The organism is Allorhodopirellula heiligendammensis (genome assembly GCF_007860105.1).
Taxonomy (GTDB): Bacteria; Planctomycetota; Planctomycetia; order Pirellulales; family Pirellulaceae; genus Rhodopirellula; species Rhodopirellula heiligendammensis.
Genome location: NZ_SJPU01000002.1, coordinates 1320983 through 1436325, shown reverse-complemented (window position 1 = coordinate 1436325; position 115343 = coordinate 1320983). Strand labels below are relative to the sequence as shown.

84 protein-coding genes (1 of these 84 cut by a window edge) are annotated in these 115343 nt (G+C 57.6%); 43 read left to right on the top strand and 41 right to left on the bottom strand.

Going from position 1 to position 115343, the window contains the following annotated elements:
• Both Poly21_RS27605 and Poly21_RS15695 read right to left on the bottom strand, forming a co-directional pair.
• On the bottom strand, window positions 1-81 hold the start of the coding sequence (locus Poly21_RS27605; protein ID WP_302119119.1) for a hypothetical protein. It extends 834 nt beyond the left edge of the window; 81 of the gene's 915 nt are visible here — the first part of the coding sequence; its start codon is at window positions 79-81; the stop codon falls past the left edge of the window.
• Between the two features lie 131 nt (window positions 82-212).
• Window positions 213-944 carry a DUF6677 family protein gene (locus tag Poly21_RS15695; protein WP_302119118.1) on the bottom strand — a complete coding sequence of 244 codons (732 nt, stop codon included), beginning with the start codon at window positions 942-944 and terminating at the stop codon, window positions 213-215.
• A 119-nt stretch (window positions 945-1063) separates the two neighbouring features.
• Here Poly21_RS15695 and Poly21_RS15690 point away from each other — a divergent pair, with 119 nt between their 5' ends.
• Together Poly21_RS15690 and Poly21_RS15685 are read left to right on the top strand one after the other, a co-directional pair.
• Window positions 1064-5140 carry an FtsK/SpoIIIE domain-containing protein gene (locus tag Poly21_RS15690; protein WP_146407879.1) on the top strand — a complete coding sequence of 1359 codons (4077 nt, stop codon included), beginning with the start codon at window positions 1064-1066 and terminating at the stop codon, window positions 5138-5140.
• Window positions 5141-5248: 108 nt separating this feature from the next.
• Window positions 5249-6685, top strand: a complete 1437-nt coding sequence (locus tag Poly21_RS15685; protein WP_146407878.1) for a UDP-glucose 6-dehydrogenase — start codon at window positions 5249-5251, stop codon at window positions 6683-6685.
• A 52-nt stretch (window positions 6686-6737) separates the two neighbouring features.
• Here the strand turns inward: Poly21_RS15685 and Poly21_RS15680 are convergent, their stop codons facing one another.
• Entirely contained in the window at window positions 6738-8192 is a 1455-nt protein-coding gene (locus Poly21_RS15680) for a DUF1501 domain-containing protein (RefSeq protein ID WP_146407877.1), read from the bottom strand.
• Window positions 8189-11440, bottom strand: a complete 3252-nt coding sequence (locus Poly21_RS15675; protein WP_146407876.1) for a PSD1 and planctomycete cytochrome C domain-containing protein — start codon at window positions 11438-11440, stop codon at window positions 8189-8191. Before Poly21_RS15675 ends, Poly21_RS15680 begins: the two co-directional genes overlap by 4 nt.
• Before the next feature lie 295 nt (window positions 11441-11735).
• Between Poly21_RS15675 and Poly21_RS15670 the strand changes: the two genes are divergently transcribed.
• A complete protein-coding gene (locus Poly21_RS15670; RefSeq protein WP_146407875.1) occupies window positions 11736-12185 on the top strand; it encodes a gamma-glutamylcyclotransferase family protein in 450 nt (149 codons plus the stop codon).
• 66 nt (window positions 12186-12251) lie between these two features.
• On the opposite strand, the gene Poly21_RS27600 is transcribed toward Poly21_RS15670, so the two are convergent.
• The 5 genes from Poly21_RS27600 to Poly21_RS15650 form a co-directional block, all read right to left on the bottom strand.
• On the bottom strand, window positions 12252-12416 hold the full coding sequence (locus Poly21_RS27600; RefSeq protein WP_302119114.1) for a hypothetical protein: 165 nt from the start codon (window positions 12414-12416) through the stop codon (window positions 12252-12254).
• A 91-nt stretch (window positions 12417-12507) separates the two neighbouring features.
• Window positions 12508-13755: a DUF1559 domain-containing protein gene (locus Poly21_RS15665; RefSeq protein WP_146407874.1), complete on the bottom strand. Its 1248-nt coding sequence runs from the start codon at window positions 13753-13755 to the stop codon at window positions 12508-12510.
• A gap of 595 nt (window positions 13756-14350) precedes the next feature.
• Complete coding sequence (locus Poly21_RS15660; RefSeq protein WP_146407873.1) at window positions 14351-15649, bottom strand: NAD(P)/FAD-dependent oxidoreductase; 1299 nt, start codon at window positions 15647-15649, stop codon at window positions 14351-14353.
• 102 nt (window positions 15650-15751) lie between these two features.
• Window positions 15752-17254, bottom strand: a complete 1503-nt coding sequence (locus Poly21_RS15655) for a S1C family serine protease (protein ID WP_146407872.1) — start codon at window positions 17252-17254, stop codon at window positions 15752-15754.
• A gap of 53 nt (window positions 17255-17307) precedes the next feature.
• Complete coding sequence (locus Poly21_RS15650) at window positions 17308-21729, bottom strand: DUF885 family protein (protein ID WP_302119109.1); 4422 nt, start codon at window positions 21727-21729, stop codon at window positions 17308-17310.
• Between the two features lie 577 nt (window positions 21730-22306).
• Here Poly21_RS15650 and Poly21_RS15645 point away from each other — a divergent pair.
• From Poly21_RS15645 to Poly21_RS15625, 5 genes are all read left to right on the top strand, one after another.
• Window positions 22307-24193 carry an ABC transporter permease gene (locus Poly21_RS15645; RefSeq protein ID WP_302119107.1) on the top strand — a complete coding sequence of 629 codons (1887 nt, stop codon included), beginning with the start codon at window positions 22307-22309 and terminating at the stop codon, window positions 24191-24193.
• Complete coding sequence (locus Poly21_RS15640) at window positions 24190-25437, top strand: CNNM domain-containing protein (RefSeq protein WP_302119105.1); 1248 nt, start codon at window positions 24190-24192, stop codon at window positions 25435-25437. The genes Poly21_RS15645 and Poly21_RS15640 overlap by 4 nt, the downstream gene beginning before the upstream one ends.
• Window positions 25434-26372, top strand: a complete 939-nt coding sequence (locus Poly21_RS15635; RefSeq protein ID WP_146407870.1) for a CNNM domain-containing protein — start codon at window positions 25434-25436, stop codon at window positions 26370-26372. The genes Poly21_RS15640 and Poly21_RS15635 overlap by 4 nt, the downstream gene beginning before the upstream one ends.
• Before the next feature lie 12 nt (window positions 26373-26384).
• Window positions 26385-27368, top strand: a complete 984-nt coding sequence (locus tag Poly21_RS15630) for an NAD-dependent epimerase/dehydratase family protein (RefSeq protein ID WP_146407869.1) — start codon at window positions 26385-26387, stop codon at window positions 27366-27368.
• Window positions 27369-27446: 78 nt separating this feature from the next.
• Window positions 27447-27803, top strand: a complete 357-nt coding sequence (locus tag Poly21_RS15625; protein WP_302119101.1) for a hypothetical protein — start codon at window positions 27447-27449, stop codon at window positions 27801-27803.
• A gap of 225 nt (window positions 27804-28028) precedes the next feature.
• On the opposite strand, the gene Poly21_RS15620 is transcribed toward Poly21_RS15625, so the two are convergent.
• Both Poly21_RS15620 and Poly21_RS15615 read right to left on the bottom strand, forming a co-directional pair.
• The gene (locus Poly21_RS15620; protein WP_146407868.1) at window positions 28029-30032 is read right to left on the bottom strand and encodes an ABC transporter ATP-binding protein; all 2004 of its coding nucleotides are present in this window, start codon (window positions 30030-30032) and stop codon (window positions 28029-28031) included.
• Between the two features lie 6 nt (window positions 30033-30038).
• Window positions 30039-31559 (bottom strand): YeiH family protein, encoded by a 1521-nt coding sequence (locus Poly21_RS15615; RefSeq protein WP_146407867.1) that lies wholly within the window; start codon window positions 31557-31559, stop codon window positions 30039-30041.
• 407 nt (window positions 31560-31966) lie between these two features.
• On the opposite strand from Poly21_RS15615, the gene Poly21_RS15610 reads away from it, so the two are divergent.
• Window positions 31967-33556 carry an aspartate:alanine exchanger family transporter gene (locus Poly21_RS15610; RefSeq protein ID WP_146407866.1) on the top strand — a complete coding sequence of 530 codons (1590 nt, stop codon included), beginning with the start codon at window positions 31967-31969 and terminating at the stop codon, window positions 33554-33556.
• Between the two features lie 9 nt (window positions 33557-33565).
• Window positions 33566-34171: a TIGR03067 domain-containing protein gene (locus Poly21_RS15605; RefSeq protein ID WP_302119097.1), complete on the top strand. Its 606-nt coding sequence runs from the start codon at window positions 33566-33568 to the stop codon at window positions 34169-34171.
• A 116-nt stretch (window positions 34172-34287) separates the two neighbouring features.
• On the opposite strand, the gene Poly21_RS15600 is transcribed toward Poly21_RS15605, so the two are convergent.
• Window positions 34288-35862, bottom strand: a complete 1575-nt coding sequence (locus Poly21_RS15600) for a prenyltransferase/squalene oxidase repeat-containing protein (protein WP_146407864.1) — start codon at window positions 35860-35862, stop codon at window positions 34288-34290.
• Between the two features lie 355 nt (window positions 35863-36217).
• On the opposite strand from Poly21_RS15600, the gene Poly21_RS15595 reads away from it, so the two are divergent.
• Window positions 36218-37537 (top strand): O-acetylhomoserine aminocarboxypropyltransferase/cysteine synthase family protein, encoded by a 1320-nt coding sequence (locus Poly21_RS15595; protein ID WP_146407863.1) that lies wholly within the window; start codon window positions 36218-36220, stop codon window positions 37535-37537.
• 3 nt (window positions 37538-37540) lie between these two features.
• The gene (metW, locus tag Poly21_RS15590) at window positions 37541-39466 is read left to right on the top strand and encodes a methionine biosynthesis protein MetW (protein WP_146407862.1); all 1926 of its coding nucleotides are present in this window, start codon (window positions 37541-37543) and stop codon (window positions 39464-39466) included.
• Here the strand turns inward: metW and Poly21_RS15585 are convergent.
• Entirely contained in the window at window positions 39454-40467 is a 1014-nt protein-coding gene (locus tag Poly21_RS15585; protein WP_146407861.1) for an RluA family pseudouridine synthase, read from the bottom strand. The genes metW and Poly21_RS15585 overlap by 13 nt on opposite strands.
• Window positions 40468-40681: 214 nt before the next feature.
• Between Poly21_RS15585 and Poly21_RS15580 the strand changes: the two genes are divergently transcribed.
• A complete protein-coding gene (locus Poly21_RS15580) occupies window positions 40682-42274 on the top strand; it encodes an aldehyde dehydrogenase (NADP(+)) (RefSeq protein ID WP_146407860.1) in 1593 nt (530 codons plus the stop codon).
• A 94-nt stretch (window positions 42275-42368) separates the two neighbouring features.
• On the opposite strand, the gene Poly21_RS15575 is transcribed toward Poly21_RS15580, so the two are convergent.
• Together Poly21_RS15575 and Poly21_RS27595 are read right to left on the bottom strand one after the other, a co-directional pair.
• Window positions 42369-45368, bottom strand: coding sequence for a CRTAC1 family protein (locus Poly21_RS15575; RefSeq protein WP_146407859.1), 3000 nt, complete (start codon window positions 45366-45368; stop codon window positions 42369-42371).
• Window positions 45369-45406: 38 nt separating this feature from the next.
• Window positions 45407-45535: a hypothetical protein gene (locus Poly21_RS27595; protein WP_302119095.1), complete on the bottom strand. Its 129-nt coding sequence runs from the start codon at window positions 45533-45535 to the stop codon at window positions 45407-45409.
• Between the two features lie 354 nt (window positions 45536-45889).
• On the opposite strand from Poly21_RS27595, the gene Poly21_RS15570 reads away from it, so the two are divergent.
• Both Poly21_RS15570 and Poly21_RS15565 read left to right on the top strand, forming a co-directional pair.
• Window positions 45890-49027, top strand: coding sequence for a PSD1 and planctomycete cytochrome C domain-containing protein (locus Poly21_RS15570; protein ID WP_302119093.1), 3138 nt, complete (start codon window positions 45890-45892; stop codon window positions 49025-49027).
• A 62-nt stretch (window positions 49028-49089) separates the two neighbouring features.
• Window positions 49090-50574, top strand: a complete 1485-nt coding sequence (locus Poly21_RS15565; protein WP_146407858.1) for a DUF1501 domain-containing protein — start codon at window positions 49090-49092, stop codon at window positions 50572-50574.
• A 68-nt stretch (window positions 50575-50642) separates the two neighbouring features.
• Here Poly21_RS15565 and Poly21_RS15560 read toward each other — a convergent pair whose 3' ends face one another.
• Together Poly21_RS15560 and Poly21_RS15555 are read right to left on the bottom strand one after the other, a co-directional pair.
• Complete coding sequence (locus Poly21_RS15560) at window positions 50643-51515, bottom strand: ThuA domain-containing protein (RefSeq protein ID WP_146407857.1); 873 nt, start codon at window positions 51513-51515, stop codon at window positions 50643-50645.
• Window positions 51516-51607: 92 nt separating this feature from the next.
• Window positions 51608-57277, bottom strand: a complete 5670-nt coding sequence (locus Poly21_RS15555; RefSeq protein WP_146407856.1) for a cadherin domain-containing protein — start codon at window positions 57275-57277, stop codon at window positions 51608-51610.
• 561 nt (window positions 57278-57838) lie between these two features.
• Between Poly21_RS15555 and Poly21_RS15550 the strand changes: the two genes are divergently transcribed.
• On the top strand, window positions 57839-59137 hold the full coding sequence (locus Poly21_RS15550; protein ID WP_302119091.1) for a S1C family serine protease: 1299 nt from the start codon (window positions 57839-57841) through the stop codon (window positions 59135-59137).
• A 31-nt stretch (window positions 59138-59168) separates the two neighbouring features.
• On the opposite strand, the gene Poly21_RS15545 is transcribed toward Poly21_RS15550, so the two are convergent.
• Entirely contained in the window at window positions 59169-59768 is a 600-nt protein-coding gene (locus Poly21_RS15545; protein WP_146407855.1) for a thioredoxin family protein, read from the bottom strand.
• A 59-nt stretch (window positions 59769-59827) separates the two neighbouring features.
• On the opposite strand from Poly21_RS15545, the gene Poly21_RS27590 reads away from it, so the two are divergent.
• Complete coding sequence (locus tag Poly21_RS27590; protein WP_302119087.1) at window positions 59828-59962, top strand: hypothetical protein; 135 nt, start codon at window positions 59828-59830, stop codon at window positions 59960-59962.
• On the opposite strand, the gene Poly21_RS15540 is transcribed toward Poly21_RS27590, so the two are convergent.
• From Poly21_RS15540 to Poly21_RS15530, 3 genes are all read right to left on the bottom strand, one after another.
• A complete protein-coding gene (locus Poly21_RS15540) occupies window positions 59959-60846 on the bottom strand; it encodes a dienelactone hydrolase family protein (RefSeq protein ID WP_146407854.1) in 888 nt (295 codons plus the stop codon). The genes Poly21_RS27590 and Poly21_RS15540 overlap by 4 nt on opposite strands.
• 129 nt (window positions 60847-60975) lie before the next feature.
• Window positions 60976-62949 carry a TlpA disulfide reductase family protein gene (locus tag Poly21_RS15535; protein ID WP_302119085.1) on the bottom strand — a complete coding sequence of 658 codons (1974 nt, stop codon included), beginning with the start codon at window positions 62947-62949 and terminating at the stop codon, window positions 60976-60978.
• Window positions 62950-63211: 262 nt separating this feature from the next.
• The gene (locus Poly21_RS15530; RefSeq protein WP_302119083.1) at window positions 63212-65503 is read right to left on the bottom strand and encodes a serine/threonine-protein kinase; all 2292 of its coding nucleotides are present in this window, start codon (window positions 65501-65503) and stop codon (window positions 63212-63214) included.
• Window positions 65504-65613: 110 nt separating this feature from the next.
• On the opposite strand from Poly21_RS15530, the gene Poly21_RS15525 reads away from it, so the two are divergent.
• The 3 genes from Poly21_RS15525 (at window position 65614) to Poly21_RS15515 (ending at window position 68848) form a co-directional block, all read left to right on the top strand.
• Window positions 65614-66243, top strand: coding sequence for an RNA polymerase sigma factor (locus tag Poly21_RS15525; RefSeq protein ID WP_146407852.1), 630 nt, complete (start codon window positions 65614-65616; stop codon window positions 66241-66243).
• A gap of 183 nt (window positions 66244-66426) precedes the next feature.
• Window positions 66427-67230, top strand: a complete 804-nt coding sequence (locus Poly21_RS15520) for a hypothetical protein (RefSeq protein ID WP_146407851.1) — start codon at window positions 66427-66429, stop codon at window positions 67228-67230.
• Between the two features lie 160 nt (window positions 67231-67390).
• Window positions 67391-68848, top strand: coding sequence for a DUF1583 domain-containing protein (locus Poly21_RS15515; RefSeq protein ID WP_146407850.1), 1458 nt, complete (start codon window positions 67391-67393; stop codon window positions 68846-68848).
• Window positions 68849-68957: 109 nt separating this feature from the next.
• Here the strand turns inward: Poly21_RS15515 and Poly21_RS15510 are convergent, their stop codons facing one another.
• From Poly21_RS15510 to Poly21_RS15505, 3 genes are all read right to left on the bottom strand, one after another.
• Window positions 68958-70172, bottom strand: a complete 1215-nt coding sequence (locus Poly21_RS15510; protein ID WP_146407849.1) for a DUF1559 domain-containing protein — start codon at window positions 70170-70172, stop codon at window positions 68958-68960.
• A gap of 52 nt (window positions 70173-70224) precedes the next feature.
• Window positions 70225-70401: a hypothetical protein gene (locus Poly21_RS27585; RefSeq protein ID WP_302119080.1), complete on the bottom strand. Its 177-nt coding sequence runs from the start codon at window positions 70399-70401 to the stop codon at window positions 70225-70227.
• A gap of 414 nt (window positions 70402-70815) precedes the next feature.
• Window positions 70816-71949 (bottom strand): tetratricopeptide repeat protein, encoded by a 1134-nt coding sequence (locus Poly21_RS15505; RefSeq protein ID WP_302119078.1) that lies wholly within the window; start codon window positions 71947-71949, stop codon window positions 70816-70818.
• A gap of 234 nt (window positions 71950-72183) precedes the next feature.
• On the opposite strand from Poly21_RS15505, the gene Poly21_RS27580 reads away from it, so the two are divergent.
• Both Poly21_RS27580 and Poly21_RS15500 read left to right on the top strand, forming a co-directional pair.
• A complete protein-coding gene (locus tag Poly21_RS27580) occupies window positions 72184-72354 on the top strand; it encodes a hypothetical protein (RefSeq protein ID WP_302119076.1) in 171 nt (56 codons plus the stop codon).
• A gap of 257 nt (window positions 72355-72611) precedes the next feature.
• Complete coding sequence (locus tag Poly21_RS15500; RefSeq protein WP_302119074.1) at window positions 72612-73100, top strand: class I SAM-dependent methyltransferase; 489 nt, start codon at window positions 72612-72614, stop codon at window positions 73098-73100.
• Window positions 73101-73166: 66 nt separating this feature from the next.
• Here Poly21_RS15500 and Poly21_RS15495 read toward each other — a convergent pair whose 3' ends face one another.
• From Poly21_RS15495 to Poly21_RS15485, 3 genes are all read right to left on the bottom strand, one after another.
• Window positions 73167-75647 (bottom strand): hypothetical protein, encoded by a 2481-nt coding sequence (locus Poly21_RS15495; RefSeq protein WP_302119072.1) that lies wholly within the window; start codon window positions 75645-75647, stop codon window positions 73167-73169.
• Window positions 75648-75798: 151 nt separating this feature from the next.
• On the bottom strand, window positions 75799-77070 hold the full coding sequence (dprA, locus tag Poly21_RS15490; protein WP_146407847.1) for a DNA-processing protein DprA: 1272 nt from the start codon (window positions 77068-77070) through the stop codon (window positions 75799-75801).
• A 111-nt stretch (window positions 77071-77181) separates the two neighbouring features.
• Window positions 77182-78555 (bottom strand): dihydroorotase, encoded by a 1374-nt coding sequence (locus Poly21_RS15485; RefSeq protein ID WP_146407846.1) that lies wholly within the window; start codon window positions 78553-78555, stop codon window positions 77182-77184.
• Window positions 78556-78977: 422 nt separating this feature from the next.
• Between Poly21_RS15485 and Poly21_RS15480 the strand changes: the two genes are divergently transcribed.
• Window positions 78978-80150, top strand: a complete 1173-nt coding sequence (locus Poly21_RS15480) for a hypothetical protein (protein ID WP_146407845.1) — start codon at window positions 78978-78980, stop codon at window positions 80148-80150.
• Window positions 80151-80462: 312 nt separating this feature from the next.
• Here Poly21_RS15480 and rplS read toward each other — a convergent pair whose 3' ends face one another.
• The 4 genes from rplS to ffh form a co-directional block, all read right to left on the bottom strand.
• On the bottom strand, window positions 80463-80816 hold the full coding sequence (rplS, locus tag Poly21_RS15475; RefSeq protein WP_146407844.1) for a 50S ribosomal protein L19: 354 nt from the start codon (window positions 80814-80816) through the stop codon (window positions 80463-80465).
• 52 nt (window positions 80817-80868) lie between these two features.
• Window positions 80869-81576, bottom strand: coding sequence for a tRNA (guanosine(37)-N1)-methyltransferase TrmD (trmD, locus tag Poly21_RS15470; protein WP_146407843.1), 708 nt, complete (start codon window positions 81574-81576; stop codon window positions 80869-80871).
• Between the two features lie 22 nt (window positions 81577-81598).
• A complete protein-coding gene (gene rpsP, locus Poly21_RS15465) occupies window positions 81599-82021 on the bottom strand; it encodes a 30S ribosomal protein S16 (RefSeq protein WP_302119785.1) in 423 nt (140 codons plus the stop codon).
• A 97-nt stretch (window positions 82022-82118) separates the two neighbouring features.
• Window positions 82119-83591, bottom strand: a complete 1473-nt coding sequence (gene ffh / locus Poly21_RS15460) for a signal recognition particle protein (RefSeq protein ID WP_146407841.1) — start codon at window positions 83589-83591, stop codon at window positions 82119-82121.
• Window positions 83592-83816: 225 nt separating this feature from the next.
• Here ffh and Poly21_RS15455 point away from each other — a divergent pair, with 225 nt between their 5' ends.
• The 4 genes from Poly21_RS15455 (at window position 83817) to Poly21_RS15440 (ending at window position 88836) form a co-directional block, all read left to right on the top strand.
• A complete protein-coding gene (locus Poly21_RS15455) occupies window positions 83817-84167 on the top strand; it encodes a hypothetical protein (protein WP_146407840.1) in 351 nt (116 codons plus the stop codon).
• 53 nt (window positions 84168-84220) lie between these two features.
• Window positions 84221-85546, top strand: a complete 1326-nt coding sequence (locus Poly21_RS15450) for an NAD(P)/FAD-dependent oxidoreductase (RefSeq protein ID WP_146407839.1) — start codon at window positions 84221-84223, stop codon at window positions 85544-85546.
• Between the two features lie 30 nt (window positions 85547-85576).
• On the top strand, window positions 85577-86674 hold the full coding sequence (locus Poly21_RS15445) for a type III polyketide synthase (RefSeq protein ID WP_302119065.1): 1098 nt from the start codon (window positions 85577-85579) through the stop codon (window positions 86672-86674).
• 86 nt (window positions 86675-86760) lie between these two features.
• Entirely contained in the window at window positions 86761-88836 is a 2076-nt protein-coding gene (locus Poly21_RS15440; protein ID WP_146407838.1) for a hypothetical protein, read from the top strand.
• Between the two features lie 54 nt (window positions 88837-88890).
• On the opposite strand, the gene radC is transcribed toward Poly21_RS15440, so the two are convergent.
• Window positions 88891-89838, bottom strand: a complete 948-nt coding sequence (radC, locus tag Poly21_RS15435) for a RadC family protein (RefSeq protein ID WP_146407837.1) — start codon at window positions 89836-89838, stop codon at window positions 88891-88893.
• Between the two features lie 64 nt (window positions 89839-89902).
• On the opposite strand from radC, the gene Poly21_RS15430 reads away from it, so the two are divergent.
• The 3 genes from Poly21_RS15430 to Poly21_RS15420 all read left to right on the top strand — a co-directional run bounded on the left by Poly21_RS15430 (window position 89903) and on the right by Poly21_RS15420 (window position 93128).
• Window positions 89903-90241, top strand: coding sequence for a histidine triad nucleotide-binding protein (locus tag Poly21_RS15430; RefSeq protein WP_146407836.1), 339 nt, complete (start codon window positions 89903-89905; stop codon window positions 90239-90241).
• Between the two features lie 346 nt (window positions 90242-90587).
• Window positions 90588-91781 carry an efflux RND transporter periplasmic adaptor subunit gene (locus tag Poly21_RS15425; protein ID WP_302119063.1) on the top strand — a complete coding sequence of 398 codons (1194 nt, stop codon included), beginning with the start codon at window positions 90588-90590 and terminating at the stop codon, window positions 91779-91781.
• Between the two features lie 57 nt (window positions 91782-91838).
• Window positions 91839-93128 carry a hypothetical protein gene (locus tag Poly21_RS15420; protein WP_146407834.1) on the top strand — a complete coding sequence of 430 codons (1290 nt, stop codon included), beginning with the start codon at window positions 91839-91841 and terminating at the stop codon, window positions 93126-93128.
• A gap of 18 nt (window positions 93129-93146) precedes the next feature.
• Here the strand turns inward: Poly21_RS15420 and Poly21_RS15415 are convergent, their stop codons facing one another.
• Window positions 93147-94190 (bottom strand): DUF368 domain-containing protein, encoded by a 1044-nt coding sequence (locus Poly21_RS15415; protein WP_146407833.1) that lies wholly within the window; start codon window positions 94188-94190, stop codon window positions 93147-93149.
• 118 nt (window positions 94191-94308) lie between these two features.
• Between Poly21_RS15415 and Poly21_RS15410 the strand changes: the two genes are divergently transcribed.
• The 5 genes from Poly21_RS15410 to Poly21_RS15390 all read left to right on the top strand — a co-directional run bounded on the left by Poly21_RS15410 (window position 94309) and on the right by Poly21_RS15390 (window position 97203).
• On the top strand, window positions 94309-95097 hold the full coding sequence (locus Poly21_RS15410; RefSeq protein ID WP_146407832.1) for an undecaprenyl-diphosphate phosphatase: 789 nt from the start codon (window positions 94309-94311) through the stop codon (window positions 95095-95097).
• Between the two features lie 120 nt (window positions 95098-95217).
• Window positions 95218-95769 carry a transcriptional repressor LexA gene (gene lexA / locus Poly21_RS15405; protein ID WP_146407831.1) on the top strand — a complete coding sequence of 184 codons (552 nt, stop codon included), beginning with the start codon at window positions 95218-95220 and terminating at the stop codon, window positions 95767-95769.
• A gap of 67 nt (window positions 95770-95836) precedes the next feature.
• Window positions 95837-96232, top strand: coding sequence for a ComEA family DNA-binding protein (locus tag Poly21_RS15400; protein WP_146407830.1), 396 nt, complete (start codon window positions 95837-95839; stop codon window positions 96230-96232).
• Between the two features lie 181 nt (window positions 96233-96413).
• Window positions 96414-96734: a metal-sulfur cluster assembly factor gene (locus Poly21_RS15395; RefSeq protein WP_146407829.1), complete on the top strand. Its 321-nt coding sequence runs from the start codon at window positions 96414-96416 to the stop codon at window positions 96732-96734.
• 91 nt (window positions 96735-96825) lie between these two features.
• A complete protein-coding gene (locus Poly21_RS15390) occupies window positions 96826-97203 on the top strand; it encodes an acyl-CoA thioesterase (RefSeq protein ID WP_302119783.1) in 378 nt (125 codons plus the stop codon).
• 108 nt (window positions 97204-97311) lie between these two features.
• Here the strand turns inward: Poly21_RS15390 and Poly21_RS15385 are convergent, their stop codons facing one another.
• The 3 genes from Poly21_RS15385 to msrA form a co-directional block, all read right to left on the bottom strand.
• Entirely contained in the window at window positions 97312-98514 is a 1203-nt protein-coding gene (locus tag Poly21_RS15385; RefSeq protein ID WP_302119059.1) for an aminotransferase class I/II-fold pyridoxal phosphate-dependent enzyme, read from the bottom strand.
• Complete coding sequence (locus Poly21_RS15380; protein WP_146407828.1) at window positions 98511-99941, bottom strand: sigma-54-dependent transcriptional regulator; 1431 nt, start codon at window positions 99939-99941, stop codon at window positions 98511-98513. The genes Poly21_RS15385 and Poly21_RS15380 overlap by 4 nt, the downstream gene beginning before the upstream one ends.
• A gap of 110 nt (window positions 99942-100051) precedes the next feature.
• The gene (msrA, locus tag Poly21_RS15375) at window positions 100052-100759 is read right to left on the bottom strand and encodes a peptide-methionine (S)-S-oxide reductase MsrA (protein ID WP_302119057.1); all 708 of its coding nucleotides are present in this window, start codon (window positions 100757-100759) and stop codon (window positions 100052-100054) included.
• Window positions 100760-100911: 152 nt separating this feature from the next.
• On the opposite strand from msrA, the gene Poly21_RS15370 reads away from it, so the two are divergent.
• The 5 genes from Poly21_RS15370 (at window position 100912) to Poly21_RS15350 (ending at window position 103743) form a co-directional block, all read left to right on the top strand.
• Entirely contained in the window at window positions 100912-101349 is a 438-nt protein-coding gene (locus tag Poly21_RS15370; protein ID WP_146407827.1) for an acyl-CoA thioesterase, read from the top strand.
• A gap of 3 nt (window positions 101350-101352) precedes the next feature.
• Window positions 101353-101763, top strand: a complete 411-nt coding sequence (locus tag Poly21_RS15365) for a hypothetical protein (RefSeq protein WP_146407826.1) — start codon at window positions 101353-101355, stop codon at window positions 101761-101763.
• 55 nt (window positions 101764-101818) lie between these two features.
• On the top strand, window positions 101819-102277 hold the full coding sequence (gene ndk / locus Poly21_RS15360; RefSeq protein ID WP_146407825.1) for a nucleoside-diphosphate kinase: 459 nt from the start codon (window positions 101819-101821) through the stop codon (window positions 102275-102277).
• Between the two features lie 113 nt (window positions 102278-102390).
• Window positions 102391-103278, top strand: coding sequence for a hypothetical protein (locus Poly21_RS15355; protein WP_146407824.1), 888 nt, complete (start codon window positions 102391-102393; stop codon window positions 103276-103278).
• A gap of 15 nt (window positions 103279-103293) precedes the next feature.
• Window positions 103294-103743 carry an RbsD/FucU family protein gene (locus Poly21_RS15350; RefSeq protein WP_146407823.1) on the top strand — a complete coding sequence of 150 codons (450 nt, stop codon included), beginning with the start codon at window positions 103294-103296 and terminating at the stop codon, window positions 103741-103743.
• A gap of 124 nt (window positions 103744-103867) precedes the next feature.
• Here the strand turns inward: Poly21_RS15350 and Poly21_RS15345 are convergent, their stop codons facing one another.
• Together Poly21_RS15345 and Poly21_RS15340 are read right to left on the bottom strand one after the other, a co-directional pair.
• Complete coding sequence (locus Poly21_RS15345; protein ID WP_302119052.1) at window positions 103868-105022, bottom strand: AEC family transporter; 1155 nt, start codon at window positions 105020-105022, stop codon at window positions 103868-103870.
• Entirely contained in the window at window positions 104986-105516 is a 531-nt protein-coding gene (locus tag Poly21_RS15340) for a hypothetical protein (protein WP_146407822.1), read from the bottom strand. The genes Poly21_RS15345 and Poly21_RS15340 overlap by 37 nt, the downstream gene beginning before the upstream one ends.
• A 199-nt stretch (window positions 105517-105715) precedes the next feature.
• On the opposite strand from Poly21_RS15340, the gene Poly21_RS15335 reads away from it, so the two are divergent.
• The 3 genes from Poly21_RS15335 (at window position 105716) to Poly21_RS15325 (ending at window position 110123) form a co-directional block, all read left to right on the top strand.
• On the top strand, window positions 105716-107413 hold the full coding sequence (locus Poly21_RS15335; RefSeq protein ID WP_146408727.1) for a S1 RNA-binding domain-containing protein: 1698 nt from the start codon (window positions 105716-105718) through the stop codon (window positions 107411-107413).
• A gap of 13 nt (window positions 107414-107426) precedes the next feature.
• A complete protein-coding gene (locus tag Poly21_RS15330) occupies window positions 107427-108209 on the top strand; it encodes a TIGR00282 family metallophosphoesterase (protein WP_146407821.1) in 783 nt (260 codons plus the stop codon).
• A 483-nt stretch (window positions 108210-108692) separates the two neighbouring features.
• Entirely contained in the window at window positions 108693-110123 is a 1431-nt protein-coding gene (locus Poly21_RS15325) for a cytochrome B6 (protein WP_302119048.1), read from the top strand.
• A gap of 259 nt (window positions 110124-110382) precedes the next feature.
• On the opposite strand, the gene Poly21_RS15320 is transcribed toward Poly21_RS15325, so the two are convergent.
• The 3 genes from Poly21_RS15320 to Poly21_RS15310 all read right to left on the bottom strand — a co-directional run bounded on the left by Poly21_RS15320 (window position 110383) and on the right by Poly21_RS15310 (window position 115316).
• Window positions 110383-111459, bottom strand: a complete 1077-nt coding sequence (locus Poly21_RS15320; protein WP_146407820.1) for a transposase — start codon at window positions 111457-111459, stop codon at window positions 110383-110385.
• A gap of 255 nt (window positions 111460-111714) precedes the next feature.
• Window positions 111715-113076, bottom strand: a complete 1362-nt coding sequence (locus Poly21_RS15315) for an MFS transporter (protein WP_146407819.1) — start codon at window positions 113074-113076, stop codon at window positions 111715-111717.
• Entirely contained in the window at window positions 113073-115316 is a 2244-nt protein-coding gene (locus Poly21_RS15310; protein ID WP_146407818.1) for a PQQ-binding-like beta-propeller repeat protein, read from the bottom strand. The genes Poly21_RS15315 and Poly21_RS15310 overlap by 4 nt, the downstream gene beginning before the upstream one ends.
• Between the last annotated feature and the right edge of the window lie 27 nt (window positions 115317-115343).

Here is a 115343-nt window from a genome sequence, read left to right as displayed (position 1 = left end):
CGCGACCGCCAATGCGATCACCGCTGGCAGGACCGAAATCCGATGGGAGAACTGTACGGGAGACAAAGAAGAGCGTCGCATCGCGGTGATCCGAGTGAAAAGAGGGTCGAGGAATCGCGAGATTCGAGGTGTAGAACCACCAATTCTACTTGATCATCTCGGTATTCACAAATTTTTCCGTCCTGGGAAGGACCAAATTTCGCTTTTTCTGACTACCGTTTACCGCTAATCGGTACCGCTAGAGGTCCCCCGAAGGCGTCGTAAATGATGAGGAAATTCAACAAGCCCGCAATCATCGTGAACCACGTCCCTAGCTCGTACCCGCTGCCATGGATGGCATACCAAGCGGCGACTTCATCGGCCTCGCCTTCGAGTACAGGGCGATTGGGTGGCGCCATGAACCCATTCCACAGCGGCCGATAACTATCGACGGTGCGCCCCCGGGGGTCCGTATTCTCCCGCATCTTGTTGCCTTGTACCAACGCCGGCAGAGACACTGCGCCCACGCCAGCTTGCAGAAAATAGTGCCAGCGGCGATCGCCGGGTTGCCACGACGCATACACGACATTGGCCCCGCCGATGGCAAAACCGATGACCCACAGTGACAACACACACAGCACGAAAAGCGTGGCCTTGCCTCGGCGACCTTGGTAAAAATGTCCCGCACCTGGGACCAACCACGCCAGGAACGCGGCGAGATAGCGATTGCGAAGATCGACTTCGATCCCGTCCACCTCGATCCTGGTGTCGCCATTGAGCACCGCAGGTGATAACTCAATTTGGCTGGACGGTTTCGCTGCAACGTTTTTTCCGGTTGCACCGGATGCTCCCGTCGAGAGATCGTTTCCCGACTGATCGGACTCATCGCGATGGGGGGATGTCGCCACCTCGCGACGGGCCGCATCAATCGAAGCGGGGGCAGTGGTCCGAGAGCGTGAAGCCATGTGTCGATGAAGTAGTTCGGGAAACGCGGCGCAAGAGAGAGCGGCCATTGTGCGAAATTTTCGCCCGCTGCGATAGCCACGCCCCCTCGGGGATTAGCTGTCCGTTAGAATCGCATGTTATGAAAGATTCATCCGTCGCCCCCGTATTCCTGTTTGATCCCGCTCGACAGCGGCGATTGATCGATGGATTTGTCGGCAGGGTGTCCGACTCGCGGACGGAACACCGCCGGTTGCTGACGGATCAATCAGCTCATCACACCGACCTCGAGCGGCAACTCGCCGAACAGCTCGCTACCGTCAAGTTGAACTGCCTGCAGGACCGCCAAAGCACCCTCCGGCAGTGGGATGACGAGCAGGAAAAGGCAATTATTGCCTATGAAACCGCTTCGATCCAAACCCGCGACCAGTTGCTGCGGACGCGGATCAAGTACCGCAAGGCGTCTACCGACCAAACCACGGTGATCCAAGGCAAGTATGAAAAGCGCCTGATTGCGATCGAACATCAATACAAACAGCGTAAAATCCAGCCCAAGAAGCAACAGGCTGCCGATTCACAACTTCTCGATGAGGCGCTCACGGCGGGCAACAAAGATCTGGAATGGTCTCGCGCACTGACCGTCCGCAGACTCGATCGACTACTCGATGTCACGTTCCCCAAGAATCCCTACGAGGAGTTCAACGAGTCCGAACCGGAAACCGTACGTGACGCTGTCGATCTGATCGCGCGGCAAAACCGGCGTATCAAAGCCGTGACAGTGGATATGCAAAGCGGATTTGCATCCAAGGTCGTCGATTCGTTCTATCTGCCCGGTGCAGTAGCGATGTTTATCACCATCGGCGGGTTCATCATGCTAGCGGTCAGACCCCAACCGCTGATTTGGTGGTTACTGGGCTTGGTCGCAGTGGCTGGCACGTTGGGTTTTTTGATCTATGCGGCTCTCCTGTTTCCCCTCCGCAAGATGACGCGGAGGCTGCACCCGCTCGCCGAACGAATTCGTCACACCGCCGAGATCGCCGCAGATCGAGCTCGTGGGATTTCCAAACGACATGCCGAGCACGCAGCTCAAGAACTCCGAGATCGACGTCAAGCGCACCTGGCAGAAGCAGAACGCTGGAAACGCGACCAGATCGCCGACATGCAGCAAAAACTCGATATCGCGCAGAAGGCCGAGCAGAGCAAGCTTCAAGCCCAGGTCGATCGTATCGACGCGCAGTTCCGCAGCGGTTTCGCGACCCTGCAGCGAACCATGCGGGAGCGTGCTGACTCGATCGCGACGACGATCACCCAAACCTTGCATCAAAGCAACGAGGCAGCCGATCAAACACTCGCTCGAACGCAACAACAGCACCAACATACGCTCGCGTCGCTGTCAGCACGTTTGGAATCAGGCCTGCGGCGCGGGATGAACCGAATCCAAGCGGCAACCGACTTGGTTCAATGCCGCTTCCCCCCTTGGGAACACGTCGTGACGTCTCCCGCGGACACTCTCGGCGCGATCGATTTTCTGCCACTCGGGCAACTCCGCTTGGGCCAACGGCTCAAAACCAGATTCGATGATGCGTTGGGCTACACTCATCAAGGCGATGCCCCCAGCGAAGCCGATATTCTGTCGAAGATCAATATCCCGGAAACGATGCCGCTGGTGATTCATCGCCGCTGTCATTCAGGCGTACTCATCGAAGTGCCACCACAACAGCTCGACGAAGGAATCGCCATCGCCCACCAGGTGCTCTGGCGATTGCTCAGCACCGCCGCGCCCGGTCGAGCCAAGGTGACCCTGATTGATGCCAATAGCCGGGGGCAACACTTTGCTAGCTTCATGGCGTTAGCAGACCACGATCCTTCGCTGATTCATCACCGAGTATGGACCACCAGCGACAAAATCACGCAGCGTCTGACCGAGCTGACACATCATGTCGAGAACGTCTTGCAGGCGAGTTTGCGAGATCGATTCGAGCGTATCGAAGACTACAACGAAGTCGCTGGCTCGCTCGCCGAGCCCTATCACGCGATCGCGGCGGTCGGTTTTCCCGACGGTTTATCGCGTGAGTCTTACATGCACCTGAAATCGCTGATCCAGAGCGGCACGCGGTGCGGCGTCTTTGTGATTCTCGTAATTGAGCAAGGCAAAACCTGGCCAGCGGACATGCCGCCCATCGACAGCGACAAGCTGCTCCGACTCGAATACCGCGACGATCAGTGGCACTGCGATTCCGAAGGGATCGATGATCTGGATTTTTGGCCAGCCCCGCCACCGCCTGCCGAGGACCGCGAACCTTTAATTCGCCGCATTGGCAGAGGCTCGCTCGAGGCAGCCCGCGTCGTCGTCGAATTGGAATCCCTACTGCCTGGAGGGCATGTTCCCACTGGTGACGAAACCGGCTCGACCGATGAGGGAGTCGCGATCACGATCGGCAGCCAAGGGGCCGGCCGCACCCGCCGCCTGTTACTCGGCGAAGGTGTTCGCCAGCATGTCCTGATTGCCGGTAAAACCGGATCAGGCAAGAGCACGCTGCTGCACAGCATCATCACCGCTGGAGCCGCCCAGTACACACCCGATCAACTTCAGTTCTATCTGCTCGATTTCAAAAAGGGCGTCGAGTTCAAAGTCTATGCTGACAGGGGCCTGCCCCATGCCCGCGTGATCGGCATCGAGAGCGAACGTGAATTTGGCCGCAGCGTGCTGCAACGTCTCGACGCCGAACTGGCCTCGCGTGGGGAAGCTTTCCGTGTCGCCGGAGTTCAAGAACTCGGGGAGTTCCGCGCTCGACAACCCGCCCAAAGCATGCCGCGCATCATGCTGGTGATCGATGAATTCCAAGAGCTGTTCACCCGAGATGATTCGCTGGCGGCGGACTGCACGGCGCTCCTGGACCGATTGGTTCGCCAAGGACGGTCGTTCGGTATCCACGTGGTCCTAAGCAGCCAATCGCTCGCAGGTGCCAATAGTCTGCCTCGCGCGACTCTCGGGCAGATGGCGGTACGTGTGGCGATGCAGTGCAGCGAGGCTGATGCCGCGATGATCCTGGCCGACGATAACACTGCGGCCAGACTACTGTCGCGTCCCGGTGAAGCGATTTACAACGACGCCAGCGGCTTACTCGAGGGCAATCATCCTTTCCAAGTCGCGTGGTTGGGGCCCCAAGAGCACGCCGCGATGCTGGAAGAAATTGCAACCCGCGACGTTGCCTTCGGCCGATCACTCGGACCATCGATTGTCTTTGAAGGCAATCGCCCGAGCCAGTTCACCGCCGCGCTCGCTCGAGCGGCGATGGCATCGCTCAGCGCCGCCGACAAGGTCGCTGGGTTGCTGGGCGAAGCCGTTGAGCTCGGTCCGCCCACAACGCTCCGCTTCCAGTCCGATACCGGCCGGAGCGCAGTCGTGGTCGCGCCACCCAAAATGCGAGTTAGCATTCTCTCGACATTCATCGCGTCCGCCGTCGCACACACACCCGCTCTGTCGATCGTCTTGTTCGATGGCTCTCGTGCCGATGATGGGCCGTCAATCGCGGACTGGCTCAGCACAACGGGGATCCCCGCTCAGATCGTTCGCCACCGTGATAGCGCAGCGAAGATGATCGCGCTGGCCAAGGTTGTCGAAGCTAGAATTGCCACAGAATCTGGACGCGAAATCGAATCCGCACCGACAACCTCATCCGATCACGATCGTTTCGTGGGCTCGTTTTCATTAGACGCCCCCACGAACGACCTCGATGGACAATCGACAGCTAATGACGACTCCGGTGCCGCTCCACCAGTCGCTGAGCCGGAGACAGCTGCAGACGATGGAGCCACGATGCTCGTCGTCATTGACGCTCTGGACCGCCTACGAGATCTGAGGCAGAGTGAATCACTCGACTTCTCGCTCGACGCATCCCACAAGCAAAGCGGCAGCAAAGCCTTCCAAACCCTCCTCCGAGACGGCCCGACGGTCGGCGTGTTTGTGATCGTGACACTGCCGTCGGCCGAAGTCTTCACACGGTGGCTGCCCAGGCAAAGTCAGAATGACTTGGAATTACGTTTGATCGGCCCCATCAATGCCGCTGACTCTTCGCTGCTAATCGATTCGCCCGTGGCATCGGAACTCTCACCCGCCACCATGATTCTCTATGACGATGCCGATGGTCGGACGACCAAGTTCCGCATCTGTGACCCACCCACGCTGGACGAGATGAACGCCCTTCAGGCCCCCTGACCGCCCCCTTCGCCCCCTCTGCGTGTTTCCCGGTTCGACGTGCCCCCGCTCAGGCATTACATTCACCGCCAATACCCTTGAACCTACCACGCCCTCCTGAGCCGCCCCATGACCACCCCAGCTCAACAAACCATCGCCACGGTCCAACCTATCCGCAAGATTTGTTGCATTGGTGCGGGATATGTCGGCGGGCCTACGATGGCAATGATTGCCAAACAGTGCCCTCACATCGAAGTCCGCGTCGTCGATATCAATGCGGCGAGAATTGCCCAGTGGAATAGCGACACGCTGCCGATCTATGAACCGGGCTTGCAAGAGGTGGTCAGTGAGTGCCGAGGACGAAACCTGTTCTTTTCGACCGAAGTCGACGAGGCCATCGCTGAATCCCAAATGATCTTCATTTCGGTCAATACGCCGACCAAGCATTTCGGGGTCGGAGCCGGTCGAGCGGCGAACCTGGAATTCATTGAGAAGTGCGCTCGCAAAATCGCCGAAGTCGCCCGCGGCCACAAGATCGTCGTTGAAAAATCAACTTTGCCTGTGCGCACCGCCCAAGCGATTAAAACAATTCTGGGAGGCGTCTCGACCGGGGCTACGTTTGACGTATTAAGCAACCCCGAATTCCTCGCCGAAGGCACCGCAGTGGAAGATCTGCTCTTACCTGATCGCGTCCTGATCGGGGGTGAAAGCCAAGCTGCGATTGACGCACTCGTGGATGTCTACGCCAACTGGGTCCCGAAAGAGCGATTGCTGACCACCAATTTGTGGAGCAGTGAACTCTCCAAACTCACCGCCAATGCGTTTTTGGCCCAGCGTGTGTCGTCCATCAATTCCATCTCGGCACTCTGTGAAGCGACCGAAGCGGATGTGGACGAAGTCGCCACCGCGATTGGCATGGATTCCCGGATCGGCCCCAAATTCCTGAAGTCTTCGGTCGGTTTCGGAGGCTCGTGTTTTCAAAAAGACATCCTCAATCTCGTCTACCTTTGCGAATACTTCCGCTTGCCCGAGGTAGCTGAGTATTGGGAACAGGTCGTGAAGATGAACGACTATCAGAAGAGTCGCTTCGTCACGCGGATTGTCCGCACACTCTTCAATACCGTGTCGGACAAGAAGATCGCGATCTGGGGCTTTGCATTTAAAAAGGACACCAACGACACTCGCGAGTCAGCGGCCATCTACGTATGTCGCGATCTGCTGCGAGAACGCGCGAAGCTCAGTATCTACGATCCCCGGGTCAGCCCCGAGCACATTCGTCGCGAGCTGGCCGATGCGATGCGTAATGGCGACGCTGAACTCAACGCGACGTCGACGAAACTACTTGCTGAAAACGTCGAGATTGTATCGGATGTCGATACCGCCTCACGCGATGCTCACGCTATCGCGGTCCTGACCGAATGGGATGAATTTACCAACGCGAATTTCCAGCAGATTCATGACAACATGAAGAAGCCGGCATTCCTATTCGATGGCCGAAATCTATTGAAAGACCTGCCACTCTCCGAACATGGTTTTGATTACCACGGCATCGGCTTCTCAAGCTAAGCGTCAGACCAGCCTGATGAACGGTAGTGTGCTCTGCATCGAGCACATCGCCCTATGCTAGAATTCCTTGCACCACCTCTCCGTGTACGTCGGTGAGCCGGAAGTCGCGGCCTTGGAAACGGTAGGTCAACCGTTTGTGGTTGAAACCTAACAGATGCAAGATCGTCGCGTGAAGGTCGTGGACATGCACGGGATTTTCGGCCACGTCAAATCCGAGATCATCGGTGCTGCCGTAAACCATCCCTGGTTTCAAACCACCACCAGCCATCCACATTGAAAATGAGTTGGGGTGATGGTCACGGCCGTCATTGCCGCCTTGAACCATCGGTGTCCGACCAAACTCGCCTCCCCAGATCACGAGTGTCTCCTCCAGCATCCCCTGCTGCTTGAGATCCTTCACCAAGGCCGCACAGGCTTGATCGGTATCTTGGCAATTCTTGGTCAGCCCTGACTTGAGCCCCCCGTGTTGATCCCAGGATTCATGGAACAACTGTACAAAGCGAACTCCACGCTGAACCAATCGCCGCGCCAGCAAGCAGTTGTTGGCAAAGGATTTTTCACCAGGTTTCGCGCCATACAAGCTCAGCATCTCCGCAGATTCATCGTCGAGATTCATCGCCTCCGGTGCACTTGCTTGCATCCGGAATGCCATCTCGTATGAATTAACACGAGTGGCAATCTCCGGGTCGCCGACCACATCGAGTCGCTTACGGTTAAGTTCGTTGACCGCCGCCAGCGTGCTGGCTTGCGTCTGGTTGTTCATGCCTGGGGGATTGGATAGGTACAGCACGGGGTCGCCGCTGCTCCGAAATTCAACGCCCGAGTAGGTTGTCGGCAGGAATCCCGAATTCCAATTGCCCGCCCCAGCGCTGGGTCCTTTCTGGCCACTGTTGAAGACGACGTAGGCAGGCAGGTCTTTGGTCTCGCTACCGAGCCCATAGGTCAGCCACGAGCCCATGCTCGGCCGGCCGAACTGCTGCGAACCGGTGCTCATCATCAATTGAGCTGGTGCGTGGTTGAAGGCGTCTGTTTTCATGGAACGAATCAAACAGATGTCGTCGATCACGCCAGCGGTATAGGGCAATAGCTCGCTGACCTCTGTGCCCGCTTGACCGTGTTTGGCAAATCCAAACTTTGGGCCGAGCAGTTTGGAATGGGGGTTGATGAAAGCGGCCCGGTAGCCATCGAGTAGATCGGCGGGCGGCAATGTGCCATCGAGCTTCGCAAGGTGCGGTTTGTAATCAAACATCTCGAACTGGCTGGGACCACCGCCCATGAACAGCAAAATTACATTCTTAATCTTGGCCGGAAAATGTGGTGGCTTGACCGCCAAGGGATCGACTGCCTGCGATGCTCGGTCGTCTACCTCGGCAGCGTATCCCGCCTCAGCAAGTAGGGTTGTCAGGGCGATGTGGCCTAGACCGATGCCGCATTGTGCCAACAACCAGTCGCGACGAGCCAAGCGTGTACGCTGCTCCAAGCGATTCGTGAAGATATTCTGATTCATGATTTGGTTATCGTTTCATCGAGATTCAAAAGGGCACGACTGACCACAATCCAGGCTGCCAACTCCGAGGGCGATTGACCGGTCAATTGCCTGCAGCGGTCCAAAGGAACACCGATCATGTCCTGCAGACGTTGCTGAAATGCAGCGTTTGCGATTCGATCGCTCGGTACATCGTGCAGTTGAGCCCGCTGCTCATTGAGTAATTTTTCAAGCACGTCAATCTCGTCGGCATCCGGACGGCGACTCGTGCAGAGTCGGAAGGCGTAGGCAATCCGGTCACGATCAAGTGAATCGGTGCTCGTCGCTCCACCATCAGCAGACTGGAGCCACGTGCGATCCACTGCAGTAGTGGTCCCTACGGAACTCACCTCGCGCAGTGTCCGCGCCGCCAAGCCTCGCGCCGCATCGACAAACTGCGGCTCATTGAGCAGCACGAGCGCCTGTAGCGGCGTGTTGCTTTGCTCGCGTCGCACACAGGCTGCATCACCCTTGGGAGCGTCGAACACCTGCAGGGGCGGATAGGGGACACTACGGTATTGATGCACATAGAGCGACCGCCGGTATTGTTCGGAGTCGGTGTCCAAGTCCCAAATTTTCGGTCCATAGCTGGTTGGTGGTTCGAACAAGAACCGGGGAGCGGGTGGATAGACACTCGGACCACCGAGTTGAAGGTTGAGCAGCCCGCTGGCGGAAAGCGCCAGGTCACGAACCATTTCCGCCTCGATCCGCACACGAGGACCCCGGGCGAGCAGTTCATTCCTGGGATCGTCCAGCCAAGCCTGCGGATGAGCCGTGGAACGCTGGCGATACGTTGCCGAGTCCACAATCAGCCGATGGACATGCTTCAAGCTCCAACCGCTATCGACAAGCTCCCGAGCGAGGAAATCGAGTAATTCCGGGTGCGAAGGCGGTGACGACTGCAAGCCGAAATCTTCCGGCGTGGCCACCAACCCGTGACCGAAATAGGCTTGCCAAATCCGGTTAACAATCACCCGGGGTGTCGTCGGAGAATCTTTGGAGACAAGCCAGCGAGCGAACCGCAGCCGAGCAGGCTCATTCGATTCCGGCATCGAGTTCAAAAATTCGGGTACGTCCGGAACAACTTTTTCGCTTGGACTGAGAAAGTCGCCACGGCTCAATACAAACGTCTCGCGGGGTTGCTCTGTCGAAATGGCGACCAACTGCGTCGTCGTTTCAGGATACTGCTTCCAAAGCGCATCGATCTCAGCGTTTTTCTTCGCAAAGGATTTCTGACTCAATCGCCACTGCGAAAACAGGTCGTGCCACTGAGACATGGAACGCTCCGACGCCGGTACAGCGAGCAGCGGTATGACATTCGTCCTGAGCGCTGACGCGGGAACCGTTTCCGCATCTGTAATACTGAATCGATATCGCCCCATCAAAAAATTCTGATTGTCGTCACTGTTCCAACCACCGTGCTTTTGCTCCAGCGTGAAGGTCAGGGTGGCCTCGCCGTCGATCACGATCGGTGACTCGGGGATGAAGACGGCATGGCGGGATTCGTTGCTGCGTCCGGGCCCCAAGTCGGTGGTCCAGGCGGTCTCGCCATCACCGTCGAATGCGAATTCAATCGGCCCGACTTTGCGGTGATCGTTACTCGCGTCCTTATTGCGATACTGTGGTTTCAGCTCACTTACGGGCGGATTGACGTCCGACATCGCCCGGACAAACTTCACATCGATCGCGGGCGCATTCTTGGTCGTGGGCTGGATTTTGAGTTTAAACTCCGTCAATGCACCCGTTCCATCGATGCTACGGCCGGGGCCCCCGCGAGGCAATTGCGGATGCGTCAACGCCTCAAGCCGGACCGCTGAGATTGTGCCGACATGCGTTGTTAACGAAAAATCATCGCTGGTCTTGGTCGGAGCGTAGCTTTCACTAACCACGGAACCATCTGGCAGCACTCGGAACTTCTGGCCTTGAAACGGAACCTCCTCCGGCTTCATGACCTGCCATGAAGGTAGTTCAGCGGCCGTCGATTCCGCCCAATCTTGAAGTTGAGATTGCCAATCCGGTGTGATCGAGCGAAGGTGATCTTCGATCTGGTGGATTGCGTCCAGAGTTTTGTCTCGCTGCCGAACCTGGTCAGGAGTGTAGACGGAGATGCAGCCCTCATGGAAATCGTTGAGGGCCGCAAACATTTGATAGTACTCAGCGTGGCTGATCGGATCGTACTTGTGCGTGTGACACTGGGCACACTGTGTGGTGATTCCCAGGACAGCTTTACCGATCGCATCAACACGATCAAAGACGCCCTCGACGCGAAACTGCTCAGGATCCGCACCGCCCTCTTCGTTGGTCATCGAGTTGCGTAGGAAGCCCGTTGCCACTCGCTGACGCTGCGTTGCCCCGGAAATCAGATCGCCAGCAATTTGCTCGATCACAAATTGATCGTAGGGCATGTCATGGTTCATCGCATCGATGACCCAGTCGCGGTAGAACCACACCGATCGCTGCATATCCTTTTCATACCCGGCGGAGTCCGAATAGCGAGCGGCATCGAGCCACCAACGAGCCCAGCGTTCACCGAAATGAGGGGACTCGACGAGCTCATCGATCAGATTGCCGATCGTCTCATCGGAGGCGTTAACGTCCTGAGCGGAGGCGTTAACGTCCTGAGCGGAGTCCACCGAAAGCAGTTCAAGTTGTTCCAAACTCGGCGGCAGTCCCACGAGGTCGAGCGACAACCTTCTCGCCAGCGTATCGCGGTCCGCCGGTGGCGAGGGCGTCCGCGATTCAGCTTCCAGTCTCGCTAGCACAAAGTAATCAATTTCATTTCGTGGCCACTGCGTATGCTTGACCTGCGGTAGGTCTGGTCGGCGGGGAACGACGAACGCCCAGTGCGCATCATACGGTGCGTCCTGGGCAATCCAACGACGGAGCGTTGCCGCTTCGGCAGCCGAGACCGACTTACCCGTCGACGGGGGCGGCATGACAAGATCGGGATCATCGCTGGTGATGCGGGCGATGAGCTCACTCTCCTCGGGACTGCCTGGAACGATCGCGGCAAAATCAATCGCCTCATCGCGGTCATCCAAACGCAATCCTGCCTCCCGAGTCTCCTCGTCAGGGCCGTGACACAAGAAACACTTGTCGGACAGCACCGTACGCACTTCTCGATTGAAGTCGACGAGTTCCCCTGCATCTAAGACGGGGGACATGATGGCGGCAACGAGGCATCCCAACGCCACACCGATGATGACCGTTGGCGTTCGATAAAAATTCATGCAATTCTCAAAATGGTGCATCGCTCGCCCCTCACACAGCCCTCGTTGCGAGACCCAAGACTGCTTTCGCGAGAGCGAACGGCGAGGTTTGATCGCGCATCGACACTGCGACCGTTTCGGCGACCACTGCAGAGTCTGGATCAGGTAGGCGGCGGGAAAAAGTGGGGGCGGGGTCATGGCCATCATTGACAACAGGCCATCGAGCGGCTTTCTCGGTATTATATCAAACGTCAACCTGCACCGCAAAAAAGCGTTTTGGTTTTTTCTCCATTGTCGATCCCTCAGACGTACCCGCATGAGCCAGCCTGCCGTATCCATCGATCGTTTTTTCGTTTACGGGACGCTATGCCGCGGCCAATGCCGGGAAAAATGCTGGCCTTGCCAACCGCTTGAGATCACCCCTGGATGGACGCTGGGGACTCTGTATGGGCGTGCCGACTATCCCGCCATGCGACCGGGCAATGATCGCGTGCGGGGTGAATGCTGGCGATTTGACGCCGGCGATCTGGAGCGAGTTCGCACAGTTCTCAATCAGATTGAGGTTACCGATCAACCCGGAGTCCCCAATCTTTACGACGCCGTGTCTGTCAACGTGTACAGGATCGACTCCATCGAACAGGATGAACTGTTAGAGGCAGACTGCATTGGCGTCGCCCAGGCCTACCACTACAGCATCCCGCCCGAACGAGATGGCTTTGTGAAGCTGACGCCAAAGTCCAGTCGAGAGATAAGCTGGCCGGAGTGAGCTGCGTGTCACGCTGGGGCAGTGCCGTTTCGCTGCCTCCCTATTGCCGATAACTTTGCGGTTGACCTACATCGAATCTGGATCGACTTCTGCCGGCGCCGGATTTTCTTCAACCCACTTGGTAATCTCATCTTGATCGCCAGTGGTTGCGGGTTCACCCGAACCGCCGCATCCGACGAACACCAAAGTCAATGCAAATAAAACGATTGAATACTGAATTGGACGTGTCATGAATCTTTAATCTACGGAGGAAGGATGTGGGTTACGTCGCTGGTCTACGCCTGCACTTAGCAGACGTGCGTTTTTATTGCCGGCGTGCCATTTAGAAACTATCACTGATCACTTCTCTGTTCCCACGGGTCCCGAGAGCACCCCAAAGACCAAACGGACTCGCGCTACCTGCCGGTTGCAACCCAGCGGCAATCCCCACGACGGCACTCGATTGATTGCCCGCTTCGATCGATTCAGTAATGAACTTTACCGCGCCATCCCCCATCAAAATGTGACACCCACCTTGATGGCGACTGCTAGGAGGCAAGATACCTCCATTGAAGTTGTTCGTATCCATGCAGAGCGGTTTATTGGGCGGCGAGATGGTCGTGAACATGCCCCAGGTCGAGCGGCTCATCGCCCACTTATATCCACGCCGCTGCTCGGCAGCCGTTCCCGGCCCAGCTGCTGGTGTGAGCGTAGCCGTCGGTGCCCAGAAACCCGGCCGCTGTGGATCGATGTATCCATCACAACTCAGCACTCCGCCTGCCACACTCGTCGATCCCGTACTTCCACCTGGAGACTGAGCGGGGGTCGTGCGAATATCATTGTCGCCAAGATCGGACGCCACTTCACCGGCTGCGATCGTATTGGAGAGTCCGTCGAGCACATCGCGGAACGAAGAATGGTAGCGATGCACAAAGAATCCTCGGCAAGAGGCACTTCGACTCTGTGGCGAAGTCGCACTAAACTCCCTTCCCTGATCGTTAATCCCGCCATGCCACTCAGCCATCGAATCGCCAACGCAAGCGACGTAGTTGCTCCGGCCCTGGGCTGGCAATCCGACTCCCGGATCACTGGGGCAGCGCAATGCTTGGAGCTCGGTTAACCAAGGCTCGTACCGCACATTGGCATGGTCAGCGAGAGAACGCCTTGGGCCGGGCCCCATCGATGGAAGCCTCGCCCCGGACACTGGATCAACATAGGGATTGGAGATCTGTTGCCAGATGGCTTGCTGCTCAAAAAAAGGAAGCAACGGGACGGTAAAACTGAGCTCCAATCGATCGCTCGCCGTTGAAGCGTTGGCGACCGTATTGGCTTCCTGATTGCCGCCCTGCAATTGCGGCGTCCCCGTCCCGTGCTTGGGCAGCTGATTGTAAGCCGAATGGTAGTTGTGCATGCCCAGCCCGATCTGCTTGAAATTATTGCTGCAACTCATTCGCCGAGCCGCTTCTCGAGCCGCTTGAACCGCAGGCAGTAGAAGCCCAACCAGAACCCCAATGATTGCAATGACCACTAGCAGCTCGACCAGCGTAAACGCTTCCCTAGTTGCGCAGGGCTTTTTAAATTCAATACTCATGACACACCTCATTCGAATTCTAACGGAAAGTAACGAATAAAAACGACTGCGTAACAAACGCTTTTGGCGTTGCATGGATTCACAATAGACGTGCCAGTACCGCTACTTCAGACACTCTGGGAAACGCGTTCGCAGGAGCAATCACACCGATCTCCCTGTGTCTTTTTTCAAGAACTCCAATCCAAGATACGCTTGCCGTGATAACGGTCGATCGTCCGGTGAAGCTGAAACGCATTTCCCTGAACGGAATCGGTTGGACACCCCTCGCGCGAGCTTCAACCACTTCGATGCCCCATTGATTGTATTACACGCACTACTGGCGAACTAGGGAAATCTCACCCCCGCCAAGTCGAATTCCTCGGCTTTTCCGCCGTAGTTATCACCTTCGTCTCAGGGCTGTGGTCGGCCGAGGACGGCCAGATTGAACGGCCGGGTCGAACTCGACGGTTCCTCAACAGCTCTTAGTTCGCGTTTGCGCGCGACTAGAATCTGAACCCCGGCCAGGACGAAAGAAGGTTGAAACGCACCATCATCGGCCATGGGTCAGCAGTGACCTCAGACGCTCGTGAGCTGACCTGCGACATACGGGCGTTGATTAGAAACGCGTCAATGAATAGGGCGCGGGGTCGATGTGAGGATTTTCTCCAACCATCAACTGGGCCATTAATTTACCTGTACCGGTCGCCGCTGAGATGCCCACCATGCCGTGCCCCGCAGCAACGTAGGCGTTGGCAACTTTGGGTGCTCGATCCAGACAGGGCACATCGTCGTAAACCATCGGTCGCCACCCCGCCCACGGTGCCTCGGGCGTTTTCGGCAATGGCGTATGCAGGTAACTTTGGGCATCATCGAGAATCCGCTGCATGCGAGCGGCATTGACGGATCGGTCGTACCCGGCGAAACGCATGGTGGAACCGACTCGAAACTGCTCTCCCCACGGGGTCACAGCGACGTGGGTGTCCTCAAAGATCATCGGCACTCGTGGTGCCCCCTCAACCTCCGAGAACGTCATCGAAAACCCCTTCCCGGGGATGATCGGAATCTTACAACCAAGTGGCTTAGCGAACCGAGGAGACTCTGCGCCGCTGGCGATCAGATACTGTTTCGCTCGCATGGTGCCTTGATTGGTCGAGATCGAAGTAATCTCCCCACCGTCGACATTCAGCCCCGTGACTTCAGTGCCCTCGACGATTTCACACTTGGCGGCGTCCAGTCGGCTGCGCAATTTTTGCATCAATTGCCCCGGATGCAAATGGGCATCGCCTGCAAAGAACCAACCACCGGCAACGCTATCGCGAAGAGCGGGTTCCTGCTGAAGCAGCTGATCACGGTCCAGGCGGGTAGCGTGCACGTCGTAAACGCTCGCCAGTTCATCGGCCGTCTTTTGAAACTCTTCAAACGTTCGCTGACCACGGTGCACCATCACCAATCCAGCATCCTGCCACTGGCAATCGAGTTGGTGATCGCGAACAAAATCTCGGTATAGCGAGATCGATGTACGAAGCAACTCATGACGAGCGATCGCAGCGCGCGTTTTGGGTTTATCGAAACATTGACGCGAAAACTGCAACATCCACTTCCACAGCGTCGGATCGAGGCGCATCGCCATCGAAACAGCGCCGCGCCCCGTCAGAATCTGCGGCATCGTATGAGCGACTGCGCCCGGCACGCACAGCGGCATCACGTGACTGGGACTGATGTAACCGCAGTTTCCGAACGAAGCTCCCGACCCGATCGTGTCACGCTCGACGATGCGCACTGTCGCCCCACGCTCGATTAAATAGTGAGCCGTCCAACAACCGATCACCCCGCCACCAATAATGATCACGTCTACCGGAGCATTGTTCCGTGTCGCGGGCGAGGACAAAGGCGAGGAGGCGTGGGTATCGTTCATCGTGAGGTCGCAGTTGATAGAAACAGGAACGTCATCGGGTTACTCGGATGAAGGCGAAATTGGGAGATTGCTCGAAGGTTCGGCTTGAGATTTCGCGCGCGGTCACTCCGCTTCCCACACATCGAGTAGATCCGGGGAGGCTCGACGTCGAATGCCGTTATCGTCGAGTACCTCGTCGGTGGCATCGAGCAGCGACTGGCGATGGAACACGAACGTCTCCGTATTGTTGCCAGCAAACTCGACTACGCAGAATTCGTCGCGATTGTCACGCACCAGTTCAATGAAATGCGCGACGTTGCGTGGATGCTGCCCATTGAATTTGTCGATCACGCCGAATTTTGGATCAGCGTAACCCTGCGTGATTGAGTGCGGTAAGAAAGCGGCGGCGCTAACGACGAGTTCCTCGTCATCAAATTGACGTTGGTCAAAGAGCCGTGCCAGTAGCGGGCTACGGGTCCCCAACAAGTACCGATTCCACTTCGCCGATGCCGCCAGGAACTGAGCGAGTTCGCTGGAGGCTGGCATCACGGCCAGCGGACCGACGATGAAATACTGCGGAGCGTCATCACCGAGGTACGGTATCAACCGATTGGTGTCGCGTCGAAACACGGCTTGAAGATCGATCGCCTTTCCATCACGCAGCACCGACACCTCGACCGTATCTCGATCGGCGTGCCCCTGGACATGATAAGCGAACGGGATGCGGAGATCGTCGCGAAGTTGAATTTTGCCCTGCCGATCGATGGACTGGCCTTCGATTGCCGTGACGACATCACCCACCTGGAGACCGGAGGGAGGGCCGTCGCCAAGTCGATTGACATAAACGCCTCCCTGATCACTGCTGAGTTTCAGTTGTTCCCGAAGCGCGTCATTCTCGACCGTTTGCGTTTCGTCCCAAAACTGCAGTTTGCCTTCGTAGTGACCATCCTCGATATCATCAAGAAACAGACGCACCTCCTCGATGGGAATCAGGTAGCCGATGTTGTCACCCGAACTGATCCGGCTGAATACCAAGCCGACCATTTTGCCATCCTTGACGGCGGGTCCACCGCTATTGCCGGGGTTCAATGCGGCATCGATCTGAATTCGCAACCCGGTCGTGGTGTAGTAATAGCGATCGAACTCGATCCGTGACACGATCCCTTCGGTCACGCTGACTTGGGTTCCGCCGGTAGGGAACCCATAGGCATTGACCGGCGCTTTGACAGCGGGTAATTCGTCGTCAAATTCAAGTGCGGGTCGACCTTGAAAGAAATCAAGATCATCTACCGAGAGCACCGCGAGGTCCATGGCCACGGACATCCCGATAACCTTAGCTGGGTACTTTCTCGCCGAATTGGCGGGCTGAATTGTGGTCTTCCGCGCGTGGCTGACCACGTGCGCGTTGGTCAGGATGCGATTGCCGTCGATAATCACGCCGGTGCCGGAAACTTCACTCGGCTGAGAGCGTTTCCACGGTTCAAAATAATCCGGCTTGACCTGGGTGACTTCGATCCTGACGACGCTCTGGCGAACGTCAACATCCGCTTCGGCGCGCGTTGTGAACGCCAGCATGACCCCGACAACGAGCCAGCCACACGCTCCACCACCCATCGACTTAAACATAAATACCTCGTTGCTAAAAAACGTGTGCTGCGATGACTGAGATCATCAGTATCTCAGTGATTCGTGAAGTTCCACTGCGGGGATTCGTCTCGACGCAGCGGCCCGTCACGCTCCGGATCGCTCCACAATAATGACTCAAGGAGAGCGATGGGAACACTCCCCTGCTGCATGACCGCATCATGAAACTCCTTCAGCGATCCTCGTTCTTCACTGATCCAGCGACCGGCAAGTTGCCGCAGCTGCATCGCGCCGAGCATATACGCGGCTTGGTACAAGGGCGGGTAGCTGGGCCCGACACTGCGGCGGACTTCCGCTTCAGCGCTGAGCCGACCGAATCCAACATTGTCCACTAAGAAATCAACACATTGATCCGGTGACATTTTCCCTAAATGAAACCGCAGCGAGAACAAAATCCGGGCATACCGATGCGCTCGCCAGACCAGGAATCCCATCCGCTCTTCGGGCGTTCGTGCAAACCCGTTCTCCTCCAGCAAGAACTCCCAATACAACGCCCAACCCTCCAGCCAAAACGGGGTGCCAAAGCCATCTCGTTGAGTTTCGTAGCGATTCGCTTGAAAAAACTGAAAGTGATGGCCGGGGATCAGTTCGTGATGCACCGTCGTTCGCACAAATGGCTTGTTATTGGCACGTAAACTCTGCCGCTTCTGATCCGCCGTCATACTCGACGTGGGAAAAGAAACGCTGATCACTTCACCACCTGTAAAAAACGGGTTCACGAGTTGCCGCTGTGGGCTCATCATCTCCATCCGCCAGGAAGTTTGTGCCAGCCGGTCAATGGACAATAGATCATGGTCGCGGATCCACTGCACCGACGCATCAGCGGTCTGGCGGATCAATGCCGGTTGATCTCCTGGCGCGACGTGCAGCGTCTTGATCTTCTCTACCGCGGCCTGCCAATCCTCTCCAAACCCCATCTCACCAGCAGTCTTGACCATTTCTCGCCGACATTCTTCGTATTGGCTTTGCGCCAGTTCGATCAGTTTCTCCGGTGTATCTGCGATGAATTCGCGACGCAACTCGAACATCAATCGCTCCCGTGTGGCGATCCGACCGGAAATGCCACTGTCGTCCGCCGCACGAGAAATGATCGGTTCCGACTTACGCTCAAATTGGATTTTCTGCCGCTGGTATTCAATCTCAGCCATCAACAAGTGATAGTCGACTTGATCGCCACGTGGCCATGATTCGAATGGTTTTCCGTCTGGGCAAAACTGTTCGAGCGCAGCCTTCCACTGGCCCAATACCCGTTCCTTGTCGTCGTCGGTGGAAGCCGGGACCTGGTCCTTTTTTCGACGTTGCCTGCCGTCACGGTCGAGCCTGCGCATTTCGCTACGGTAGCGTTTCATAACCCCCGGCAGATGACGGGTCGCGGCATCCTGATAGGCTGTTAAATCTGGATAATTCTCGTCCAACATGGGTGCTACGACGATGTTCTCGGCGATGATTTCGTCAGGTCCTGGCCGGCCCGTTGGAATGGCTTCGGTTTCGGGCTCGCCCGTCGGGTTGGTGTCCTTTCGCGGCCAAGATTGCAATCGATCCGACAGCCGCTTGGCCGTTTCCCCGACCCACCAATCAAACTGCGGATCGTATTCAGCGTAGAAAGTGCGCCAGGACTCAAACTGAGAGGCGAGCTCTTCGAGCGGCAAGCCATTCGCGTTCGCAGTCGCCTCCATTTCCCTCGCAATGTCTTCGAGCGTCTGTGCGACGGCAGGCCAATCTTGCGGCTCGCCGCGCCGCTGCCAATCGCACAGCTCAACGAGCGGCGCTACGAACGGATACTCTGCCGCAATCCGCTTGGCGTCGTCAACGGAAGACCTCCATTGCTCACGATCACGCGAAATTCGCTGGGCAAGTTCCCCGCGGTCGGATTGCTCCGTCTCGCCATAGCACTTTGCCGTGGCCAACTTCGTTTCCCAAGCGTCCAGAAGACGTGCAAGCTGAAGCTGACGTTCGGGAGCAATCGACAAAGGCAAGCGACGCGTCAAGCTGCCGTAGTCAGCAGTGTATCGCTCTGCCGCCAATCGCCACGAGGACTCCGTGGGGATCGCGTTCAATTGATCGGCAGTGATGATGTCGTCGCGTTCCTCTGCTTTGGCGTGAGTGTCACCCGTTGCTGACTCGGCTTTGTCCGGCTCGGCTTTGTCCGGCTCGGCTTTGGGCTGCAACTTGTTGACGAAAAACTCGCGAGTTAACTGGCGGCCGTACTCGCCGCCGTCGCTGTGTCCCATCCCCGGAATCATTAAATAGTCAAAGCGTTTGTCTGCGTCGATCAACGCATCGACCAAACGAAACGTGGATTCGGGCGGGACGTTCTCGTCGAGTTCGCCGACGATCAAAAACAGATCTCCCTGCAAGCTCGCTGCATTCTCGATGTTACTCGACGCTGCATAATGCTCACCGACGGGGTAACCCATCCATTGTTCGTTCCACGAGGCTTTGTCCATGCGGTTATCGTGACATCCACACGCGGCCACTGCCGCATCATAAAATTCGCCATGGAACAGCAACGCTCCGCACGCGTTTTGACCTCCCGCCGAAGTGCCATAAATGCCGACGCGGTCAATGTCCATCGCCGGATACGCTTTCGCGGCGGCCTTCATCCAAGCAATTCTGTCGGGAAAACCGGCATCTTTTAAATTGTGCCAACAAACATCATGAAATGCTTTGGACCGGTTCGCCGTTCCCATCCCATCAATCCGGACGACGATGAATCCGAGCGATGTCAGGTCGTGGTACCAAGCCGAATTTCGATATTTTTTGGGGACATGGGAATCATGAGGTCCGGCATAAATGTTTTCGATCACCGGATAGACTCGATCAGACTTCGGATCGTAGTCATCCGGAAAACAGATAAGCCCCCAGATGTCTGTCTCACCATCGCGCCCCTTGGCCGAAAACACCGTCGGCAGCGGTGCTTGTTTGCCCGCGGGCACCGACCGCGCAGCAATGGCGAGTTTGGCGATCAACTCGCCAGATTGACAATTGCGTAGTTCGTGGACGGGCGGTAAATCGACACGACTGTATGTGTCGATCGCATAACTACGATCTGGCGAGAATTGAATGTCATGATCGCCGTTGCCATCAGTGAGGACCTGGAACCCACTGCCGTCGAGCGCCACCTTTGCCAAGTGATGGTGGTACGGATCTTGGTCGTCGTAGTATTCACCCACCGTCATCCATACCTCGCCTTTGGATTCATCAATTTCGAGAATCTCGCGAACAAGAAAATTGCCACTCGTGATTGGAGTGGTCGGCTGTTCGCCGCTCAAGTCGACTAAGTACAGATGCCGGTAACCACTCTCTTCACTGGCATAAATCACCTCATCGCTATTCGTCAGATAGCTCACCGGGCGAACCGGCGGACCGTGCCCCGTCCAGATAAACGTGTTGGTCGCCTCATCAATGGGAGTCCGAATGGTTCCAGCCACGGGGTCAACCACGAACAGTCGAAATCGTTGATGTCCGCGATCGATCTTTTCAATCAACATCTCGTGATCGCCGCGCCACCGAACGAGCGGGCGGCCGAAATCAATAACCGGAAAGTCGGTGGGTATCCGGGTTCCGGTTTTGGAATCGACCACAATCAGCTCATAGCTGTCCATGCGGTCTCCGGGCAGCTCGTAGGGGCGGCGATGCAGTTCGGCGCGGCCGCCCTGACGGGGCGACGATTCGAGCGTAAACACTTCAAAATGATCGCCCGGCGTCTGTTTCCAAACGGTAATGACTTTTCCGTCGGGAGAAACCTGTGGGCGGAAGAGTGATTGTTCTCCCTCCATGACGTCGTTGATCGATTGCAGTGCTTGCCACGACTGGTCGTCGGCTGCGCGTTGCTCGAGTTGTCCATCGCGGATCCGGACCTGCCCCTTGGCATCGTTCTGCGAATCCTCGGAGCGCCGACGGCGGCGTTGCTGTTGCTCGCGGGGAAATACCGTTTGGATGCTTACTTTGTGCGGGACGGGTCCGGCGGTCACACTACCGTAGAAGGTGTCATCGTCGCCGGTCGCGACCCAGACATGGCCAACGTAGGTATGCTGCCGAACCGATTCACCGGGGGCGACTTTATTATACGCCTGCCGTCGTCCACTACCGTCAACCCAAAGCAACTGGACCGGCTGGTCGGTCTCATTGACGAACTCGACTTCCGTGACGTCGTCAGAAGGTCCTGAGCGGGGCACTTCGCCGCCACTCAATGCCGATGCTGATTTGCCCGATTGTCCACCGCCCTCGCTCTCCACCGTCATTTCACCTGTGGTCGCATCGACGGACACCGTTTCGGTCTCGCCACTGGCGTTGTCGCGACGAAACCAGAAATGATCGGCGTCGGTCCAGTGCGGCACGATTCGCAGGTTGGTTGTTCGCACACTTGCCGGTTCTTGAGCAGCATCGGCAGCGTGACTGGGCTGGATCCGTGCAACCACCGAGAGGATCGTGATGAATACGGCGAGTGCCAACATCAATAAGCTCGGTCCAGCCTCATCACCCTCTCTCTGAAAGGACAGGCACCTACCTAACGACGGGGTGGAGCCGCCGAGGTTTAGCACTCCTCCGATGCTCTCTGGGGGATGTGCCGTTTGGGAGTTGAACGTGGACATGCCGGACCGGTGTCTGCCGGACGTGGACATTCCGAAACAGGCCCCACCGGGACAGAGCCTGGGATCAGGGCGAGTGCCAACACGGTCAATGCGATCGGTGAACGAGGAGAATCGATCGTCAGAGCGGCGTTTATTCGTGAGGCCGACAAACCGACAGGAAGAGGAGAGCATTTGTCGCATGGGGGGAAGGACTTCTGCATGGGAGTGGAAAATCAAAAATGCGATCACCGCCAAGCATTCGCAGCGGGTCGTATTGTAACTCGAATAAAAGCCCTGTATTTCCCGCTATTTTCCTCGATTGATCCGATGTTGCTCGAAATGCCACCACCGGGCTCTGCCGGATTGCTAACGTACGCTGAGTCGCGTGGGTGCGATCACGGCAGTGAGTGGCTGCAGCCACCTAGCGACTTTTTTGTTAATCGACTTTTTGCAGTTCGAAATGATTCCCGGATCAACTCCCAAAAGTATTGGGCGGGCCGAATGGGAAGCCGGATCAGAAGCCTATGCCACTGCCCGCTCAGTGATTACCATTGGGGGCATGCTAGGCCCCGTATTTAACCGTGAAGCCTCCGTGGCTCCGAAGCGTTCGTCAACCTATTTGACGCGCGGCATTTATTTGCTGACGCTGTTTTTGTTGCTGTGTACCGGCTACTTGGTGCTCGATGGTTCGCGGTCACTGGGGGCAAACTCGGACGCGGCCAAATTCGGCGGCTGGATGTTTCGCTTGCTCGCTCCACTGCAGCTTGTCATTCTGTCCGCGCTGGCGGCGGTGGGTGCGGCCAGCAACGTCGCCCAAGAGAAGGACCGTCGCACCCTGCTGCTGCTATTGATGACGCGTTTGTCTGGCTTTGAGATTGTCGCTGGCAAGACGGCATCGGCGTTGTTGATGCCACTGAGCCTGTTGGTCGTATCGCTGCCATTGTTTTTGACACTACCACTGTTAGGCGGTGTTGCCCCCTCGCAGGTATTCGCGGTGTTTTTAGTGATCGCGGTGAGCGTGGTGATTTCCGCAGTGGTGGGCACGGTGGTGGCATTTTGGCGTGAAAAAACGTTTCAATCGATCGCGCTGACGTTTTTGGTCTTGTTGTTGTTGGTTGCCGCAGGTGAAATCATCGCCAGTCTCGGCCCGGATGCAGTTGGCTGGGCGACCGCGATCAGCCCACCTCGTGCGCTTGTCGCTGCGACGAACTCAATGTCCGGCTTGGCGACGTTGGCACGCTCCGCCGAGGGTGGGTTCGTGGCGTTGGGAAGCCTGTTTTCGCTCGCAGTTTTGGTGATCGGCATCGCTAAAGTTCGCGTATGGAATCCTTCACGCGAGGTACGGTTGAAGGCCCCCGAACCTGAAACCAGCGAGGAGTTTCAACGCGATGCTGCTTCGCCAGAGGGCCCAGCATCATGGAAAGTCCGGCAGCCACGACCAGTATGGGACAATCCCATTTTGTGGCGTGAGGTTCGGACCTGGGCATACGGCCGTAAGATTCTGTTAATCCGTGGCGTGTTCGTGTTTATCTTTGCATTGATCGCCGCAGCAGTTTGGTATCAGATCCAAAGCGGTGCGGCCATGGAACCCTCCGGCCGGATCGGACGCGCGTTCCCGGCTGTCACGATTCCGGTCGCAATTCTCGGTCTGATCAGTTTAGTGCTGGTCAACGCGTTGGCGGTGACATCGATCACGGGGGAACGAGATGGGTTGGCGTTGGATCTTCTGTTGGTCACCGATCTCAGGCCGCGCGAGTTCATCTTTGGAAAATTGCTGGGGGTGATGTACGCGGCCAAGGAACTGATCCTGCTGCCGCTCGCTCTGATCGTTTATCTCGGCCTCGCCGGCGTGATGACGCTTGAGAGCATGCAGTATGCGCTCGTCGCGGCGATCGGGTTGTACGTGTTCGTGACTACCCTGGGGATTCACTCGGGATTGAACTATGTTTCTGGGCGGACGGCGACCCTCGCGAGTCTCGGGACCGTGTTCTTCCTCTGTGTCGGGATTGCGATCTGCATGACGATCATGGTGAGCTTCCGGGGAGCGTTTCAACTGCAACTCGCTCCCTTCTTAGTCATGATTCTCGGTGGGGGGGCGGCTTTGTTCGCTGCTCTGGGTTGGCGAAATCCATCCTCGGCGATCTTCACTGCCGCCTTTGCATTGCCGTTGATCACGTTTTACGCGATTACCCAATTCCTGCTCCAGACCGATCATTTGTATGTCGCAGCAGCACTGATTTTTGGGTACGGATTTACCACTGCGGCGATGCTGATCCCGGCGCTGAGTGAGTTTGATGTGCCGCTGGAAGTCGAGCCGGGCGACTCACATGCGGAGTCAACTGCTTGAGCGAGTTGGCGGCACAGTGGCCCTATCTCTCGGCGATGTTGGTGTTGATTATCGCCAGCGGTCTGTTCAGCGGCAGCGAAGCGGCTTTGTTTTCGATACGAGACCGTGACCGACGACGGCTGATGCGCGGCGGTGGGGCGGGCCGGGTGGTCGCGAACCTACTCGATGAGCCCGATCGATTGCTGGCGACGATTCTGTTCTGGAATCTGCTGATCAATATGATTTATTTTGCCCTGGTGGCAATCGTGGCAAAGGACACCAGCCAGCCGAGTCTGTTTACGTTTGCGGCCCTGGTGAGCATTATCTTCTGTAGTGAGATGTTGCCCAAAAGTGTGGGGGTGATGACTCCGCTGCGAATCAGTTTGGCGGTGGGTGTCCCCATCTCGATTGCGGTCACGATCGTCAGTCCTATTCTGCCAATCGTACGCTGGGCGAACGATGCGGTATCGCGATTGTTGTGGCCGTCGTTCCAGCCTGAACCAGCAATCGACTTAGCGGATATTGAGCGTGCCATTGACCTGGGGACCGATGACGCTGTGTTGATCCGTCGTGAGCGTGCCGCCCTGCAGTCACTCGTGGCGATGGCGGAGATGCGTGCTGATGAGATGATGCGTCCGCGTAGCCGATTGCGTGTGCTCACACCACCACTCGACCCAACGTCGCTCCACGGCGGCTCGCCGCCCGGTGGCTACATCATGGTGGCCGATCCACGCGACCCGACAGGTGAAACATGGATTGGCACCATTGCCGTACGGATGTTGCGTCCCCAACAGTGCATCGACCTCGCTTCGGCGATCGACCCCATCGTGTTTACACCCTGGTCCTCACGCGTGTCGCACGTCTATGACTCACTGCGGCAGCAGGACCTCAGTGTGGCTGTGGTGGTCAACGAGTTTGGCGAGATCATCGGTGCACTATCGATCGACGACATCCTCCGCGGCGTGTTGGCCAGCAAAGGACAGCGTGATGCGGCCGAAGATCAGATCCAGCGTGTCGGTGGCGACCACTACCGCATGCCGGGCATGACCAGCCTCAGGGCGCTGGCGCGGATGCTGTCAATGGACGTTCCTGAAGAGCGGGCCGCGACGGTATCCGGTTACGTGCAGCGGCATAACGAACGGGTGCCGCGGGTCGGTGACGTCGCTCTCCTGCCACCGTATGAGCTGGTCGTCACGGATGAAGATGACGACGACATTTGGATCGAAGCCTGGCTGGGCCCGGAAGGCACCGGTGAGTCATCATGATTGCCGCCATCATGATCTTTGCGGTCGGACTGGCGCTGAGCGCTTTTTTTAGTGGCACCGAAACAGGCCTGTACCGCGTTTCGCGAACCCGCTTGGTCTTAGATGGCCTCAGCGGTTCATGGGCAGGACGTGGCTTGGTGTGGTTACTTAACCACCCTGCCATCTTCGTTGCGACAACCCTCGTGGGGAACAATCTCGCCAACTACATGACGAGCTTCGCGATCGTGATGTTTGTTGGTGAAGCCATGGGCGGCGGGGCGGGGCTAGAACTATGCCTCACGGTGATGATGACACCGCTCGTTTTCGTATGCGGAGAGCTGCTACCTAAAAGTTTGTTCTTCCAGGCCCCTTATCGGCTGCTGATGGCGACCCGTTGGATCTTACTGACCGCCACGGTTCTCTTCTCCCCCGTTGCGAGCCTCTTGGCTCTGCTCGGTAATGCCCTGCAAGCGATGACCGGCGAGACGCCCTTTCGTGTGAATTTGACGATGGCCCGCGGCGACCTCAATCGCGTGCTGCGAGACGGACACGAAGCCGGAATTCTCACGACGAGCCAGCGCTCGCTCGCGCAGAACATATTCGAAATCGGCAACCAAGCCGCTGTTCAATTTGGCGTCCGCCCCGACCGCTTGGCCGTTGTTAACACACCTGTCGACTTGGCGACCGCCCGCCATCAAGCTCGACGTAGCAACCATCCGATCATTTTGGTACGACGTCGTGGACGCATTGTAGGTTTTTATCGCTTTGCTGATTTAATTGGCCAGGAAGAGGTGCCTGAGCCGATGCCAGTGGTACGTGGTTCGCTCAGTGACCGTCACTTGGGCGTGCTGCTGCGGCTCTACGATGCTAATAGCGACGTGGCGGTGCTGTATGACGCAACTGGCAATCTAGCGGGAGTCGTCACTCGCCGGCAACTTGTTCAACCATTGATGTAACACGAAAAAAAGATGCGAGTTTTTGTAACAGGTGGCTCGGGGCTACTGGGCAATACCATTCTGCGACAATTGGAAACGACCGATCATGAAACCGCATACTTGGTGCGTGGTGAAGCCGAGCCGGATGTTTTTTCCGGACTGAACTCGCGGTCTTTCCAGGGCGATTTGAGCAATCGCGAATGTCTTCAGGAAGCTGCCCAATGGGCGGACGTCATCATCCATTCAGCCGGTCTCATCCACGTCGGCTGGACGCGTTTGGAAGAGTCCATGCAAGTCAATCGCGATGGCACGCGGAATGTTGTCGACGCTTGCTTGCAACATCATTGCCAGTTGCTGCACATTGGCACCGTCAACACGCAAGCCATCGGCAGTCGCGACGCGACCGCAGATGAAACGACACCCTTGGACAACCAGGGTGGTCAGATACCATGCAGCTACGTCCAGAGTAAACGCGCTGGCAATGCGGAAGTCGAGCGTGGGATTGAGCGGGGTTTGCGAGGGCTGCTCTTGCACCCCGGCTTCATGCTCGGACCGTGGGACTGGAAACCCAGCAGCGGCCGCATGATGCTGGAGGTGGGACAGATGTGGCGGCCAATTGCCCCTCGAGGTGGCTGTAGCGTGTGCGATGCCCGCGACGTCGCCAACGCAGTCATTGCAGCCATCGATGCCGACGTGCCCAATGGTCGATCGTATATCCTCGCCGGATACAACAAAACCTATTACCAATTGTGGACCGAAATGGGTAGACGGTTCGGCAAACCGCGGCCGATCATGCCGGCAGGTCCGTTGCAACGAATCACCGCCTCCTCCTACGGTGATCTGCGAGCAAGATGGACGGGCCAGGAAACGGAGGTCAACAGTGCGTCAGTCGAGCTGACAAGCCAATTCCATTGGTACGATTCCACGCGTGCAAGAACGGAGCTCGGCTATCAAAACCGTCCCCTACGCGAGACCCTCGACGATGCTGCTGCGTGGATTCGCGAACGACATTTTTGAGGGGCATCCTACGGGACCATAGAATCTCAGGGGCAACCGCAGACACCTGCGGGTCGACCGTAGCGACGCGGTCTGGTGATGACGATCGAAGACACATGGGGCAGTGACATCACGACTGCAGCGATCGCCCATTTGGCCCACAGCACACCGGAATCTTTTCGCTTCACCAGCACCGATTTCAATAGCTACAACACCATCAGCAACGCCCTGGGCGCACCGCAACGAGAATCCGGCTTCATGTCAACCAACGACGAACCGGGACTGGGTGTCCAACCGCGTCTGGACGTACTGGGCAAAGTCGTCTGGGAAGTCTCCCGTCATGGGCACAGGGTTGAACCTGCCCCCTCTCACCGGAGCGCTCGTCAGACAAACGCACATTGCGAGAGCGAACTCACCTCCGTTGCAGATGGAAATAGAAGTCATGCGAATTATTGATCAATCCGTCGGCTTCCGAGGCCACTCTGCAGAATAGTGGGCACTCACGCTCATCGCAAACTGTGCGCATTTTAACCTTTACGCGAACAATTTCTCCAATACGCCAATGAGCATCAATTCTACTCTTGGATGCATCCTGGATTTCCAGACACAAAATTTTTGCCTCCATTTCAGAGAGTTGCGATATGAGAAGTCAAAAAAGCTTCACGGCTAGGTGTCGGTCACTTAGTTCGCATTACTTGATGACTGGTCCATCTGCAGATGGACCATATCTTGATAGTGACCGCCTCGCGCGAGTAGTTCGGCGTGGGTGCCCGTCTCCATCACGCGGCCATCTTCGAGCACGACGATCAAATCCGCTCCTGCAATGGTACTGAGCCGGTGCGCAATCACGATTGCGGTACGATCTTGGAGTAGCTGAGATAAGCTAGATTGAATCAATCGCTCGCTTTGACTGTCAAGGTTACTGGTCGCCTCATCGAGGACGAGAATTTGAGGGTCGGCTAAGATCGCTCGCGCGATTGCGAGACGCTGGCGCTGACCACCGGAGAGCTTCACACCGCGTTCACCGATAACGGTGTCATACCCCTCTTCCATTTTATTGATGAACTCATCGGCGGCCGCAGCCGATGCCGCGGCGACGACATCATTGCGATCCGCCTTGGGTCTCGCGTAGGCGATGTTCTCGTGGATGGTCCCGTCAAACAAAAAGACGTCTTGCTCGACGATCCCCAGTAGCGATCGATAACTCGAGAGCTGGATGTCGCGGAGGTCAACACCGTTATACAAAATCTCGCCAGCGGTAGGATCGTAAAACCGAGCGATCAAATTCGTGAGAGTGGTCTTGCCGGCACCGCTACGGCCGACCAAGGCGACCGTTTGACCGGATGCGATTTCGAATGACACATCATGCAGCACCGGAGTTTCCGTGCCGGGATAGTGGAACGACACGCCCCGAATCGAAATCGCACCACCGCGAGTCTGGGAGGGGAGGCGAGTAGCGCCCTCGCGACTTGGTAGTTCTTCATCGACTTCGAGAACGTCGAGAATGCGGTCGAGTCCGGCGAGATTGTTCTGGAACGTCACAGCGCTGCCAGCCAGAGTGGCAAGCGGGTCTAGCAACATCGTCAAATAAACGAGAAACATCATCAAATCGCCGAGCGTCAATTGCCCCTCGATGATCTGATAGCCGCCGTAGAGTAGTAAGCCGGTCGACGCCAGCGGGATGACAACCTCCCAGATGGTTTCGATGATTCGCATCCACCACCATGTGAAAAGCTGTTGACGGACGAGGAAGTCACCCTCGCGGACGTACCGCGATGACTCCGTGCGGGCACGTGAGAACGTACGAACCACTCGAATACCGCCAAACGTTTCAGTCGCTCCGCTATCGATCCGCTGGCGTTGTTTACGGACGTCTCGAAAAAGTGGCCGGATGCGGTTGATGTAAGTGCGATGAGTGACCCACACGACCGGCAGCAACATCAATCCGCCGAGCATGAGTTTCCAATCGACGAACATCAGGATCACCAGTGAGCCGCAGAACTGGACGATCGCTCTCCAGGGGTTGTACAGCATGCTGAAAATCAGCTCGGACACCCCCCCAGCGTCTTCGCGAATCAAACTCGCCACGCCACCGCTTTTCATTGAGTACACATGATGCAGAGGCAACCGCATCGCATGTTCAAAGACCTGACGGCGGATCGAGACCTGGGTCTTATTAACAGATTTTGTGGCGAGCCAACGACCGATCAGATTAATGAACGTGCCGATCACGGTCAGTACGGTCACGACAGCCGCGATGGCCACGAGTGTTCGCATGGGCGAGGCGGCTGGATCGCCCAGTACGCTGGCGATGCCGGGGAGTTGCAGCAACCAATTTGGCAGCGGCCGCGGGGGTTGCGTTAGCACCGAATCGATCGCCAGCTTGGTTCCCAGCGGCGGGATCAAGCGGATCACGATGCCCACGCTTAGAAACGCGAGGGCGGCGACAATCGGACCGCGATGGCCGGCGATCAGTCGCCAAAACGCGGCGAACAATTCCCAAAACGAGCGGGCACGATCGCCAATCTTTTTCTGACTGCGTGCTGCTCGCGCACCGTCCACATCTGAGTTATCGAGAGACGATGCATGACCGTGCGGCGGTACAGGAGGGCCGCCTTTACGATGTCGCTCTCGAACAGTTTTTCGATAGCGGTCAAAGCGGCGACGGCTCGGTGAAATTGCCATACAGCTCTACTGTCCCGCAGTGGGAAAAACGACCTTGAACATGAGATAGGCCATCGCCAGCGTAAGCACCAAATTCAACGATTGACCGCAAACATACAGCAACAGCGGCTTACCTCCGCTCAAGTTCTCCTTGATGGCTGCATAGTTCGTTTCCAAACCGATGCTCACAAAAGCTAGGCAGAACAACCAACCTCGCAACCCTTTAGTGAAACCAATGGAAGCGCCCGTCCACATCGCACCGTCGTCAGCAAACCCTGCGATCAACGAAAAAACGATCGACGCAATGATGAACCCCAGGATGAACTTGGGAAACCGCAACCAAATTTCAGACCAACCTACAGTGGTCTTGGAATTGGGATCACGATCCATGTACGTCGTCCAGAAAACAGCAATCCCGAATGCGACGACGCCAATGAGAATATTCTGGATCATCTTGATCGTGGCGGCTACCTCGAGCGCACGATCACCGAGAAACTCGCCGGCTGCGGCCACGGCACCGGTGGAGTCGATCGTGCCGCCCATCCAGGCTCCTCCGAGCACCTCGTCCATGCCTGTGAACCGGATCACCGCTGGCATCACGACCATCATGATGACGGTGAACGACAGTGACATACCAATCGCCAAGGAGAGCTCTTCCTTCTTCGCCCGGCAGGCCGCCGCAGAGGCGATCGCGGCTGAAACACCGCACACGGACATGTCGGCTGAGATCACCATATTGAGAGTGGGCGATTTGAGCTTGAGCACTTTCTGTCCAAACCAAAACGTCGAAATCAGCACGATCGGCGTGACAACCCAAGCGACAAACACGCCCGGCAGACCGAGGGCGAGTAGCCGGCTCATGAGGATTTCACTGCCCAAAAGCACGAGCCCGGTCTTGATAAAAAATTCAGTGCGAACGGCGCCTCGCATCCACTCGGGCGTCCCCACGGTATTGCTAATCACCAGCCCCACAACGAGCGCCCACAGGGCGTATTCTAAGTTGTAAGCGCTGACGAACGCCTGCCCGGCCATCACGTACGAGAGCACGGCGAGCAGGAAAATGGCCGGGAATCCAAGCAAAAACTCGCGGGCGCGGCCACCGGTAACAAACAACACGAGCGTAAAGAGGCCGCCCAGAATCAGCCCCGCACCAAGCGTGCCGGTCAGCCGCGATAGCTCAGGCTGAAATGTCGGCGCGGGTGGCAGAGGTGGTGGCTCCTCGCTCGCCTCTTCCACATCCGCCTTCTCCGGCTTGATTTCCTTGCGAAAGGCATCAACGGGGTCGTCATACCATCGACTGGGCTTGCCAACGTAAGGGGCGAGCAGGTGAGTCGCCTCGGTCTCTGGCTCAACGACTTGGCTCGCTCCAACGGCTTCGCGAGCAACCGCGTCTGGGTTCGTCGTGACAAATCGTACGCATGCCAGCGACACCAGCAAGATGCTCCAACCGATCACAATCGCCAGCAGGTCTTCGCTCCAGAAGGAAACCGGCGCCGCGGGTTCGGGTGGGGGATCGTCAGGATTCTGGGTTGGGGAGGATTCGCTCAATGTGCTATCTCGTGCTATCGAATGAAATGCAGCTAGACTAGCAACATCGATCCTGGTTCGCCATGGTCGACCCTCGCCCGTCGGCCGAGTCCGGCACGATCAAAGCTGCGAAGCACCATTTTGCGATGGTTGACGAGTCGCGGAGGGTAGCCGCGAGTTTCACCACAGCGGGAGCTTCGTTTTCGCCAGTTTCGAACCGCTTGCCCAGCCCAACCGGGAACATGGACGCCTCGCATCGCCCAAGGTTTGGGCCTGAAATGGGCACTATCCCAAACGGAGGGCCGTGTGACAAACATTGACTCCGTTGCGAATGTACACGGCCGCGTAAAACGCCTATGCATGTCGTGGTCGGTGCACTGTCCGTTCCCCCTTAGGTGCACTGTCACTCCCACCTTAGGAACGCCGTTGTGGATCCATTGCTCGCCCTCCTTGTCATCATTTCTGTCGGCCTGGCTCTAGGCAAAGTCTCGATTCGCGGCATTTCGATTGGGACTTCGTCGATCCTGTTCGTCGCGTTACTTGCCGGGCATCTTGGCATCCGGATCCCAAGTGGCCTGGGAACATTGGGCTTGGCACTATTTGTCTATTGCGTTGGCATCGCAGCTGGCCCCACGTTCTTCCGCGGTCTCGCCTCGAGTGCACGGGTGATGGCGACGCTCGGAGCAGTGATGGTGGCATCGGGCGTGGCAGTCACTTGGATATGCGCGAAATTATTCAGCTTGCCCGCAGACATTGCTGCGGGATTGATGTCCGGCGCACTGACCAGCACCCCAGCGTTGGGCGCTGCTAGCGAGGCAGTCGCTGAACCCGAGCACGTAGCAGTCGCCTTTGGAGTTGCTTATCCGTTTGGAATCGCGATTATTGTTTTGTTCGTTCAAGTAATGCTTAAGCAGTCTCGCGCCTCAGAAGTAGCCCCAGAGTCAGACAGCGGGAACGAGACCTCCCCGCGTAGCCAAGATGAACCCAATATTCAGCGGCTGGTTGTTGAAATTGTGAACCCGGGCGTTGTCGGAAAACGGCCCAGCGAAGTGGCTGCATCGGCAGACCTACCCTGCCAAATATCTCGGGTGTACCTAAATCAGCGTTGGCGTCCAATACCGTACGACTACGTATTCGCGCACGGCGACCGCGTGGTGTTGGTTGGCGAGCAGGAAGAGGGGCAACGAGTTGCCCAAGCACTTGGGGTGCTCTGCGATCTTCAAGACGTTGTTCTTGACGGGGACCGCGAACGCAAGGAGGTCGTGGTCACTTCTCCAGAAATCTGCGGTCGCACCTTGAAAGAACTTCGACTTCGCTCTCGTTTTGGTGTGACCGTGACCCGCGTCCGCCGATTCGACAAGGGGTTTGTCCCCTCAGCAAGAACGCGGATCGAGTTCGGCGACACCCTCGCCTTGGTCGGTGAACCAGCGGATCTACTCCGGGTTTTGAAAGTTGTCGGCCACCGCCCACGAACGCTCAATGAAACCGATCTACTTTCATTGGCAATCGGTCTCACGATAGGCCTGATTGTTGGTCAGGTCTCCATTGAGCTGGGCGGAGTCTCTGCATCGCTCGGCACGGCGGGTGGCCCGTTGTGTGTCGGTTTGATTTTGGGGCACTTTCGCCGCATCGGATTTGTTACTGGGACGTTTCCACCAGCGGCACAGATCCTGATGACCGAAGGTGGACTCGCACTGTTTCTGACGGATGCCGGGGTACAGGCGGGCGCGAATGTCTGGGCGGTGCTGCAGCAACAAGGTGTCGTCTTATGCGTGGCTGCCATCGCCATTGCGACGGTCCCGCTGACGGCCGGCTATCTGATGGCGATTCATGTGTTTGGACTATCGAAACTACAATCACTCGGTGCTGCGTGTGGCGGAATGACGTCAACGCCCGGCCTGGCTGCGCTGACGAGCTCCACCGATTCCAGCGAACCGGTCACTAGCTACATCGCCGCCTACCCTGTCTCGCTGGTCCTAATCACCATCGCCGCCCCTCTATTGGTTAAACTTATCTAGGCCGCTCGCGTGCGACGACCGCTGACGCTCCGCCAATCGCTCCTCTCCGCTGCCAATGATAACGTGATGCTGCGCCACCTTTTACTCACACTAGCTCTCTGCCTCTTGTCGACCGAAGCCTGGGCTGACGATGACGGCACGAACTCCCAGGCGGATCATCCGCCTACAACCGATATCGACTTCCAATTTGACGGTGTCTGGAAACCCAAAGGTGCAATCCTCGGTGGCGACTTCGTTCCACCTCCTGCACTGGAGGCCATTCGGCTCACGATTCAGAAAAATCGATACGAGGTCACGGTCCAGGGCGAGGAGCAATCCGACCGCGGTGTATTTACACTCGATGAGAGCGTTCTGCCAAAGCGAATGACAATTGAGGGCAAGTCTGGCCCCAACAAGGGCAAGACTATACTTGCGATTTACGAGATGAAAGGCGTCAATGCGATGCGAGTTTGCTATGACCTATCTGGCCAAGAATTTCCAGAGGAATTTAAAGCTCCCAAAGGCAGCCAACGGTATCTCGTCGGATATCGTCGGCAGACCACGAATGCGACGGACACGCTCGGAGTGCCCGCCCCAAGCCAACATAAACCGAACGCTAACTCAAACGTCGAGTGACGGACCGCTATGTAGATTGACGGGCCGAATGACGGGCGGCCTCGCCCCAGATTGACGAGTAACTTTTCAACCGAACGTTCTCGCTGGTGAGGATGATCGCCAGCGATGCCCATGTTTCAAAGTGGAAAGTCGTCTTCTTCGCTCTGTTGGGAGTAGAGCGGCATGTGGCGGTAGTAGACTTCGAGAATCATCGTGGCGAACGAGGTCACGCACAGCCGACCGGCGTTGGAGACGTGGTTGCTCTCGAAATACCAACTGCCTTTGGAGCCGCCCTCTTGGGCCTGAGTCTCCACCAGCCAGTCCCGCAGCTCGGTGTTGAATTTATCCCATTCTGGGCCACCGGTCTGACGCAGTACCTGGGCAGCGTAGTAGTCGTAGTAGATATCCTTTTTAAGCACGCCGGTCTCAGCGATATCAGCCACACCACGCTGCAATGCTTCGTTATTTTTCTCCCAACCGGTATACATCCGGCATAGCAAACCCACCGCGGTCATCGACGCGTTTAGCTTTGTCTCAGGAGTTTTATATCCATACCTGGATCCACCGTTGGACTGGACCCCATCGAGATACAGCAGTGACCCTTGAATGGTTTTGGGCGGCACCATGAGATGTCCCATATACCCACTCTTGAGGGCCATAATCTGCCAGCCAACGACCGATGTATCTCCCCCGGCGGGATCCTGGAACTTATATTTCCAACCGCCATCACGGCACTGTGCCGCAACGATATAGTTCAGTGCTGCTTGGGTGGGTACCGCTAATGTAGGATCGCCCGTCATAGCGTAGGCCTCGCTCAGTGCGATGGCAGCCAATCCATGCGAATACATGTTGCCTTGGGCCTCGCTCAGGTCCAGCACGGCCAACCCTGCTTTCGTCCCCGGTTTACCGCTGCGCATCAGATAATGCAGACCACGCCGCACCACCTCTTGGTAGTCACCAGATTTGTGAGTTTGCCCGGCACCGAGGAAGGGCAACAGCGCCATTGCTGTTGCGGCATTAAACGCTGATGCTCGATTGGGCTCGCAAGCATCTCCGCAGGCATTGTTGCAGGCCAGGTTGTGAGCAAACGTCCAGCGTCCATCACGCATTTGGTGGAGTGCCAACCATTTGAGCGCTTCGGTGACTGCCGCCTCGCTGGCAGAGTTGCCGCCGAGTTCGCGAAGCAGCTTTTTCTTCATTTGGTCGGATCGACTGTCCATCGCTGAAGCCTGCACCGACGCGAGCGTCTGCAGGCTGGTAGACGTTGGCGCCATTTGCGACGCCAAGTCCGAGATGTCCAAGGGCACTGCGGCAATATCCAGGGGCACATCCACCGAGACCGGCTCGGCCATCTCCATCGCTTCAGCCACCTCGACCGGTTCGGAGACCTCCTCGACAACTTCGATCTCCCCAGGGTCGATCTCGGCGATCGTGAATTCTTCGATCTCTGGCCCCTCCTCGCCCGTCGCGGTCGCCGACAGCACGTTCACCAATTTCACGGGATCGGCGAGCGTGACCAGACCGAGAGCGAGCAGAATGGCAACATGAACGAGCGTGCTGATCAGCCAAGCCGGAGCCTCTTTTAAAAACCCAAACCGCCGCGGTCGCACAAACTCATCGTCGCGTTCATCCGCCCCCTCCTCGGCGGCAGATGCATGCGTCGCGAGAAGCGCATCCAGATCAGGCAGTTCGGGGTCCGTCGTGGTCGACATGGAAGGTTCCGTTGGGAACGGCGAGTGTATGACGTAGGGCAGGAACGAAAGTTTCGAAAACGGCGTCCGCCAGTATAGGTAAATTAATTCCCGTTGACCTGGTTTTCTGGTCTATCCTGGAGTCAAAAACGCGATCACTGGGCGTTTGTACTCAGGCAAGGCAGTGGGGGAATCGACACCACCCGCACTTCGCCCGCCGGAAAATCCACCGATTACAATGTGGGACAACCAGCTGGAGGCAGCCGAACAAGGCTCTTGCCTGCTACCTGCAGAAGTGCAGATCTGCTAGCTTATCGCTCGAATTGATGAACCGATCTGGACCCTTTCCCCACCTCAAATCCCTCGCGAACTATCGATGTCTGCAGACGCCACCGACAACCATCGCATTGCCACGCAAGCTCTCCATGCCGGGCAGGTCGCTGACCCGACGACGAAGTCGCGAGCGGTGCCGATTTATGCGACCACCAGTTACCAATTCGACAGCACCGATCATGCTGCTGCACTATTCGGGTTGACTGAGTTCGGGAACATCTACAGCCGGTTGATGAACCCGACTGTGGACGTGCTGGAGAAGCGCCTCGCGGCAATGGAAGGCGGCGTTACCGGACTGTGCTTTGCCTCCGGCCAAGCGGCGATTACCGCCGCAGTGCTGACGCTCGCCCACAGCGGCCAAAATATTGTCAGCAGCACATCGCTCTATGGTGGTACGTGGACCCTGTTCTCACAGACGCTCAAGAGCCTCGGGATTGAAGTTCGCTTTTTCGACCCCGATAAGCCCGAGGACATCCACAAACTGGTCGACGAAAACACGCGGCTGGTCTACATGGAAAGCATCGGCAATCCACGCAACGACGTCCCGGATTTCAAGGCAATCGCCAAAGCCGCCCACACCGCTCCCCATGGGGCACTGCCGCTGCTCTGTGACAACACGGTGATGACGCCGATGTTACTGCGCCCGTTTGAGCACGGCGTTGATATCGTGATTTACAGCACGACCAAGTTCTTGGGGGGGCATGGCGTGCATATTGGTGGCGCGATCGTCGACAGCGGTAACTTCAAGTGGGCCGACCAGCCCGAGAAGTGGCCTGAGTTCTGTGCCCCATCGCCGTCCTACCATGGCGCGGTTTTTGAAGAGCACCTGCGTCCCATGGGGAACATCGCCTACAACCTTCACATTCGCACCCACTGGCTGCGCGATACGGGAGCGGCGATGAGCCCGTTCGCAGCTTTCCTCACCCTGATGGGCATCGAGACCCTGCACCTGAGAATGCCTCGCCACTGCGAAAACGCCTTGACAATCGCAGAGTTCCTCAATGGTCACGATGCCGTGGAATGGGTGAACTATCCTGGCTTGAAGTCCCACACGCATCACGCCAACGCTGAGAAGTACCTCCCCAACGGCAAGGGTGCGATCCTGGGATTCGGCATCAAAGGCGGCGCCGAAGCGGGCAAGAAATTCATCAACGCCTGCCAGCTTTGCTCGCACTTGGCCAATATCGGTGATGCGAAAACGCTCGTAATTCATCCCGCCAGCACGACACACCAGCAGCTCTCCGAAGACGAGCAGCGACGCGCCGGGGTGAGCCCGGAGTACATCCGCATGTCGATCGGCATCGAGGACAGCGCTGACATCATCGATGATCTGAAACAAGCGTTGGCCGCAGCTACTGCGTAGGTGATGTCTTTGAACGAAGACTGTTCGAGTACCGATGACATCCGCAGTGATGAACCGCTCTCGCACGCACAGACGGTATGGTTCAACCAGCCACTGTTGCTTGAGCGGGGAGGTCAATTACCCAAGATTCGCTGCTGCTATGAAACCTGGGGGACGCTCAATGCGGACGCCTCCAATGCCATTCTGGTCTGCCACGCCGTGTCGGGTGATTCCCACGCCGCACGTCACAACGCCAACGATCAGCCAGGTTGGTGGGATGGTTTGATCGGCCCCGGGATGTCCATTGACACCAACCAGTTTTTCGTCGTCTGCCCGAATGTGCTGGGCGGATGCCGGGGAACGACGGGGCCGGGCGACCTGCGAGCGGAAGATGACTTGGAGTTGGCCACGAGTCCAAACCAACCGATTCCCGGGGTATCCATCAACTCCGACGAGCGTAGCCCGTTGGAGGCAATGAGCCGGCAGGGCGGCGGGGACGAACGCCCGTACGGCGCGGATTTCCCGCGGATTACAATCGGGGACATGGTTGAAGTCCAACGTCGACTCGCCGACCATTTAGGGATTGTGAAATGGCGAGCCATCGTGGGCGGTTCCCTTGGCGGTCACCAGGCACTCCAGTGGGTGAGTCGCTATCCGAACTGCACGCACACATGCATCGCGATTGCGACCTCGCCGCGATTGACCAGCCAAGCGTTAGGGTTCGACGTCATCGCCCGCAACGCGATTCAAACCGACCCCCACTTCCACGGCGGCCAGTATTACGATCGTCCCAATCGGCCCGTCACAGGATTGGCGATCGCTCGCATGCTCGGACACATCACGTATTTGAGCGTCGCGGCGATGGAGGCCAAGTTCGATCCGGATCGACATGACCCGCGTCACATCGCATCGGATTTTGAACAGCGGTTCAGCGTGGGCTCGTACCTCGCCCATCAGGGACAGAAATTCACGACACGGTTCGACGCCAACAGTTACATTACACTGTCCATGGCGATGGACCTATTCGACCTGGGCGGCAATCGCCTGAAGTTAATGGAGACGTTTGACGAATGCACCTGCGATTTCCTGCTGGTTAGCTTCAGCAGTGATTGGCTGTTTCCTCCGGCTCAATCACGCGAGATTGTCAATGCATTGACCGCTCTAGATAAACGCGTGACCTATGCCGAGATCACATCGGATGCCGGTCACGATGCCTTTCTGATCGCCCGAGACATGGCGACGTATGGGCCACTCGTACAGGAACGATTGCGTTCATCGGACACGCACCGAGGCGTGAACCTCTCAGCCGGCGACGCGGTGTCGAAAGGGCAATCACCGGTGCAGCTCACGGTTGCCGAAGAATCCATTTTGGAAATCATTCCGGCCGGCAGCAGCGTGCTTGACCTCGGTTGTGGATGCGGAGAGTTACTGGCAGCGATTCGCGATCGACATGCCGGCACACCGATGCGATTGATGGGAGTGGAGGTCGCTCAGGAGAACATTTTGTCGACAGCAATGCGTGGCCTCGATGTCATCGACTACGACCTGAACAATGGATTGCCTGCGTTTATCGATGACCAGTTCGATGTGGTCGTGCTTAATGCCACCCTACAGGCGGTCGACAACGTTGTCGCGCTCCTCGAGGAGATGCTACGCGTGGGCAAGAAAGCGATCATTAGCTTTCCGAATTTCGCGTACCGAGCGCTGCGAGAAGATTATGTGACTCGAGGACGCTCGCCCCGAGCGGTCGGCGAGTTTGACTTTGATTGGCACGACACACCCAACCGGCGATTCCCCACCATCGCTGACGTGCATGACCTGTTGATTGAGATGGGCGTGACTATCGATCGCGAAATCTACTGGGATGTCAGTCAGGCTCGCCATATCGATGCGGACGATGACCCCAACTTGAACGCCGACACAGCCGTTCTCGAAATTCACCGCTCGTAAATATTTTCCACCCATGCCGGGGGCGGACTCTCAAACGTCAGCGGCACCGGTTTCCCATTGCCTGATTGAGTCCCCACCCCCATCGGACTCGGCGTCCCTGGATGATCGAATCCAATCCGCCAGGCATGCAGGCACATCGGGGGCTGATCAATGCCCAGCGTTTGCGTCAGTCGACCGGTCTGCTGTGTCGTCTCCGCACACGTTTTCGCATAGAACGCATCGCCCACAATGGGAAATCCAATCGCTGCGGCATGCACGCGAATTTGATTCGTCCGCCCGGTAATCGGAACGACTTCGAGCAGCGACGTTCCGTCTTCAAAACGATGGCGACATCGAAACAGCGTTTCAGCGACTTGGCCGCTCGCATGCGTGAGGCGCGCCCCTGCGGTATCCTGCTTGCCAAACTGCTTGGCGTCGCCGATTTCAAGATCGCAGCGATACTCGTGCCAAGGCACATGCCCCTGCACGCGAGCGAGATACAGCTTCGCGACTTGGCGGTTCTCGAATTGCGGCTGCACCCCTGCTGCCGCTGCTGCCGTACGACAGAACACGACCACGCCCGTCGTATTGGCGTCGAGCCGATGGGCGATGCGGAGTGTCTCGTCTGGATAAATTTGAGCCAACAACTTCGACAGTGTGTTGCGATTGAACCGGCCGCTCGGATGGACCGGTAGGGGCGCAGGCTTATCGACGACGAGCAAAGCGTCATCTTCAAAGAGAATTCCGACGACAGCGTTAACGGAAGGCTCCACGTAGCCAGGCATCACATGCAGATAACGCTCCCCGGGGCTCACGCGGTGTTCTGCATCGACGACCTGCCCATCGAGCGTGATTTCTCCGCGAGCAATCCAGTCGAGCCAATTCTGGCGCGATGTTGGTGGATGAAACTCGCCTAGAAAATCGATCAGCGACCATCCTGCATACAATTGCCGCACCCGCATCAGACGCTCATTTCGATACGGTAGACAGCCGGGAAGTGGATCGAAGCGAATTGTTTTCATGCGTTGCGTTTTGGACTGTCGATGGGGCGAGCTGAGACGCGTCCACACTCGAATTGGCGGCGTTGCCCAGGGGCGGATGGCACATGGCCCCCCATCGCGTCGCCCGAGTCGATTGAAATCGCCAGTCCGCTAGCCCGGTTGAGGAGAACTCCCAGATCATCGACGATAGGGAGTCACCGTTCATCTCGCAATATCTCGAAAATGAGTTCTCGCCATGACTATCACCGCTACTGATCTTCGTCCTGTATTGATTGCCGGATCATGGCGTGACGCCACCTCGCAATCGTCGTTCCAGGCCACCGATCCCAACTGCAACGCCACGCTTGAAGCCGCCTTCCCGGTCAGCGACTGGCAGGACTGCGATGCCGCGCTCGATGCCGCGGTCGCGGCCGCTGCCGAGCTGCGGCGATTGCCGGCTGAGAAAATTGCAGAGTTCATGGAACTCTATGCCGATAAAATTGAGGCAGCCAAGGACGCGTTGGTTGAATCGGCCTTTGCGGAAACTGGCCTGGCACGCTCACCCCGATTGGCCGACGTTGAATTGCCGCGAACCAGTAACCAACTGCGTGCGGCTGCTGCGGCGTGCCGCAGCGGGAACTGGGCGCTGCCGACGATTGATACCAAGGCGGGTATCCGCTCATGTTATCGTGCGTTGGGCCCCGTCTGCGTGTTCGGCCCCAACAACTTTCCATTCGCTTTCAACAGCGTTTCGGGAGGGGATTTTGCGGCGGCCATCGCAGCGGGAAATCCGGTCATCGGCAAAGCAAACAGCTCGCACCCAGAAACCACACGCCTACTTGCCGAACTCGCCCACGCGGCAGTGATGGAAAGCGGACTGCCACCGGCAACTGTTCAGTTGATCTATCGCACCAGCCATGCCGACGGCGAACGACTAGTCGCCGATCCTCGCGTGGGTGCGACCGGGTACACCGGTAGCCGCGGCGCGGGTCTGGCCCTGAAGGCGGCCGCCGACAAAGCCGGCAAACCGATCTACCTGGAACTCTCCAGCGTCAATCCTGTCGTCATTACGCCTGGAGCTTTAGCCGAACGCGGTGAGAAAATGGTCGATGAGTTCGTCGGCAGCGCGTTAATGGGTGCCGGCCAATTCTGCACCAATCCAGGGATCGTGATGCTCGTCGCAGGTGCCCAGACGGACGCGTTCATCGATGCCGTGCAAGCTCGCTATGCATCAACAGCGGCAGGCACGCTGCTCTCACCCGCGGTCGCTCGCTCGCTCAGCAAGAGCGTACAAACACTGACTGGTCTGGGGGCTGAACTATTGACCGGAGGTGGCGAGCCTGAGTCCGATCGTTGTGCTGTGGCCAATACCCTGATGCGTGTTGACGGCGGTGCGTTTCTCAACGACCCAGAAGGCTTTCAAACCGAAGCATTCGGGAACGCGTCGCTGATGGTCGTGGCCGACGATGTGCCGCAATTGTGTCGAGCGATCGATTGCCTCGAAGGCAATTTGACCGGGTGCGTGTACTCAAGCGAAGGCGACAGCGAAGAGGCAGAGGTGGAGCAAATCACGTTCGTGCTCGAGCCGAAGGTCGGTCGGCTGCTCAACGACAAAATGCCCACCGGTGTAGCCGTCAGTGCGGCGATGAATCACGGCGGGCCGTATCCCGCCACCGGACATCCCGGGTTCACCGCGGTGGGGATCCCAGCATCCGTGCTGCGATTTGGCAAGCTCACAAGTTTCGACAACGTCCGCCCATCACGCTTGCCTTGCCTGCTCAAAGACGCTGCACCTACTGAACAAACCGTGCGACTGATTGATGGCCAATGGCGTGGCGGCGCAGTGTGATCCCGTCAATCACGGCACCGTCCTTGGGGACCATTGTCTGGAGCGAGTACTGCGATCGGTGATCGAAGCATTCGTTCGACGTCCGCCCTGCTCGTCATTCCTGACTAGTTTGACGAGGCGGCTGCGTCTTGTTTTCTATAAACAGCTCAGGCTCATTTTCAATCGCCAAGTACCGGCGATTGACCGGGAGGTCCGTGTAGGAACTCGTGGTCCCAGAAGGCCAGTGAATCAGAAGCTCAACGATGTTTACTGCATCGCCGATGCCGAAGTTCAATAGCGATTCGTTGCTGCACTGATAGCCATCGCCAGATGTCATCCACTGGGTCCAGACCCCGTCAGCTGTCATCGCTCTGGCTTTTGTACCGATCGCATTGCGTTCACTCGCGGTCGCAACGAGATTAAGTTGCAACCAATTACCTCCGGTTGTGTTGTTCTGCAACAGCGCCGCCGGCGTATCCAAATGCACGCTGACGAGATCCTCTCGCCCGTCGCGATTCCAATCGATTTTAGCGAGCGCACGCCCGAGGCGAGGTGTTTCCCAAAACGAACCGAGAGGCGGCTGCCAGGGTTGGAACCCAGCTGGCCCGCCGCGGAATAGCTGGGCTCGCATCCGATAGGCCGATCCATCAGGAAGCGATGGATAGAGGTGACCATTCATCATTGCAACGTCAGTCCATCCGTCGTTATCAACGTCACATGCCTGAGTCCCCCAGCCGACATTGCTGTACGTGGCCAGATCGAGGCCCTGGTTGAGATATTGATTGCGGAAGATACCGTGGTCGTGCTGCAGGTAGAGTGCCGACGGTTCAGCGGCGAAATTGGTGACGTGTAGATCCAAACGACCATTGCGATCAAAGTCTGCTGAAGCGATGCCCATGCTGCCTTCCGCATTCCCTCGCAACCCGACGGCGCACCCATTTAACTGTGCCGATTCGGTGAGCAAATAGGGTTGCTCAACGTTTGTCGAGAAACGGCTAAGCCAAAGGGAGTTTGGCTCAGTGTCATTGGCTATGTAGAGATCGTTCCCGGCTTCCTCGTCAATATTTGTGATCAGGACGCCCAGACCGTAGGTGGGGTGACAGGCGTTGGCAAAGGGCGTCCACGGCTGCCATTTTCCGTCATCATCACACCGCAGGATTTCGCTGACAGCGGGTTGAAACTGCTGGGGACTGCAGCTCGTGCCCTCCAGCCCCGAGCACGTCATGTCATGGATCCCGGGATCGTTAATGTAATTGACCAGCACGATTTCAGGGACAGCATCACCATCGAGATCTCCACACGCAACCGAAGCAGTCCACGTTCCGGGATCGGACTCACCCAGCGGTTGCCGGCTGAATGTGCCGTCGCCATTGTTCCGCAGTAGGAAATTGGGACCGATGTTCGCGACAACAAGATCCATGAATCCATCTTGATTGAAATCACCCGCTGCGACCCCTTGGGCGTAGCCGATTGCACCGGCATCGCTCGGCAGGGTCACATTCGTAAAATGGTCCCCACCCATGTTTCGAAACAGTTGGTTGGGGAGCGAGTCCGCACCGCCGAGATCATCGCCCCCGCCTTGGCCGAAATAGAGATCCGGCCATCCATCGCGATCAAAGTCGGTCGCCGCTACGCCGGCACCCGTGATCTGAAACATGCGAAGTTGCTCGACATCGCCCCCAGGCTGATACTGAAAGTCGAGCCCCACTTCGTGGGCGATATCCTCAATCGCCACCAACGTCTCCACCGGTGTCCGGTGTATCGGCGGCACTGGCGCGGACCGTTGAATGCTCGCAAAATCCGGCAGTGGCCAATCCTCAGTATCCACCCCGCAGGTCAACCAGTTCGAAGCACGTTCGTTCGGTTCTGTGAGACACGCGAGAAGCACAGACTCGTCGACGCTCTCAGATGATAGTTGCAACCATCGACGAGCTTCCCCTGTCCGCCCCAGCTCCGCGAGCACGGTCACGAGGCGTTGCATCTGCAAAGGGGTTCGCTCAATCCCGGTAATGATGTAGTTCACCTCTTCAAGCAGTTCAGCGCGGTCATTCGCAGACTTCGATAAGTCCGACCTCCCCAGTGCGTCCAGTGAGCGGGCCATGGCGCGAAAAGAAAATCGATCGGTATCGTCGAGCTGGACCGCCTCGGCGAAGCACCGAACGGCAATGTCGTGCTGGCCCCGGCGCTGGTACCAATCGCCCACTGCAAACCAATACTCGGGCTCTTGCTCGATACCGAGCGGCAGTTGACCGATCCAGCTCACGAACGAATCATCATCCTGCAGCAACGCAAGAACACGTCCGGCAAAGGCAGCCTCGGCCGCCGACGGCGACGGCTTGCCTAGCAGTTCCAAAACCATCGCCTTGGATTCTTGCAGATGACCTTCGAACCATTCCAGCTTGGCTAGACAGAGATCACTTAGCGGCAGCTCGACGGCGCCGAGACTGTCCGAATGAATGAACGGATCACTGAAGGCATTCATACCGTACAACTCACTCGGCGTGGCGACTTGAAATCTAGCCAGTGCCCGCATGTGCGGAATGGCCTCAGCCCGGCGGCCCTGGGAATTCAGCAGTTGGGCCAAACGCCGATGGGCAATGACAAAGCGATCTTGATGATTCAAAATCGCACGCAGCTTACGCTCCGCCTCCGTGAAATGCCCCAGTTCCATGAGCCAGTCCGCCGCCATGCCCAACGCAGGCAAGCCTGCCTCGGGATGCGTGGGCGGAATCTGCTCGAGCATCGACACCGCACCGGGCAGGTCGCCCATCGCAGCTTTGCACCGTGCCATCAAAAAGAGTGCCGGCGGGTCATCTGGAGACTGGAGCAGGAGGTGGCGAAGGATCGGCTCGGCATCGCCAAAACGGGCCGCGTTCACCAGCGCCGTCGCCGCTTCGATACTCTGCGGCGTCCCACGATCCTGGGTCACCGTTGCCAGGTCGGACTCGGACTTATTCGCCTGGGGAATCTTCGCCGGCGGCACACTTGGCGGCGGCACACTTGCCGGCGGCGATGAATCGCACCCACACAGGCACATCGCACAAAATATCCAACGAACCGGTACGCAGAATCGACGAAATATCTCATCGTGACCAGGATTCAATCGATGCGTCATTCGTTCGTCGCAGTTACAGATGAGCGGTAGCTTTCACGTCATTGCGACATATTGTCGAGCGACTTGCCGCCCATGTCAAACCGCCGGGCTGGCCATCGGAACACATCCCCACCTGCGAAAACCCCTGCGATCTTCGCTGGAAGCGTGACTGAGTTGATGGAGCTCATCGATCGACGTCAGATCGAGCGATCAAATTCATGCTTGGCTTACAAATAGGCGATTCAACGTTGCAGCCTGATTCGCAGCCGGACCGTCCGCACACGACAATGCGAAACAGCCTGGCTGAGGGGGTTTCGGAGGCAACCGACCAGTTCACGTTATTGGCCCCTACCGCCGAGCATTATCGAGTAAAATTGGGTAGAGTGGAGATCGTTCACGGCAGTCGATGTGCCGATTCGAGGTACCGGCGAGGTCTCTGCTCTCGCCCCCCGCTAGCGTCTCACTTGCGTGTTTTCCCTACGAAATCGCCGTTATCGACACGCCATCCAACTACCTTCGTCCCTCTACAGAGTTTCGTCTCGATGCTTCGATTTTCTGCTGCTACGTTCCTGTTCACAATGGCGTGGACATCAATGTTCGTGCGAATCGCCGCAGCAGAACCGCAGGTCGAGACGGCGACAATCGACTTCAGTCGCCAAGTCCAACCGATCCTTTCGGACCGCTGCTTTCCCTGTCATGGGCCGGACGTCGATAACCAGGACTCTGCATTCCGCGCTGATACGAAAGAGAACCTGTTCGCGGATCTCGGCGGCTATGCTGCGGTCGTGCCCGGCAATCTCGAGGCCAGTGAACTGCATGCTCGGATTCATGCATCCGACCCCGACGACCAAATGCCGCCTGCCGACAGCAACCGGGTCCTCACCGACGCCGACAAGCGCATTCTCGATGCATGGATCGAACAGGGCGCTCCCTACGCGAAACATTGGGCGTTCACGACGCCCAAACGGGAAAGTCCGCCGACGGAGGTATTCCAGCAGCAGGTGAATACTCCGTGGGCACCAGAGACGCGGTCACGGTGGACGGAGCATCCGATCGATGCGTTTGTAGCCCAGCGATTGATGGAAGCGAATTTGTCTCCCTCGCCCCCCGCTGATCCGGCAACGCTGTTGCGACGGGCTGCATTGACGTTGACGGGGATGCTGCCACCGCAAGGTTTGCAGGAGCGTTACCTGGCTAACCCCACCGATGAAGCATACGCAGCCGCCGTTGATGAACTGCTCAGTTCGATGGCCTATGCTGAACGGCAAAGTTTGCGGTGGCTCGATGCCTCGCGTTACGCTGACACGGACGGGTACCAGAATGACGCTGGACGCACCAATTGGCCATACCGAGACTGGGTCACCCAAGCGTTCTACGAAAACATGCCGTTCGACCAATTCACAATCCTGCAGATCGCAGGCGACATGCTACCTGACGCTACCGATTCCCAGCGTCTGGCGACCGCATTCAACCGCAATCACCGTCAAAACGCGGAAGGGGGCGCGCTCGCCGAGGAGTTTTTCGTTGAAAACGTAATCGATCGCGTGGAAACAACCGCCACGGTTTGGCTAGGACTCACCGCAGGCTGCGCACGGTGTCATGACCACAAGTTTGACCCCATTAGCCAACGAGAATTCTTTTCACTCTACGCGTATTTCAACAACATTGGCGAGCGGGGTATCGGCCCGGGCACGAAAGCCAATCCCACGATGCAGGCGTACTCACCACTGGCCAACGTTCCCGACGACTTGCTCGCCAAACGAGAAGCTGCTGAAAACTCGATTGCCGCGGCACGCCGCACCCTCGACCAGCGGATGGAAGCGTGGCGGCAATCGGTGGCCGCTGACATCAATGAGGAGTCCGCCGAGTGGACGGTCGGAAAAATTGGCGCACACGAAGTGCTTGGTCAGGGACGGCTGGACAAGAACGACGACCAGTCGCTGCTGTTCACAGGCAGCGATTCTCGCGAGGTAACCTACCGCGTTGACCTCGATGCGGCTGACCAACCGGTCTCGGCGATCATGATTGAAGCATTGCCGGACGACCGTTTCGCAAAACCACGCCAACTCGCTCCGAGCGTCAATGGAAACTTCGTCCTGACCGATTGGAAGATCCTGCTCAATGAGCAACCGGTGGAACTTGCCTCCATCGCAGCAAGTTTTGAACAACCGGGATATCCCATTACCAATGCCATTGATGACGACCCCAAGACGGGCTGGGCGGTACACGGGGGCGAAACAAAGCCATCGCCCGTCCAGGCGGTCGTGCAGCTTGCCTCGCCGATCACCGTGCAGGCGTCAGACGAATTTACCGTCCAGCTGTATTTTGGCAGTAACTTTGCCGGTCACTCCATCGGCAAGCTCCAAGTGAAGTTATCGAAGTCACCCGGTGGCGGACTCCCCAGGACACTCGGTTTGGACGAAAAGACATGGGCGGCCATTCGCAAGCCTCTCGAGAAGCAGTCCAATCGGGATCGCAAGCAAATTCAGTCTCACTACGAAAAGATCGACGAGCCACTGCGTGCGGCCATTGCTGAAAAAGCGGCTGTGGAAAAGGAATTCATCGATCGTGGCTTCACCCGTGCCACCGTGATGGTGATGGACGAGCAGGAGGGCGAGCGGACACCTGCCTACCTGCTAGAGCGTGGGGCGTACGACGCGCCCGATGAATCCAATCCGTTGCCGCGCGGGGTTCCCAAGGTTCTGCTGGCGAGTGACGCCTCTCCGCAACCCAAAGATCGCCTGGAACTCGCCAAATGGTTGGTCTCTCCCGAAAATCCGCTGACCGCGAGAGTGATCGTCAATCGCATGTGGCAAGACCATTTCGGTACCGGCTTGGTCAAGACGACCGAAGACTTTGGCTTGCAGAGCGAACAACCCAGCCATCCCGAACTACTGGATTATTTGGCGTTCCAGTTCATCGAGTCGGGCTGGGACATGCGCGCCATGCACCGCATGATTATGACCAGTCAGACCTATCGACAATCATCGCACACCAATGAAAAGCTCAATTCGATCGACCCCCAAAATCGATTGCTCGCCAGAGGGCCTCGTTATCGCGGTGACGGGTTCATGATCCGGGACGTCGCCCTGCAAGCCAGTGGACTGTTATCGAAAAAGCTGGGCGGCCCATCCGTCAAGCCGTACCAACCCGATGGGTTGTGGGCGGTCGTCGCAGCGAATGTGGGGACGGAATACAAGATTGATGCCGGCGAGGATCTCTATCGGAAGAGCATGTACTCCTATTGGAAGCGTGCGGTGAACCCGCCCCGCCAAACAATTTTTGACGCAGGAGGCCGCGAAGTTTGCAATGTTCGGGTGCGTCGCACCAATACGCCACTGCAGTCACTCGTGTTGATGAACGATCCCACGTTCATTGAAGCGGCGCGACACTTGGCCGAGAACGCTTTGCAAAATCCTGATACGGAAGGTCGCGATCGATTGGCGAACATGTACCAGCAAGCATTGGCTCATCCGGCAAATGACAACACTCTCGACGTGCTTGAAGACAACCTGAGTTACTTTCGCGAGTACTATGCATCGCGGCCCGAACAAGCAGCAAGTTTAATCTCAGTGGGTGAATCTCCTCGTGACGAATCGCTCGATGCCAGTGAACATGCCGCGCTGACCGCCACCGCACACCTGATCATGAACTTGGACGAGTTCATCTGTATTGAATAGTTTGAGATGGCATACCTGCCGCCCATTCACACCGATTCCTTGACGTACCGGTAACCACTCACATGAATTCTGACTTCGACGATCATCGTCTCCACCTCACGCGCCGCCGGTTCTTTGGTCGCTCGGCATCCGGTATTGGTATTGCAGCCATGGCCTCGATACTCGGGGGCGATCGAGGACTGGCGGCTGGACCGAGCGGCTCACCACCGGAGATACCACCGCCGACAGGGACGTTACGTGATTATCATGTTCCGCCCAAAGCGAAACGAGTGATTTATCTGTTTCAAAGTGGCGCTCCGTCGCAGCAAGAATTGTTTGACAATAAACCTGCTCTGCAACAATACGAGGGCAAGGACCTTCGCGACTACGTGGACATGAACCAGCGTATTACCGGTATGACTGCCGGGCAGCAGTCATTCCCGCTGGCAGGGAGTCGCTATCAGTTTGAAAAACACGGCGAATGCGGGATGGAACTCGGCAGCGAGTTATTGCCGCATATCGCCACTCTCGCTGATGACATGTGCTTGATCCGATCGATGCATACCGAAGCGATCAATCACGATCCCGCGATGACCTTCTTTCAATCTGGCAACCAGCTTCCCGGGCGACCGAGCCTGGGATCTTGGTTGCACTATGGTCTTGGGACGCTTAATAACAATCTCCCTACATTCATCACGATGGTGTCGCGGGGAACGGGGCGTCCGAACTGCCAACCGCTCTATGATCGATTGTGGGGCAGCGGTTTTTTGCCATCCAACTACGCCGGTGTCAAATTGATGAGTGTTGGAGACCCGGTGCTCTACCTGAGCAATCCGGAAGGCTTCGATGGCACAGCACGCCGCCGGATGCTCGACGATCTGGCCAAGCTCAATCAAGCAAAACTCGATGAGTTCGCCGACCCTGAAATCAGCACGAGGATCAAGCAGTACGAGCTCGCGTATCGCATGCAAACCTCAGTGCCTGAGCTAACCGAGTTTTCCGATGAGCCTCAGCATGTCCTCGATAGCTACGGCCCGGATGTCATGAAGCGGGGCACGTACGCCTACAACTGCCTGCTCGCCCGGCGACTCGCTGAGCGCGACGTACGATTCGTGCAACTGTTCCACATGGGCTGGGACCAGCATTTTACATTGCCGAAACAGCTGCCTGGGCAGTGCCGCGACACGGATCAGCCGACGCGGGCGTTGATCAATGATTTAAAACAACGCGGCATGCTGGACGACACGCTCGTGGTCTGGGGTGGAGAGTTCGGGCGAACATCGTATTGCCAGGGCGCACTGAACGCCGAGACCTACGGCCGTGATCACCACCCCCGCTGCTTTTCATTGTGGATGACAGGTGCTGGGATCAAACGCGGCTTGACCTACGGAGCGACTGACGAGCTCTGCTACAACATTACCGAAAACCCAGTTCACGTACATGATTTGCACGCGACGATGCTACACTTGCTCGGCATCGACCACGAGCGTTTAACCTATCGTTTTCAAGGCCGTGACTTTCGCTTGACGGATGTGCACGGCAGTGTCGTCAACGATATTCTTGCATGAGCTTATCACTGGATCGGCCCCGGGCGATCGCGTGGATCGCCCGGCAAGTCAGCTGCCCTCGAGAAAGTCTATTTCAAGACTGCGGCGGCTGGTTCGCCCTCTTTGGTCAGGTTTCCCGTTGACCAAAGCAATCCACGTACAACGAGGTCCATGTACCTGGCATCCGCGACGGTTTCGTTTTGATGGCCCAGCGTGGTGCTGAAGATTTTGGTCTTGTTCGGGCCGTATTCGCTCGTCCACACGACAACAGACTCGGCCACTTTGCCCTTTGCGTCTGGGTTTTTCTTAAGCTGTGCTTTATTAGGAGGAACCGTTTGCTTGCCAGATGCCAGCGCTGTCGTACCGTCGAAAACACGAACGTTGTTGTATAACTCTTCGTTGATCGTCGTCCAGTTTTCGAGGCCTCGGGTAATCGGGTTTTCGGTGAAGTTCACCTCGATTGGAAATTTGGGGCCGTGGCCGGTCGACTGCAATCCGATCATCTCGTACCAACCCGCGTTGTCAGCACCGGGTTCGACAGGATCTCGAAAATCTCCCCAGCGATAGCTGTGCATGGCGCAGTGTAGGTTCACCGCCGGTGTACCGTTTCGATGGGCCGCGAGGATCCGCTGAACATAGGCTTTGTCGGTCACATCGGCTGAGCACTCATCGTGCACGACAACGTCGTACCCTTCCGCCCAATCGTCGGATTCGTAGATTTCAAATGTCGCTCGCGTCGTATGGTCAGGATTGAACGCGACGGTCACTTCAGCGTTCATCCGTGACTCAATACCCTCTTTGAGCAGCTTTGACTGAGTCTCGTAATCGTGACAACAGCCGCCTGCCACCAGCAGCACCTTCAGGGGAGATGAGCCAGTGGCCGCCTCCTCAGCGGTGGCGACGCTCGAACCGAGCAATGACAGAACGGCGATCGAGAGCAGCCAGGGAAGAGAGAGTTTCATATTCGCAAAAGAGATGGGAGGAGAGGATTTACGTGAGATGGCAAGCCCACGCTCCGACGAACGTGTGCATACTGGAAACGAAGAATTGATCTTTAGAACAGACTGGACTGACCGAGTACCGCGTCGACGGCCTGTTCACGCGTGAGCTGATCATCAAGAGATGATAACCGATCGTCAACAGGCAGTGATGCATCATGAGAACCACCCGCAGCAACCGGCTGCGGCAACGGTTCAGGTGCTGCCGCATTATCAACCTCTCGATTGAGTTCGTTGATCACTTGCAGCGCATCGAGATCGGTAACGAATCCATCGCCTGAGACATCGAGGTACACCAAATCACTCGAAAGACTTCCGTTGGAGGCAACCGAAGCACTGGATTCGTTGAGGAAGTTGATAATTCGGAGTGCATCGAGTGATGTTACTTCGCCGTCATTGGTCACGTCGTAGGGATTCACCGAATTTTGCAGTGGTGAAACCGGCAGAGTGAACTCGTGATCGACCGATAGCGGAAATGGGCCGACTTCCAGGGCCCGGATGACGAGATCGACGTCACCGCGAACCGCACTGCCAGGCCGGCCGACCAACTCAAGCGTATCGGGATTGAACGCCAGCCAACTGGGCAGCTTTAATTTTACTCGCCCGCCATCATCGAGAACCAAATCACCATTCTCGTCGCGAACCTTTTGACCGATTCGCAGTAGAAAATCGTCGCCCTCAGGATCCTCCGCAATGTTCTGCGGAACGGTCAACCGGAATGTAGTACCGGTCACGACGCGTTCCCCATCAAAGGTATTCGCAAGTATGGCTTGATTGAATAACGGAGGCTCGTTGACTTCGTTCAATTCGATCTGAACATCGACGGGTTGGACGGTCGAGCTATTGCCATCGGAGACGCGTAGCTGCAGGTCGAGTGTCGCCGGGTCAATCGCTCTGAAGGCAGCGAGACTAAAATCGCCGCGTACCTTCAACAAAAATGGATCGAGTTGAGAGACCGGCTTGTGGGGTGCGTTGGACGCGGATTCAAACTCAAAGAACTGCTGCGCAGTACCACCGATAATCTCGATCGACAGACTGCTACCCAGGATACCAGGATCGGGATCGACGACCCCGATGCGTCCGACTTCGTCACCAGGGTTGGGCACCTCGGAAACAAAAATTTTCTGCGTCGTCACGTAGGCCGGTTCGTTCACATCCCCCACGTACACACGGAAGGGCTGTGTGGTGGTAGGCAGCTGTCCGGTCCGATCAACGACTTCGAAGGTGAGGTCGTGTAGCGGTGCCGATTCGTAATCAAGGGTCACGCCATCGGCTAGTTGCAAGCGACCGGTCAGTGGATCGAACTGGAACAGATCCGAGCTCGGACTGGGTGCAAGCTCGAAGGCGTAATCGGCGTTCAAACCCTCTGGATCGACAAGGGACAGTGTCGCGATGACCAGGCCAGGCTGGTTTTCACTCGCGGGACTATTCTGATTGCTGTGCCGATTGAGCACTGCAGGCTCATTGACGTCTTGCACATTCAAAACAATCGTCGACGTGGTCGCCAGTGGCGGACTGCCGTTATCACTGACCGAGATATCAAACTGAATGCGTGGCGCGGTTTCAAAATCCAAACTCTGCCCAGGGTTGAGAACAACTTTGCCCGCTGGCGTGATGGATATCAAAGAGCTTGGATTGACGAGCTGGAACGTATGGTTCTGACCGTCGTCAGGATCCGTGACAGTGAGTGACGCCAACTCGCCGGTCGATGACTCAAGCACGTTAAAGGCCGTTGTGACCACCTGCGGCGGGTCATTTTCATCCGAAACACGAATAATTTTGTCAGCAATAGTGACCCCCGGTGTCGCATTATTATCACTGACACGAACGCGAAGCACCAACAAACTGGTGGATTCAAAATCCAGTGGGGCGGTCAAGCGAACCACGCCGGTGAGCTCATCCACCGAGAAGAACGACGAACCGTCGTTTTCAAAGAAGTCATCAGGGGTACTCGGAATCACGGTATAGGTGAGCTGCTGATCCGCATCAGCGTCGGGATCAATTGCATCGATGCGACCGATCACTGTCCCGGTCGTGGAGCCCGCGATCGCGTCTTCGGAGACGGAGAGTTCAGCGTCGGAGATCACCGGCGCTTCATTGATATCGTTGAGTTGCAGTGTCACGCGAGTTGTTGCACTGGCACCGAACTCGTCCGTCGCACGGACCGATAGCACTCGAACGGGCTCGGTCTCAAAATCCAAATCAGCGTCAGCGGTCGTACGAATCTCGGCGGTGAAGTCCGGTAGCGTGACCAACTCCAATCCGGCGCTGTTACCGCCGACAAACTCGTACGTCAAGCCGCTGTTGTCAGCATCGAAACCGTTGACGGCCGCCACGAAGCTGCCCACTGATGGGTTCTCGTCCATAGTGACGACCACGTTCTCGCCATCGGGAAACGAGGGCGGGGTGTTGGGGCGAAACTCACTATTGAAAAAGTAGTTTTCATACTCCGTAATGAAAAACGGGTGCGTCGAGGTGGCGAGCAGGTTGGCAACTTCGGCAGTGCCCGCAACGGCAAGCTCGTAGTTACCTGGGAACAGACCGCTGATCTCGTAGATGCCATTCTGGTCGGTGATCGCGGCCGGTTCGGGTTGCAAGTAACTGAACGAATCAAAACTCGCCAGGAACGAGCTCGCGTTGAGACTATCGTCCCCATAAGCTTCGACGCGCACGATCTGCTCGCCGGGCGCAGACACCGTGACGGTGCCCCGGCGAGTACCACTGACAGCGGAACTGAGCGAACTAGCCACCAGCTCGCCAGCGGCGTTGTACGCATCCAGCCGCCCATACGCAAAATTAAACGCACTTGAATTAATAACGTCAATCGAGGCCGAGCTGATGGGGCGAAAGAAATCGAATCGCAGGTGCCTGGAACTGTAGAACCAATCAATCGCACCGTCGCTAAAAATGCGATTGCCGACGGAGCGACCGGCGACACGTTGGCGACGTGAGACCACGTCATCGTCAATAAAGGCACCATCGATCGTATCGACCGTGATTGTGACTCCGTCGAACTCCTGCGTTAATGAGTACTCGGCGTCACTCGGGATCGGATTGCTAATGTCGAAGGGCGGCGCGGCATCGTCGGGCTCAACAACATGCAGGATATTGTCGCGAATACCATTGCCATTGGTGTCCACGAACACCGTGACACCTTCGGCAGGCAGCGTCGTGTCCGGTGGTGTGCCATTGGCGATATCGCCGTTGGAGGGCAGCAGTGAAATCCTCCCCCGGACACCGCCCACGAAATTACTGCCGCCTAGGTTATCGAGCGCATGATCGAACAGAGCGGGATAAGAAACCTCGTTACCATAAAATTCCAGCAGCCCCTCCGCGTCGGCATCAACGCCGGATGATCCTGCCGCGACATCCTGCACTGAGCCGGATACCCAGTCGTCGTAATCGCTACCGATCGAATCTCCAATGCGGCCGACGTACCCATAGCCATCAAACGAGACGATCGTTTGACCTTGGCTGTTTCGCTGGACGACCGGGTGACCGCTACCAAAATCTTCGACAAAGATGATCGGTGCATAGGATGTCTCGCTCAACGTAAAATCATGCATCGCCACGGCATCATAGGTGTCCCAATCGGAGGCCGGGCTGTCAGCATCAATGAATCCATCATTGTTGGCATCAATGTCATCATTGACGACGGGGGGAGTATCCGACTGAATGAGGAAATAGCTGGCGTCACTGAGGACAGCATCTAATGATCCGTCAGCCTGATTGCTCGTAAAAATCCCACCGGGCAGTCCATTGAATCCCGACACATCACTCTCCAGCACGTTCGCCCCGACAGCGATGTCATACGTGTTGAGTCCCTGCAGAAGCACCAGGAATCCGTTTTGACCAAAGGACTGACCGCTTAAGTCGATGACTGTGTTGATCTGACCAAGTTGGCTGGAATATTCTTCAACGACGACGAAGTAGGTGCCCGCAGGCAGCACTTCGTTGGGTTTTCCTCGGAGCTCAATATATTGGTCCGACGTACGCGACACGTCGGACGAGTAGCGGCTTTCGACCAAGATTTCATTGATTACGGGCGAGTCAAATTGCCCTTCGTCGAGTGCGGGTAAGGCTCGCACCGGCAACGTTTGAGCGGGCAGATTCGCGAACATTGGATCCGAATTCGCCGCATCCACTGTCGCCGTCAAGGTACTTGGCGTGATCACCTTGACCATGTTAGCGAGATCAGGCGTCAACCTCACGCGGCGGGGTGTTGCCCAATCGTCCGGCGTGAATGTCAGCTGGTCAACATCGAGCAACACGCCAGGATCACCACCCAAACCACTCGATAGCGAGAGATTGAGTGTCACATCGGAGGCGGGCTGACGATTCAACGTGACTTCGACAAAGTCCTCGTCGATTGCTCCACCCACCACGGTGGCGCCTTCTTGGCCGAGGGAGCCCGCCCCGGTCAAGGGCTTACTCGGCACCAAACGAAACCCAATCACATCGGGGGCGATCGCAAAATCAACGTTGTTGCGAGATTCAAACTGAGTCAGCGTGATGTCGCGGGCATTGTTGCCAATCGCGCTTCGCGTCAGTGCCACCGGGCGAACCGGCTCGTTGACGTCAATCGAGGCCCTCACCACCGCCGTCTCGACGATGTTGGGAACTGCGTCGGGAATCTCTACCAGGAGCGTCGCAGTGCGATCGTTGTCGTCGGCATCAAACATCCACACATAGGATGATGTCGCCCGTGGCCCACTTGGAAGAACGCTCTCCAGTTGGTCGGTCGTCGCCAATGCCATGGAATTTGCATCGATGCCAGTGAAACTCGCCCGCGCGACCGTACGCCCAACACCATTCAGGTCAAAGGCAAAAAACTCGTCATCGCTGTTGTCAAATCCGATCACGCGCCGATTGACAGGGTCGAATACTAAGTCGCTAACCGAACTCAGGCCTGAGTAACCGTTACCAATCAGCGTCGTCCGTGCGGTGTTAACATCAATCCGCGCAAGGACGCGGTTGGTCGCGTCGGCACTGCCGCGTACCAGCGTATAAACGGTGTTGCCGACCCGGTCGTATGCTAAGCCGCCGACGATATCCAGATTGGATTCGGCCACACGCGAGCGTTCACCGGTGAACGGATCGACTCGAAATACCTCATTGCTGCGGGTGTCGATTCCGATCAGCGAATTGTCACCAATTTGAACCAACCCATCCATCCGATTGCTCGTCGGCTGACCAATCGACTGCACCTCGCCATCCGCGTTGACTTTGAACAATTGTGCGGCGCGGAAGTAGTCGCCACTGTCGTCCTGAACGACCGTGTCGTTCCAGCCGAACGTGACTGAGGGCGATGTTTGCACAAATCCGGGCGCGGGGCTCACCCGCACTTGATAGTCACCCGCCACCAGCGTCGGAAACGAATAGAAGCCGTCGACATCCGACAACGTCGATGGTTCGGAAGAGTCCAAGGTCCCATTGGAGTTTTGATCCAAGTACACACGGACGTCCGAGGCACCGGTTTCATCGTCCTGACGCAGGCCGTCTTGGTTGGCATCGAGAAAAACCTCTCCCGTGACAACCGCCATCAGATGGCGTGCCTCTAGTTTTTCGACCTGCACCCGTCGCTTCCCAGCACGCCGATGTGAGGTGCCCGTGACCGATCGAGCCAAGGCCCGGCGACGCGCCGCAGGGGTAAGCCCACTGGCAGTTTCGTCGGTGCGAGAGCCAACCAACCAATCTCGCAATGGAGTCGAAGTGAAGCGTTTCATAACGAAAAAAGTCCAAAAAGCGCGCGGCAAAGTCCAGCGACCAAGCGAAAGGAAACCCTGACGAGCCAACTCTCCAAACCAACACCCCACCGGGTGGTGTGATTTTTTGGATGCTCAGGTCGACGGAAGATCCCTGTCTATAAATTAAAAATAACTGCTAACAACCAGCCCAGGAGGGAGCTCATCGCCACCGTAACGGCGGTCAGCCCCCATATCGGACAGGCCCCTAAGCCTCCTAGGATAAATATCCGGAGCATCCGTCACAACAGAAAAGAACGCTATTTAACGAACAATCGTATTAGTAGACGCTAATTTGCGGTCCGATTAGACGGGTTTTCGCCGTTGTACCTCGTCTGGAGTGATCTCCAAAGCTGGCCTAGCCAGGTGGACGATGCCTACAATCTGCTGTCCCGCGATTCGGCCCACGAGTCGGGGTTCATTTTGCTGGAAAGGGTCTCGATGCCGAGCTGGAACCACATGCGTCAACGCACCACCACAACCGCACAAAGCCATCGATGCGGCTCGGGCTATCGAAAACGTTCTACCGCTTTCGCAGCAATCATGCTCACCGCCCTAGGTGCGATTCCCTGTGAACGGGCATCGGCCCAGGAGACTGGTACCCCGTTCTCGCGAATCGGCCCCATCAATACCGACGAATCGTTCTACCAGCCCGGACCGTTTCCCCGGACCGAGCCGGTGCCACGAGCTACCCTCGGAAGTATCCCCGGACGCAGCCAAGCCGACGCTCAGCGAGACCAGCTGTACAGCGAACTGGCCGAAGAAGTCGCTCAATTTGACCGTTTGGGGAATTTGGTCCGGCATGTGTCCCAACTGGTGAAACCCAGCGTGATCCATATCGAAGCTCACAAGGTAACGGGTAAGGGGCCTTCATCAGAGTCATACGACGAAGCCGGCAGCGGCGTCGTACTGGAAATTTCCGGCGAACGCTGGGTAATGACCAACCGTCACGTGATCCACGGCGCGACCGTGGACCAGATCACGATGCGTACTAGCGATGGGCGACGATGGAGCCCCGAACGGATTCTGATGGATGCGAGCACCGATGTGGCGGTCATGAAATTAGCCGCGTTCTCAGGATCATCCCGCGAAGGCGGCAGTCGCCCGCTGGCATCCCCACAATCGCTGCCCCCAGCGGCTCGGTTGGCCGATAGCAATCGCGTTCAAATCGGTGACTTCGTAATCGCGATCGGCAGTCCCTTCGGCCTCAGTCATTCGGTCACCTTCGGTATCATGAGCGCAAAAGGACGACGTGATTTATCGTTAGGCGAAGAGCGCATCGACCTCCAAGATTTCTTCCAGACCGATGCTGCGATCAATCCAGGTAATAGCGGCGGGCCCTTGCTCAATCTTCGTGGTGAGGTGATCGGGTTGAACACAGCCATCGCCAGCAGCAGTGGTGGCAGCGAAGGCATCGGATTTGCAATACCAATCAATATGGCCGCGCGGGTTGCCGAAGAACTCATCGCCCATGGGCAGCTGCGACGCGGCTATCTCGGCGTGACCTTGGATCCCGAGTTCGCTGCCACCGAGTTCCCCACCGCCGCGGGTCAATACGCGTCAATGAAGGTCAGCCCCGACGCGGCGATCGACGTGTACCGAGACAACGAGCTAAAATTTGGCGGAGCCCGCGTCAAGAACGTCCGGGCGGGCTCGCCTGCCGAATCCGCCCGACTGCAGAAAGACGACATCATCTTGCAGTTTGACGGCTATCGCATCGAAGATGACGACCACCTCGTCGCCCGCGTGGGCATGGCACCCACCGGTCAGCCGATTGAGATGGTGATTCTTCGCGATGGCAAACGATACCGCACCGAAGTCACCCTGAAGCAGATGCAGTAGCGGACAACTTTTGCCATGCGAAAAACGCCTGCTATTTGTTAGCACTGCCGGTGGGGTCAAAGTAGGCGGGTTCGTTGCCGGGCTTCCATTTGATGTTGCAGCCGATCGACGGTTTTTGATCGATCGCTGCCGTCCGTCCGGCCAGCGTCTCATCCAGAGCCGCACGGAGGTCCACGCCCGTTACAGGCTCGCCGGATTTCGGTCGACTCCCGTCGAGTTGCCCGCGGTAGGTCAACTGATGCTGGGCGTCAAACAGGAAAAAATCAGGTGTGCAAGCGGCGCCATATGCGATTGCGATCGACTGATCCTCGTCCAGTGCGTAGGGAAATGCATAATTCCGCTCCGCTTTCTCAGCTTTCATCGCCGCAAAATTGTCCTCAGGATACTTGTCGATATCATTGCTGTTGATCCCGACAATGCCAACGCCATGCTGCATGTACTCATCGCTGAGCAGCTTGAGCTGCTCGGCGACGTGTTTGACGTAGGGGCAATGATTGCATAGGAATACCACCAACAACGCTTTGCTGTCTTTGAAATCCGACAGCGATACCGTGCCGCCATCGGTTTCGGGAAGCGAAAAATCGGGAGCTGCCGTGCCCAGCGGCATCATTGTCGAAGCAGTGCGAACCATGAGTTTTTGTCGTTTTTTTGGGAAGCCAGGCGAGTCTTGCCGTTGCGAAACTCGCGGGAATGAAACGACTGAAGTGTAACACTGGTGACGAGGGCGTGACAGGCAACGATCGCTGTCCAGGCAGCGATCGCAAATTCATCGGACGCTGCGAATCCAACGAAGTAATCGTTGTTCGAGCAGAGTCAGCCCATTAGGTCAGGTGTTGCTTGAACCAAGCGATGGTACGCTGCCAGGCCAATTCAGCCGCCGCTTTGTCGTAGCGAGGCGTCGTGTCATTGTGAAAGCCATGATTGACGCCCTCATACACATGTGCCTCGAAGAGCACATCGTTCTGTTTGAGCGTTTCCTCGAAGGCGGGTGCCCCGGCGAGGATTCGTCGATCAAGACCTGCGTTTTGGATCAGCAGCGGTGCCTTGATCTTGGCCACATCTTCGGCGCTGGGTTGGCTACCGTAAAACGGCACGCCCGCATCGATGATGTTGGGAAGCTGCACGGCGAGCTCGTTGACGACACCGCCGCCATAACAGAAGCCGACCGCCCCCACTTTACCTGTCGACAGCGGATGGGTGTCGAGCAATTTCGCGGCGGCGATGAAGTCTTGCATCATCTCCTCACGGTCTCGCTTGGCCTGCATCGACCGACCCTCATCATCGTTCCCTGGATAGCCACCCAACGGTGTTAGGGCATCGGGAGCCAGCGCCAAAAACCCCGCCACGGCGAGTCGACGCGTCACATCTTCGATGTAAGGGTTCAGACCGCGGTTCTCATGAACGACAAGCACGGCAGGAAATTTATTGCCTTCAGCGGGCCAAGCCATCAGCCCCTTCATTTCGCCGGCACCCTGTGGCGATGAGTAACGAATCGTTTCCGTCTTGATTCGTGAATCGCTCGGGTCAACCTGCTGCGCCCATGCATAATTAGGGCTGAGGTTCGAGAGCAGCGTCTCTACCGTCAGCCCGCCAACGGCAAATTTTGCCAGGCGGGTGACATAATCACGGCGAGACAGTCTGCCGTGAGCAAAATCATCGTACAGGTCGAGAACCTCTTGGTCGAACTCGGAGGCTTGTTTGCGATTCATGGACGCGCTCTCAATTTAGGATGACGGACAAATAACGCAGGGCAGGCTGAACACCCATCCTGCGCCCCGCGTGACTTTCGCAGGGCAGGCCCATCATTATACCGCTAAATCTCGCCCAATAGGCAAACCTTACTTCACGAGCTCGGCGAGCTCATCGTCGAGTTCGGCTTCGCCAATATTGTGGCGTACGACGCGCCCCTTGCTGTCGATCAGCATCATGGTGGGCAGCGTTTGGACTCCGAACTGCTTGGCGAGCGGACTGCCTTCGAGGCCCCCGTCTTCATACAACTGGATCCACGGCAGCGAGTTTTCTTTCAGGTATGCGATCGCCTGCTCGCGTGAGTTGTCGATATTCACACCTACAATTTGCAGCCCAGCACGCTGGTAACGAGCCTGGAGACTGCGCAGACGTTTCATGTCCTGCTTGCAGGGTTCACACCATGTCGCCCAGTAATGCAACACGACCGGACGACCTCGCAGTTGGCTCAGCCGGAACGGTTTGCCTTGAATTGTCGTGCCTTCCAAGTCGACTTCTTTGCCGACTGATTGCAATCGCACGATCGCTCCGGCGGCTCGTTCAGCAGCCCCCGTCCCCCGGAAATCCGTAGCGACTTGTTTGTAGAATTTGAGTGCATCGCCGTCTTGCCCTTCAAACTCTTTGCTCAATGCCAACTGCAGTTTAGCTTGCGCGGTTTCAGGAGCCTGCGGGTGCCGTGAAGCAAACTCGTTGAGCTCACCTAGCCACCACTCTTGGATTTTAGCAAAGTCCGCGTCGGGACTCTGGCGAGCGATGTATTCGGTGCCAATCAATTGATACTCGGTGTAGGCCCGCAGCGCTTCGGTTTGCGGGCTTTGCGATTGCCCCAGCGACTTCGCGAGCGTTTTGAGCCGAGCCAGACCATCGGGATAGGCACCGCTTTGCACGGCGACGCTGACCGTATCGACAAGTTGGCGGGTCCAGGTGTCACGTTCCTCTGGTGTCGTGGCGGCTTCGATCAAACTAGCAACCACATCAGCACGTTGTTTGTTCTGAGCGGCTAGGTCCTTGACCTCAGTCGTCTGCGCCATCTCGGTATCGATCGCTTCGAGCTTGCTGACGAGGATTTGAGTTTTGGTATCACCTGCATTCGACCCCGCCGCTGCACCTGCGGAAGTGCCACCGGGCGTGAAGAAATTACCACCTGCCTGAGCGATCGGTTCGCCTTTCTCTGCCAACACGGGAAGGTCGAGCAGCTTCCAGGCATCACCCGCTCGCATGATCGTGCCCACCAGTAATTGCCCGGATCGGTCACCTGATTCAAACATGGCAACGGCGTTTTCATACGCCAACACGTCTTTCTCAAACCCGGCCTCACCGGCCGGCATCAGGCCAGGCGACGTCGCAGCGAACTGCAGCCACTTCGATTGACTGTCGACGGTGTCTTGCGATCCGGCAAACTCTTTGAATTTCACTGCTGCCCGAGCTGCCTTGCGAGTCAGCGTTTCCTGGATATCACCACGGATGCCTGCATTCTCGATATCCGCAGGAGATGCCAACAGAGCAGCAAAGCGATTCGAATTCTGTGTCGCCAGCGCCGCAATCAACTCCATGGTGGTCTCCTCGGCTGAGATAACTTTCCAGTTATCAATGGTGCCGTCTTCATTGGCATCAATCCCCCACCGCGTGCCGCCGGTAGCCATCCAGCGATACTGGTCGGCCTTACCATTGAAATTGGCATCGATGTCGCGGTAGACCTCAACACCGTATTGAAAATAGCTCCACAAGTCGATTCTTTTATCGCCATTGGTATCAGCGAAGCGTCTCAACATCGTGCCGTCGGCAGCGACGACTTCCCAGCCCGACCAGTCACTGCGGTCGATGTCGCGCACCGTACAGCGGTCGACTTGATCGTCCTTGACTAATTCGTAAACCACTCCATCTTGCACCGGTTTGAGCCCGAGGGCCGCAGCGGCTGAAGGCGGTGCCGCCCACGCCGGGGAGGCGGAAAACAGAAACAATGCACAAAACCACATTCGATTGGCGTGGAAACGCAGTTGGGTTGGCAAAATCGTCTGAACGTCCATCACTGGGAATACTTTTTTCTTGGCCGTGGAAGTGAGCACCGAAGCGGCGCTAAGACAACAACCTCGATCATCCCCGGGACAACGGCCACAAATCAAGATCAGTTCCGAAAATCGGGGAATGGCACTTCAATTATAAGCCTGAGCGTCATCAGACCGCCGCTGTGAGCGGTTCTGCATCACGCTGCAACCCCGTGTAAGAACCAAACCGGCGAATGCGGCAGCAGTTTGGACCTGGACTGACGATGTCCACGAATTGTCCGAAGAGGACTCTAGCGAAAAGTTGATAATCACGATCCGCAATTCATTCGACGGACATCCATGTCGACAAACGTCCCCAGACGCTCAGCGTGCGGTGATGAAGTGCATTGGATATGATCAGGCCGCTGGCTCCGATCAGCAGAACGGCGATGATCGCTGTGGCTGACGCCGCCTCGCTGGCAATCATACCGGCTGCCACCACCATGGGAAGCAACGAAGCCGCTGTCAGATAGTATTGACCTCGGCGAACAATCCGTTGACGACGAGCTTCAAAGCCTTCGTCACGAAGTGTGTGCAGGAGGTATCGTGGATAGTATACCCAACTCGCTAATGTCGTCATCGCGAAATAGGGATAGATGATCGCGAATCCGCCACAACCGAGCGACGACGCGAACATATGCACGGCATTGAAACGATCGAAACCATCCGCCTCGAGACTCAATAGAAGCGGGATCGTCACTCCTGATGCAGCCCACAACGTGGCACCAATGACGGCAGCGATGTGACCGAGATCGAGTGTATCATCCATGCGTTCATGCGAGGGTGCGTCTCCGCTCGATACGCTTATAATCGATTGCGTAATGCTTCTTGAATAATAGATAGCTAGCAGGATCACAACCGGCATCACGGCGAGGTTGATCGCCCACGAAATGGCATCCAACTCCAGACGCACCGACTCATCACTAAGCACTTGGTTGCGGTTGTAGTGGAAGTTCGTGAACATCGCTGCCACATTGGGAACGAGCAGAACGACACACGCGTTCAACCAAATCGGCAGGGACAAAAGTCGGCGTGCAATCGAGCCAGCGGGCGGGTCAAACAGCCGCGCGGTATTCGGATGCAGAACCAACCGCAATTGCCCCTCCATGGCCGATGCATTTTTGAATCGGTCCGAGGGATCAGGAGACAACGCACGTTGCAGGATCGATTCCAATAGTCGGTCGGCGAAAGTCTGATCTGCATTTTCTACAGTGATCGAGTTCTCAAGCAATATCGGCCTGAAACGCAACTCCAATTGTTCGTCGATCGCTTGTACGGTGGTGGCTGCAGGCTGGGCATTCCCGAACGGTCGGTGGCCCCGCCACAATTCAAATAGCAACATCGATGTCGAGTAAATATCGGCATGATGATCAACCACGTGGACGCCAGTCAGTTCCGAATCACGATCGAATTGCTTCCTCATTGCGCGCAAGTGTTCCGGCGACATGTAAGCCAGCGAGCCGCCGATACCCGCCTGACTCGTTGACCTGGATAGCGTGCCCTCGCCAACGAAAACACTGCCGACCGAAACATCCGCCGCTGAAGCTTGGCTGGCATTGAAGTCCGCCAATTTCGGAATACCTTCAGCCGTTAATAGAACATTGGCCGGTTTGATGTCTCGATGCAGAACTCCGCGTTGATGCGCATGAGCGAGCGACCGAAAAATTTGAATACCGATCCAAGCAACCGCTGAGGGAATGCTCGCGTCGCTCAAGAACATCCGCGTGGAGGATTGATCAGGCGGCGGTTGAGCCAAATCGAAAAGACGCCCATCAATGCAGTCTAAGAAAACCTGTCCAGTCCGTGATGAAGATTCGGGCATCGCAGATCGCCATGCGATCACATCGGCGAGTGTGCCGCCGGGGTGAAATTGCATGTAGATTAACGACATCGTGGAAGTCGTCGACGAATCGCCGCTGACCACGCGGTGATCAAAAACGCGAACGATGTTGGGATGGTCCAAACGCGATAGCATTTTGATTTCGTCTTCACTCCTGGACGAAACCTTCAGGGCAACCAATCGCCCAATCGACATCTGTCTCGCAAGATAAACATCCGCGAACGAACCGCTTCCCAGAAACCGCAGAATTTCAAAATCGTCCAGCTTCTCTCCGACGCGGTAGCGTCGGATCAGCTTGGCCGAGCGGTCACCCATCCAATTGCCCTCGGCGATGAGCTGACCGATCGAACACGATCCCTTCGGATATCGACGATTCAGATTTGCGAAGTCGACATCGGCCCCGAACTGCCTCGCCAATTGAAGGTATTCAAAAATCAAATCGGATGTGACAGCGTCACAGGCGAGGACGTCATCGCAATAAAAGTCCAGGCTTCGTACGTGTCCTTGATACGCTGACAACGCCATATCCAGCTTGATCAATTCCCGGACAATCAATTTTTTGCAGGCAGAGTCAGAATGCCGAATTGTTGGAGGCATCGCCGACAGCAGATCCCTAGCCACGGAAACAGGCCCACGACTCTCCAGGCGGGTCAGAGACTGTTCCAACCATTCGTCGCAGTCAACGTCGGCGGACACGCCGGCAGACTCGGCATCGGGATTTTTGCTAGACTTCAACTCATCCTCCACTGTCGGTCCTTGGCCTGCAATTCCTGTCCAAGCCACCATCGTAACCTGCACCGCTGCAGGTCGGACGTTTCATTGACTTTCAACTCGGACTTCCCATCATGAATCCGCCTGCTGACGATCGGGATGCTGATCGGTTCGATCGCATTCGCAGCGGTGACGTCGACGCGTTGGCAGCGCACCTGGACCACCATCGTGAGCCGTTGATTGGATTCATTCGCTCGATTGCCAGCGAGCGATTGTTGACGATGATCGAGGTAGAGGATTTGTTTCAAGAGGTCTCCACGACCGCTTTCACGACGCTATCGACGGCCCCGTTGGATCAATACACCGTCGACAGTTGGCTGCAACAAATCTCGCGACGCCGTGTCATTGACGCCCATCGACATCATTTCACCGCGGCCCGCCGCGACGCGGGACGTCACGCCGCCGGCAGAGACGACGAGGGGAACGCTGGCGCCAACGACCTCGGGAATTGGTTGGTCGCCAGCATCACGTCACCCAGTGCCGCGGTCAGTCAAGACGTTCGACTGCACCGTATGAGAATAGCAGTCGATTCCTTGCCCGACGAACAGCAAACTGCCATCCGAATGCGGTACCTAGAAAACAAATCGACAGCGGAGATCGCCGCTGCGATTGGGAAAAGTGACGTCGCCACGCGGGTGCTGTTGTCACGATGTGTTCGATCACTCGAAAAGACCTTGGCCGACGTCAAGCCGACGCGGGACTGAACAGGGCTCGTTCGATCGCAAGAATCGGCAAACGAATCGATTTCCCACGAAAAACCTGGCCTGAACCGGGCGAAATCACAAATCGAAAACTTTATCGGTAACACGTCGCTAGGAGGACCGCTTGGTCTTTTAGGATCAAACCCGCTCCTAAAAAAGAAACCTCCTTAGCCCAAGAGAAGAACGATGCCCCGTCGCAACTCACGAAACCCAATCCGTGGATTTCAAGCACTCGAAAATCGCCAAATGATGGCGGGAGATGTCTCCGTTACGACTTCATCGAGCGGCAGTACGTTCGACCTTCACATTGACGGAGATTTTCGATCCAACCAAATTTCGGTTTGGGAAAGCAATGGGATCGTGCACGTGCAGGGAGAAACGGGCACGACGGTCAATGGACTTTCGTCCGCGCAAATCCCCCTGACCTCAATGGGGAAACAGCGGCAAACTTTGGAAGATATTCACATCGATATGGAAGGCGGCAATGACGAAGTCGTGCTCAGTGGATTGTACACGAATTGGGACGACGCTGACATTGACATCGACCTTGGTGATGGCAGCGACACCGTGCGTTTTTACAACGTGGGTGCAATCGACGATCTGATGATCGAAGGCGGCAATGACTGGGGGGCCGACAGTATCCTACTCTGGAATGTTGGAGCGGACGACATCGAAATCGAAACCGGAAATGGAAATGACGCCGTCCATGGATATATGGTTCGAGCCATCGATGAGTTCCATATCGAGACGGGACGCGGTAATGATACCGTCGGCTTCTTCCGGGCTCGCGCGGATGAACTTGACATTAATCTAGGTGCTGACAACGACTCCCTCACCCTTCAGGAAGTCAATGCGAACGACGTTGATCTTGACGGCGGCAGCGGCTTTGACCAACTCCGATTCCAACCACAGTCCCCGCTCCCCGAATGGACGATGAACTTCAACCCACTCGATGAAGCGGACGACTTTGAATTCTTCGAACAATTGTAGAGCGAGCGAACGTTTGTCGCGCTTCCCTTGGGCATTGTCGAATTCTAACCACGAGCTGTTTTTTCGCGTAAAATGGCGTCCTGCAGACAAGTGTTGACCTGTTAATCCCATTTTTCGCAGCGCCCGCTGAGGTGCCTGCCCAAAAACATCGAACTCGACAATGACTTTGCATCTCCAGTTGATCAGTACGTCGGTGATTGCCATTGCTCTGGCATGTGTGATGCCGGAGTGCGCCGGTAACGACGTTATCGATTCTTTGAACGAGAGTCGCGAAAAACTCCCCCAACAGTGGAATCCTGATCTCGCCGGTGATGTCAATTTTGAGTCGCTAGACTTCAATGGAGACCCGGCGACCATCGAGCGAACTCCCGCTGGGATTCGGCATCGCAAGAGCATGACCGAGGGAGTCCGTGAGATTCGCGCCTGCGTGTCGGTTGCCGGTGACTTTGACATCGACGTGAGCTATCGCGATTTAGCTATCAGTGATGGCAAGCCAACCTGGCACTGTGGTGTCGGCTTGATGGTTCTCCTAGACAACCGTGATCGCAACCGTGTCACGCTTTACCGGCGCCGCGATCGCATCAGCGGTAAGCATGAACTGGCATTGGCTGGCCAAAAAATGAACGATGAAGGAAAGGTTATCTACTTAGGCGGCAGGCAGGTCGCAGACAGTTCCGTCGCCGGTCGATTGCGGCTGGCGCGGCGGGGAACCACGGTTACCGCCTTGCAGTCGGCCCTGGACGGCAGCGGCGAACGCGTGATCGGTCGTGCCGCTTTCCCACTGGGTCCGGTCGAAGTCCAGGGCATCCGTCTGGTCGCTCAAGTCGGGCAGGGCCTCGAGACCAGCGTCATCTGGAGCGACTTACATGTACGCGCCGAGCAGATCGAAACTCACATCCTGCCGACCGAGGAAATGGGCTCTGCGGAGCTGGTAGACCAGCTCGATCAACACCGCAGGCTGCTGACAGACTTGACCGAGGATGTCGACGAATCCACCGGTGAGGGAGGCTTGACATGGAAGCTAACGCCGCACGCCACGATCGCCCCGGACGATCCCGGCTTTCGATTGCTCGTCGAGGCCTCCGGTGATGTGGAATCAGCCAATATCCTTAAGCGCTGCCAAGTCAATGGTGACTTAGATGTGCAAGCCGATCTGCACATCATCCACATCGATCCGTCCAGCAAACCATCCTCCAACAACGATGTCACGCTGTGCTTCTATGCATCTCCCCATAGCGCGGGCGATGGCGTGGGGCGACTCCGTGAAGATCAGACTGCGGAGTTAATCGAAGCCACACTGTCACTCCGTTACAAACAAGACGGTGCGAAAGAACTTAACTGCCGAACAGTCGGACGCGACCACTTAGGGAAGTTAGTTTATCGACCAATTCGGTCCGTACCAATCGATATGATCGATCAACTGCGGATCGCTGTGAGGGATCGAGCGATCTACTTTTTCTACTCAGTAACAGGTGCCGATGACACGGTCGTTTTGGGACGTGTACCAATTAAGAATGAATTTACGATCACTGCGATCGGCGTGATTCAAAACGCACGCGGGGCCCGTGGCCGCTCCGAAGTCCAATGGAAAAACATCCAGGTGTACGGCGAAAATTGAGCAGGGCAAACGCGGTACGCCTACAACCCCAAACCCAGAATGGAGGCTTACTAAGCAAAGCTGGCAAAACCCCCATCTGGGTAAATTTGACGACCTAGATCAAGACGCCCTAAAAGTCACCACTGAGGACTTCGTGAGACGCACGCGTTCCTAAAGCTCCCCATAAACCGAATGGGCTGGCGCTGCCGGCCGGCAAGCAGGGGGGCGACATGGAACTATTGACGACAGGTGACTGCTGGTTACCAGCTTCGATCGAGTCCGTGATGAACTTGATCGCACCATCGGCCATCAACACGTGCACTCCACCCTGGTGGTAGCTGCTCGGCGACATGGTGCCACTCGAGGAGTCGCCACCAGCGGTGCATAGCTCCGAATTGGGTGGGCGAATTGTGGTGATACCCGTGTACAGCAAGCCGCCGTCGGCCCAGCGAAATCCTCGCATTTGATTGCCGCCGTTGAGACTGGGCGATGTACACCCAGCGCCACCGTTGCACCAGAACTGAGGCCGGGTGGGATCGATGAAGTTAGCCTGGAAACACGTCGACGGATTCGTGTGCAACGCATTCCACCCGCCGGGCGGGTTATTTGCCAAATGGGTCGTCTTAGCGCGATCACCCAGACTCGTCTGCAACTCGCCAGCCATGATTGTGTTGGATGTCCCGTCAAGGATATCTCGAAATCCTGTGAACTGGCGGGCAACAAACACACCTCGGCACGAACTCGTTCGACTACCTGCGGAAACCCAAGAGCCATTGCTAAAAGTAAAGGCTCCGTTGGTTGTCCAGTCAGTGGAATCCCCTAAGGACGCACCGTAGTTAGTGCGTCCCAACGCTGGCGCGCCGAATCCTGGATCGCTCGGGCAGCGCAGCGCTTTGATGTCGGTCATCCATGGATCATACTGCGTCGTCCAGGGTGCAGGGCCCATCGCATTCCAAGCCTGGCCGGTCATCAGAGTTCCCGACGAGTACTGATTGGGATTGCTGATTTGCTGCCATAAAGCTTGTTGCTCCATAAACGGCAGTACACCAACCAGCCAGCTGAGCCGATAGCGGTTATTCGAATCGGCCGGGGTTGTCCCCCCTGCGTTAGCGTTGGGCTGGTAGGTCCCACCCATCGTCATCGGCAGTTTGTCGTAAGCCGAGTGATAGTTGTGAAGAGCGAGGCCGATTTGCTTGAAGTTGTTACTGCAACTCATCCGCCGCGCTGCTTCTCGCGCTGCCTGCACGGCCGGCAATAGGAGACCAACCAGGACCCCAATAATGGCAATCACCACTAATAGTTCAACCAGCGTGAAACCACGCCTTCTACGAAAATCTCTATTCATCCAAATACCTCTATTGATGAGAAAATTAATAATTCAGCAGCGCCGAAAAACGCTACTTGTAGTCTTTATTCGCAGCGGCTTGCTGTTGGTCATAGTCGTCGTACTCTTTTTGCTGCTCCGCTGCATCTAATACGGGAGCTTCCACTTTCCGGTTTTCACTATCACTGCAGCCAACTGCAAAATTCGTGGTGAGCAAAACCAAAGCACTTACAATCCAGCTCTTTTTCATCTTTTTAATTCTTAAACTTCTTACAAGGTGGGGATGGGTGTCCCAACACGAGGGGAATGGTGAAATCGACCAAGTCCGCCATCGTTCGTGGGGTTAAGAACGGTATGAAGGCCCAAGGATTCTGACAAGTGGCAAATTCCCGCCACCATGAAAATCCGCACAAATTACCCAGGTAGCAGGGCGGCTTATGACGGCTGCTCATCAAAAAACAGATGCCATCCTCTGGTACAGTTCCATTGCGGCCCTCCATCGGTAGCGCCCACTGAGTGTCGCGTGCCTAGCCTCCCCGCTCTCATGAGCCGTATCGCCGCCGTCAAATTGTCCGGGGATCATGACGCTTCTTTGGAAAGATTCTGTCCAGGCTGATACGTTGCTGGACATCGCGAAGGCGTCGGTTGCGAGGACTCGTGGTGACTAGCGACTTTCTCGGCTCGCAGGTCCAATCGCCATCCGGGAGTTTGACCGAGGGGCGTTTGCGTCACCTGGACGAGAGAGCCCTGAGTCCGGGCTGTAGACGGACTGCATGCGGCTGTTGGGATGAGGATCATCCAGTGCTGAAATCGCCATGTTGCCGGCCAGTTCCGAGGTATCGATGCTACTGCGTACCCAACCTGAGGCCGCGACGGCCTCGGGGTCAATTCGCATGGCCTGTGCGATCCATCCCTGAGCGGCCACTGAATCGCCGCCCGCGATCGAGGACGCGGCGAGTTGCAGCCGCGCCGTCACGTCAGACGGATTCTTCTGCGCCGCGGCGATGAGGCATCGTGTGGCCTCGTCGCCACGCCCGAGTTCGCGATACGCCAGACCACGCAGCAGATCAGCGCGGCCGGGAATGATGCCACCATCGGTTTGGTTGACCAGCGCTGATCCGCCCGATTCATTGAAGCGATCGAGCGTCGCGAGCAGCCGATCATGCCGCTTCTGTTGATGGTAGATCTCTGCCGCTTGCAACTGTACATATGGATAATCGGGCTGCAGCGACAGGGCGCGGTGATAGGCCGCCAACGCAGCAGGCGAACGGCCTTGAGCCATTTCACAGTCGCCCCATAGCGCCCACAAAGCAGCCCACTCGCGATCGGATTGAAGCGCGATCTCACATTGCCGCGCAGCTTCGTCGACGCGTCCCAGTTCGAGGTACATGCGGCCGAGTCGCTGCAGATGTTTCGGATCTCCCGCGCTGAGCTGGACGGCCTGCTTGAGGTGCACGATCGCCTCGTTGCGTCGCCCCCGGAGCCACAGTGTGTCGGCGAGTCCCCGATGCGCGGCATCATTGTTGTCCGACACATCAAGTGATTTGCTGAACAAGTCCTCCGCGACGCCCCACTCGCCTTGGCGAGCCGCTTTGAGTCCCTGCCGGGACAACCGCCGGGCCGCCACGCTCTGACGACTTTCTCCAAATTTGACGATGCTGCGGCATCCCAGCTGCATACAGCCGGCCGTGAGCGCAGCGGCGATCAACGATGCCCAGACGCACCGGCCGATGACACGTCTCTGAGGGGCAGAAACGGCAAATCGGCGTGTATGACGATCGTGTGAACTCGCGTTCAAAGAGTTCCTTTCTCGTTGGATCACATTGCACTGATATCAAAACCCTCACGACCGTTGCCAGCCGGAGAATCCGCAAATCTTTCCTTTCCGGAGTGACCCGCACGACCGGAACGTGGTCGCGAATCCCGGCAGAAATCGGCCGATCGTCAATATCGGTAGGCGATCGAGCGGACCCGATCTGTTTTTCACCTACCGCCTCACTTCTCCATTTTTGCCCGCAATCCGGTCGCCCCGATGTTTCCTAGCTCATTGACTGACTCCGTCGAAAACGCTCCCGGCCAACTGCTCGCCGAGCTGGAACAACGCCAAGATGATGTGCTGGCCCAACTCGACGATCTTGAGAACAAACTTCGCGATGTCCTGCGAGGCCTGAATGTGGAAGTGGATGACGTCGAGCTGGACTGAGTTTGCTATTTGATGGTGCGGCCGGGAGCAGAGTCCCGAAGCGGGGTCCGAGGTACGAGCTGCAGCGAGAATACGCTATCATCGATCGCCAAGCCTCCAAGCGAGTTTCACGATCGTTTTTGCCGCTGAACAAGAGCCTCACCATTTCCACCGAACGCGCTCGCCAGGGCCTGCCTGCCTGGACCTTTCTAAAGAATTTTGCTCGCCATCCCACGGCGGTCGGGGCCATAGCGCCGAGCAGCCCGGGGCTGGTCAACATGATGGTCGATTGGTTCGATTGGAGCGAAGTACGAGGTGTTGTCGAGTATGGGCCGGGCACGGGTGTTTTCACCGAGGGCATCACCCAGCGTTTGCATCCCGACGCTCGCTTTTTCGCCGTCGAACGCTCCGCCGAGCTCGCAGAACTGACTCGCCAGCGGTGCCCAGGCACCACGGTTCACGAAGCTTCCGCCGCCGATGTACAGCAATTGTGCCAACGTGAGGGAATACACCAAGTCGACGCGATCATCTGCGGACTACCGTGGGCATCGTTTCCCGAATCGCTCCAGGCGAGCATTCTCGACGCGACCCTCGACGTGCTTCGTCCCGGTGGCCAATTTGCCACCTTCGCCTACTGGCAAGGCGTTGTGCTGCCGGCGGGAAGGCGATTTTCCCGGCGGCTGCGGTCGAGCTTCTCAGATGTCCATCGCAGCCCAACGGTGTGGCGTAATTTACCGCCGGCGTTCGTATATCGCTGCACGAAATAGTTCCGCCGCCGGAACCCCGGTGCCAACGTCTGCTGACGGTGGCGACTGGCATCTTATCGCGGTCGCTTACTCGTCTTCGGGCGAATTCATCTTGAAACCGGTCCGCGTATTGACCGATTGCAGGTAGCCACGAATCAAATTGTTTGAATCTTGAGTACCGAGCAACTGGGCCATGAACCGCTGTTGCGGCTGGCGGAATTGCTCCCGAAGCTGTTCTTCATCGGGCTGGAACTCCGTTGGCGTGACGACGTAGTAAACCGATTTGAGATCGTTCGGAGCAACGGCGTAGGCACCCACTTCGGTGGTGAAAACGGCACGCATAAAGTCGTCGCCCACGGCGTCGAGTTCAGGGACTTCCGCAGGAACGGTCTGCATGAAACCGACCTGTTCGAGCCAACTGAAAGGTCCGACGTTTTCGATCAAGTTATCCTTTTTGTCAGCCGGGATCACATCAGCGAGCTTTTTTGAACCGCCGGCAACGGCAGCAGCAATTTTGTCGGCAGCTTCTTCAGCTAGCTTTCTCGCTTCACCCATACGAAGGAAACGCACTACTTCGTCCCGGGCCTCGTCGAGCGTCGGGATGTACGACGGCACGTCCTTCGTCTTCCAACTGATGTAGGTCACGCCCGCCTCGAGATCGACCGAGCGAAGCGGCGAGAAGACCGGCTGGGGCTGAAGGACAGATCCGTCCTGCATCGGCGCTCCAAACATCATGGCGCTGTAGGGTGGTCCACGTCGATTCAAACCCGTACCCAAACCGAACGAATTTCCGGGGGCGATTTCGTCAGCGCTCAGACGGTTCACGAGTCCATCGGTCTTTCCGTACTGCAACCCGAGCTCCTCCGCCATGTCCTTCAGGTTCAGTCGAGCGGGCGCATCCGATTCCTTCTGGACACCTACCGAAACGTTGCTCTCGTGAACAGCAAGCTCGCTGAAGTAACGTCGCATCCGCTTGTTGGCCTCGGAAACTGCGTTGTCGAGCGCGCGACTGGCGGGCCCGGTTGCCAACTCCGTTGCGATTTGGTCGCGAACATCGTCAAAGGCCTGAGACTTGGTAGGTGCCGGCTCGTCGTCAAAATCGAGGCTCATCGTGGGTTCGGCGGGAGCCGCTGGGGTTTCCGCATCCACGGGCGTTTCGGGACTGGATGGCTCCGGCTCGGCAGCGGTTTCCGGTTCCTCATTCTCGTCAGCGCCTGCGGTCGTCTCCTCGTCTTGGAAGGCTACCAATCGAACCGACGGATCTTGACGACGATACAGCGACGACTCTTCCTCAGCGGGCTCCGCGGATTCTGATTCTCCAGCGGATTCCGGCTCGGTAGCAGGCTCTTCGCTCGGGGCCGTTTCTTCGCTCGGGGCCGCTTCTTCGCTCGGGGCCGCTTCTTCGGCAGGAGCCATTTCTTCGGCAGGAGCCATTTCTTCGTTGGCAGCTGGCTCGTCGCTCGCTGCTGGCTCCTCGCTTGGGGCTGGTTCGTCGCTTGGGGCTGGTTCTTCCGCTGGAGTCATTTCCTCAGCCGGAGCAGCCGCATCGCTTTCGTCGGCACTCGGTTCTGCAGCCTGTGCATCATCGGTGTCGGTCGTTTCCGCAGGGACGATCAAATCGGCAGGGACTTGGAAATCGCCGCCGGCGAGCCGCCGTTCGTACTCTTGCCGTAGCTGCTCCTCGGTGAGCTTCGCTTTCTCAGCGTCGATGAATTGCTGCAGATCGGCGGCCACGTACTCAATTTCAGCCGAATCAGGACGGCGGAACCCAGGCAATGGTGAATCGCTACCTGGAAAGCTCATCCGCTCGCGACCGGCGTCGTAGGTCGCCTGAATGTCGGACTTGCTCGGGTTTTCTTCGGTTTGGTCGAAATATTCGCTCGCTAAGACGCCGTAAGCGGTCACGGTCGCCTGCTGGTTCAGTTTCAGAAAGTTCTCCCACTGGCCCAATGGGGTGACGATCGGGATCTGACCATTGCTCAATCCCACGAGCGCCCCGCGTTGATACAAGTCGGCCAACAGATGCATGCGGAGTTGTTCGTAGAGATGCTGCTGGCCGAGCTGCCTGCCGCTGCTCTGCAATAGCAATGCTGCGATCTCGTTATCGCTGACGGTTCCGTCAGAGAACCGGGTCAGCCAATCCTGCAATTGCACGTCATCCAGTTCAAACCCCGCCTTTTGGGCTTCGTGGTAGAATCGCAATGTGTGGATGGTGGCCTCTTCGCTGGGGTTAGCGTCGATGCCAATTCCGCGGATTTCGCCCGATTGCTCGTCGAACTGGAAACCTGGCGTCTGCGGGACGCCGCCTCGCTTGAGAGTGAGGTTGGCGAGTTCATACAAGAACCGGACGACAGCGCGGTGATTCTGTGTGGTGCGGGCAACCCGCGTGCGCGTCAGTTCCGTGCCATCAAACGTGGCTGCAACTGGGTTGGAGTTAATCCCACCACCACGACGCATGTACGTATCCAGCGCCGGCAGGACGACGAAAGAGAACAGAGCCAACAGGGTCAGACAAACCATCAAGGGCTTGAGGTTGCGTCGAAAGATCTCGAACGGACTCGAACTCATCAGAGAAGCCTAGCGGGGCGGGGGCAATCGAAAACTGCGTGAAGATGCAAACCGCAAAGGGTATCGCCGAAGGAAATTGGAGGTCAAGACGACTTGACACAAAGGATTGAGCCAAAAAGCGAGGCGGACCCCGCTTCGCTGACTGTCACTGCTAGACTCTGGCGACGTATTGCCCGCTAAGACGCCGTATAAAGCGTTTCATTTCGAGGACGCTGACGATCGCCGAGACACGCGCGGATGACAATTCGCAGGCCACGGTGATCGCATCGAGCGAACTACCGGTAGGAGAAATCTGATCGAGCACCGCCAATTCGAGCTCATTGAGTGATAGTTCCCGCCCATCTCGCATTTCACGTTCGGCGCGATTCGCATCAGATTCGCCACCACGGACAATGGGCTCGCTCAGTGGGCCAAGCAACTCCAGTACATCGTCAGCGTTGCTGATGAGTACTCCACCATCGCGGATCAAGCGATGGCAGCCCTGCGAAGCACGACTGTTGACGGGGCCGGGCAGGGCGCCCACGCTGCGCCCGAGCTCGCCCGCAAGCCGCGCCGTAATCAACGCACCAGACCGCTCGGGGGCCTCGATCACGAGCGTCGCCAGGCCTGCCGCAGCAATCAGACGATTGCGCTGCGGAAACATGCCACCACGCGGTTTCGCAAGAGGTGCATATTCGCTAATCACAGCTCCCAGATTAGCGATTTCGGCGGCCAAAGTCTTATTTTCTGCTGGATACATCTGGCCCAACCCACCGCCCAAAAAAGCAATCGTACGGCCACCCACCTCCAATGCTGCCCGATGTGCCGCCGTGTCGATGCCTCGTGCCAGCCCGCTGACGATTGTCACCGAGGCAGCCGCGAGATCGCGCGCTAGCCGGCGTGTTTGTTCGAGACCGTACGCGGTCGCGTGCCGCGTACCGACGATGGACACCGAGATGGCGTCGACCGCCTTCCAACGACCTCGGCAAAAGAGAACTGGTGGGGCGTCGTCGAGTTCCTCCAAAGGCTTTGGATAACCGTCCTCGCCCCGCTGAATGATGTGAGCGCTGTTCTGCTGACACCAGCGGATGACCTCGTCAACATCGATATAGTCTCGCGCCGACCGAATCGTATGGGCCAGCTTGGGACCAATCCCGGGGACGCGCTGCAGATCGCTCGAGTCGGCTCGCAAAATATCGGACGCTGCCCCGAATGCCTCGCTCAGCACGCTCAGACTTCGCGGCCCTAACCCCGGCAGCAAACACAACTGCAGTTGATCTCGCAAGCCAACGTCAATCGGCAATGGCCCGTCACTAGACGATGGCCCGTCACCAGGCGATGGCCCGTCACCAGGCGATGGCCCGTCACCAGGCGATGGCTCGTCACCAGGCGATGGCTCCACACTCTCCTGTTCACGCTGCCAATAGAAGAGCTCGTCGGACACCGGGGGATCCTTTCGATTCTGCCAGAATCTAGTAGATGTGTACAACTTCCCGCAGGCGAAGCCAGCGTGCGACAACGAACCGTCGGTCGACACTGCTTCAGTCTACCAAAATCACACGCCGATTCCGTTCGCTGTCGACCAGTAACCTCCACGGGTGTGGTCGAAGTGCGGCTTCGTGCCTCGGGCAGCTTCGTCAAAGCCCGTTTCGGCGGACCAAACCTGACGTCCACCCACCCATGTCCGGACGGGCCAGCCCGTCAGGGTTTCGCCATCCCACGGGCTCCAGCGGGACTTGGTGTGTTGGTCCTGATCTCGGATCGTTCGCCGTTGTGACGCATCGACGAGAACCAAATCGGCGTCATACCCGGCAGCAATGCGTCCCTTGCCGGTGATTCCCCATACGCGGGCGGGGGCATCGCTCATCCAATGAGCAATCTGCGGCAGCGTGATACGGCCCGCGTGGGCTTGATCGAGCATCAGCGCCAACGAATTCTCCACAGCGGGCAAGCCTGAGGGGCTCTGCGGATACGGCTGATTTTTCTCTTCGAGCGTATGGGGCGCGTGATCGGTGGCAATCACCTGGATCACATCGTCCGCAAGCGCCTGCCACAATCCTGCATTATCCGCGGCCGTCTTGATCGAGGGATTCATTTGCACGCGGCTGCCCAACCGCTCGTAGTCGTCGACGTTAAATAGCAAATGATGCGGGCAAACCTCAGCGGTTAAGTACGGTGATGGATCTCGCAAAAACTTGAGCTCGGCAGCCGTGGAAACATGCAGCACATGAAACCGATGCTGGTGCCGCCGCGCCAACTCAGTCGCTCGCTCGGTGGCAATCATCGCTGCCCGCTCGTCGCGGATCCGGGAGTGATCAGCCAGATCGCTGGTTTGACCGATACGTTCCGCGTTCGCTCGGACGGTCGTCTCGTCCTCGCAGTGCGCACAGATCGGCAGCGTGGTTTCAGCAAAAATCCGTTCGAGAGCCGCCTGTTCGTCAACGAGTAAGTTCCCCGTGCTGCTGCCGATGAAGATTTTGATCCCCGGTACATCGGTAACCTCTGTCAACTCTTTGACATTGTCAGGTGTGGCCCCAATGTAGAAACCGTAGTTAACGAGGGACTTCGCGGCAGCGAGACACTCTTTGGCACGAACACCTTCCACCGTGATCGCAGGCGGCTTGGTGTTGGGCATCTCCAGAAACGTCGTCACGCCACCGGCTGCGCAGGCGTGACTGGCCATCGCTAGATCCTCTTTCTGAGTCAATCCGGGCTCACGAAAGTGAACCTGATCGTCAACGACTCCCGGCAGAAGATGCAATCCGTCGGCTTCCACCACTTCATCGCACGACGCAGATGCCGAAGCATCAACATCGAGTATCTTTCCATCGTCGATGAGCACATTCGCCGCACGAACCTCACCTGAGTTGGACCGGAACCCATCACCGGGCAGGACGACCGAGGCGTTGCGAATAAGAAGACGTGCCATGATTTGAGAAGCTCCCACGATGAAGGATAGTCGGCAGAGGCATCGTCGCCCCGGCAACGACGCCAGCACTCTGCCAGGGACGCAAATCCCCGGTCCAGTGTGCGATTGCCAACATAGCCCCGCGGGAGGCGGCAGCAAGGTGGGACGGTACGCCAGCACCGACGTCGCCGCCGGGACTCAGTGCAAATTACCTCGGGCTGCGGACTTTCCGTTCGAACTTGCGACGGACGGAACCAGGCAGCCTATGCCGGTTCAGTGAGCTAGTTCCATTACAGGGGTTTTTCAGCGTGCGAAGACTGACAACACCTTGCTCGATGCCGATCAAAGTCGACGCGTTCGCTGGACGATGACAACCCGTGCGTCTCGTTGTTCGCCCCACACGTGCCCTCTCGCGCGCCAACCTCATTTGATCGGAAACCTTCATGCCCTTCCTGTCCGGTAGTCTTTCATTTGAACGATTCCGCGTTGAAAAATTTGAATCCGCAAGTTTTGATCAAGAACATATCGACCTCATGCAGCAGCACGCCGCTGGCAGGGTCGAGACGGACTCGACCGAAAACGTTCACACCGGCTTTCTGGGTGGCGCCCACCTGTTCGATCAAGATTTTGATTTGGAGAAGAATGTCATTAACGATGCCGTGCACTTCGGCGTTCGCATTGATACCAACCAAATTCCCGCCGCCATCAAGAATGCATGGCTGCAAATGGAGCTGGCCGGCCTGGGCCGTGACAACCCCAGTGGGGTCCCCACAAAATCACAGCGGAAGGAAGCAAAGGAAGCCGTCGAACAACGCTGCGAAACCGAAGCTGCCACCGGGAAGTACCGCAAATTCCAGCCGTTTTCGCTACTGTGGGATCACAGCTACGAAATGCTGTACTTTGGCGGCTCGGCGGGGACCGCCAGCGGACACTGCGCCGATCTCCTGGAGCGAGTTTTCGGTGTCGAATTGCGGCACGTCAGCGCGGGGACGATCGCTCAGGCGTGGGCCATCGAAGCGGACCGCTACGCCGAAATGGATGAAGTAGTGCCCGCCGGCTTTGCCCCCGGTCCGGCGCACGGCAGCGTTGCCTGGGCGAATGAACACTCCCAAGCACCGGATTTTCTAGGCAATGAATTCATGCTGTGGTTGTGGTGGACGCTGGAAACACAAACAGACACGATCACGATTCCCGATGGGACCGAAGTGACCGTGATGCTGGCGAAGACACTCACTCTCGAATGCCCGGTCGGTGAATCCGGCAAAGAGACGATCACGGCGGAGTCACCGGTGAAATTGCCCGAGGCAATGCAAGCGATCCAGCACGGCAAGCTGCCTCGGAAAACCGGCATGATTTTGGTCCGCGATGGACAGCAGTTTGACCTGACCCTGCAAGCGGAAACCTTTGGCATCAGCGGTGCGAAAATCATCCTCGATGAAGACACCGAATTCGATGATGACGACCGCATCGAAGCGGTGCGGACGCTGTGCGACACTGTCGACGGCCTCTTCCACACGTTCTGCGATCGACGCACCAGTGCCACGTGGTCGAAAGATCTCGGCGCGATGCAAGACTGGCTCGCCCCGGTTCACCAACGCGCCGTGCAGGCAGCATAAATGAAAAAGGTGTCCGAAATGAACAAGGTGTCCGGTACCTTAATCACTCAAGATTCGCGCGATTGAGTCTTCTGATCCAGCAATCGGGTCGATTCGCTCGCCTACCGATCCAATCCCCGACTCGATATCAACCGAAACGGTACGGGACACCTGTTTAAATCGGCGGCATTAAAATTGGCTCGCACCGATCCACCCACGCGCCGTACAGGCCGCGTCGGGATCGGTGGGCGGGTGGTATCGCTGGCCGCTGCTCGGCTTTGCTGCCCAACGATGCTGGCGCAGGGAACAGCAAAGCCTTCTAGCAACAGATGCTTAGACGCGGCGACGTTCTTTCAGACGGACAGCCTTGCCGACGCGGTCGCGGAGGAAATACAGTTTCGCACGGCGGGTGACACCGCTGCGTTTGATTTCGATCTTATCGATCCGTGGGCTGTGGACGGGGAACTTGCGCTCGACGCCTTCACCGGCGACAATGCGGCGAACCATGAACATCTCTTGCGATCCTTTGCCCGAGCGGCCGATCACGACACCACTGAAAACCTGAATGCGTTCTTTGGCGCCTTCGAGAATCTTGGTGTGGACGTCGACAGTGTCGCCAATGTCGAACTTGGGGGTTTCTGGTTTCAGGTTGGCCTTGTTGACCATGTCCATGATGGCATTGCTCATGACGCTCTCGCTAATATTTTTTAGGGCTGGCTGGATTGGTAAGTTGAATGATTTAGGACTCGTCGAGCAGATCGCTACGGCGGGCCTTGGTTCGGATCAGTGTTTGCTCAGCCCGCCAAGCGGCGATTGCCGCATGGTCACCACTGAGCAAGACCTCGGGAACGAAGTGTCCTTCGAACTCGCGGGGCCGGGTGTATTGTGGAAACTCCAGCAGCCGATTTCCGCGGCTGAAGGAATCATCTCGATGGCTGTTTTCATCACCTAGGACGCCGGGAATCAACCGAACGACGGCATCGATGATGGTCATGGCAGCGACCTCGCCCCCATTGAGAACGAAATCGCCAACGCTAATTTCTTCCGGCTCCAAGATGTCATGGACCCGTTGGTCAAACCCTTCGTATCGGCCACAGAGCAAAACAATTCGCTCGCTCGTAGCGATATCTTCGGCCAGACGTTGATCGAATGGCTTGCCTTGCGGCGTGAGCAGGATTCTGCGGATGGGGGCCTGTTCGGCTCCGTCAGCAGCGTCCGACTCGATTTCACGAACGCAACTCACCGTCGGCTCGACTTGGATTAACATTCCCGGGCCGCCGCCGAACGGACGGTCATCGACTTTGCGATGAGGTACGTTTTCGGCCCACTGCCGCAGGTCATGACGCTGGATGTCGACCAGCCCCCGGACGATTGCCTTGTGCAACAAACTTTGCGTCAGGTAACCGTCAAAAATCGCGGGGAACAGGGTAACAACGTCAATCCTCACTAGGTTTTACTCGCCGGACAGCTTACTCGGATGCCGTGGCTTCGGCTTCAGGAGCCGCAGGCGACTCTTCGGCTGGAGCTTCTGCAGCGGGAGCGGGCTCTTCGGCCTGCGGTGCTTCCGCTTTGGGCTGAGGAGCGGCCGTCACGGGCGCGGGCGTGTAGTCCTTGCGGCGGCCGAGACGCGCCAAGGCTTCACGCTGTGCGTCGAGATGGGTGCCGTCGGTGCCATACTTCTTGATCAACGTGGCGCACTTTTCGGTGGGTTGGGCACCCACACTGATCCAATAGTCGATACGGTCGCTCTTCAATTGAGCACGCGCGTCGGTTTCGGGGCACATGGGGTCGTAGTGGCCGAGTTCCTCGATCACTCGTCCATCACGGGGTTTACGTTGGTCCATTGCACAAACACGAAAGAAAGGACGATGGGTACGCCCCATTTTTTTCATGCGAATTTTGACAGCCATCTCGGTCAGGTCTCCAAAAAGATAATTAGCGTTGGTTTTGGTGCGGTTGATTTAAAAGTCTAAAGTCGGTCGGTCGCGTTTAGCGGCCCTTTCGTTTCATCTTGCGTTTGAGTTTGTCACGCTCTTTGCGCTGCTTCTCCCGTTCGGCGGGCGACAGACGCTTGCCCGTGGATTGTTTGATTTTCGTGGCACCGAGACCACCGCCGGCCATCGCACCGCTCTGGAGCTGACGCAGCATCGCCATCCGGTCTCCGCCGCCCTTGCCCGACATCATCTGCATCAACGGTTTCATCGTGTCGAACTGCTTGATCAACTGTGTGATCGACGACGAAGGCACCCCGGCTCCAGCCGCAATGCGGGTTCGCCGGGCTGCATCGATTAGCTTCGGGTTTTTACGCTCGGCCGGAGTCATCGAATTGATGGCCCCGATAATCTGTTTCATCTGCCCGCCAGCTTCTTCGCTGTCGAGCGCCTCTTTGAACTGGGACATCCCCGGCATCAGACCCATCATGCGTCCCATCAGCCCGGGCTGAGCGATTTTCTGCATCATGTTTTTAAAATCATCGAGGGAGAATTGGCCTGACGCCATTTTCTCCTCAAGCGATTCCCGCTCGCTCTCGTCCACGATCCGGTGAGCTTCGCGGGCGGCGGCGACCATGTCGCCCATCTGCAGGATGCGGCCTGCCATGCCTTCGGGGCGAAACGGCTCAAGGGCGTCAAATCGTTCACCGGTCCCGATGAATTTGATTGGCACGCCAGTGACCTGCTTGACCGATAGCAATGCACCGCCGCGGGCGTCACCATCGAGCTTGGTCATGATCACGCCATCGAGCTCCAGAGCTTCGTTAAACGCTCCAGCACTGTTGACAGCGTCTTGGCCCGTCATGCCGTCGACGACGAGATAAACTTGATCCGGACCAACCTTCTTATCAATTCGCTTGAGCTGATCCATCAACTCCGCGTCGATAGCGAGTCGACCAGCGGTGTCGAGGATCACGACCCGGTTGCCATCACGCCGTGCGCGGTCGACGCCGTTTTGGCAGACCTTCACCGGATCCTTGTGCTCAGTCTCCGCGTGGACGGGGACACCGAGCTGCTCACCGATGACCTTGAGCTGCTCGATGGCGGCCGGGCGCTGGAGGTCGGCGGCGACGAGCAGCGGCTGAATATTCTGCTCGCGGAGCAACTGCGTCAACTTGCCACAGGTGGTCGTTTTACCGCTACCCTGCAAGCCGCAGAGCATCAAAATGGTCGGCCGATCGGCATTGAGATGCAGAGAAGGGTCGACGGGGCCGAGGATCTCGACCAGTTCCTCGTGAACGATCCGCACCAGTTCTTCGTGCGGGCGGAGGCTGAGCAAGACCCGCTTGCCAAGTGCTTTCTCGGTCACATGTGCCATGAATTCCTTCACGACACTGTAACTGACGTCCGATTCGAGCAGCGATTGTTCGACGATTTTGAGACCGTCGCGCATATTCCCTTCGGTCAGTTTGCCCTTACCAGACAAACTTTTGAAAGCGGATTGCAGGCCTTCAGAGAGGGAATCGAACACGGGCGACGGGTACGCAAAGACGGCAAGGTTAACGGAAAGCCCGACAGTTTACGCATCGACAGGGGTTTTTGTAAATGGACAGCTAGTATTTCATCGGAAATTACGGCCATGACCAAACGTGTCCACCCGCCTGCGATCTTATCACCGTCGACCCAACGGCATCGCACGAGGTGCCGAGGGGCGTTTCTGATCATCCCATCGCTAGTTTCACGGAAGAGATCCAACATGGCCAAGTATTACGTTCAGTGTGGACCCCGCAGCGTTGTCGTCGAAGCCATCGATGGCGAAGCAGCTGCCATGCATTTAATGGATATGGTCATGCAGCCCCACGCTTGGATCTATGATGACGCGGACCTGAGCGATGGCGACCGCCACGCCCACCTCGCCATCGAAGCCCTGCTCACCCTGGCCCCGGAAATTCGCGTCAGCGAGCAAGGGGTCAACCGCACCGACGCCAGCCCCCACGGCACGCCGGAAATTCTGCTACTCTGGCACCAAACCATGTCCGGACTGAGCCGATTATTCCGCTCGGCGGGACTGGCCCCCAAAACACTGCGTGAACTGAGCGTTGGCTAGGGGCGGATCGCCCGCCAGGAATCGCTTTCACCTCTCACCGCTACGGCCCCCCTATGTCACCCCACTTCAACGCTGCTCCTTCGCGGGTGCTGGTGATTGGGGGTGGGGTCGCAGGCTGTGCGGCAGCGATTCGGTTTGCTCATCGGGGCAACGAGGTGACTTTGGCCGAGCGGGCCTCGTTTCCACGCGAGAAAATCTGCGGCTGCTGTCTCGGTGCCGCAGGATTGCGGGCTCTCGACGCGATCGGCCTCGCGCAATCCGTTCGCGATCTGGGCGTGCCCACCGAGCGTTTTACTGGCTATTTGCAAATCCCGCGTCTCTCACCCACAAATACAGCCCCGCGGGTCTGCGCGAGCGAGATCCATCTGCCCATTGCCGCGGGTGTCGCGATCGCTCGCAGCGTGTTGGACACGTTCTTAGTCGAGCAAGCCCGGCAGGCAGGCGTCCGCCCGTGGCAACCTTACGAGGCCCAGATCGTTTCAACAGACAACAACAAAACCCTGGTTCGATACCGCAGCGCCGATGGTTCGCAGAAACCGCACGACTGGGAGCTGACCGACGAGTTTGACCTGGTCGTCGTCGCGACGGGACTGAGTGGCGATTTCTCTGGGAGCCACTCTATCCCAAGCAGCGGCGCCTCCAACGCCAACGTCAACAGCGACGGCAGCGCGAACCCACGTCGCTGGCAGTTGCCCTGGATCCAATCTCCCCACGGTCCCTTCGGCATCGCGGCTCATCTGCCCAGCCAGCACCCCCTCGCCTGCGACTGGCGTCTGGACGAAGGCGAGATCGAGATGATCTGTGGCGACGAGGGGTACGTCGGGCTGGTTCGCCTACCGGGCGGCGCGATCGATATCGCGGCGGCGCTGCGGACATCGAGCCAACAAGTTCGTCCGCCAAGCCCAACCGAACGGCTGGCAGCACTACTTGGGAGTCATCCTGGCTGCACCGACAGTCTGGGTGAGCGAATCAGCGACTGGCTACGATCGGAGGCGCGACTCATGACAGCGCCCCCCCTTCGTCGAACGCGATGGCCCGGTCGCGGGCGTGTCGTGGCGATCGGTGATTGTGCTGGCTATGTCGAGCCGATGACAGGTGAGGGGATGACGTGGGGGATCGAGAGCGGATTGGCCGTGGCCGACCTGTGGGCCAAGCCAGGCTCGCAGGACGACTTTGCAAACCATTGGCACACGAGGTTGCGGGCACTCCAGCAAAAGCGGCGCATCCTTTGCGGGAGCGTCACCCGAGCGTTGCGTTCGCCTGGACTCCGGCGGGCGGCCCATTTCAGTTTGACTCGCGCTCCCTGGCTAGCCATGCCGATCACCCGTAGTCTGGCGGCGGGGCCGACGTTCGCACCCACTGCGTCCCGAATGCCGTGACATCCTCTCATTAGATCCGATTGACCCTCCATGGCATCACTCCTTTCGGTCGCATCCGCAGCCCCTCGCCATCAAGCTGATCGGCAGCTATCGACGACGCAGGCTCAGCGGATGTCCTGTCGGACTGCCCGAGAAGCGAGCACCGTCGAGAAACTGCACCGGCGAACCGGTGTCGAGAACCGGGGCAGCGTCTTGCTAGACCAGGCGCCCTCAGGGGCATTGACCCAGTCCTTTTACGAAGCGTTGAGCGTGGATGCTCATGGCCCCACGACACGCACGCGCAATGACCGATTCGCGATCGAAGCACCGCGACTGGCGGTTGCCTCAGCGGCCCAGGCGATTGAACTCAGTGGGTGCGAAGCGTCGCAGATCACGCATGTTATCACGGTCACGTGCACGGGATTCCGCGCCCCTGGCGTCGACATCGACCTGATCGAGCAACTCGGATTGCCCGCCACCACCCAGCGGACTCAAATTGGATTCATGGGCTGTCACGCACTGATCAACGCATTTCGCGTTGCCCGAGGACTCGTAGCAGCCGAGCCCGCAGCCTGTGTGCTGATCGCCAGCGTGGAACTGTGCTCACTGCATTACCAATACGGCTACGATGCGCAGCGAATTGTCTCGGGGTCCATATTCGCCGACGGGTCGGCGGCCGCGATTGTCGCTGGCGACGATTTCAACGGTAGTCACCATCTGGGTGGCCTAGGCGAAATCGCCGCCACCGGATCTTGCTTGATTCCGGGCAGTCGCGATGCGATGAGTTGGTTGATTGGGGACCACGGCTTCGAGATGACTCTCCGCCCCAGTGTGCCAGAACTCATTGAAGCGAATCTGGCCGGATTTCTCGAAAACTGGCTGGCCCAAGAGAATCTACAACTGGATGGCATCGGCGGATGGGCAGTCCACCCCGGGGGAACACGAATTCTAGACGCGGTTGAAAAAGCACTCGGTCTGGCCACGCAGAAACTGAAAGCATCTCGCGATACCCTGCGCCGACACGGCAACATGTCATCGGCCACACTCGGTTTCGTCTTGGAAGAATTTAATCACGCCAGCGTCCCACGCCCTTGGGTGATGCTCGGCTTTGGGCCGGGGCTGGAGATCGAGGTCGCACTGATTCGCTGAAAAGCCCTCAGAATGTGGCCGTGCTTTTACTGGCAGATTGGTTAGACTGCGGTAGTCACCGGCCTCATATCTTGACTAAACGCCCTATGCTCAAGCAATTTCTGATCAATGCGTCCCTCGTTCTAGCTGGATTTTCTCTAACGTGGAGTTATTTGCCCGCCGAATTGTCGGCACAGCAGCCCGACACAAATTGGATCGATAAAGAACTCGAGCAGGCTCGCGGAGGCTTAGATCCCGACCGTCTCCCCAGCTTGACCGACACAGAAGCAGCCGTGCTCGACGCGATGGGAGCTTGCCGGGCATACCTGGATCGCCGGGCGACAGAGGCCAACGCTGCTGCCTGGCTGGATTACCTGCAGCTGGAACCGCTGGCCGACGCAATCCATGACGATGAATCGATTGCTCAGCGCGGCCACGCCGCGGTGGAACTGGAATCACGACTGCGCGACGTGCACCCCGGCCTGGAATTGAAGTCAATGACGTCACTTCGCGGTGCGGTCCAACGTTACATAGCGGCCCTGCGATACTCCGATCCCGAGCGGGGGCTCGCGTCAGCGCGAAAGCAACTCGACGCCCTCGCCGAAATCTTCTCATCGGCCCCCGCTGCCCCAGACACTGGTGAGACAGACACTGGTGAGACAGACACTGGTGAGACGGACGCGGATGAGACAGACACCCCCGCAACTCAAGATGGCGGTTCCCCCATTCCGTCAGCTCGCCGACCACACGAGTTGTCACCCGAAGAAGTCGCTCAGGTGGATCAGTTGCTCAGCGGCCTCGCTGACGCCAATCAAGCCGTCTCGCTAATTGACAAGATCCAGTCCTATTACCGTCATGGAAATATCCGTGGCTGGGTCGACGGGCGATCGATAAGCGAAGCGATCTCACGCCCCGTGAACAATCCCAGCGCCGTCAATGACTGCATTCTTGGCACACGAATGATCGGCCAAGCACGAGTGGACGGGAACGTCGTCGCCCAACTTTTGCCCTCCGACAATGACGTGCGTCTGTTGATCCGCATGAACGGCGTCTTTTCGACGACGGCGCGTGGCTATCACAAACCCATCACCCTAGATACGACGGGTAGTGGTCGAGTCTACGCCGCCCGCCAGATCGCGATCACTGAGAAAAGCATCGTACTGGGTGAAACCGTGTCGACGGCGGAATTGTCGACGCAAATCAATCGGATCAATCACCCGCTACGGATTGTGCGGCGGATCGCGAGCGAGCAAGCCGCCGAGCAGCGGCCGTTGGCTGAAGCAATTTCGCGTGAAAAGCTGCGGACGCAGGTTCACGCACAGTTTGACGCGCAGACTGCTGAGATGGCGGGCCGATCCTTCCCCAGCTTGGACAGCACCATCGACCCCTGGCTGAATCGCTTAGATTTCCCCGCCCTGACACGCTCGATCGGGTCGACAACCGATACCGTATACGCCCGTGCGAGCCTTCAGCGCCCCCACGGCTTAGCTGCTCCCGCGGAGCCTCCGGCACTTGCGTCCCTGTGGTCATCCACCCCAGGCGGCGTCTTGCCGGGCACCTACCTCGCCGCCGTGCAGGTCCACCAGAGCATCGTCGACAACTCCATTGCCCAACTGCTGGCGGGACAAACCTTCACACCGGATCGCATTCTGCAACTCGCCCAGACGCTTGATATCGAACTCCCCAACCGTGAGTCTCTTGCAGAGTCCACCGGCAGCGATGTGCACCAGGACACCGACAGCGATGAGATGATCGACGAGCAGGAACAGGAAGATTACGAAGTCGACTTGGCGAACTTTCGACCGGTGTTCGTGGAAGCTGATAATCAAGAACTACGGGTTGGACTTCGCGGCACCCGGTTCGCCCAAGGCGGCCGCGAACTCGAGCGAACGCTCGAAGTTTCTGCGATCTATCGCCCTGTCCGGGGTGAGGATGGCTCGCTCTGGCTGAGTCGCGAAGATGATGTGCGACTGTCGTTCCCCGGCTCCCGCCGGCTAACGATCAGCCAGACAGCGATCAAGACGAACATGCAGCAGAGCTTTAACAAACTGTTCCCGAAAGAACTGCTGCACCGAGACTTTTCCTTCCCCGCTGACGCCAAGATCGCCGCCCTGGCAGGCCGCGTGGTGCGGATCTCAGCGATTGACCTGACCGACGGCTGGATCTCGATTGCCGTGCGTTAGGGGAACCCGCAGTTTCGCCAGCGCCGCTCGGTGGGGTTGTTATTCGGCTCGTTTTCACGAGAACTCACGGATACTCACACACCGCTGGCGGGCGACGACGATGTGATCGAGTACGACAATGCCAATGAGTTTTCCCGCTTCGGTTAAGCGGTCAGTGACGGCATGGTCTTCCCGACTTGGCGTGGGGTCGCCCGAGGGGTGGTTGTGAATCAACAGCACCGCCGCAGCGGCATCTCGGATCGCCGGTCGGAACACTTCTCGTGGGTGCACCAATGACGCGTCGAGCGTCCCGACAGTGATGCGGTGCGAGCGAATTGGTTTGTGCTTGGTATCGAGCGTCACAATGTGGAATTCCTCCTGCACAGCATCACCGGCGAGATAGGCAAATTTTTCCGCACAGTACTGGGTAGCCTCGACCGTCGAGGTGATCTTGTGAATTTCAACTGGACGTTGACGCAGCGATTCGGTGGCGCGTCGACCGATTTCCAGTGCCGCCATGATTTGACAATAACTGGCCTTGGTGACTGCAGGAGTGATGTTGCGCAGTTCCGGCAAACCGGCATCGCGGAGACGATCGAGTTCGTCGTGAAATCGATTGGCGAGTTTTTGGCCACCCGTCACCGCCGACTCACCCACGATACCCACACGAATCAAAATCGCGAGCAGTTCCGCATCCGACAGGGACGCCGCTCCGAGCCGCAGTAAGCGTTCGCGGGGCCGTTCCTGCTCAGGCGTCTCCTTGACCTGATCACCATGAATACGACGATCAATCCATTGGTCGACGGCGACCACTGGATCGCCGTCGGTCCACTCATAAAGAATCTCGTCCGCTTCGCGAACCTTCGCCAACACGCCAGCCCGGACCACCTCATTGACCGTGCGAGTGACGAAGCCGGTGGTTTCCTCCCCGACGAGCTCGGCGAGCTCACTGCGGCGAAACCGTGGCCGCTGGGCCAGCGGATAGAGTACGCTTTGATACCGTCTGCGTCGCAGGTCGCTCATCCGCTACCATCCATCATCGGCTCGAGTGGGTTGGATTGCATATCACTTTTAATAACAGGATCCCATGTCAAGCATTTTCAGCAAAATCATTGCCCGTGAAATCCCTGCGGATATCGTATACGAAGACGATGACTGTTTGGCGTTTCGTGATATTGCCCCCAAGGCACCCGTACACGTGCTGGTAATTCCCAAGCGGGAAATTGTCTCCCTCGCCGAACTGCAACCCGAAGACGAAGCAGTGATGGGACGCTGTGTCATCGCCGCATCCCAAATCGCTGCCGCCGAAGGTCTCAGCGGTGGCTATCGCCTGATTGTCAACTGTGGAGACGACGGCGGCCAGGAAGTTCCCCACGTACACTTCCATCTTCTCGGCGGCCGCAAAATGACATGGCCCCCCGGCTGAGCATGGCCCCCCGGCTGAGCAGACCTGCCCGGCGATGATGCGCTTCACGCGGCCGCAGGTTTCCCTCTCACACGCCTGCGGCGCGGGACCAGAATGGGAGAATCCGCCGGGTACTGGACCCAGGAAAAACGACGAGAAACGATCAAAAGCTCTGGCGAGGCGACAGCAACTCGTCACCCAGAGACTAAAATCGAAACAGACCGCCTACCGACAGAATTACCCAAACACGCCCGGTGTCAACGCGACGGTTCCCACTCCCGCAGTTCGCTCAAGCTCGATGAATTTGATAACCACACGACTCACCACTCTGTTGCTCGGCTGCACCGTCACGATGGGAGCAACTGCAATGCCTTGCCAGCGCGCTGCCGCCCAGGGCGGGCCTGCGGTGGTGATGGTCACCGAAGTGCAGCAGCTGGAACTCGCCGCCGAACAGTCCTTTGTCGCCAACGTGCGGCCGCGGCGACGCAGCACGATCGGTAGCGCCGTTTTTGGCCGGGTGGAAGAATTTCTCGTCGACGCGGGCCAAGCCGTCCAGAAGGATCAGCCGCTCGCTCAGCTGAGGGTGAAAACCATTGGCATTGAGATCGCCGCAGCCGAAGCGGAACTGAGATTAAGACGAGCCGAGTTAGCAGAGTTGCAGAATGGTTCACGTCCGGCGGAGATCGCCCTGGCAAAGGCCACGGCCGAGTCCGCGGAGGCGGCTCGACAATACGCGGAGGCAAAATTCCGACGCTTCGAACGACTCTTCGATAATCTTTCCGGGGCCTCTCAGGACGAATTCGAAGCCGCCCGCGCAGAAGCGCTGAAAGCGGCCGCTGAGGTCGCCATCGCTGACAGTTCCTTCGAACTCGCCACAGAAGGCCCCCGCGCCGAACGCATTGAACAAGCCGCTGCACAGGTCGCTGTCAGTGAACAAACGGTCGAAGGACTGCGAGATCGCTTCGGAAAATACACGATCCGTTGCCCGTTCGATGGCTACGTCGCTGCGGAACTGACCGAGACCGGTGCGTGGGTCAACCAGGGTGATTTGGTCGCCGAGGTTGTCGAGATCGATCCTGTTGAGGTGGAGGTTTTCGTTCCCCAATCCAATATCCGCTTTGTCGAAACGGGGATGGAGGTTCACGTGGCTGTGGAAGCCCTCGATGGCGAGGTATTCACCGGCAAGGTGGATCAGATTATCCCCGTCGCCGACGAGCGCTCGCGAACGTTTCCGGTGCGGGTGGTCGTGCCCAATCCCAAAGTCGCTGGGCGCGCAAGATTGCTGCCGGGGATGCTTGCCAAGGTCGCGCTGCCGTCCGGAGAGAGCAAGCCGCGCTGGATGGTTCCCAAGGATGCGCTCCAGCTAGGTGGGCCGACACCCGTGATCTGGAAAGTCGTGGACGGGAAAGCCGTCGTGGTGCCCATCCGCACGGGGCCCTCCAGCGGAGCATTGATATCCATCGCACCCATCGAACCAGAAGCGATCCAGCAGGGTGATGCGATCATCACACGTGGAAACGAACGCGTGCGCCCGGGACAGAGCGTGGTCCTCGCGAAGTAAATGATGATCGCCGTTAGCGAGCTCACTCCCCCCACAAAACAAACTAGAAATTAATTAATGTTGTTGTTCACTTTGGAAGGATTCACGCCGGCGGCACTCTCCTGCTACGGTTCGTCCTGGAATCGCACGGAGTCGATCGATGCAGCGGCGTCGATCGGAACAGTCTGGGACCGCGCTGTCACCCCCGTCACCGACCCCCTCGCGCAGCTGGACAGATGGCTTTCGTGCGGTCAATTTCCGGCCGATCACATGGTGGTTGTGACCGATGATGAACGTTTGAGCCGCTTGCCCTCCGCCGACGCCATCGGCGAACTGATGGTGATTCCACAACCCGGCGGCGACCGCGTTGCGGATTCGCTCGAAGACACGACGCTCGCATCCTTGGTCGCGATCGCCGCCGAGCAATTGCCCGATAATCCCCATGTTTGGCTGCACAGCCGATTCTTAACTCGCTTGTGGGACGCGCCCCGCGACCTGTTTCCGATCGACCAACTCGATGAAGCCGATCTGGCGCCGCTGGACGCGGCCGAGTCGCTCGAACTTGAACTCGAACAGCAGCACCGCAGCGACGTGGACGAGCCCCCGGGCATGCCTGCGATTCTGCCGCACTGGCAACCGCCCCATTTTTTGCGACGAGCAGCGGACGATCCCGATCTGGTGATGGCGTGGATGCGGACTTATGGGTGCCAGATTCGGCTCGTGGATGCGTTATTCGGGTTGCTACACTCAGTCGCTGCTGAAACGGGTCACGACGCCATCGTGTTGGCGGGTACCAGCGGTTTTGCCCTTGGCCAGAATGGCGCGATCGGACATCGCGCCGGACCACTGCGTTCTTGCCATCTGCATGTGCCGATCGTGGCCGCCCCTTTGCATGCGGAGGGCCGGGTGGGCGGCAGCGACGCAAGCTTCTCCGGCGTCGGTATCCGCGATCGAAACGTCGCCTCAGCGGACCGACTGCCCGCGATCATGGCCGCAGTGACCAGCGAGCCAACGCGGTCCCCCCTGAGCCCGGAGGTGTGGGCGGCCCGTCGCGCACACGACCAGGAAAGCGTGGCTCCTGATGATGCCGTCGTGACCCGCCAAGGCCAGCAACATGTCGCGATCACGACGCGTGATTGGTTCTATGCCACCCAGCTAGTCACTGCCGACGGGGAATCCTCCAGCGACAGCCAAACCTCCCACGACAACCAGGGTCCTGCCGACGACGAGCGACCTACCGACCACGGGGAACCCGACTCACGGGGACACCTCTACCTCAAGCCGGACGACCTGTGGGACGTCAACGACGTCGCTCGGCTAAGAGCGGACACGGCAAATCAGTTTGCCGAAACGCTTCGCAATGAATGATTGCAGTTTGCCCAGCGGCTACTGGATCTTCTCAGGTGTCAACCGTCGAGTGACAAGATCAGCAATGAGTACGACACTCCCGGCGATCGCGGCGAGGGCGATGAGCACGATGACGCTGCCATCGTACTGCGCCGGCGTGACATAAACGGTTTCTTGGAATTTGAGCTCGAGGCCTGCCGTCTCCGGCGTGACGACCTGCAAGGGCCATAACCGCCCCACCGAACCGATCATCAACCCGATCAATGTTGCCATCGTGACGTCGCGATGATGCCTGAGCAGATAATTGAGCAAACGGGAGAACGCCAGCAAGCCGAAGCCGCATCCAAGCGTAAAAACGGTTAAACGCAGCAAGAGCAGGGGTTCAATGTCCAGCTTAAAAAACTGTTTCACCATCCCAATCACTGGCTCGTAAACGCCCAGCAGCAACAGCACGAATGCGCCGCTGATGCCCGGCAGAATCATCGCACAGATCGCGATCGAGGCACTCAAGAATAGATACAGCAGGTGAATGTCGCCGTTGCTAGCGGGAATGCTCGAGACCGCCAGCGCAATCGCAGCCCCGACAATCAGTGCGACATAACCTCCCGGCGTCCACTTCGAAACGTTGCGGCGAACCACCCACACACTAGCGAGTACCAGCCCAAAAAACACCGCCATCGTCTCGTTCATGCGGTGCAGCAGCAACCAGTGCATCAGACCGGCGAGTGTGCCGATGCCAATGACAATGCCAGCAGCCAAAGCGATCAAAAAACGGAGGTCAAGTTTCTCGAAAAGAGCACGAAATCGTCCGCCCGCGAGCATCTTGACCGCGTCACTGTCGATGTGGCTGATCGCGGCGATGAGTCGGTCATAGTGCCCCAGGATCAGGGCCACCGTCCCACCGCTGACACCGGGAACCGTATCGGCTGCCCCCATGCAAAAACCGCGAAATACATTCACAGCGTCTCCGGTGATCGTTCCCGCCCGCCCCGTCGCGGCCCGGCGAACACTCGACTTCGTCGCAGCGGAGGTGTCACAATCGTCAATTTCAGGGATGTTCGTCACAGTTAGTTTCGTCGACATGAAGTTGTGGTGAAAATGTGCGGACCCTGGGGTGGGCAGCGGCAACGGCTAAGGTAGTTTCCTACATACCGTTGGCAATGCCGCCTCGCACTTCACCTTTTACAAAGACCGCACCGACGTGACCGACCTTTTACGTGTTTTCATCCTTGCCGTCGTCCAGGGGATCGCGGAGTTTCTGCCGATCAGCTCGTCAGGTCACCTCGTGATCCTCAACGATCTGCTGGGCGGACTCGATGAATCGGCGACGCTGGTAATCATCCTGCATGCCGGCACCCTCGGTTCGATTCTCGTCGTCTACTGGCGGCGGATCCTCGATTTGCTAACCCGCGATCGCCGGGTCATTGGGCTGATGGTGGTCGGTACAGTACCCGCTGTCGTGATTGGCCTGACGATCAAGAAAGGTTTTCCGTGGCTCACCGAGTCGCCCGCCGTCGCGGCACCGATGCTAATCTTGACGGGCATCTTGTTGCTGGGACTGGGCAAGCTTCCCAAACGCGCCCAACGCTACACCCAACTGAGTTGGATGGGCGCGTTCGTGGTGGGATGTTTCCAAGCCGTCGCGATTCTGCCCGGGATCAGCCGGAGTGGTTCGACGATATTCGCTGGACGTTTGCTGGGATTAAGCAAGGAGGACTCGGTTACGTTTTCGTTTCTGCTGGCGATTCCGGCAATATGCGGAGCGGTGACGCTGGCGATCAAAGATCTCGTTGACGGCAGCGAAGCGGCCAGCGAGCTGCCGCTGTTGACCCTACTCATCGGAGCTCTCGTGGCATTTCTCGTTGGAATCGCTGCCCTGAAATGGCTGATTCGCTGGAGCCAAGAGGATCGCCTGCACTGGTTTGCCTACTGGTGCATCCCCGTCGGCGCCGTCTTCACGCTCTATTATTGGGGTGGTCTCGGGGGCTAAATCGGGGCCGCCGGAGAGGATGAATCTGCAAAAGAGAAATAAAGAGGCACTTATCCCGACAGGGGGGAAGGGATAGTATGCTAAGGAACTCGTGATCGAATTTCTCGCCCATGAAACTTTATGGCTACGCCTCAACTGACAGAACGCCAACGGCATGTCTACGAGCTAATCCGCTCGCTGATCCAAGATCGTGGATATGGTCCGACAGTTCGCGAAATCGGGGAGCATTTTGGCATTAAAAGCCCCAACGGCGTGATGTGCCATCTTCGGGCGTTGGAAAAAAAGGGCTTGATCACGCGGAAAGCGAACAAGTCGCGGGCGATCGAGTTGACTGGCGAGCACGCCCGCAGTACCACCGCCCTGCCGCTGCTGGGTATCGTTTCGGAACATCCCGCCCCATTGAATCTGGATTCACCTCAAGTGATCGACTTGGGAAAGTCGCTCGCAACCGGCGACCGAGTTCTGGTTCAGGTCTCCGGTGGCGCCTTCGCGCAGCAGGGCATCTTGGACGGCGACTATCTCGTTGTCGAGCAAAACCGCGAAGGTCAGGAGGGCGACCTCGTGGTCTGCCAATTCCCTGGCGGCCACGTCGCACTGCGGACCTGGGACGATCGTCAAGTCGCTGACTCGCTCCTGGGGGTCGCCGTTTCGATGATTCGAGAGAAGATATAACAATATCAAAAGAACACGTCGTAGCCATGTTCGACTGAGCGTGGCCCCCATCCTCCGGGGAAGCAAGATGAGACGACAGCTCGATCGACGATTCAACGACACACGTGGACCGCTGCAGAACCCGGGCGTTGACATCCCGCTGGTCGGTGTGGCACTCGTCTTTATCCTGTGCCAATGGGTCGGGCCCCGCCCGCCGGACAGCCCACTGCGGCGCCAGAACCTGCCGCGAGGCCCCTTGATAAAGCTGAGTTTGAACGATGCCACCGCGAACGAGCTCGGATTGCTGCCCCAGATCGGCCCCAAGATGGCCCAGCGGATTATTCATTTCCGCAATTCGCGTTCACTGTTTCGTAACTGGGCTGAATTTGAGAGCATTTCAGGGGTGGGCCCAGCGACGATCCAGACGATTCAGCCCTACTGTGCCATCGTGCCCGTGACCGAGGATCTGGCCAGCAATCATTGACCAACCCGCCTGAGCGTTCTATCGTGCAGGGGACAGGCTGACGGCGGGTAGTCACGTATTTCGCCGACCAAGTCCTTCGACCCTGTGCCCCTTGGGCCGCGTCCTCCCCAGCCAAACGCGGGGCGTTGCTCACACGGTTTCAGAAATATTTTGCCCGCATCATTGATACTGGACGATTGAAATGGCGTTAGCCGAAGACAAGGTTCGCGAAGCTCTCAAGGAGGTGATCGACCCGGAATTGTATGTCAATATTGTGGACTTGGGATTGGTATACGTCGTTGCCGTGGGCGAAGAAAAGGAAGACGGTCGGCATGACGTGAACGTGGAAATGACGCTGACCAGCCCCATGTGTCCTGCAGGACCACAATTGGTCGCTGGAACGAAAGCCGCCGCAGAATCGCTCGCAGAAGTCGATGTCTGCGAAGTCAAAGTGGTGATGGAACCAGCCTGGTCGCCCGAATGCATGACCGAGGAAGCCCGCGACCACCTGGGCATCTTTTAAGGTGACAGATGCTTCTGCCGTGGGCGGGACAACATCGGGGGGCGGGGCGCAATGGGCGGCCGGGACGACATCGGGCGAGACCGACAGCCTACTGCGACACTCCCTTGAGTTTCGAGTGGCCTACCAAGAAACCGACGGTCAGCGACGGGTCCACCACGCAAATTACCTCAACTACTTTGAGCGTGGCCGAGTGGAAATGCTCCGCAGCATCGGCCACGATTACAAAGCCATCGAGGATAGTGGCCGCATGCTGGTAGTGACGGAGATGAATGTCCGCTATCACGCACCAGCAGATTTTGACGATCTCCTGACAGTTACCACAGAGGTGCTCGATGTCAGGAAAGTCCGCATGCGGCATCGCTACATGATCCATCGAGGCGACACCCTATTGGTCGAAGCAGTGTCGGTGATCGCATGCTTGGACGTCAACGGCAAGCCTGCGAGACTGCCGGACCTCAGTCCCACCTAGCCCGATGCGTAGTTTGGGACCATTGTCCCGAGCGCGCCGTATGGGCATGGTGAACCGAACAGATTGCTCGGACGGGACAGATTGCTCGGACGGGACAAGGGTCCCATCCTACGACGAGCAGTGTGTGATTGCTTCGATCAGCGAATCGACATGCTCTGTTTGATGCACAGCGGACAACGAGAGACGCAGTCTCGCCGTACCTTCGGGTACCGTCGGTGGCCGGATCGCTGGAACGTAAAACCCTCGCTCGGCGAGTCGCCTGCTCAGTTGAACGGCCCGCTCATCGCTACCGACGACCAAGGGCACGATCGGGATACCTGATTCGAGCTCGCTAAGTGCTGCTACGTCGCTGGGCGAGAACCAGGATTCGCGTTGAAGACGCTCGCGGGTGTAGCGTGCCAGCGAAGCGAGATGCGATCGCCGATCACCCCAGCCCCCCATCTGCTCGATCACTTCACACGCGCCCGCCGCAGTGACGGGAGCCAACGCGGTGCTGTAGATCAGCGTACGACAAAACTGAATTAGGTAATCAATCACCGTGCGCGGGCCGGTGACAAAACCGCCCTGATGCCCGACCGCTTTACTGAGCGTGCCGATGCGGATCGGGATTTTTTCTTGCAATCCAAGTGCTTCGCATAAACCGCTGCCCCGCTCACCCAGCACACCGGTTCCATGAGCCTCATCGATGAGCAGGGTGGCCTGGTACTGTTGGGCAATGGCGACGAGTTCAGGCAGCGGAGCCGCGTCGCCGTCCATGCTAAAAACACCATCGGTGACAATCCACACCTGTTCAAATTGACTTCGCTTTTGCGAGAGCAATGCACGAACAAAGCTTGCGTCTCGATGCGGATAAACCATTCGTTGCGCACGCGAGGACCGACAGCCATCGATCAACGAGGCATGATTGAGCTCATCGCTAAGAATCAAATCACCGGCGCGACAGAGCGTTGCCACCGCACCACAGCAGGCGGCATATCCCGATGGAAACACCACCGCCGCTTCGCTTCCCTCGGCCTGCGCAATCGCCGTTGCCAAGCGTTCATGCTGCGGCGTCCATCCGCAAACGAGGGCGCTCGCCGTGGCACCGCTGGGGAGTTCGCTCCTGGCGGCGACGCCAGAATCCGTCAATGCATCGGCGACGACGCCGAGATAATCGTTGCCGCCGAAATTGAGAAGCCGGGTGCCATCTTGTTGAATGAGAAACGGCCCAGCAATCCGCGAGGGCCGCAGCTGTCTGCGACGATTCTGCGCCGCAACTTGGTCGAGCGCAGCTGCGAAACCGGACAGCGGATCACCTCCGATAGGGATCACGCTTCGTCTTTTTTGCTGTAGTCGTCGAGCCGTCGATACAGGGTGCGCGGTCCGATCTTCAACATCTTTGCGGCCTGTTCGCGATTGTCCCCTGCGAGCTTGAGTGTTTCCTCGATTGCCCAGCGTTCGATTGTGGCGAGCGGTTGGCCAATCAGCGCCGACGGCCCCGTCGACAACGCCGCCGATGCCTGGGAATCATCATCACCGGCGACCTCATCGTCGGTTAATTCAGGGGGCAGGTCGTCGTCGTCGAGCGACCCGTCGGTATCCAATACCACCATCGTTTCGACAAAATTACGCAATTGGCGGATGTTGCCCGGCCAGTCATAGGCGTAAAACTTCTTCGTGACCGAGGGGGTGAACCGAGCTGTGGGCTTGGCATGTCGACGCAGGAACATCTTGCGAAAATGGTCCATCAACGCGATCACGTCATCGCGTCGCTCACGCAGGGCCGGCAACTCGATCGTGACCACCTTCAAGCGAAAATAAAGATCGTTTCGAAAGGTCCCCGCTTCGATCATTTCCTCAAGTGGACGATTCGTAGCCGAAATCAATCGCACGTTGACCTTGATCGTCTTGTTACCGCCGACCCGTGTGATCTGGTTTTCTTCGAGCACCCGCAGCAACTTGATTTGCGTGCTCATCGGCATATCGCCGACTTCGTCAAGGAACAGCGTGCCACCGTTGGCGTATTCGAACGCACCCTCCCGGTCGGAAACCGCGTCGGTGAACGAGCCTTTCACGTGGCCGAACAATTCACTTTCGACGAGGCTCTCGGACACCGCTCGCGTGTTCAACGCGACGATCCGCTTGTTTCGTCGCGGGCTGTTCTGGTGAATTGCTTGAGCCACCATCTCTTTGCCCGTCCCGCTCTCCCCGGTGATCAGCACGGTCGCATCGGTTGCGGCAATGCGTTTGAGTCGATCGATGACCGTCTGCATCTTCTGGCTGGTGTAGATGATCCCTTCGAACCCAAAACGTTCATCGAGTCGCTGCATCAGCTCCGTATTCTGGCGTCGCAGGGCGACTGTTTCAGCGGCCTTTTCAGCGATCGCCCGCAATCCCGAGGGCGTGATCGGCTTTTCAAGAAAACTGAACGCGCCTTTCTTCATCGCCTCGACGGCAATCGGCACGGTGGCATGGCCGGTCACCATCACGACTTCGCAGTCCGGCAGGCGTTCGCGTGCGAGCTTGAGAACTTTCATGCCGTCGATATCGTTCATCACCATGTCGGTAATCACGATATCAAACGTCTCCCGCTGGATCCAATCGGCGGCTTGGGGACCGCTCGTGGCCACTTCGCAGCGGTACCCCACCTTTTCCAGGCTCTCCGTCATCGCTCGAGCGTGGGCGGCTTCGTTGTCGACGACGAGGACTCGAAAGTCGCCACGATCCAGCGCGGGTGGGGCATCGGTTTCGGGATTCATCGAGCTACCAAGACGTCGTGCGAAAGAAAGGTGGTCAGCAGAGAACTGCCGAAAAACTTAACGCGCGACACCATCAACGGCTAGGGTTCATTCCCGGCCCAAACAACGATCTACTTTTTCAATTCCGGCTTGATTTTGTCGCGAAAGTTGTAGTTAAACTTACGCACTTTTTCGACGACAACGCGTTGGCAATAAGCGGCGTAAGGGTTACGCCGGAAGTAGTCCTGATGATACTCCTCGGCGGGATAAAACGTGGTGGCCGGCCCCACGGTCGTCACGATTGGATTGCGGAATCCCCCGTGCTTGTCGAGCTCTTTGATGTAGTCGACAGCAATCTTTTTCTGTTCTTCATCTTCGTAGAAAATCGCGCTGCGGTACTGGGTGCCAGTGTCAACCCCCTGGCGATTGAGCGTGGTGGGATCGTGGGTCTTGAAAAACACCTTCAACAGCTCCTGGTAAGATGTTTTGCTGGGGTCATAAAAGATCTGAGACGCCTCGGCATGCCCAGTCATTCCTGTACAAACTTGTTGATAGGTAGGATTGGGGATCTTACCGCCGATGTATCCCGACACCACGTCGGTGACACCGTCCATGCGTTCGAACACCGCTTCCGTGCACCAGAAACAACCACCCGCCAAAATCGCCACGGCTTGCTGGGGCGTTTCTGTGGTAGCAGCGGCCGATTTTGCTGTGGTTTCTTCGCCGTGCACACGAGTTGCCAGCGGCCAGGCAAAAACGGTTACCAGGAGGACTACCAGCTTCGTCATCAGGGGACGTGCGGGCGATATCATTTTAGGCGAGCGAGAACGGCGGGACATCAGGCGACTCCAATCGGACAGACCGGTTGTATGGGACTTCAGGTGGGCTATTTTACGCGACTGCTATCCCATCGGATCGAATCGGTTGCTCGATTTTCCTGTTTTTGCTGCTTTTTATTAACTTACTTGCCACGTGCCCTCGAAATATCGACATGCCTCACGATTATTTTGATCTCTGTCACACCGTGTCTGATGATGAGGTGGATGCACAGGCGCACGTGCACAACCTGCAGTATCTGCAGTGGACGCTCTGGGCGGCTCGCGACCACAACGCCGTGGGGGGGTGGGATGCTGCGGCAGCATTAGCAAAGGGGCTTGGATGGGTGGTCCGTGATCATCAAATCACGTATCGCGCGGCCGCGTTCGGGGGCGATGAAATCGTAGTCCGCACATGGATCAGTGACATCCGCCGTTACGCCTGCACGCGCAGTTACCAGATCTGTCGTCCTGCCGACAAACAGCTATTGTGCCGGGCGAGTACCCGCTGGGTATTCGTGGATTTGACCCAACACCGAGCCCTCGAAGTCCCCGCGGAGGCTGCGGCCGCAGTGCGGGTCCGCGCCACGCCACCACCGTTACCGTGGGAGTGAGCGATGCCTCCCGTTTACCTGCTGGTTTATCTGCGTGTCATTGGCGGCGCTGCGCTGCTGGCCTTCGGGGCGGCGTTGATGCCGAGTCACTGGATCGCAGAAATCTCTCTCTGGCTAGGCATCGAACCGTTTCCAGATTCACCGCTGACGTTTTATTTGGCGCGAAATCTGTCGTTGTTTTACGGCTACGTGGGGGTATTCCTGCTCGTGATCGCCGCAGATTTGCCGCGTTATCGCCCACTGATCCGGTGGGCCGCGATCGGAACGATGTCCTTCGGATTCCTCCAACTGATCGTCGACTCGATGGCGGGGTTGCCCGCTTGGTGGGCTGTTGGTGAAAGCGCCTGGACGTTTTTCGGCGGTGTGCTGATGGCATGGTTGGACGCCCGGACTTCAAAGGAGGCTGGTTCTTGAGTATTTTCTGCGCTCGCTACTCTTTCAATCTCCGTCAACAAAATTGTCGAACTCCATGCAACGCTCACTGATTCTGCTCAAACCCGATTGTGTCCAACGCCGCTTGATTGGCGAAGTCTTGTCCCGTTTCGAGGCCAAGGGATTACAAATCATCGGCTTGAAGATGCTGCAGGTCACCCCTGAATTGTCCCGCAAACACTACGCCGAACACGTTGAGAAGCCTTTTTATCAGTCGCTCGAAGACTTCATCACGTCGGCCCCGGTCGTAGCGGTCGCCTTGGAAGGACTCGAAGCGATTGGCGTCGTGCGGGAGATGCTCGGTGCCACCAATGGGCTTAAAGCCGCACCGGGGACACTGCGAGGCGATTTCAGCAGCAGCCGCCAAATGAACCTGGTCCACGCGAGCGACTCCGAAGCGTCCGCGGAACGCGAACTGGATCTGTACTTTCGCAGCGAAGAACTCTGCGACTATTCGCTCTGCCTCACCGGGTTCATGCGTACCGACGACGAGTGAAGCGAGCCTCGACCGAGGTTTCTTCTCCAGCCGGCGTCGTTGTGAGCGGGCAAATCGATTTCCAATCGGTTATGATTGGGCGGTTCACCATCACCTTTTCTCGGAACTACTCCATGCGAAATCGATACTCACGTCGCCGCCTTCGTATCTCACCGTCGTTCACCGCCGGACTTTCGGCGGCAGTGGTGTGTTCGATTGTTCTCTGCCCGCTGGCCCAGTGTCAAAACGCGGCGCCCATCGGTGCCGCAGGGGGCGTTGGTACCGCAGGTGGCGCTGGTGCCGCCGGAGGTTATGCCACGGGAGCACCCGCGAACGAGGTGACCAAGTTCAGCGGGACGCTCAAGGACGCTCGCGGAAATGTGATCATCGTCACGCGGGAAGACGGCACGGACTGCATGGTCCAGTTTCCCGATGACATCACACTGTTAAGCTTCACCGCCAAGGCAGTGCCGGCAGCACTCCAGCGGGGCACCCCGATTCGCTTTGCGATGGCGATCGGTCCCAATGGGGCGCCGATCAGTCCGGTTGAGAAAATCGAGATTTTCTCGCCGCTGGGCCCTGGCATGGTGCCTCGGAACCAAGCTGCGAGGTTCACCCCAGGCGTTCATCAAGCTGGCCGCCAACCACGGCAAGCGGGTGCGTCGATGGGCGGCAAAGTGGACGTGGTCGGCACGCTCATGATGGTCAACCCGCAAGGCGGCATCTCTGTTCAGGCCGGCGGAACTCCTGTCAACACCATGGTTACCCAAGACGTTGAAATCGAAGTTCAAGTAAACAATCTCTCGCTAGCTCAGGCTGGAGATGAGGTCGAGGTAGAGGGTTTCTACAATCCTCCCGATGAAACCAAAGTGAAGGCTCAGCGGATCAAGATCACGTCTGATCGAGTGATGGGCGAGACTCCCAACCCAGCCAATCGCAAAGAACGAAGAAAATCCAAGCAAGACGCCAAGACGGCCCCACCTCAGCAAGACCCGGCAGCGCCGGCCCCCGAAACCCCGTAGTATGGACTCGACTCGATGTTACTGACCCAGCTCATCCATCCTGAAATTTCCGCGATCCTGGCGGCAGCGGGACATCACAGCACGATCCTCATCGCCGATGGAAACTACCCCGCTCTCAATAAACGCGGGCCCCACGCCAAACTTGTCAGTATGAATCTAACGCCGGGCTTGATCACCTGCGACCAAGCCCTGAAGGCTTTGCTGACGGCGATTCCCATTGAAGCGGCGATGACCATGCAAACGGAAACCGAGGGCCCGTACGCGCTCGATGGTGATCCGCCAGTATGGCACGATTACCGTGCCTCGTTTGCCGCAGCGGGATCCAAAGTCCAACTCCAACCGCTCGAAAAGTGGGCCTTCTACGATCACGTCATCACGGCTGATCATGTGCTCACCATTCAAACCGGCGACCAGCAACGCTACGCCAATTTGCTGCTTAGCGTCGGCGTGCGAATGGATGAGTAGCCGAGTCTCTCCGAGACTCGAATCAGAACCTTAAAAATTGAGCATCCAACTCAGCGTCTCGGAGACATTGATTTATCTAGAAGCCTGTCGTCCATTGAATAGCGTCTCGGAGAGACGCTGCTACTCACACGCCCAGCCACCAGGCCCCCAGCGAGATCCAGATCGGGATCAGCACGAGCCCGGCCAACGAAGTCGACAACACCACGCGCAGGGCGGTGGCGGTATCGCCGTGATAAAGTCTGGTCAGGACGATCGGAAAGACCGCCGACGACATCGCCGCTTGCAATATTAAAACGTGCTTCATATCGGTTTGGGTCGCCCAGACACTGGCCACCCCCAGCATGATCACCGGCATCAAAAGTTGGCGAAAGCCAATCGATAATAGGATTACGGGAGTGGCACCTGTCCACTGCGCCGCACGTAGAAAATCAATGATAATCGCGCCACTGAGCAACAGTCCCATAGGGATCGACGCGCCAGCTAGCAGATGAATGGATTTCATGAGTGACGGCGGGATCATCGCGTCCCAGTTGAGCGAGCGAATCGACAACGCAATGACGACTGCAATCAACGGCGCACTCGTGAGCGCCGGGAGGATCTTGCCAAACAGTCCCAAACGCGGAAAGCTGCTTCTCATGGGAGCGTTTTGCTCGCCACCAGCTGCACCCGCGGCCGACCGAGTGCCGCCCGAAATGATCGCAATGCCGACACTCCACAGCGCGAGATCGACGCCCACATTGTGCAGAATGAGTTCCACCTCGGCACTCGGATAGAAAATCTGCGAAAGTGGCAGCGGGATGTAGCCGTAGTTGGCGATGCCCGCACAAATCGCAAAGGCCCGCTGCTGAGCATCCGTTTTCAGCCCCACCCAAGGCCCGGCAGCGCGAGCGATCAGCCATGCCAATAGAAGTCCACCGGTGGTGAAGCCGAACCCGAACAGCGGCGGCACCCACGCCGTCGACAAGGCGTCGAGAGTCTCATCATTGAGGATACGGTCGAGGAAGAGTGCCGGCATCAGCACATTGGCGGTGATCTTGGCCAGTGAAAAGTCGGCTTCACGGGACAGCCATTTCTGCGATCGGCAAAAAGCTCCGATGCCAATGATCAGAAACACCCCCAGCACACTGCCGACGATCTGGGTAAATTGCACCCAAAACGGCGCATGAGCAATATCGGAGACGGCCAGGACACTGCTCGGCCCCAATGTCATGCCATTAAGCAATGTCATGCCAGTAAGCAGCGTCATGCCAGCATGCAGTCCTGCAACAACAGTTGCCACTCGGTCCACTGAATTTGTTGCAGGCGAGCCATTCGATCTGCATCGCGTCTCTTGCAGGCCGTCTCGACCGCGTTGATGAATCGATATGGATCGCCGTAGTCGTCTGCGTACCTGCCTGCCAGATCGTTGACAACGGGATGAGACCCAACGCGGCGAAACCAATAGCCGGCATTGGAATAATCACCCTCACGGCGGTGCATGATCCCATGCCAAAAGCTCCCCGCCGCAGACGAATCGTCTTGGCTGATCGTGTGACTGCGGTCCAGATCCCCCGCGAGCAGCCACAGCCCAGAGAGCGCCAGCGATGGTAGCGGTGAATCGTCTTCGCCGCCCGACGATACCTGCAGTGTCGTGGGTTTCTGGAGGACATCCGCTAAAGCCGTCACATGCGGTCCAGCTGCGAGACTCGGCAGCGGCGTCTCGGTGATTGCGTCGCGAAGTCTCGAGGGCAGTCGATCGAAGGTTGGAGCGAAAAACGCGTCGATACTAGGCATGAGTAGAGGGGGGGCTGAAAGTACCTTGGGATCATTGTCCCGAGCGTGAAAACGAGGCTCGGACGGGACAATGGTCTCATCCAACGCTCATTTAAACCTGGGATTCACCGAAGGCTACCGGTTGAGCGTTCGGATTGCTAGACTGCAGGCTCAAGGACCCTTGTTTCATAACCCCGCTCCTGCTTGCCGACGCCGAATCATGTCAGTGACCGAGAATCCGGACTCCAATCCGCCTTCCGCTTCCCCCGACCCATCCGCCAACGCTGCCGAGGCACCTGCGGAAACCTCTCCGCCCAATACGGCGCCGCCGAGCGAGGGTGCAGAGAACTCGGCTCAACCTGCGGAGAGTTCTGCGGCACCTACCGAGAGTCCTGCGCAACCCACACCCAACCCCGTAGCGGCGAAGAAATCCAAGGCACCGCTGCCACGCATCGGCAGTGGCCCACTCGCTGCGCGGGGACTTGGCGTTGCCAAGCCACAATCGCCCGCAGCAGTTTCGACCGAGGATCTCGAGAAAGCCAAACCGAAATCGGGCGGTAAATCCGGCGGCGGGCAAAAGAAGCAAGCGCCCCGCCCTCGCTTGGCTGGCGAAACGGACGAGGACGTCACGAGCACCCGCAAAGTCGAAGCCCCCAAGCCCGGCAAGGTCAGCGTGCCAAACATTCGGCATGGTTTGTCCGATGACTTGCAAGCCGAGCTGGATGCCTCGCTGGCCGATTCCGACCTGGATTCGTTCTACGGTGGCACCGCCGGTCTACCCGATCGCCGCGGATCGCTTGAGGAAGGCGCACGCGTCCAAGCCACCGTCTTGAAGATCAAAGAAGACACCGTGTTCGTGTCACTCGGCGGGCCCGACGAGGGCACCGTCCCTTTCGAGCAGTTCACCGAAGCGGAACCGGCGCCGGGCAGCGTCGTCGAGGTGCTCGTCCGTGGCTTCAGCCGCGAAGACGGCCTGTACTCCTGCACCTTGCCAGGATCGGCGATCGAAGTCAGCGACTGGGACGATATCGACGAGGGCTCCGTCGTCGAAGCACTTGTGACCGGACACAATACCGGTGGGCTGGAGTGCCAAGTGGGCTCGATCAAGGCGTTCATGCCGATCAGCCAAGTCACCGAGTACCGCGTCGAAGACCTGTCGGAATTTGTCGATCAGAAGATGGTCTGCTTGGTCAATGAAGCCAATGCACGACGTGGCAACCTCGTCATCAGCCGGCGAGCGATCCTCGAACGTGAGCGTGAATCCAAGCGTCAAGAACAACTCGAAAAGATCGAAGCGGGCGATATCCTCGAGGGCATCGTGCGGAGCGTTCGCGATTTCGGCGCATTCGTCGACCTCGGCGGACTCGATGGTCTGATTCACGTCAGCAAGTTGAGCTGGGACCGCGTCAAGCACCCCAGCGACGTGATCAAGGAAGGCCAGAAAGTGAAGGTCAAAGTCGACAAGATCGACAAGCAAACTGGCAAGATCGGTTTGTCATACCGCGACCTGCTCGAAAATCCATGGGATACCGCCGAGAGTGAATTCGCCGTCGGTTCGTTGCATTCGGGTACCGTGACCAAGACCGCTGATTTCGGTTGCTTCGTGCGTTTGGCCGCAGGCGTTGAAGGCCTCGTCCACATCAGTGAACTGGCCAACCACCGGGTGTCCAAAGTCAGCAGCGTGGTGAATGCGGGCGACACTGTCGAAGTCAAAATCCTCAGTTTCGATCGCGACGCGCAGAAGATTGGTCTGTCGATCAAAGCCGCCCTGGCCGCCAACGAGCCGGTTGCCACCAAAGCGGAAGAGGAAGTCGACGAACCACCGCGTGACGTCGCCATCCAACCGCAACACAGCGGCCCGCTCAAAGGCGGCAACAATCGCGACACCGGTGGCGAGCGTTTCGGACTGCGTTGGTAGGTGATCAGCACCGGTGCGATTTTTGTTCCTAGGCGATGTCGTCGGTAAACCGGGCTACTCGGCGGTGCTCGATCGCGCCGTCGGATTGAAAGAACAGCATCGACTCGATGCCCTCGTGATCAATGCTGAGAACGCAGCGGATGGCTCGGGATTGATGCCCCGTCAGTATCGACGCCTGATCGAATCGGGCGTCGACGCGATCACGATGGGCGATCACCTCTACCGTCGCGCCGAAATCATTCCGGTGCTGGAGAAGAGTCAGCGGATCGTCAAACCAGCAAACTATCCCACCGATGCGTCGGGACGTACGTGGGTGATCGTGCCCACACCAGCCGGACGCCTGGGCGTGATCTCGATCCTCGGCCGCGTTTTCATGCGACCAGTGGATTGCCCCTTTACCGCCATCGATCGGGCATTGGAGGATATGGCCGGGCAAACCGATGCGATTCTCGTCGATGTCCATGCCGAGGCGACCTCTGACAAACAGACCATCGCCCGCTACCTCGACGGCCGGGTCACCGCGGTACTGGGAACCCATACCCACGTCCCCACCGCCGATGCCCACGTGATGGCCGGCGGCACAGCGATGCAGTGCGACGTGGGCATGTGTGGTCCCTACGACAGCATCATCGGGCGCGACGTGGGACGCGTCACCAAAACCACGATGACGTTCGAGCCCTGTCACTTTCACGTCGCCACCCGTGACGTGAGGCTCTGTGGCGCAATCGTTGAGTCCAACGAGGACGGCCTGGCGATTTCAATCGAACGATTTGAAGAATCGATCGATCGAAGCTGAGTTTGAGGGTAGTGGATCTTGCGAAAGATCCTCCTGGCTGCAGGATCGTTCGCAAGATCCACTACCGCCAACATGAATTCTTTGCTGTAACAAATCGCATCGTCAATGATCCAATCCCGATCCAGCAGGACGCAGTTGGGTCTGCACAAGGACTATCTCGTGACAGAATAGGGGTGCAGTCGATCTGGTAGCAGCGAGCCGAAAACCTTGAGCGGCGAGGTGGACTCAAGGGAACCAAGAAGGAATTAGGCCCGGCGTTGAATTACTTGAAGAAATACAAGGCACACATGGACGATGCCGAGCGCAAGAGGAATGGTGACTTGAATCCCGAAACGCCATCTTTAGATCTGTCAGAGAGAATTGTTTTCTGACCCTCCTTCCGCCTTGATCAACGCCGAAGGACATCACGTGGCACTCTATTTGCACCGAGGAAGTGTCTGTACCCGCCAACGGTGATCCGATCCAGTATGAAAGGGAACCACGATGATGCGACTTCTCAAACTCGGCACCGTGAGCCGATACGCCTGCCTATCCGTAATGTCCGGAATCTGTTTCACCGCTGAGGCGCAGTCGCCTGGGTCGGGGCAGTCGAAACCGGTCGATCTGCCCGATCAGACCTACATGCCGGTCGTCATAGAGGAGGACTTCCAGGCGACTTTCGAAGCCGACAAGCAACAGAAAGCCGATGTCATGGACAAGCAGGGCCAGTTGCTGAAGCAGCGCTACGAGCTAGCCGATAACCCGTCGGACGCCATGATGTCGGCTGGGCGAAAGCCGGTGCAGCAGGGCGTCCGAGTGAAACTCCCCGATGGTCTTTCATGGAACGAATTGGCGGACATGAAACCAGATCAGATCAAGCAGAATGATCTCTTTCCCATGGGCTTCCGACCGCTGCCGCATACCAAACACGGAACGGGCGGCCAGGTTTTCCCACAGGATCAAGTCGATGCAATCGCTGAGGCGGAGAGCCGAGACCTCAAACGCTTCGACGTCGAGTTTGATCTACCCACGCATTTGACCCCCGAGTTTCCACCCCCTGTCTTCCTCACCACCCGCCCTGATCTGGGCGATGTTTCGCAGGGGAAGGTCCTGACAATCAAGAATTACTATTCTCTTCTCAAAGGCTGCCTCACGCCTGTGCAAATGGAAGGAATGCGGTTACTGCTGACCCCCTTTCCTCAACAGCAATTCAACCAGACCGAAGATCGCAAAGTGGAGGAACCGAGCCTCGGTGTCTCCTGCTTGGATTGCCATACCAACGGCCATACCAATGCTGCCTTCCATCTCAACCCGGACACCCGACCGCAAGCGGCTCGATTCCGTCTCGACACGGTCAGCCTGCGCGGCTTGTTCAACCAGCAGATTCACGGGTCCAAGCGTTCGCTGCGCAGCGTCGAAGATTTCACAGAATTTGAGCAGCGAACAGCCTACTTCGATGGCGATCATGTTATCGCGGCCAAGAAAGGTCTGCACTTGCCTAAACGCTCTGAAGCGGTTGCGATGATGGCTCAGATGCAAAACATGCTTGATTTCCCGCCAGCCCCGAAGTTAGATGAATTCGGCAAGCTGATCCCTGAAAAAGCAACCGAGTTAGAACTCAAAGGTCAGCAGGTGTTCTTTGGCAAAGGCCGCTGCGTCGAATGCCACGAACCCCCATTCTATCTCGACAACAAGATGCATGACCTGCACCTGGAACGATTCTACGAACCGGAAATGATCGGTGGCCAGTACAATATTGCCGACGGACCGATCAAAACATTCACACTGCGTGGAATCAAGGATTCGCCACCGTACCACCATGATGGACGACTGCTGACTCTCGAAGACACCGTCGAATTCTTCAACGTGGTCACACAACTAAAGTTGACCGACGATGAAAAGACATCACTCGTGGCGTTTCTGCGCTGCTTGTAGGGCCGATGTATTGAATCGGTGAACCGCAATACTCGCGGTGGTAAGCAGTTAGGGCCACCCAGTTTTTAGAGCAGTTAGGGCCACCCAGTTTTTAGATCGCGTCTGCGCGGAGGCGACAGCAATCAGACTGAAAAACTGCAACCACCAACGGTAAAATCGGCTCATTGGCGGCCGTGACTTGAGCAAGGATCGCTGCGTAGGGGCGGGCCGCGCAGCAGACATCGCAAGACAACCTCGAAAGCAGTTGGTTGCTTTGCCGTCAGACCGACGAGAAGCCCAGCGGGTTCTCTCGAGCACAGAGCCAGCCCTGACCGCGACGGCGCGCTTCGCCGGCAAGACTCTCGGGCGTACCCGCGGCACGCTTGAAGATGCGCCCAAACTTACGCACCACATCGCACCAACCGTGCGTGTCCAAACCAATCCGCTGCAGGATCGGTTGTAAATGCTCTGGAATGCTGCCGACCTTATCGCTGCGCAACTGGCGTCCCGTCCAATCGAGCAGTTCCAGATACCGTGCCATCGACACCGACAGGAAGCCCTTGCTACTGGCCCGGCGTCCAGACGATTCAACTGCGGGACCGACTTCATCGATCTGTTCATCAATCTCGATCGGACTCATCCAGCCGCTACGCCGTCGGCGACGACTCCGCTCCCAGTCGTGGGTGCTGGGCCGACCGCGATCCTCTCGCTCGCTAAGATCGTCGATCCGATCCTTCGCTCCGGTGTAGTCGCTGGTCTCCGGTGTTTCCGCCAATGCAGCACGAATCGGATTGAGGTCCACATACGCCGCACATACCAGCAAACTCGCTTCATCGAGCAAAACTTGCGCGTGATATCTCCCTTCCCAAAAGTGGCCGCGAACCTCGTCCTCGGCATTGCTGCGTCGAGCAATATTCTCGGCAGTACACCGCATCCACCAACTGATGTCCGACAACCGTCGCCGTCTTTCGGCGAGTACTTCTGGCTGGTTGAGAATCATATCCAGCTCTGGTTTGCTGGGCACTGCGGGGGAACCGTCTTCATTTCGCCGCCGAGGGAACAACCTTAGCCAGCGCCGGGCCACCTCCTCATCGGACCACGCTGCCACAACGTCAGCCCGACTGCGCAGGACAAGGTGAATGTGGTTATGCATCACCGAAAAAGTCAAGCAATCGATGGCGAAGACCGAAGCCAAAAACTCCAGACGATCGCGAATCCAAGCACGTCGGTGCTCGTACGAGTTCCCAGTCAGGGGATCGTCTCCACAGAGAAACGCCCGACGGACGCATCTCTGGATGCAATGCACCACCTGCACTTGAGAAGAATCAAGAACTTCACCACGAGCTTGACGAGGCATGGCATCGACTCCGATAGCAGGAACAACAGGGCCGCAAAACCCCCGCGACCAGTTCTATCCTACGGTTCCGAGCGGAACAGTCAAGCAAAAACAGCCTGTCCCTTTCTGCTCCCTTTCTGCTCTCTGCAGTACGGTTCAGCCTGATTTCACCCTCTCCAAACGCTGTGCTTTCCCTCTGCGCGAGGCTTTCCGGGCCAAAGGCCCATCGATTTGCCTAGCCCGGCCTAACGGGCCGGGTAAATTTGCGATGCCGCCCTATGCTTCGTCGAGGTCACCCCCCACGGGCGGTTCAGGTAACCAGAACGACAGGACGCTGCCGACGGCATAGACGAACAACGCCACCATGGCGGCTGCCACGGCAGTGCTGCCCGACGGCAATAACGTGGTCAAATAGGCCGTCACCGCCGCGAACGAGGTCCCCACCATCCGCCCGCCAATATTGGCGGCAAAACTCTCACCGGTGCCCCGCAAGTGCAGCGGAAAGACTCGCGGCAGGTAGTTTCCCCAAAAACTGAACTGGGCCACCGTCAGCAACCCGGCCAAGAAAATCCCCCACTTGAGCAGCTCGAGGTTGTCCCGGGCCGGATAGAAAAACACCAGCGGCACAACGATCAGTCCCGGCCACTGGAAGATCCGCAGCAGCCACCGCCGGCTGACGATCACGAGCGCCAACGACGCCAGTAAAAATCGACCGATCAGGCCGCCCATTTCTTGATATCCGTTGACCTCCGCTGCGATCTTCTGTTCAGTCTGTTTGCGCTGGGGGACTGGCATGTCCGCTGTCGCTGCTTTCACCTCCGGCAAATTCGGCACGATCGAGGGCATCTGCTGGAGCGCACCAAATGCTGCACCATAACTGCACGCGAACATCAGTGTGGTAATCACTGTTGTGCGACGAAGTTTCGGCGCGAACAATTCTGCGATGCTCGGTCGCTGCAACGTTCCCTGAGCCTTTTTATGTGCCCACATGGGCGACTCCGGCAGGAAGGGTCGGATCAAAATCAGCGGGATTGCAGGAATCACGCCCGAGATGACCGTGTACCGCCAAGCTTCGTGACCGCCAGCGATTTCAGGAAAACTCTCCGCATACTGCAACGACAGATAGTTCGCGCCCGTGATCAGCAATCCACCGATCGATGAAAAGGCCTGCGTGTACCCCAGCACGGCGTCGCGTTGCTTTGGATCGGGAAACAGCTCTGCCAACCAAGCGACAGCGGCGACAAACTCCACACACACACCGATGAACGTGGTGCAGCGAAAAAAGAGCAACCACTCGACGGACGTTACAAAGCCACTGGCCATTGCCGAGAATGCGTAAAGTAGAATGCTGAATACCAGCACGCGACGCCGACCCCACAAGTCCGTGAGGTAGCCGCCGAGCAATCCGAACACGCCACCGACCATCGCGGGCACAAAGAACAAAATGCCGCGCCAATACTCAAACTCGGGTGTGCCGGGAACGGCGCCGACCAGTTCGGAGAGTGCCGGACGGAGAATCAGCGGCAGCATCAACAGTTCGTAGATGTCAAACGCGAACCCAATGGCGGCAATCGCGCACACGGTCCACTTCACCCACGCCGTGGGTGGTTGGTAGCTGGATGGTGTTGGTGAATTCATGGATTGGCTTTGACACTCACGTTGTCAATCGAGATCTCGGCGTTGGTCGAGTTGCCGTACATGCCGGGACTGCCCTCCACGTTCGCTGCCTCGTCAATCGCAGTAATGTTCCAATCACGAGGCTCAGGCTGTTGCCGTTCCCAGAATTTGCCACGCAGCACCGCGACACCGTTCTCGACAGTGGCTTGGAACTTCAACGTGTACCACTGACCAGCTTTCCACTCGACAGGCACGCTCTTGGCCATGCGAAGCTGGGCGGCCCAGGTGCGGATTTGCAATTGTTGTGATTCCCCCATGAGGTCGAGTGTGTAGCGTTGGGCGATCAGACCGATATCGGGGAGTTTCGCTTCGCCCTCCTGTGCTTTCACGTCCGCAGTGATTGTATAGTCGTGTAGATCCGTCGGTCCAAACCAAGTTTGACTCCGTGTACCCTTGGGAATCGTCGTGATTTTCACAATGGCTGGATCCCCATCGACCACTCGTGCTTCGTGGCGATACCGGGCACCAATCCAAGTGATTGGAACGTCGCCGGCACCGAAATCAAATGACCATGGCAAGGCGGGAATGACGCGGAGCTGCGACGTCACACTGGCCTCCTCGAAGCTCGCTGTCACGGTGACCTGACTGTGGGGAGCAGCGTCCGCAGCCACCCGCAGCACCCCGTTTTTGTCCACGCTGGCGTCGCCGCTGACATCAAACCGAATTCGCTCCATCGAGGGCGGATCGATGCGCCGTCCGTCAGCCAGATAGCTGGCAACTTCCAGTGCCAAGTCGCTGCCCGGGGCCACGATCGCCTCTGCCGGAATTAATTGCAGTCTAGCGATGCGATCATCGCCCGATAATGCATGGGATGTCGACGCTGGCTCGGTCGCGGTAACGGCCTGCGATTCCATACCATCTGACGAGTCACCGATGCAGTACAACCCGCCGGTGGTCGGTAGATAAATCCGGCCATGGGAAACGATGGGCGAACCGCCAACGTCATGCCCCTTGGGCAAGCGGATTTTAAAGAGGGTCTCAACACCTTCGTCAGTGGGCCGCAACACATGAATGATCCCTGTTGATGTGGCGGCATAAATTTTCCCGTCCGCATACAACAAACTGCCCCGCATGGCCGTGCCAAGTTTGAGAGGTTTGCCGACCGCTTCCCCCGTGTCGACATCGAGCACGTGCATCCTTGACGAGTCTTCGACCACGTACAAACGGTTATCCACCAATAGGGGCGAACTCTTGCCGACAGTGATTTCTTCGGTACGCCACTTCTCCGCCGACGCCGAATCGAGCGTGGCATAGGGAGCATCAACACACACGATCGCGCCCATCGCCGTCCCCGTCGGGTTCTCTTCGCCATGGGTGGCGTAGACCTTGCCATCCTCGCCGATCGCAACGCTCGTGTTGATGCCACGCCGCGAGATCGTTTCCCTCCACAAAATCTTGCCGGTACGTGGCTGCATCCCATAGATATTTCCATCGCCGGCACCAGCCACCATCACCGTTTTACCAGCGATTTGCCGGATCACGGGAGTGCTATAGGTGGTGTCTTCGGGCAGCGGTCGGGTGCTAGTGATCCACACCAGACGCCCATCTCGTTTATTGAACGCGAGGAAACGATGTGCGGGTTTGGCTGACTCATCCCATCCCGTCGTGACGCCACTGATGATGACTAAATCTTCAAACACCACGGGTGTATTGGTGCGGCCGCCATACGTGCTTAGCATCCCAAACTCTTCACTGAGTGACCGCGACCACAGGGTCTTTCCTGTCTGGGCATCGATGCACTGGAGTAGGCAGCATGCGCCGAGTGCGTAAACACGATCCGTCTCGGGATCGCCGCAGACGTTCGACCAGCCAACGCGTTCGGCAGGCAAGTCCGACAGGAAAACGTTATACACATTCTCCCACAACAGCTCGCCTGTCTCGGCATCCAGGCAGATTACCTTTTCGGCGTCCATTCGCGTGCCGGGTTGGTCGCGAACGATCGTGAACAAGCGGCCGTGCATGACAATCGGGGTTGAGATACCCGCGGCCAACTCGCTCTTGAAGAGCACGTTGCTGCCCTCGCCGCCCTTGGGATCAAAACGATCGACCAAGCCTGTTTCCAGCGAAACGCGATTTTGTTGGGGACCGTTCCAGGTCGGCCAGTCCAGGGGGTCGACCGACTCGGCGACAAGAGGATGAGCGGGAACGCCCACCAGAGAAATCAAACAAACTAAACTCAGAACGCTACGAACTGGCCGCATGTTGGGGTGCACTCATTCAATCGAACG

What these genes read in the sequence shown, in the direction of transcription:
- Poly21_RS27585 (WP_302119080.1), bottom strand. Translation starts at nt 70,401, where the DNA reads ATGAAAAAGAGCTGGATTGTAAGTGCTTTGGTTTTGCTCACCACGAAT.
- Poly21_RS15420 (WP_146407834.1), top strand. Translation starts at nt 91,839, where the DNA reads ATGTTGTTGTTCACTTTGGAAGGATTCACGCCGGCGGCACTCTCCTGC.
- Poly21_RS15450 (WP_146407839.1), top strand. Translation starts at nt 84,221, where the DNA reads ATGTCACCCCACTTCAACGCTGCTCCTTCGCGGGTGCTGGTGATTGGG.
- Poly21_RS15680 (WP_146407877.1), bottom strand. Translation starts at nt 8,192, where the DNA reads ATGAATCAGAATATCTTCACGAATCGCTTGGAGCAGCGTACACGCTTG.
- Poly21_RS15580 (WP_146407860.1), top strand. Translation starts at nt 40,682, where the DNA reads ATGACTATCACCGCTACTGATCTTCGTCCTGTATTGATTGCCGGATCA.
- Poly21_RS15515 (WP_146407850.1), top strand. Translation starts at nt 67,391, where the DNA reads ATGACTTTGCATCTCCAGTTGATCAGTACGTCGGTGATTGCCATTGCT.
- Poly21_RS15370 (WP_146407827.1), top strand. Translation starts at nt 100,912, where the DNA reads ATGCCTCACGATTATTTTGATCTCTGTCACACCGTGTCTGATGATGAG.
- Poly21_RS15555 (WP_146407856.1), bottom strand. Translation starts at nt 57,277, where the DNA reads ATGAAACGCTTCACTTCGACTCCATTGCGAGATTGGTTGGTTGGCTCT.
- Poly21_RS15350 (WP_146407823.1), top strand. Translation starts at nt 103,294, where the DNA reads ATGTTACTGACCCAGCTCATCCATCCTGAAATTTCCGCGATCCTGGCG.
- Poly21_RS15625 (WP_302119101.1), top strand. Translation starts at nt 27,447, where the DNA reads ATGACGATCGAAGACACATGGGGCAGTGACATCACGACTGCAGCGATC.
- Poly21_RS15425 (WP_302119063.1), top strand. Translation starts at nt 90,588, where the DNA reads ATGCCTTGCCAGCGCGCTGCCGCCCAGGGCGGGCCTGCGGTGGTGATG.
- Poly21_RS15585 (WP_146407861.1), bottom strand. Translation starts at nt 40,467, where the DNA reads ATGAAAACAATTCGCTTCGATCCACTTCCCGGCTGTCTACCGTATCGA.
- Poly21_RS15520 (WP_146407851.1), top strand. Translation starts at nt 66,427, where the DNA reads ATGCCCCGTCGCAACTCACGAAACCCAATCCGTGGATTTCAAGCACTC.
- Poly21_RS15665 (WP_146407874.1), bottom strand. Translation starts at nt 13,755, where the DNA reads ATGAGTATTGAATTTAAAAAGCCCTGCGCAACTAGGGAAGCGTTTACG.
- Poly21_RS15570 (WP_302119093.1), top strand. Translation starts at nt 45,890, where the DNA reads ATGCTTCGATTTTCTGCTGCTACGTTCCTGTTCACAATGGCGTGGACA.
- Poly21_RS15540 (WP_146407854.1), bottom strand. Translation starts at nt 60,846, where the DNA reads ATGAATCGCAAACAAGCCTCCGAGTTCGACCAAGAGGTTCTCGACCTG.
- Poly21_RS15510 (WP_146407849.1), bottom strand. Translation starts at nt 70,172, where the DNA reads ATGAATAGAGATTTTCGTAGAAGGCGTGGTTTCACGCTGGTTGAACTA.
- Poly21_RS15430 (WP_146407836.1), top strand. Translation starts at nt 89,903, where the DNA reads ATGTCAAGCATTTTCAGCAAAATCATTGCCCGTGAAATCCCTGCGGAT.
- Poly21_RS15440 (WP_146407838.1), top strand. Translation starts at nt 86,761, where the DNA reads ATGCTCAAGCAATTTCTGATCAATGCGTCCCTCGTTCTAGCTGGATTT.
- Poly21_RS15675 (WP_146407876.1), bottom strand. Translation starts at nt 11,440, where the DNA reads ATGAATTTTTATCGAACGCCAACGGTCATCATCGGTGTGGCGTTGGGA.
- Poly21_RS15480 (WP_146407845.1), top strand. Translation starts at nt 78,978, where the DNA reads ATGCCCTTCCTGTCCGGTAGTCTTTCATTTGAACGATTCCGCGTTGAA.
- Poly21_RS15335 (WP_146408727.1), top strand. Translation starts at nt 105,716, where the DNA reads ATGTCAGTGACCGAGAATCCGGACTCCAATCCGCCTTCCGCTTCCCCC.
- Poly21_RS15575 (WP_146407859.1), bottom strand. Translation starts at nt 45,368, where the DNA reads ATGACGCATCGATTGAATCCTGGTCACGATGAGATATTTCGTCGATTC.
- Poly21_RS15655 (WP_146407872.1), bottom strand. Translation starts at nt 17,254, where the DNA reads ATGTTTAAGTCGATGGGTGGTGGAGCGTGTGGCTGGCTCGTTGTCGGG.
- Poly21_RS15550 (WP_302119091.1), top strand. Translation starts at nt 57,839, where the DNA reads ATGCTCACCGCCCTAGGTGCGATTCCCTGTGAACGGGCATCGGCCCAG.
- Poly21_RS15560 (WP_146407857.1), bottom strand. Translation starts at nt 51,515, where the DNA reads ATGAAACTCTCTCTTCCCTGGCTGCTCTCGATCGCCGTTCTGTCATTG.
- Poly21_RS15485 (WP_146407846.1), bottom strand. Translation starts at nt 78,555, where the DNA reads ATGGCACGTCTTCTTATTCGCAACGCCTCGGTCGTCCTGCCCGGTGAT.
- Poly21_RS15355 (WP_146407824.1), top strand. Translation starts at nt 102,391, where the DNA reads ATGCGAAATCGATACTCACGTCGCCGCCTTCGTATCTCACCGTCGTTC.
- Poly21_RS15695 (WP_302119118.1), bottom strand. Translation starts at nt 944, where the DNA reads ATGGCTTCACGCTCTCGGACCACTGCCCCCGCTTCGATTGATGCGGCC.
- Poly21_RS15400 (WP_146407830.1), top strand. Translation starts at nt 95,837, where the DNA reads ATGAGACGACAGCTCGATCGACGATTCAACGACACACGTGGACCGCTG.
- Poly21_RS15315 (WP_146407819.1), bottom strand. Translation starts at nt 113,076, where the DNA reads ATGAATTCACCAACACCATCCAGCTACCAACCACCCACGGCGTGGGTG.
- Poly21_RS15650 (WP_302119109.1), bottom strand. Translation starts at nt 21,729, where the DNA reads ATGTTGGCACTCGCCGTATTCATCACGATCCTCTCGGTGGTTGCACGG.
- Poly21_RS15670 (WP_146407875.1), top strand. Translation starts at nt 11,736, where the DNA reads ATGAGCCAGCCTGCCGTATCCATCGATCGTTTTTTCGTTTACGGGACG.
- rpsP (WP_302119785.1), bottom strand. Translation starts at nt 82,021, where the DNA reads ATGAAAAAAATGGGGCGTACCCATCGTCCTTTCTTTCGTGTTTGTGCA.
- ndk (WP_146407825.1), top strand. Translation starts at nt 101,819, where the DNA reads ATGCAACGCTCACTGATTCTGCTCAAACCCGATTGTGTCCAACGCCGC.
- Poly21_RS27580 (WP_302119076.1), top strand. Translation starts at nt 72,184, where the DNA reads ATGTTTCCTAGCTCATTGACTGACTCCGTCGAAAACGCTCCCGGCCAA.
- Poly21_RS15545 (WP_146407855.1), bottom strand. Translation starts at nt 59,768, where the DNA reads ATGGTTCGCACTGCTTCGACAATGATGCCGCTGGGCACGGCAGCTCCC.
- Poly21_RS15645 (WP_302119107.1), top strand. Translation starts at nt 22,307, where the DNA reads ATGATTCCCGGATCAACTCCCAAAAGTATTGGGCGGGCCGAATGGGAA.
- Poly21_RS15365 (WP_146407826.1), top strand. Translation starts at nt 101,353, where the DNA reads ATGCCTCCCGTTTACCTGCTGGTTTATCTGCGTGTCATTGGCGGCGCT.
- Poly21_RS15565 (WP_146407858.1), top strand. Translation starts at nt 49,090, where the DNA reads ATGAATTCTGACTTCGACGATCATCGTCTCCACCTCACGCGCCGCCGG.
- Poly21_RS27590 (WP_302119087.1), top strand. Translation starts at nt 59,828, where the DNA reads ATGAAACGACTGAAGTGTAACACTGGTGACGAGGGCGTGACAGGCAAC.
- Poly21_RS15525 (WP_146407852.1), top strand. Translation starts at nt 65,614, where the DNA reads ATGAATCCGCCTGCTGACGATCGGGATGCTGATCGGTTCGATCGCATT.
- Poly21_RS27595 (WP_302119095.1), bottom strand. Translation starts at nt 45,535, where the DNA reads ATGAGCTCCATCAACTCAGTCACGCTTCCAGCGAAGATCGCAGGGGTT.
- Poly21_RS15325 (WP_302119048.1), top strand. Translation starts at nt 108,693, where the DNA reads ATGATGCGACTTCTCAAACTCGGCACCGTGAGCCGATACGCCTGCCTA.
- rplS (WP_146407844.1), bottom strand. Translation starts at nt 80,816, where the DNA reads ATGAGCAATGCCATCATGGACATGGTCAACAAGGCCAACCTGAAACCA.
- Poly21_RS15310 (WP_146407818.1), bottom strand. Translation starts at nt 115,316, where the DNA reads ATGCGGCCAGTTCGTAGCGTTCTGAGTTTAGTTTGTTTGATTTCTCTG.
- Poly21_RS15595 (WP_146407863.1), top strand. Translation starts at nt 36,218, where the DNA reads ATGTCTGCAGACGCCACCGACAACCATCGCATTGCCACGCAAGCTCTC.
- Poly21_RS15620 (WP_146407868.1), bottom strand. Translation starts at nt 30,032, where the DNA reads ATGGCAATTTCACCGAGCCGTCGCCGCTTTGACCGCTATCGAAAAACT.
- metW (WP_146407862.1), top strand. Translation starts at nt 37,541, where the DNA reads ATGTCTTTGAACGAAGACTGTTCGAGTACCGATGACATCCGCAGTGAT.
- Poly21_RS15445 (WP_302119065.1), top strand. Translation starts at nt 85,577, where the DNA reads ATGGCATCACTCCTTTCGGTCGCATCCGCAGCCCCTCGCCATCAAGCT.
- Poly21_RS15500 (WP_302119074.1), top strand. Translation starts at nt 72,612, where the DNA reads ATGATGGTCGATTGGTTCGATTGGAGCGAAGTACGAGGTGTTGTCGAG.
- Poly21_RS15660 (WP_146407873.1), bottom strand. Translation starts at nt 15,649, where the DNA reads ATGAACGATACCCACGCCTCCTCGCCTTTGTCCTCGCCCGCGACACGG.
- Poly21_RS15685 (WP_146407878.1), top strand. Translation starts at nt 5,249, where the DNA reads ATGACCACCCCAGCTCAACAAACCATCGCCACGGTCCAACCTATCCGC.
- Poly21_RS15395 (WP_146407829.1), top strand. Translation starts at nt 96,414, where the DNA reads ATGGCGTTAGCCGAAGACAAGGTTCGCGAAGCTCTCAAGGAGGTGATC.
- radC (WP_146407837.1), bottom strand. Translation starts at nt 89,838, where the DNA reads ATGAGCGACCTGCGACGCAGACGGTATCAAAGCGTACTCTATCCGCTG.
- Poly21_RS15690 (WP_146407879.1), top strand. Translation starts at nt 1,064, where the DNA reads ATGAAAGATTCATCCGTCGCCCCCGTATTCCTGTTTGATCCCGCTCGA.
- Poly21_RS15600 (WP_146407864.1), bottom strand. Translation starts at nt 35,862, where the DNA reads ATGTCGACCACGACGGACCCCGAACTGCCTGATCTGGATGCGCTTCTC.
- Poly21_RS15320 (WP_146407820.1), bottom strand. Translation starts at nt 111,459, where the DNA reads ATGCCTCGTCAAGCTCGTGGTGAAGTTCTTGATTCTTCTCAAGTGCAG.
- msrA (WP_302119057.1), bottom strand. Translation starts at nt 100,759, where the DNA reads ATGTCCCGCCGTTCTCGCTCGCCTAAAATGATATCGCCCGCACGTCCC.
- lexA (WP_146407831.1), top strand. Translation starts at nt 95,218, where the DNA reads ATGGCTACGCCTCAACTGACAGAACGCCAACGGCATGTCTACGAGCTA.
- Poly21_RS15630 (WP_146407869.1), top strand. Translation starts at nt 26,385, where the DNA reads ATGCGAGTTTTTGTAACAGGTGGCTCGGGGCTACTGGGCAATACCATT.
- Poly21_RS27600 (WP_302119114.1), bottom strand. Translation starts at nt 12,416, where the DNA reads ATGACACGTCCAATTCAGTATTCAATCGTTTTATTTGCATTGACTTTG.
- Poly21_RS15415 (WP_146407833.1), bottom strand. Translation starts at nt 94,190, where the DNA reads ATGTCGACGAAACTAACTGTGACGAACATCCCTGAAATTGACGATTGT.
- Poly21_RS15340 (WP_146407822.1), bottom strand. Translation starts at nt 105,516, where the DNA reads ATGCCTAGTATCGACGCGTTTTTCGCTCCAACCTTCGATCGACTGCCC.
- Poly21_RS15380 (WP_146407828.1), bottom strand. Translation starts at nt 99,941, where the DNA reads ATGAATCCCGAAACCGATGCCCCACCCGCGCTGGATCGTGGCGACTTT.
- Poly21_RS15635 (WP_146407870.1), top strand. Translation starts at nt 25,434, where the DNA reads ATGATTGCCGCCATCATGATCTTTGCGGTCGGACTGGCGCTGAGCGCT.
- Poly21_RS15495 (WP_302119072.1), bottom strand. Translation starts at nt 75,647, where the DNA reads ATGAGTTCGAGTCCGTTCGAGATCTTTCGACGCAACCTCAAGCCCTTG.
- Poly21_RS15455 (WP_146407840.1), top strand. Translation starts at nt 83,817, where the DNA reads ATGGCCAAGTATTACGTTCAGTGTGGACCCCGCAGCGTTGTCGTCGAA.